Annotated in this window: 113 protein-coding genes, 2 tRNA genes and 2 other RNA genes (2 of these 117 cut by a window edge); 68 read left to right on the top strand and 49 right to left on the bottom strand. The window is 55.3% G+C overall.

The features are described from left to right. Positions 1-682 carry the 5' portion of an aminodeoxychorismate synthase component 1 gene (gene pabB / locus ABIE11_RS04595; protein ID WP_429184060.1) on the bottom strand. 677 nt of this gene lie to the left of the window's left edge, so only the first 682 of its 1,359 coding nucleotides appear in the window; the start codon lies at positions 680-682; the stop codon falls past the left edge of the window. Between the two features lie 61 nt (positions 683-743). On the opposite strand from pabB, the gene ABIE11_RS04590 reads away from it, so the two are divergent. Continuing rightward, the gene (locus ABIE11_RS04590) at positions 744-929 is read left to right on the top strand and encodes a YoaH family protein (protein ID WP_100779827.1); all 186 of its coding nucleotides are present in this window, start codon (positions 744-746) and stop codon (positions 927-929) included. Positions 930-934: 5 nt separating this feature from the next. Here the strand turns inward: ABIE11_RS04590 and ABIE11_RS04585 are convergent, their stop codons facing one another. Continuing rightward, positions 935-1,279 carry a RidA family protein gene (locus ABIE11_RS04585; protein WP_107703380.1) on the bottom strand — a complete coding sequence of 115 codons (345 nt, stop codon included), beginning with the start codon at positions 1,277-1,279 and terminating at the stop codon, positions 935-937. A gap of 127 nt (positions 1,280-1,406) precedes the next feature. Here ABIE11_RS04585 and ABIE11_RS04580 point away from each other — a divergent pair, with 127 nt between their 5' ends. The 5 genes from ABIE11_RS04580 to rnd all read left to right on the top strand — a co-directional run bounded on the left by ABIE11_RS04580 (position 1,407) and on the right by rnd (position 7,789). Next, positions 1,407-3,317 (top strand): ATP-dependent DNA helicase, encoded by a 1,911-nt coding sequence (locus ABIE11_RS04580; protein ID WP_429184059.1) that lies wholly within the window; start codon positions 1,407-1,409, stop codon positions 3,315-3,317. Positions 3,318-3,382: 65 nt separating this feature from the next. Next, complete coding sequence (tsaB, locus tag ABIE11_RS04575) at positions 3,383-4,078, top strand: tRNA (adenosine(37)-N6)-threonylcarbamoyltransferase complex dimerization subunit type 1 TsaB (protein ID WP_429184058.1); 696 nt, start codon at positions 3,383-3,385, stop codon at positions 4,076-4,078. Positions 4,079-4,115: 37 nt separating this feature from the next. Continuing rightward, the gene (locus ABIE11_RS04570; protein ID WP_100779831.1) at positions 4,116-4,700 is read left to right on the top strand and encodes a Slp family lipoprotein; all 585 of its coding nucleotides are present in this window, start codon (positions 4,116-4,118) and stop codon (positions 4,698-4,700) included. A 203-nt stretch (positions 4,701-4,903) separates the two neighbouring features. Next, on the top strand, positions 4,904-6,589 hold the full coding sequence (fadD, locus tag ABIE11_RS04565; RefSeq protein ID WP_231275805.1) for a long-chain-fatty-acid--CoA ligase FadD: 1,686 nt from the start codon (positions 4,904-4,906) through the stop codon (positions 6,587-6,589). 72 nt (positions 6,590-6,661) lie between these two features. After that, a complete protein-coding gene (gene rnd / locus ABIE11_RS04560) occupies positions 6,662-7,789 on the top strand; it encodes a ribonuclease D (protein ID WP_429184272.1) in 1,128 nt (375 codons plus the stop codon). A gap of 51 nt (positions 7,790-7,840) precedes the next feature. Here rnd and minE read toward each other — a convergent pair whose 3' ends face one another. The 3 genes from minE to minC are packed head-to-tail and all read right to left on the bottom strand — an operon-like array spanning position 7,841 to position 9,657. Beyond that, complete coding sequence (minE, locus tag ABIE11_RS04555) at positions 7,841-8,110, bottom strand: cell division topological specificity factor MinE (protein ID WP_010432714.1); 270 nt, start codon at positions 8,108-8,110, stop codon at positions 7,841-7,843. A 3-nt stretch (positions 8,111-8,113) separates the two neighbouring features. Further along, on the bottom strand, positions 8,114-8,926 hold the full coding sequence (minD, locus tag ABIE11_RS04550) for a septum site-determining protein MinD (RefSeq protein WP_100779834.1): 813 nt from the start codon (positions 8,924-8,926) through the stop codon (positions 8,114-8,116). 23 nt (positions 8,927-8,949) lie between these two features. After that, complete coding sequence (minC, locus tag ABIE11_RS04545; protein ID WP_102103953.1) at positions 8,950-9,657, bottom strand: septum site-determining protein MinC; 708 nt, start codon at positions 9,655-9,657, stop codon at positions 8,950-8,952. Positions 9,658-9,780: 123 nt separating this feature from the next. On the opposite strand from minC, the gene ABIE11_RS04540 reads away from it, so the two are divergent. From ABIE11_RS04540 to ABIE11_RS04530, 3 genes are all read left to right on the top strand, one after another. After that, entirely contained in the window at positions 9,781-10,056 is a 276-nt protein-coding gene (locus tag ABIE11_RS04540) for a YcgL domain-containing protein (protein ID WP_123427625.1), read from the top strand. 47 nt (positions 10,057-10,103) lie between these two features. Further along, positions 10,104-10,763 carry a fumarylacetoacetate hydrolase family protein gene (locus ABIE11_RS04535; RefSeq protein WP_100779837.1) on the top strand — a complete coding sequence of 220 codons (660 nt, stop codon included), beginning with the start codon at positions 10,104-10,106 and terminating at the stop codon, positions 10,761-10,763. Positions 10,764-10,856: 93 nt separating this feature from the next. Further along, a complete protein-coding gene (locus ABIE11_RS04530) occupies positions 10,857-11,300 on the top strand; it encodes a YcgN family cysteine cluster protein (RefSeq protein WP_100779838.1) in 444 nt (147 codons plus the stop codon). Positions 11,301-11,343: 43 nt separating this feature from the next. Here ABIE11_RS04530 and dsbB read toward each other — a convergent pair whose 3' ends face one another. Together dsbB and nhaB are read right to left on the bottom strand one after the other, a co-directional pair. Further along, positions 11,344-11,874 (bottom strand): disulfide bond formation protein DsbB, encoded by a 531-nt coding sequence (gene dsbB, locus ABIE11_RS04525; RefSeq protein ID WP_100779839.1) that lies wholly within the window; start codon positions 11,872-11,874, stop codon positions 11,344-11,346. Between the two features lie 144 nt (positions 11,875-12,018). Then, positions 12,019-13,557: a sodium/proton antiporter NhaB gene (gene nhaB / locus ABIE11_RS04520; RefSeq protein ID WP_429184057.1), complete on the bottom strand. Its 1,539-nt coding sequence runs from the start codon at positions 13,555-13,557 to the stop codon at positions 12,019-12,021. Positions 13,558-13,758: 201 nt separating this feature from the next. On the opposite strand from nhaB, the gene fadR reads away from it, so the two are divergent. Then, complete coding sequence (gene fadR, locus ABIE11_RS04515) at positions 13,759-14,478, top strand: fatty acid metabolism transcriptional regulator FadR (protein WP_100779841.1); 720 nt, start codon at positions 13,759-13,761, stop codon at positions 14,476-14,478. Between the two features lie 106 nt (positions 14,479-14,584). Here fadR and ABIE11_RS04510 read toward each other — a convergent pair whose 3' ends face one another. Then, a complete protein-coding gene (locus ABIE11_RS04510; RefSeq protein ID WP_100779842.1) occupies positions 14,585-16,117 on the bottom strand; it encodes a SpoVR family protein in 1,533 nt (510 codons plus the stop codon). 323 nt (positions 16,118-16,440) lie between these two features. Here ABIE11_RS04510 and ABIE11_RS04505 point away from each other — a divergent pair, with 323 nt between their 5' ends. Further along, positions 16,441-17,739, top strand: coding sequence for a D-amino acid dehydrogenase (locus tag ABIE11_RS04505; RefSeq protein ID WP_429184056.1), 1,299 nt, complete (start codon positions 16,441-16,443; stop codon positions 17,737-17,739). Between the two features lie 12 nt (positions 17,740-17,751). After that, on the top strand, positions 17,752-18,822 hold the full coding sequence (gene dadX / locus ABIE11_RS04500) for a catabolic alanine racemase DadX (RefSeq protein ID WP_429184055.1): 1,071 nt from the start codon (positions 17,752-17,754) through the stop codon (positions 18,820-18,822). A gap of 41 nt (positions 18,823-18,863) precedes the next feature. Here dadX and ABIE11_RS04495 read toward each other — a convergent pair whose 3' ends face one another. Both ABIE11_RS04495 and ldcA read right to left on the bottom strand, forming a co-directional pair. Beyond that, the gene (locus ABIE11_RS04495) at positions 18,864-20,600 is read right to left on the bottom strand and encodes a potassium/proton antiporter (RefSeq protein WP_100779845.1); all 1,737 of its coding nucleotides are present in this window, start codon (positions 20,598-20,600) and stop codon (positions 18,864-18,866) included. Positions 20,601-20,697: 97 nt separating this feature from the next. Beyond that, the gene (gene ldcA / locus ABIE11_RS04490) at positions 20,698-21,612 is read right to left on the bottom strand and encodes a muramoyltetrapeptide carboxypeptidase (RefSeq protein ID WP_429184054.1); all 915 of its coding nucleotides are present in this window, start codon (positions 21,610-21,612) and stop codon (positions 20,698-20,700) included. Between the two features lie 111 nt (positions 21,613-21,723). On the opposite strand from ldcA, the gene emtA reads away from it, so the two are divergent. Beyond that, positions 21,724-22,335 carry a membrane-bound lytic murein transglycosylase EmtA gene (gene emtA / locus ABIE11_RS04485; protein ID WP_100779847.1) on the top strand — a complete coding sequence of 204 codons (612 nt, stop codon included), beginning with the start codon at positions 21,724-21,726 and terminating at the stop codon, positions 22,333-22,335. 36 nt (positions 22,336-22,371) lie between these two features. Here the strand turns inward: emtA and ycgR are convergent, their stop codons facing one another. Then, positions 22,372-23,103 (bottom strand): flagellar brake protein YcgR, encoded by a 732-nt coding sequence (gene ycgR, locus ABIE11_RS04480; protein ID WP_100779848.1) that lies wholly within the window; start codon positions 23,101-23,103, stop codon positions 22,372-22,374. Positions 23,104-23,310: 207 nt separating this feature from the next. Here ycgR and ABIE11_RS04475 point away from each other — a divergent pair, with 207 nt between their 5' ends. Both ABIE11_RS04475 and ABIE11_RS04470 read left to right on the top strand, forming a co-directional pair. Then, positions 23,311-23,565 (top strand): GlsB/YeaQ/YmgE family stress response membrane protein, encoded by a 255-nt coding sequence (locus ABIE11_RS04475; protein ID WP_100779849.1) that lies wholly within the window; start codon positions 23,311-23,313, stop codon positions 23,563-23,565. A gap of 118 nt (positions 23,566-23,683) precedes the next feature. Next, positions 23,684-25,786, top strand: coding sequence for a TonB-dependent siderophore receptor (locus ABIE11_RS04470; RefSeq protein ID WP_429184053.1), 2,103 nt, complete (start codon positions 23,684-23,686; stop codon positions 25,784-25,786). A gap of 60 nt (positions 25,787-25,846) precedes the next feature. Here ABIE11_RS04470 and ABIE11_RS04465 read toward each other — a convergent pair whose 3' ends face one another. Beyond that, positions 25,847-27,544 carry an alpha,alpha-trehalase gene (locus tag ABIE11_RS04465; RefSeq protein WP_429184052.1) on the bottom strand — a complete coding sequence of 566 codons (1,698 nt, stop codon included), beginning with the start codon at positions 27,542-27,544 and terminating at the stop codon, positions 25,847-25,849. 416 nt (positions 27,545-27,960) lie between these two features. Between ABIE11_RS04465 and ABIE11_RS04460 the strand changes: the two genes are divergently transcribed. After that, on the top strand, positions 27,961-29,343 hold the full coding sequence (locus tag ABIE11_RS04460) for a carbohydrate porin (protein WP_429184051.1): 1,383 nt from the start codon (positions 27,961-27,963) through the stop codon (positions 29,341-29,343). An 11-nt stretch (positions 29,344-29,354) separates the two neighbouring features. Here the strand turns inward: ABIE11_RS04460 and ABIE11_RS04455 are convergent, their stop codons facing one another. Next, the gene (locus tag ABIE11_RS04455; RefSeq protein WP_100779853.1) at positions 29,355-30,311 is read right to left on the bottom strand and encodes an AraC family transcriptional regulator; all 957 of its coding nucleotides are present in this window, start codon (positions 30,309-30,311) and stop codon (positions 29,355-29,357) included. Positions 30,312-30,427: 116 nt separating this feature from the next. Between ABIE11_RS04455 and ABIE11_RS04450 the strand changes: the two genes are divergently transcribed. Then, positions 30,428-31,615, top strand: a complete 1,188-nt coding sequence (locus ABIE11_RS04450) for an MFS transporter (protein WP_100779854.1) — start codon at positions 30,428-30,430, stop codon at positions 31,613-31,615. 45 nt (positions 31,616-31,660) lie between these two features. On the opposite strand, the gene gap is transcribed toward ABIE11_RS04450, so the two are convergent. The 3 genes from gap to hpaX all read right to left on the bottom strand — a co-directional run bounded on the left by gap (position 31,661) and on the right by hpaX (position 35,150). Then, positions 31,661-32,671, bottom strand: coding sequence for a type I glyceraldehyde-3-phosphate dehydrogenase (gene gap, locus ABIE11_RS04445; protein ID WP_429184050.1), 1,011 nt, complete (start codon positions 32,669-32,671; stop codon positions 31,661-31,663). 78 nt (positions 32,672-32,749) lie between these two features. After that, the gene (locus ABIE11_RS04440; protein WP_100779856.1) at positions 32,750-33,730 is read right to left on the bottom strand and encodes a GlxA family transcriptional regulator; all 981 of its coding nucleotides are present in this window, start codon (positions 33,728-33,730) and stop codon (positions 32,750-32,752) included. A 31-nt stretch (positions 33,731-33,761) separates the two neighbouring features. Further along, positions 33,762-35,150: a 4-hydroxyphenylacetate permease gene (hpaX, locus tag ABIE11_RS04435; RefSeq protein ID WP_123427640.1), complete on the bottom strand. Its 1,389-nt coding sequence runs from the start codon at positions 35,148-35,150 to the stop codon at positions 33,762-33,764. A 245-nt stretch (positions 35,151-35,395) separates the two neighbouring features. Here hpaX and ABIE11_RS04430 point away from each other — a divergent pair, with 245 nt between their 5' ends. From ABIE11_RS04430 to ABIE11_RS04340, 19 genes are all read left to right on the top strand, one after another. After that, complete coding sequence (locus ABIE11_RS04430) at positions 35,396-35,869, top strand: MarR family winged helix-turn-helix transcriptional regulator (RefSeq protein ID WP_312154325.1); 474 nt, start codon at positions 35,396-35,398, stop codon at positions 35,867-35,869. 333 nt (positions 35,870-36,202) lie between these two features. Beyond that, positions 36,203-37,327 (top strand): amidase, encoded by a 1,125-nt coding sequence (locus ABIE11_RS04425; protein ID WP_429184049.1) that lies wholly within the window; start codon positions 36,203-36,205, stop codon positions 37,325-37,327. A 96-nt stretch (positions 37,328-37,423) separates the two neighbouring features. Continuing rightward, positions 37,424-38,551 (top strand): acyl-CoA dehydrogenase family protein, encoded by a 1,128-nt coding sequence (locus ABIE11_RS04420; protein ID WP_429184048.1) that lies wholly within the window; start codon positions 37,424-37,426, stop codon positions 38,549-38,551. A 22-nt stretch (positions 38,552-38,573) separates the two neighbouring features. Next, entirely contained in the window at positions 38,574-38,933 is a 360-nt protein-coding gene (locus ABIE11_RS04415) for an IacB protein (protein ID WP_429184047.1), read from the top strand. Between the two features lie 4 nt (positions 38,934-38,937). Then, complete coding sequence (locus tag ABIE11_RS04410; protein WP_429184046.1) at positions 38,938-39,468, top strand: nuclear transport factor 2 family protein; 531 nt, start codon at positions 38,938-38,940, stop codon at positions 39,466-39,468. 2 nt (positions 39,469-39,470) lie between these two features. Continuing rightward, positions 39,471-40,784 (top strand): aromatic ring-hydroxylating oxygenase subunit alpha, encoded by a 1,314-nt coding sequence (locus ABIE11_RS04405; RefSeq protein ID WP_429184045.1) that lies wholly within the window; start codon positions 39,471-39,473, stop codon positions 40,782-40,784. Next, positions 40,784-41,263 carry an aromatic-ring-hydroxylating dioxygenase subunit beta gene (locus ABIE11_RS04400; RefSeq protein WP_429184271.1) on the top strand — a complete coding sequence of 160 codons (480 nt, stop codon included), beginning with the start codon at positions 40,784-40,786 and terminating at the stop codon, positions 41,261-41,263. The genes ABIE11_RS04405 and ABIE11_RS04400 overlap by 1 nt, the downstream gene beginning before the upstream one ends. A 10-nt stretch (positions 41,264-41,273) precedes the next feature. Then, positions 41,274-42,008 (top strand): SDR family NAD(P)-dependent oxidoreductase, encoded by a 735-nt coding sequence (locus ABIE11_RS04395; RefSeq protein ID WP_429184044.1) that lies wholly within the window; start codon positions 41,274-41,276, stop codon positions 42,006-42,008. 9 nt (positions 42,009-42,017) lie between these two features. Then, on the top strand, positions 42,018-42,950 hold the full coding sequence (locus ABIE11_RS04390; RefSeq protein ID WP_429184043.1) for a PDR/VanB family oxidoreductase: 933 nt from the start codon (positions 42,018-42,020) through the stop codon (positions 42,948-42,950). Positions 42,951-42,960: 10 nt separating this feature from the next. Next, the gene (locus tag ABIE11_RS04385; RefSeq protein ID WP_100779866.1) at positions 42,961-43,455 is read left to right on the top strand and encodes a flavin reductase; all 495 of its coding nucleotides are present in this window, start codon (positions 42,961-42,963) and stop codon (positions 43,453-43,455) included. A gap of 92 nt (positions 43,456-43,547) precedes the next feature. Further along, complete coding sequence (locus tag ABIE11_RS04380) at positions 43,548-44,804, top strand: MFS transporter (protein WP_429184270.1); 1,257 nt, start codon at positions 43,548-43,550, stop codon at positions 44,802-44,804. Beyond that, the gene (locus ABIE11_RS04375; RefSeq protein ID WP_312068914.1) at positions 44,801-45,487 is read left to right on the top strand and encodes a 3-oxoacid CoA-transferase subunit A; all 687 of its coding nucleotides are present in this window, start codon (positions 44,801-44,803) and stop codon (positions 45,485-45,487) included. The genes ABIE11_RS04380 and ABIE11_RS04375 overlap by 4 nt, the downstream gene beginning before the upstream one ends. Continuing rightward, positions 45,484-46,146, top strand: a complete 663-nt coding sequence (locus ABIE11_RS04370) for a 3-oxoacid CoA-transferase subunit B (RefSeq protein ID WP_429184042.1) — start codon at positions 45,484-45,486, stop codon at positions 46,144-46,146. The genes ABIE11_RS04375 and ABIE11_RS04370 overlap by 4 nt, the downstream gene beginning before the upstream one ends. 10 nt (positions 46,147-46,156) lie before the next feature. After that, the gene (pcaD, locus tag ABIE11_RS04365; RefSeq protein ID WP_429184041.1) at positions 46,157-46,936 is read left to right on the top strand and encodes a 3-oxoadipate enol-lactonase; all 780 of its coding nucleotides are present in this window, start codon (positions 46,157-46,159) and stop codon (positions 46,934-46,936) included. After that, positions 46,920-48,035 (top strand): muconate/chloromuconate family cycloisomerase, encoded by a 1,116-nt coding sequence (locus ABIE11_RS04360; protein ID WP_429184040.1) that lies wholly within the window; start codon positions 46,920-46,922, stop codon positions 48,033-48,035. The genes pcaD and ABIE11_RS04360 overlap by 17 nt, the downstream gene beginning before the upstream one ends. Positions 48,036-48,046: 11 nt before the next feature. Beyond that, a complete protein-coding gene (gene catC / locus ABIE11_RS04355) occupies positions 48,047-48,337 on the top strand; it encodes a muconolactone Delta-isomerase (RefSeq protein ID WP_429184039.1) in 291 nt (96 codons plus the stop codon). A 38-nt stretch (positions 48,338-48,375) separates the two neighbouring features. Next, the gene (gene catA, locus ABIE11_RS04350; RefSeq protein WP_123427664.1) at positions 48,376-49,302 is read left to right on the top strand and encodes a catechol 1,2-dioxygenase; all 927 of its coding nucleotides are present in this window, start codon (positions 48,376-48,378) and stop codon (positions 49,300-49,302) included. A 120-nt stretch (positions 49,303-49,422) separates the two neighbouring features. Then, positions 49,423-50,385, top strand: a complete 963-nt coding sequence (locus ABIE11_RS04345) for a fatty acid desaturase (protein ID WP_429184269.1) — start codon at positions 49,423-49,425, stop codon at positions 50,383-50,385. After that, positions 50,378-51,166 (top strand): phosphate/phosphite/phosphonate ABC transporter substrate-binding protein, encoded by a 789-nt coding sequence (locus ABIE11_RS04340; protein ID WP_429184268.1) that lies wholly within the window; start codon positions 50,378-50,380, stop codon positions 51,164-51,166. The genes ABIE11_RS04345 and ABIE11_RS04340 overlap by 8 nt, the downstream gene beginning before the upstream one ends. A gap of 7 nt (positions 51,167-51,173) precedes the next feature. On the opposite strand, the gene ABIE11_RS04335 is transcribed toward ABIE11_RS04340, so the two are convergent. The 4 genes from ABIE11_RS04335 to ABIE11_RS04320 form a co-directional block, all read right to left on the bottom strand. After that, positions 51,174-51,494 carry an AzlD domain-containing protein gene (locus ABIE11_RS04335; RefSeq protein WP_100779875.1) on the bottom strand — a complete coding sequence of 107 codons (321 nt, stop codon included), beginning with the start codon at positions 51,492-51,494 and terminating at the stop codon, positions 51,174-51,176. Then, positions 51,494-52,234: an AzlC family ABC transporter permease gene (locus ABIE11_RS04330; RefSeq protein ID WP_100779876.1), complete on the bottom strand. Its 741-nt coding sequence runs from the start codon at positions 52,232-52,234 to the stop codon at positions 51,494-51,496. The genes ABIE11_RS04335 and ABIE11_RS04330 overlap by 1 nt, the downstream gene beginning before the upstream one ends. Before the next feature lie 13 nt (positions 52,235-52,247). Further along, positions 52,248-54,524: an FdhF/YdeP family oxidoreductase gene (locus ABIE11_RS04325; protein ID WP_231275826.1), complete on the bottom strand. Its 2,277-nt coding sequence runs from the start codon at positions 54,522-54,524 to the stop codon at positions 52,248-52,250. A gap of 144 nt (positions 54,525-54,668) precedes the next feature. Further along, complete coding sequence (locus ABIE11_RS04320; protein ID WP_102103926.1) at positions 54,669-55,505, bottom strand: alpha/beta fold hydrolase; 837 nt, start codon at positions 55,503-55,505, stop codon at positions 54,669-54,671. 279 nt (positions 55,506-55,784) lie between these two features. Here ABIE11_RS04320 and ABIE11_RS04315 point away from each other — a divergent pair, with 279 nt between their 5' ends. Then, the gene (locus ABIE11_RS04315; RefSeq protein ID WP_194513870.1) at positions 55,785-56,090 is read left to right on the top strand and encodes a cupin domain-containing protein; all 306 of its coding nucleotides are present in this window, start codon (positions 55,785-55,787) and stop codon (positions 56,088-56,090) included. Positions 56,091-56,112: 22 nt separating this feature from the next. Here ABIE11_RS04315 and ABIE11_RS04310 read toward each other — a convergent pair whose 3' ends face one another. Both ABIE11_RS04310 and ABIE11_RS04305 read right to left on the bottom strand, forming a co-directional pair. Continuing rightward, positions 56,113-57,003: an oxidoreductase gene (locus ABIE11_RS04310; RefSeq protein ID WP_429184038.1), complete on the bottom strand. Its 891-nt coding sequence runs from the start codon at positions 57,001-57,003 to the stop codon at positions 56,113-56,115. A 143-nt stretch (positions 57,004-57,146) separates the two neighbouring features. Next, a complete protein-coding gene (locus ABIE11_RS04305) occupies positions 57,147-57,626 on the bottom strand; it encodes a DUF2938 family protein (RefSeq protein WP_429184267.1) in 480 nt (159 codons plus the stop codon). A 77-nt stretch (positions 57,627-57,703) separates the two neighbouring features. Between ABIE11_RS04305 and ABIE11_RS04300 the strand changes: the two genes are divergently transcribed. Then, positions 57,704-58,114 carry a helix-turn-helix domain-containing protein gene (locus ABIE11_RS04300; protein WP_100779882.1) on the top strand — a complete coding sequence of 137 codons (411 nt, stop codon included), beginning with the start codon at positions 57,704-57,706 and terminating at the stop codon, positions 58,112-58,114. Between the two features lie 25 nt (positions 58,115-58,139). After that, positions 58,140-58,550, top strand: coding sequence for an ASCH domain-containing protein (locus tag ABIE11_RS04295; protein ID WP_164971769.1), 411 nt, complete (start codon positions 58,140-58,142; stop codon positions 58,548-58,550). Here the strand turns inward: ABIE11_RS04295 and ABIE11_RS04290 are convergent. Further along, positions 58,543-59,076 (bottom strand): GNAT family N-acetyltransferase, encoded by a 534-nt coding sequence (locus ABIE11_RS04290; protein ID WP_409255189.1) that lies wholly within the window; start codon positions 59,074-59,076, stop codon positions 58,543-58,545. The genes ABIE11_RS04295 and ABIE11_RS04290 overlap by 8 nt on opposite strands. A gap of 686 nt (positions 59,077-59,762) precedes the next feature. Between ABIE11_RS04290 and ABIE11_RS04285 the strand changes: the two genes are divergently transcribed. Continuing rightward, a complete protein-coding gene (locus ABIE11_RS04285) occupies positions 59,763-60,305 on the top strand; it encodes a DUF3916 domain-containing protein (RefSeq protein WP_429184037.1) in 543 nt (180 codons plus the stop codon). 98 nt (positions 60,306-60,403) lie between these two features. On the opposite strand, the gene ABIE11_RS04280 is transcribed toward ABIE11_RS04285, so the two are convergent. Further along, positions 60,404-60,979, bottom strand: coding sequence for a hypothetical protein (locus tag ABIE11_RS04280; protein WP_429184036.1), 576 nt, complete (start codon positions 60,977-60,979; stop codon positions 60,404-60,406). 509 nt (positions 60,980-61,488) lie between these two features. Between ABIE11_RS04280 and ABIE11_RS04275 the strand changes: the two genes are divergently transcribed. From ABIE11_RS04275 to ABIE11_RS04265, 3 genes are all read left to right on the top strand, one after another. Continuing rightward, a complete protein-coding gene (locus ABIE11_RS04275; RefSeq protein WP_429184035.1) occupies positions 61,489-62,010 on the top strand; it encodes a hypothetical protein in 522 nt (173 codons plus the stop codon). A gap of 44 nt (positions 62,011-62,054) precedes the next feature. Beyond that, positions 62,055-62,936: a hypothetical protein gene (locus ABIE11_RS04270; RefSeq protein WP_429184034.1), complete on the top strand. Its 882-nt coding sequence runs from the start codon at positions 62,055-62,057 to the stop codon at positions 62,934-62,936. A gap of 169 nt (positions 62,937-63,105) precedes the next feature. Continuing rightward, entirely contained in the window at positions 63,106-63,648 is a 543-nt protein-coding gene (locus ABIE11_RS04265; RefSeq protein ID WP_429184033.1) for a DUF3916 domain-containing protein, read from the top strand. A gap of 401 nt (positions 63,649-64,049) precedes the next feature. Here the strand turns inward: ABIE11_RS04265 and ABIE11_RS04260 are convergent, their stop codons facing one another. Continuing rightward, the gene (locus ABIE11_RS04260; RefSeq protein WP_429184032.1) at positions 64,050-64,910 is read right to left on the bottom strand and encodes a LysR family transcriptional regulator; all 861 of its coding nucleotides are present in this window, start codon (positions 64,908-64,910) and stop codon (positions 64,050-64,052) included. Positions 64,911-65,007: 97 nt separating this feature from the next. Between ABIE11_RS04260 and ABIE11_RS04255 the strand changes: the two genes are divergently transcribed. After that, entirely contained in the window at positions 65,008-65,514 is a 507-nt protein-coding gene (locus ABIE11_RS04255) for a phenolic acid decarboxylase (protein WP_107703416.1), read from the top strand. 73 nt (positions 65,515-65,587) lie between these two features. On the opposite strand, the gene ABIE11_RS04250 is transcribed toward ABIE11_RS04255, so the two are convergent. Both ABIE11_RS04250 and ABIE11_RS04245 read right to left on the bottom strand, forming a co-directional pair. Continuing rightward, positions 65,588-66,079 carry a DMT family transporter gene (locus tag ABIE11_RS04250; RefSeq protein ID WP_100779897.1) on the bottom strand — a complete coding sequence of 164 codons (492 nt, stop codon included), beginning with the start codon at positions 66,077-66,079 and terminating at the stop codon, positions 65,588-65,590. A gap of 9 nt (positions 66,080-66,088) precedes the next feature. Further along, positions 66,089-66,523, bottom strand: coding sequence for a DMT family transporter (locus ABIE11_RS04245; RefSeq protein WP_100779898.1), 435 nt, complete (start codon positions 66,521-66,523; stop codon positions 66,089-66,091). 99 nt (positions 66,524-66,622) lie between these two features. Here ABIE11_RS04245 and ABIE11_RS04240 point away from each other — a divergent pair, with 99 nt between their 5' ends. Continuing rightward, on the top strand, positions 66,623-67,561 hold the full coding sequence (locus ABIE11_RS04240) for a LysR substrate-binding domain-containing protein (RefSeq protein ID WP_429184031.1): 939 nt from the start codon (positions 66,623-66,625) through the stop codon (positions 67,559-67,561). A 168-nt stretch (positions 67,562-67,729) separates the two neighbouring features. Next, complete coding sequence (locus ABIE11_RS04235) at positions 67,730-68,335, top strand: LysE family translocator (RefSeq protein WP_429184030.1); 606 nt, start codon at positions 67,730-67,732, stop codon at positions 68,333-68,335. A 139-nt stretch (positions 68,336-68,474) separates the two neighbouring features. Here ABIE11_RS04235 and ABIE11_RS04230 read toward each other — a convergent pair whose 3' ends face one another. Continuing rightward, the gene (locus ABIE11_RS04230) at positions 68,475-68,825 is read right to left on the bottom strand and encodes a DUF1304 domain-containing protein (RefSeq protein ID WP_231275748.1); all 351 of its coding nucleotides are present in this window, start codon (positions 68,823-68,825) and stop codon (positions 68,475-68,477) included. 127 nt (positions 68,826-68,952) lie between these two features. Between ABIE11_RS04230 and ABIE11_RS04225 the strand changes: the two genes are divergently transcribed. After that, positions 68,953-69,648 carry an RluA family pseudouridine synthase gene (locus ABIE11_RS04225; protein ID WP_429184029.1) on the top strand — a complete coding sequence of 232 codons (696 nt, stop codon included), beginning with the start codon at positions 68,953-68,955 and terminating at the stop codon, positions 69,646-69,648. Between the two features lie 12 nt (positions 69,649-69,660). Here ABIE11_RS04225 and ABIE11_RS04220 read toward each other — a convergent pair whose 3' ends face one another. The 3 genes from ABIE11_RS04220 to pth form a co-directional block, all read right to left on the bottom strand. After that, positions 69,661-70,200 carry a DUF2058 domain-containing protein gene (locus tag ABIE11_RS04220; protein WP_100779903.1) on the bottom strand — a complete coding sequence of 180 codons (540 nt, stop codon included), beginning with the start codon at positions 70,198-70,200 and terminating at the stop codon, positions 69,661-69,663. Between the two features lie 131 nt (positions 70,201-70,331). Next, a complete protein-coding gene (gene ychF, locus ABIE11_RS04215) occupies positions 70,332-71,423 on the bottom strand; it encodes a redox-regulated ATPase YchF (RefSeq protein ID WP_100779904.1) in 1,092 nt (363 codons plus the stop codon). Positions 71,424-71,549: 126 nt separating this feature from the next. After that, on the bottom strand, positions 71,550-72,134 hold the full coding sequence (gene pth, locus ABIE11_RS04210; RefSeq protein WP_100779905.1) for an aminoacyl-tRNA hydrolase: 585 nt from the start codon (positions 72,132-72,134) through the stop codon (positions 71,550-71,552). A 272-nt stretch (positions 72,135-72,406) separates the two neighbouring features. Between pth and ychH the strand changes: the two genes are divergently transcribed. Beyond that, complete coding sequence (gene ychH, locus ABIE11_RS04205) at positions 72,407-72,682, top strand: stress-induced protein YchH (protein WP_100779906.1); 276 nt, start codon at positions 72,407-72,409, stop codon at positions 72,680-72,682. Between the two features lie 82 nt (positions 72,683-72,764). Here the strand turns inward: ychH and dauA are convergent, their stop codons facing one another. From dauA to lolB, 4 genes are all read right to left on the bottom strand, one after another. After that, positions 72,765-74,444 carry a C4-dicarboxylic acid transporter DauA gene (gene dauA / locus ABIE11_RS04200; protein WP_429184028.1) on the bottom strand — a complete coding sequence of 560 codons (1,680 nt, stop codon included), beginning with the start codon at positions 74,442-74,444 and terminating at the stop codon, positions 72,765-72,767. A gap of 123 nt (positions 74,445-74,567) precedes the next feature. Then, positions 74,568-75,515, bottom strand: a complete 948-nt coding sequence (gene prs / locus ABIE11_RS04195; RefSeq protein ID WP_003856663.1) for a ribose-phosphate diphosphokinase — start codon at positions 75,513-75,515, stop codon at positions 74,568-74,570. Between the two features lie 126 nt (positions 75,516-75,641). Then, on the bottom strand, positions 75,642-76,511 hold the full coding sequence (ispE, locus tag ABIE11_RS04190) for a 4-(cytidine 5'-diphospho)-2-C-methyl-D-erythritol kinase (protein WP_194513850.1): 870 nt from the start codon (positions 76,509-76,511) through the stop codon (positions 75,642-75,644). Further along, positions 76,508-77,119 carry a lipoprotein insertase outer membrane protein LolB gene (lolB, locus tag ABIE11_RS04185; protein ID WP_100779909.1) on the bottom strand — a complete coding sequence of 204 codons (612 nt, stop codon included), beginning with the start codon at positions 77,117-77,119 and terminating at the stop codon, positions 76,508-76,510. Before lolB ends, ispE begins: the two co-directional genes overlap by 4 nt. Before the next feature lie 210 nt (positions 77,120-77,329). Between lolB and hemA the strand changes: the two genes are divergently transcribed. From hemA to kdsA, 6 genes are read left to right on the top strand one after another with little or no spacing between them, the layout of a single operon-like run. Continuing rightward, positions 77,330-78,586 carry a glutamyl-tRNA reductase gene (gene hemA / locus ABIE11_RS04180; protein ID WP_107703423.1) on the top strand — a complete coding sequence of 419 codons (1,257 nt, stop codon included), beginning with the start codon at positions 77,330-77,332 and terminating at the stop codon, positions 78,584-78,586. A gap of 42 nt (positions 78,587-78,628) precedes the next feature. Next, the gene (prfA, locus tag ABIE11_RS04175; RefSeq protein ID WP_100779911.1) at positions 78,629-79,711 is read left to right on the top strand and encodes a peptide chain release factor 1; all 1,083 of its coding nucleotides are present in this window, start codon (positions 78,629-78,631) and stop codon (positions 79,709-79,711) included. Continuing rightward, entirely contained in the window at positions 79,711-80,541 is an 831-nt protein-coding gene (prmC, locus tag ABIE11_RS04170; RefSeq protein WP_429184027.1) for a peptide chain release factor N(5)-glutamine methyltransferase, read from the top strand. The genes prfA and prmC overlap by 1 nt, the downstream gene beginning before the upstream one ends. Then, the gene (sirB2, locus tag ABIE11_RS04165) at positions 80,538-80,930 is read left to right on the top strand and encodes an invasion regulator SirB2 (RefSeq protein ID WP_429184026.1); all 393 of its coding nucleotides are present in this window, start codon (positions 80,538-80,540) and stop codon (positions 80,928-80,930) included. Before prmC ends, sirB2 begins: the two co-directional genes overlap by 4 nt. A gap of 2 nt (positions 80,931-80,932) precedes the next feature. Then, positions 80,933-81,742: an invasion regulator SirB1 gene (gene sirB1, locus ABIE11_RS04160; protein ID WP_100779914.1), complete on the top strand. Its 810-nt coding sequence runs from the start codon at positions 80,933-80,935 to the stop codon at positions 81,740-81,742. Between the two features lie 36 nt (positions 81,743-81,778). Beyond that, complete coding sequence (gene kdsA, locus ABIE11_RS04155; RefSeq protein ID WP_100779915.1) at positions 81,779-82,633, top strand: 3-deoxy-8-phosphooctulonate synthase; 855 nt, start codon at positions 81,779-81,781, stop codon at positions 82,631-82,633. A gap of 72 nt (positions 82,634-82,705) precedes the next feature. Here the strand turns inward: kdsA and chaA are convergent, their stop codons facing one another. Continuing rightward, on the bottom strand, positions 82,706-83,806 hold the full coding sequence (gene chaA / locus ABIE11_RS04150) for a sodium-potassium/proton antiporter ChaA (RefSeq protein WP_100779916.1): 1,101 nt from the start codon (positions 83,804-83,806) through the stop codon (positions 82,706-82,708). Between the two features lie 270 nt (positions 83,807-84,076). Between chaA and chaB the strand changes: the two genes are divergently transcribed. Together chaB and ABIE11_RS04140 are read left to right on the top strand one after the other, a co-directional pair. Beyond that, positions 84,077-84,307: a putative cation transport regulator ChaB gene (gene chaB / locus ABIE11_RS04145; protein ID WP_100779917.1), complete on the top strand. Its 231-nt coding sequence runs from the start codon at positions 84,077-84,079 to the stop codon at positions 84,305-84,307. A gap of 178 nt (positions 84,308-84,485) precedes the next feature. Further along, the gene (locus ABIE11_RS04140; RefSeq protein WP_231275757.1) at positions 84,486-85,181 is read left to right on the top strand and encodes a gamma-glutamylcyclotransferase; all 696 of its coding nucleotides are present in this window, start codon (positions 84,486-84,488) and stop codon (positions 85,179-85,181) included. Between the two features lie 31 nt (positions 85,182-85,212). Here ABIE11_RS04140 and ABIE11_RS04135 read toward each other — a convergent pair whose 3' ends face one another. The 3 genes from ABIE11_RS04135 to ABIE11_RS04125 form a co-directional block, all read right to left on the bottom strand. Beyond that, on the bottom strand, positions 85,213-85,455 hold the full coding sequence (locus tag ABIE11_RS04135) for a DUF1883 domain-containing protein (RefSeq protein ID WP_100779919.1): 243 nt from the start codon (positions 85,453-85,455) through the stop codon (positions 85,213-85,215). Between the two features lie 214 nt (positions 85,456-85,669). After that, positions 85,670-87,454 (bottom strand): methyl-accepting chemotaxis protein, encoded by a 1,785-nt coding sequence (locus ABIE11_RS04130; RefSeq protein ID WP_429184025.1) that lies wholly within the window; start codon positions 87,452-87,454, stop codon positions 85,670-85,672. A gap of 107 nt (positions 87,455-87,561) precedes the next feature. Further along, positions 87,562-87,915 carry a DsrE/DsrF/TusD sulfur relay family protein gene (locus tag ABIE11_RS04125; protein WP_100779921.1) on the bottom strand — a complete coding sequence of 118 codons (354 nt, stop codon included), beginning with the start codon at positions 87,913-87,915 and terminating at the stop codon, positions 87,562-87,564. 326 nt (positions 87,916-88,241) lie between these two features. Here ABIE11_RS04125 and ABIE11_RS04120 point away from each other — a divergent pair, with 326 nt between their 5' ends. Continuing rightward, positions 88,242-89,648, top strand: a complete 1,407-nt coding sequence (locus ABIE11_RS04120) for a YchO/YchP family invasin (protein WP_371972632.1) — start codon at positions 88,242-88,244, stop codon at positions 89,646-89,648. A gap of 2 nt (positions 89,649-89,650) precedes the next feature. Here the strand turns inward: ABIE11_RS04120 and narL are convergent, their stop codons facing one another. Continuing rightward, on the bottom strand, positions 89,651-90,301 hold the full coding sequence (gene narL / locus ABIE11_RS04115) for a two-component system response regulator NarL (protein ID WP_100779923.1): 651 nt from the start codon (positions 90,299-90,301) through the stop codon (positions 89,651-89,653). Continuing rightward, entirely contained in the window at positions 90,294-92,090 is a 1,797-nt protein-coding gene (narX, locus tag ABIE11_RS04110) for a nitrate/nitrite two-component system sensor histidine kinase NarX (protein ID WP_248858588.1), read from the bottom strand. Before narX ends, narL begins: the two co-directional genes overlap by 8 nt. Before the next feature lie 310 nt (positions 92,091-92,400). Here narX and ABIE11_RS04105 point away from each other — a divergent pair, with 310 nt between their 5' ends. The 5 genes from ABIE11_RS04105 to narI all read left to right on the top strand — a co-directional run bounded on the left by ABIE11_RS04105 (position 92,401) and on the right by narI (position 100,839). After that, positions 92,401-93,798, top strand: coding sequence for a NarK family nitrate/nitrite MFS transporter (locus ABIE11_RS04105; RefSeq protein ID WP_371972629.1), 1,398 nt, complete (start codon positions 92,401-92,403; stop codon positions 93,796-93,798). A gap of 381 nt (positions 93,799-94,179) precedes the next feature. Further along, positions 94,180-97,923, top strand: coding sequence for a nitrate reductase subunit alpha (locus ABIE11_RS04100; RefSeq protein ID WP_429184024.1), 3,744 nt, complete (start codon positions 94,180-94,182; stop codon positions 97,921-97,923). Continuing rightward, positions 97,920-99,455 carry a nitrate reductase subunit beta gene (narH, locus tag ABIE11_RS04095; RefSeq protein WP_102103888.1) on the top strand — a complete coding sequence of 512 codons (1,536 nt, stop codon included), beginning with the start codon at positions 97,920-97,922 and terminating at the stop codon, positions 99,453-99,455. The genes ABIE11_RS04100 and narH overlap by 4 nt, the downstream gene beginning before the upstream one ends. Then, positions 99,452-100,162: a nitrate reductase molybdenum cofactor assembly chaperone gene (gene narJ, locus ABIE11_RS04090; protein WP_100779928.1), complete on the top strand. Its 711-nt coding sequence runs from the start codon at positions 99,452-99,454 to the stop codon at positions 100,160-100,162. The genes narH and narJ overlap by 4 nt, the downstream gene beginning before the upstream one ends. Next, the gene (gene narI, locus ABIE11_RS04085) at positions 100,162-100,839 is read left to right on the top strand and encodes a respiratory nitrate reductase subunit gamma (protein ID WP_100779929.1); all 678 of its coding nucleotides are present in this window, start codon (positions 100,162-100,164) and stop codon (positions 100,837-100,839) included. Before narJ ends, narI begins: the two co-directional genes overlap by 1 nt. 181 nt (positions 100,840-101,020) lie before the next feature. Here narI and ABIE11_RS04080 read toward each other — a convergent pair. From ABIE11_RS04080 to ABIE11_RS04055, 6 genes are all read right to left on the bottom strand, one after another. Continuing rightward, positions 101,021-101,151: non-coding RNA, RtT sRNA (locus ABIE11_RS04080), on the bottom strand. 41 nt (positions 101,152-101,192) lie between these two features. Next, positions 101,193-101,323, bottom strand: a non-coding RNA gene (locus tag ABIE11_RS04075) — RtT sRNA. A 41-nt stretch (positions 101,324-101,364) separates the two neighbouring features. Further along, positions 101,365-101,449 (bottom strand) — tRNA-Tyr (locus ABIE11_RS04070). A gap of 26 nt (positions 101,450-101,475) precedes the next feature. Next, positions 101,476-101,560 (bottom strand) — tRNA-Tyr (locus tag ABIE11_RS04065). Positions 101,561-101,716: 156 nt separating this feature from the next. Beyond that, on the bottom strand, positions 101,717-102,559 hold the full coding sequence (purU, locus tag ABIE11_RS04060; RefSeq protein ID WP_100779930.1) for a formyltetrahydrofolate deformylase: 843 nt from the start codon (positions 102,557-102,559) through the stop codon (positions 101,717-101,719). A 47-nt stretch (positions 102,560-102,606) separates the two neighbouring features. Then, complete coding sequence (locus ABIE11_RS04055) at positions 102,607-103,065, bottom strand: YchJ family protein (protein WP_107703432.1); 459 nt, start codon at positions 103,063-103,065, stop codon at positions 102,607-102,609. Between the two features lie 115 nt (positions 103,066-103,180). Here ABIE11_RS04055 and rssA point away from each other — a divergent pair, with 115 nt between their 5' ends. The 3 genes from rssA to galU all read left to right on the top strand — a co-directional run bounded on the left by rssA (position 103,181) and on the right by galU (position 106,291). After that, a complete protein-coding gene (rssA, locus tag ABIE11_RS04050; RefSeq protein ID WP_100779932.1) occupies positions 103,181-104,083 on the top strand; it encodes a patatin-like phospholipase RssA in 903 nt (300 codons plus the stop codon). An 88-nt stretch (positions 104,084-104,171) separates the two neighbouring features. Then, positions 104,172-105,185 carry a two-component system response regulator RssB gene (gene rssB, locus ABIE11_RS04045; RefSeq protein ID WP_102103885.1) on the top strand — a complete coding sequence of 338 codons (1,014 nt, stop codon included), beginning with the start codon at positions 104,172-104,174 and terminating at the stop codon, positions 105,183-105,185. A 197-nt stretch (positions 105,186-105,382) separates the two neighbouring features. After that, positions 105,383-106,291, top strand: coding sequence for a UTP--glucose-1-phosphate uridylyltransferase GalU (gene galU / locus ABIE11_RS04040; RefSeq protein ID WP_100779934.1), 909 nt, complete (start codon positions 105,383-105,385; stop codon positions 106,289-106,291). A gap of 198 nt (positions 106,292-106,489) precedes the next feature. Here galU and hns read toward each other — a convergent pair whose 3' ends face one another. Then, complete coding sequence (gene hns / locus ABIE11_RS04035; RefSeq protein WP_008502781.1) at positions 106,490-106,903, bottom strand: histone-like nucleoid-structuring protein H-NS; 414 nt, start codon at positions 106,901-106,903, stop codon at positions 106,490-106,492. A gap of 549 nt (positions 106,904-107,452) precedes the next feature. Here hns and tdk point away from each other — a divergent pair. Continuing rightward, complete coding sequence (gene tdk / locus ABIE11_RS04030; protein ID WP_429184023.1) at positions 107,453-108,067, top strand: thymidine kinase; 615 nt, start codon at positions 107,453-107,455, stop codon at positions 108,065-108,067. Positions 108,068-108,148: 81 nt separating this feature from the next. On the opposite strand, the gene adhE is transcribed toward tdk, so the two are convergent. Then, complete coding sequence (adhE, locus tag ABIE11_RS04025; RefSeq protein WP_100779936.1) at positions 108,149-110,830, bottom strand: bifunctional acetaldehyde-CoA/alcohol dehydrogenase; 2,682 nt, start codon at positions 110,828-110,830, stop codon at positions 108,149-108,151. 486 nt (positions 110,831-111,316) lie between these two features. Between adhE and ABIE11_RS04020 the strand changes: the two genes are divergently transcribed. Together ABIE11_RS04020 and oppA are read left to right on the top strand one after the other, a co-directional pair. Further along, complete coding sequence (locus tag ABIE11_RS04020; RefSeq protein WP_100779937.1) at positions 111,317-111,964, top strand: YchE family NAAT transporter; 648 nt, start codon at positions 111,317-111,319, stop codon at positions 111,962-111,964. Positions 111,965-112,735: 771 nt separating this feature from the next. Beyond that, positions 112,736-113,413 carry the 5' portion of an oligopeptide ABC transporter substrate-binding protein OppA gene (gene oppA, locus ABIE11_RS04015; RefSeq protein WP_102103882.1) on the top strand. 957 nt of this gene lie beyond the right edge of the window, so only the first 678 of its 1,635 coding nucleotides appear in the window; the start codon lies at positions 112,736-112,738; its stop codon lies beyond the right edge, outside the window.

Here is a 113,413-nt window from a genome sequence, read left to right as displayed (position 1 = left end):
CCTGCCACTCATCGCCCGCGTAAGTCGCCTGAAAACGCTGGGCGAGATTCACCTGATAGCAGTCACCGCTGTGCAGATACGCCTGCACCTGCGCAAACTTCTGCGCGTACTCATCCGCGCTCATATTGGAACGCCACGCGGAGGTGAGCGTAAAATCGATGGCCGGAACGGGCTGCTGCGTGTCGAGCCACGCCAGCCGCGCGTCAGCGTCGCTGTGGCTGAGCAGTGAAACCCGTTGTTTATGGTGATCAACAATCACCGCCCAATCGTACAGCCCAACGGCCATATCCGGCAGCGTAATATCCTTCTGCGCGTGCTCTGGCAGCGTTTCAAATCGGCGGCCCAGGTCATAGCCAAACAGCCCCAGCGCTCCCCCCTGGAAAGGCAGATCAGGATCCGTTGCAGCGCTGAACGGTAGGGCGTTCAGTTCGCGCTCAAGCAGGGCGAGCGGATCGTCAGTGGATGTGACAACGTCACTTGACGATATCTGCGTGGAATCACCGCGGGTCGTCAGGGTGGTGAGCGGATCGGCGACCAGAATATCAAAGCGGCTGTAAGGGTGATCGGCATGCCCGGAGTGCAGCAGCATCGCCCACGGGAGATGGCTTAAGCGCGCAAACCAGAATTCGGCGGCGTCATGACGCCAGGGTAATGAAATGACAGTAGGGGGTAACGGGTTCATGTGTGGCATACTACCGGGCAGCGTGAATTTATTAGCGCAGATAATTTAGCAGGAGTTGATAATGTTTGCAGGTTTACCTTCCCTCAGTCATGAACAGCAGCAAAAAGCCGTCGAGCGTATTCAGGAACTGATGTCCCAGGGAATGAGCAGCGGACAAGCGATTACGACCGTAGCCCAGGAAATTCGCGCCACCCATACCGGCGATCGGATTGTGGCGCGTTTCGAGGATGACGAAGACGACGAATAATCGTCTTATACCGCCGCGATTATCTTGATTTCAACTTTATACTGCGGCTTCATCAGCGTGGCCTGTACCGTACAGCGTACAGGCGCGTGACCCGCTACTACCCACGCATCCCAGGCTTTATTCATCGCGGCAAAGTCGTCTTTATTCGCCAGGAAAATGGTCGCATCCAGAATGCGTGATTTATCGCTGCCCTGTTTTTCCAGAACCGCGTCAATTTGCGCCAGCGTATTGGCCGTTTGCTCGAACGCATCAGCGTCCAGGTTTTCGGGGACACCCGTGTAGTAGAGCGTCTGATTGTGAATCACAACGTCAGACCAGCGGGCTTCCGCATCAATGCGCACAATTGTCATAAACCTTTCCTCATAAATGGTTTCAGGCCGCAAGACTGCCATAATGTTCCGTCAACGTCTATTTCGACTGGCACAGGAGAGGGCGGGCTGACATAATCCCTGTGCAAAAATACAGTGAGAGAGCAACGTGGCAGACGATTTTTCAGCAGACGGTCAGTTAGCGCAGGCGATTCCCGGTTTTAAACCGCGCGAGCCGCAACGACATATGGCGGAAGCGGTCACCCGCGCCATCAAAAATACCCAGTCGCTGGTGGTCGAGGCAGGCACCGGGACGGGCAAAACTTACGCCTATCTTGCCCCTGCGCTGCGCGCGAAAAAGAAAGTGATCATCTCAACCGGCTCGAAAGCGTTGCAGGATCAGCTCTACAGTCGCGACCTGCCGACGGTGGCAAAAGCCCTGAACTATAAAGGCCGCCTGGCACTGCTGAAAGGGCGCTCAAACTATCTCTGTCTGGAGCGTCTCGAACAGCAGGCGCTGGCTGGCGGCGATTTGCCGGTTCAGACCCTGAGCGATGTGATCATCCTCCGCGCCTGGGCGAATCAAACCATCGACGGGGATATCAGCACCTGCGCCAGCGTCACCGAAGATTCTCAGGCGTGGCCGCTGGTGACCAGCACCAACGACAACTGCCTCGGCAGCGACTGCCCGCTGTATAAAGATTGTTTTGTCGTCAAAGCGCGTAAAACCGCGATGGATGCCGACGTGGTGGTGGTGAACCACCATCTGTTCCTGGCGGATATGGTGGTTAAGGACGGCGGTTTTGGTGAGTTGATTCCGGAAGCGGAAGTGATGATCTTCGATGAAGCCCATCAACTGCCGGATATTGCCAGCCAGTATTTTGGTCAGTCGCTCTCCAGCCGTCAGCTCCAGGATCTCGCCAAAGATTTCACCATTGCCTATCGCACCGAACTGCGCGACACCCAGCAGCTGCAGAAATGCGCTGACCGGCTGGCGCAAAGCGCGCAGGATTTTCGTATGCAGCTGGGCGAACCCGGCTATCGCGGGAATCTGCGCGAACTGTTAGCCGACAGCAATATCCAGCGCGCGCTGCTGCTGCTCGATGATGCGCTGGAGCTGTGTTATGACGTGGCGAAACTGTCTCTCGGGCGCAGCGCCTTGCTCGACGCCGCTTTTGAGCGCGCCACGCTGTACCGCACGCGCCTGAAACGTCTCAAAGAGATCAACCAGCCCGGCTTTAGCTACTGGTATGAATGCACCGCGCGCCAGTTCACCCTGGCGCTCACGCCGCTGACCGTGGCCGATAAATTCAAAGAGGTGATGGCGCAGAAACCGGGAAGCTGGATATTTACCTCCGCGACGCTCTCCGTGAACGACGATCTGCATCATTTCACCGAGCGACTGGGGATTGAAGAGTCAGATTCACTGCTGCTGCCCAGCCCGTTCGATTACGAAACCCAGGCGCTTCTCTGCGTGCCGCGCAACTTACCGCTGCCGAACCAGCCGGGCGCGGCGAAACACCTTGCGGCAATGCTCAAACCGATGATCGAGGCCAACAATGGCCGCTGCTTCATGCTGTGCACCTCCCACGCCATGATGCGCGATCTGGCCGAACAGTTTCGCGCCACCATGACCTTACCCGTGCTGTTGCAGGGGGAAACCAGTAAAGGCCAGCTGTTGCAGCAGTTTGTGACTGCCGGTAACGCGCTGCTGGTGGCAACCAGCAGTTTCTGGGAAGGGGTGGACGTGCGCGGGGATGCGCTCTCCCTGGTGATTATCGACAAACTGCCCTTTACCTCCCCGGACGATCCGCTGTTGAAAGCGCGCATGGAAGACTGCCGCCTGCGTGGGGGCGATCCTTTTGACGACGTACAGCTCCCGGATGCGGTTATCACCCTGAAGCAGGGCGTCGGGCGTCTGATCCGTGATACGGACGACCGCGGAGTGCTGGTGATCTGCGACAATCGCCTGGTGATGCGCCCTTACGGCGCGACATTCCTTGCCAGCCTGCCACCCGCGCCGCGCACGCGGGACATTAATCGCGCGGTGCGTTTCCTGGCGAACCCAACGGCGGAGTAATTTGCCCTGGAGTGTGCTAAGATGCGCGCCATTTTGTGACTACCCATTGCGAGAGCGCGAGACCCATGCGAATTCTGGCTATTGATACCGCTACAGAGGCCTGCTCCGTTGCCCTGTGGGATAACGGTACCCTCTTTGCCCATTTTGAAGAGTGCCCCCGGGAACATACCCAACGTATTCTGCCGCTGGTGAAAGAGATCCTTCACCAGGGCAACTCCACTTTAACTGAACTCGATGCGCTGGCCTTTGGCCGTGGGCCGGGCAGCTTCACCGGCGTGCGTATCGGTATTGGTATCGCACAGGGCCTGGCGCTGGGCGCCGATCTGCCAATGATTGGCATTTCCACACTCGCCACCATGGCGCAGGGCGCATGGCGCAGCACTGGCGCGACGCGTGTGTTGGCCGCGATTGATGCGCGCATGGGCGAAGTCTACTGGGGCGAGTATACGCGCGATGAGCAGGGCGTCTGGCACGGTGAAGAGACCGAGTCGGTGCTCAAACCGGACGCCGTTGCTGAACGGTTGAAACAACTTTCCGGCGAGTGGGCTACTGTGGGTACAGGCTGGCCAGCCTGGCCGGATATGGCAAATGACAGCGGTCTGACGCTGGTCGATGGTCAGGTGTTACTCCCCCATGCTGAAGATATGCTGCCGATCGCCTGTCAGCTGCTGAGCGCGGGAAAAACCGTGGCCGTTGAACACGCTGAGCCGGTTTATTTGCGAAATGAAGTGGCCTGGAAGAAACTTCCGGGCAGGGCGTGAATCTCAGTAATAAGCACTGAGAAAAGGGAGTCGCATCATGGCGGTTCAAACAAAGGTTGTACGCCTCTTCATAGCGGGCGCTATCGCTGTGGCATTAAGTGGATGTGTCACCGTTCCTGACGCGATCAAAGGAAGCAGTCCGACACCGCAGCAGGATCTGGTGCGGGTGATGAATGCGCCTGAGCTTTACGTTGGCCAGGAGGCACGCTTCGGCGGCAAAGTGGTGGACATCCAGAACCAGCAGGGCAAAACCCGTCTGGAAATTGCGACGGTGCCGCTGGACAGCGGCGCGCGGCCAGTACTGGGCGAACCTTCGCGTGGGCGAATTTATGCAGACGTGAACGGTTTCCTCGATCCGGTCGATTTCCGTGGCCAGCTGGTGACGGTCGTTGGGCCAATCACCGGCACGGTACAGGGGAAAATCGGTAACACGCCGTATAAATTTATGACCCTGCAGGCCACCGGCTACAAACGCTGGCACCTGACCCAGCAGGTCATGCTGCCACCGCAGCCTATCGACCCGTGGATGTGGGGACCTCACCCGTACCGTTACGGCGGCTACGGTGGATGGGGCTGGTACAATCCAGGCCCGGCTCAGGTTCAGACCATCGTTACAGAATAACTTACTGTTATTATTAGATAAGAGACAGCGGCTCAGCCGCTGTCTCTGTTTTTTACGGATATAACACAAAAAAAAGAGTGACGCGCTTCGCAACCTTAAATTCGAACAATTAATAAACTGGTACGCTGAGTTAATATAATGTTAACGAACTGTTTATTATCGGGGTTGTGATGACGACGAACACTCATTTCAGAGGTGATGCATTGAAAAAGGTTTGGCTTAACCGTTATCCCGCAGATGTTCCTGCGGAGATCAATCCTGACCGTTATCAATCCCTGGTTGAATTATTTGAGCACTCGGTCGCGCGCTACGCGGATCAGCCTGCGTTTGTAAACATGGGCGAAGTGATGACCTTCCGCAAACTGGAAGAGCGCAGCCGGGCCTTTGCCGCCTATTTGCAGGAAGGCCTGGGCCTGAAGAAAGGGGACCGCGTCGCGCTGATGATGCCAAACCTGCTCCAGTATCCGGTGGCACTGTTCGGTATTTTGCGGGCGGGGATGATCGTGGTTAACGTCAACCCGCTCTATACTCCGCGCGAGCTGGAGCACCAGTTGAATGACAGCGGCGCGGCGGCGATTGTGATTGTCTCCAACTTTGCCCATACGCTGGAAAAAGTGGTCGATAAAACTCAGGTCCGCCACGTGATCCTGACCCGCATGGGCGATCAGCTGTCGACCGCCAAAGGGACGCTGGTTAACTTTGTCGTCAAATATGTGAAGCGTCTGGTGCCGAAATACCATCTGCCGGATGCCATCTCTTTCCGCCGCGCGCTACAGAGCGGCTATCGCATGCAGTATGTGAAGCCGGAAGTGGTCTCAGACGATCTGGCCTTCTTGCAGTACACCGGGGGTACCACCGGCGTTGCGAAAGGGGCGATGCTGACCCACCGCAACATGCTGGCGAACCTTGAGCAGGTGAATGCGACCTACGGCCCGCTGCTGCACCGCGGCAAAGAGCTGGTGGTCACGGCGCTGCCGCTGTATCACATTTTTGCTCTGACCATGAACTGCCTGCTGTTTATCGAGCTGGGCGGACAGAATTTACTGATTACCAACCCGCGTGATATTCCGGGGCTGGTGAAAGAGCTGGCGAAATATCCGTTCACCGCCATGACCGGGGTGAACACGCTGTTTAATGCACTGCTCAACAACAAAGAGTTCCAGCAGCTCGACTTCTCCACGCTGCACCTCTCTGCGGGCGGTGGCATGCCGGTTCAGCAGGCGGTGGCCGACCGTTGGGTGAAACTCACCGGGCAGTATCTGCTCGAGGGTTACGGCCTCACAGAGTGCGCGCCGCTGGTCAGCGTTAACCCGCATGATATCGATTATCACAGCGGTAGCATTGGTCTGCCGGTGCCGTCAACGGAGGCCAAACTGGTCGACGACGAAGGCAACGAAGTGCCTCACGGTGAGCCGGGCGAACTGTGCGTCAAAGGCCCGCAGGTCATGCTCGGCTACTGGCAGCGCCCGGATGCGACGGATGAAATCATCAAAGACGGCTGGCTCTACACGGGCGACATCGCGGTGATGGACGACGAAGGTTTCCTTCGCATTGTCGATCGCAAAAAAGACATGATTCTGGTCTCCGGTTTTAACGTTTATCCTAACGAGATCGAAGACGTGGTAATGCAGCACGATGGGGTGCAGGAAGTGGCTGCCGTCGGTGTGCCGTCCGGCAGCAGCGGTGAAGCGGTGAAGATATTCGTGGTCAAAAAAGACCCCTCGCTGAACGAAGATGAACTGATCGCGTTCTGTCGTCGTCAGCTTACCGGTTACAAAGTGCCGAAGCTGGTGGAGTTCCGCACGGAGCTGCCAAAATCGAACGTCGGTAAGATATTACGACGAGAATTACGTGACGAAGCGCGTTCCAAAGTGGACAATAAAGCCTAAGCTTCGAGTGAGTCGCCACCACACGCCGGTTAGCCGGCGTTTTTTATGGGCGCAAACCAGAGAGAAACCGTTTTGAATTACCAGATGATCACTACCAACGACGAGCTGGCAACGCTGTGCAACGTCACCCGCGACTTTCCCGCCCTTGCTCTGGATACCGAGTTTGTTCGCACGCGAACCTACTATCCCCAGTTGGGTTTGATCCAGATGTACGATGGCAAAAAAGTCTCGCTGATTGACCCGCTGGGTATCACGGACTGGGCGCCGATGCGTGAACTTCTGCTCGATACCGCCGTGACCAAATATCTGCATGCGGGTAGTGAAGATCTGGAGGTATTCCTCAATACCTTTGGCGTGATGCCGGAACCCCTGATTGATACGCAAATTCTCGCCGCTTTCTCCGGCCGTCCGCTCTCCTGGGGCTTTGCCGCGATGGTGGAAGATTATACCGGCATTGCGCTGGATAAGAGCGAATCACGTACCGACTGGCTGGCGCGTCCACTGACTGAACGTCAACTGGACTACGCCGCTGCCGATGTCTTTTACCTGCTGCCGATTTGCGGCCAGCTGATGAAAGAGGCTGAAGACGCCGGCTGGCTGGATGCAGCGCTCAACGAATGCCGTATGACACAGCAGCGTCGTCAGGAAGTGGTCGACCCGAAAGACGCCTGGCGCGATATCACCAACGCCTGGCAGCTGCGTACCCGTCAGCTTGCCTGCCTGCAGCTGCTGGCCGACTGGCGTCTGCGCAAAGCGCGCGAGCGCGATCTGGCGGTCAATTTTGTCGTACGCGAAGAGCATCTGTGGGCGGTTGCGCGCTATATGCCGGGCAGCATGGGCGAACTGGACAGTATCGGATTATCGGGCAGTGAAATTCGCTTCCACGGAAAAACGTTGCTGGCACTGGTCGCCAAAGCCCAGCAGTTGCCGGACGATGAACTGCCGGAGCCACTGTTGAACCTGATGGATATGCCAGGCTATCGCAAAGCGTTCAAAGAGATCAAAGCGCTGGTGCTGGAAGTGGGAACGGAAAACAAGATAAGCCCAGAGCTGCTGGCGTCACGCCGTCAGATCAATCAGCTGCTGAACTGGCACTGGAAGTTAAAACCACAGAATGGCCTGCCGGAACTGATTGCGGGCTGGCGCGGGGAGTTGATGGGCGAACGTCTGAAAACCCTGCTGGCAGACTATCCGCAGTAATAAAATTGCCGGGTAAGCGAAGCGCTACCCGGCATTGATACGTTCATAATGCTATGGACGTGACTCTTCCGCTTCTGGCAGCGTCACGTTCAGCTCCAGAATCGAAATATCCCCATCCTTCTGCTCCAGCTGCACGGTGACCATCTCCGGGTCGATCTGCACATACTTACAAATCACTTCCAGGATGTCTTTGCGCAGTTGCGGCAAATAGTGTGGTTCAGCATCGCTGCGGCGACGTTCCGCAACGATAATTTGCAGTCGCTCTTTCGCGATGTTGGCGGTGCTTTTTTTCCGCGAGAGAAAAAAGTCCAGTAATGCCATAACTTATCCTCCGAACAGGCGTTTGAGGAAACCTTTCTTCTCTTCTTCAATGAAGCGGAAAGGACGTTCTTCTCCCAGCAGACGGTCAACGGTATCAGCGTAGGCTTTACCCGCGTCTGCCATCGTATCGAGGATCACCGGCTCGCCCTGGTTAGAGGCGCGCAGCACGGATTGATCTTCCGGAATGACGCCAACCAGTTTGATGCGCAGGATCTCCAGCACGTCTTCCATGCTCAGCATGTCACCCTTATTAACGCGACCCGGATTGTAACGGGTCAGCAGCAGGTGCTCTTTAATCGGGTCCTGACCATTTTCCGCGCGACGAGATTTAGACGCCAGAATGCCCAGAATACGGTCAGAGTCACGTACAGAGGAGACTTCCGGGTTGGTGGTGATAATGGCTTCGTCAGCAAAATACAGCGCCATCAGCGCGCCCGTTTCGATACCGGCAGGGGAGTCGCAGACCACAAAGTCGAACTCCATCTTTTTCAGTTCGTCGAGCACCTTCTCCACGCCTTCGCGGGTCAGCGCATCTTTGTCGCGCGTCTGAGAAGCAGGAAGAATAAAGAGGTTTTCCGTGCGCTTATCTTTAATCAGCGCCTGGTTAAGGGTGGCATCGCCCTGAATGACGTTAACAAAGTCATACACAACGCGACGCTCACAGCCCATGATCAGGTCGAGGTTACGCAGGCCGATATCGAAATCGATAACAACTGTCTTCTTTCCCTTCTGGGCCAAACCAGTAGCGATGGCCGCGCTGGAGGTGGTCTTGCCAACGCCTCCTTTACCCGAAGTCACAACAATAATGCGTGCCATAGAAATTCCTTGTTAAAAAGGGATCAATTCAACGGTTGAACAGTCAAAGCGTTCTCTGCGAGTCGCAGGCGTGCCGCTTTGCCATAAAATTCGGCTGGGATCTTGTCACTCAGCCAATATTCACCTGCGATGGAAACCAGTTCCGCCGTCAGATGGGTACAAAATATTTGTGCTTCCCGATCGCCACTGGCACCGGCCAGCGCGCGTCCTCTCATCATACCGTAGACGTGAATATTGCCATCGGCAATCAGCTCAGCGCCAGCGCTGACGTGGCTTGTCACAATCAGATCACAGTTTGGTGCATAAATGCGCTGACCGGAACGAACCGGCACATCAATCATTCGCGTTTTTGTGATAGGAGTAACAGTTTGCGCGGGCGGTGGAGGCGTCGGGGCGGCTTTCGCCGGAGAACGGACGGTTTTTTCTTTGCCTTCAGTCAGAAGGGGCAGACCGGCACGCTCGATTTCATCTTTGAGACGGGCATCTTTGCAGCCGCTAATGCCAACAATACGCAGCCCGGTCGAGGCGACCGCCTGCTGAAGATGCTGCCAGTTCACAGGCGCGTCGAGACCGCTGACATTCACCACCACTGGGGCGTGTTTCAGAAAAGCGGGTGCCTGCGCGATTTTGTCTTCTAACGCCTGACGAATAACCTCGGGTTTTGCATCATGCAAATGAACCACTGATAAGGTGAAGCTACTGCCTTTAAGCTCGATGGGCGTGTTTGACATCCTGGCCTTACTCAATTTGCTGTTAATCGCATCACATTCGTTGCGATATTCCGAAGAGTATCAGGCATGTTATAGTCACTGGTATATTGAGGCAAGCAACCACCGATAATTCAGAGTAAAAACATGTTTTGTGTGATCTACAGAAGTACTAAACGCGACCAGACCTATCTTTATGTCGAGAAAAAAGACGATTTTTCCCGCGTACCGGAAGAATTAATGAAAGGCTTCGGCGCGCCGCAGCTGGCGATGCTATTGCCGCTGGACGGTCGTAAAAAACTGGTGAATGCCGATCTGGATAAAGTGAAAACCGCCCTGAAAGAACAAGGCTATTATTTACAGCTTCCGCCACCTCCTGAGAATTTATTAAAACAGCATCTCGCAGGTGACGGAAAAAAATAACCCCGGCCAACTCCGTGGGTGACATATCAACCGTGTAGGGGACGAGCATGTATCAACATCACAACTGGCAAGGCGCATTACTGGATTACCCTGTAAGCAAAGTGGTCTGCGTAGGCAGCAATTATGCGAAGCACATTCAGGAAATGGGCAGTGCCGTGCCAGAAGAGCCTGTGTTGTTTATCAAGCCGGAAACCGCTATTTGCGATATTCGCCAGCCGCTGGCGTTACCGCAGGGGCTGGGTTCGGTACACCATGAAGTCGAACTGGCGGTGCTGATTGGCGGCACGCTGCGTCAGGCATCCGAGGATCACGTGCAGAAAGCCATCGCAGGCTACGGAGTTGCGCTGGATCTGACCCTGCGTGATGTGCAGGGCAAAATGAAAAAAGCCGGCCAGCCGTGGGAAAAAGCCAAAGGCTTTGATAATTCCTGCCCGATCTCAGGTTTTATTCCGGCAGCCGAATTCCACGCCGATCCGCAAAATACCCCGTTGAGCCTGAAAGTGAACGGCGAAATTCGCCAGCAGGGGAATACGTCTGACATGATCCACAAGATCCTGCCGCTTATCGCCTACATGAGCCGCTACTTCACCCTCAAGCCGGGCGATGTGATCCTCACCGGTACGCCAGAAGGCGTTGGGCCACTGCTGAGCGGTGACGAACTGGAAATCGGTTTTAACGGACAATCCGTTAAGACGCGCGTGCTGTAAAATGCCGTTGCCGCTGTTAATCGGCGGCAAAACTTGCATCCACGTGCCAGACTGGTTATAAGGTGCGCTTTCTTTTGACGTGTGGACATCCTTATGAGCGAAACCCCTTTCTGGCAAAGCAAGACTCTCGACGAAATGACCGACGTGGAGTGGGAATCGCTGTGCGACGGCTGCGGGCAGTGCTGCCTGCACAAGCTGATGGACGAAGACACGGACGAAATCTACTTCACCAACGTCGCCTGCAAGCAGCTGAACATCAAAACCTGTCAGTGCCGCAACTACGAGCGCCGTTTCGAGTACGAGCCGGATTGCATCAAGCTGACCCGCGACAATCTCCCGACGTTTGAATGGCTGCCTCACACCTGCGCCTATCGCCTGCTGGCGGAAGGGAAAGGGCTGCCGGACTGGCATCCGCTGCTGACCGGCTCAAAAGCGGCGATGCACGGCGAGCGCATTTCGGTGCGACATATCGCGGTGAAAGAATCCGAAGTGCAGGACTGGGAAGACCATATTCTCAACCATCCCAAACACGCATAAAAAAACCCGCCGAGGCGGGTTTTTTGTTGGGTGCTGTTTGTGCTTATCGACCGAACAAATCGCGTTTTTTCGGTTTGAACGGCTGGGCAATCAGTACCAGCAGCGCCACCACGAAGTAGGCGACGAAAATACCGACCAGCCACTGCGGCATCTCCAGCGTCAGGAATTCCCACTGACGAACAGAGCAATCACCGGAGGCCACAAACACCTGCGGCAGCCACTTGTCCAGCGGCAGCCAGCCTGGGAAGCGGGCGGCAAAATCACAGGTCTGGAACGGGGAGGGATGCAGCTGCATCATGGTGTGCTGCCACGCCAGCTCAATGCCTTTCCAGGCACTGTACAACCAGAGGGCAATCCCGGCATAACGCAGCGGGGATTTTGGCGCAATCGCACCCACCAGCCCTGCACCCATAATGCCGAACAGCGCACAACGTTCGTAAATACACAGCACACAGGGTTTCAGCAACATCACATGCTGGAACCAGAGCGCTACCATTTCCAGCGCAAAGGCGGTCAGGGCCATCAATAACCACGCTCCGCGACCGCGAGAGCATTGGTTCAAAAATCGCAACATAATCATTTCCCTGGAACAGGCTTAGAAAGCGCAGTGTAAACCAAAACAATTTTAGCGCCAGATGCTCCTGACAAAATAAAACGTAATTGGATGTTTATAATGCAGAAAGTCAAACCGGGCAGCGAACCACCCGAATTCAGGGACTTAATGCGCGGCCAGTATACCTATTTGCAACAACCATTGCGTATAAGGAATGAGGGTAAATTTGACGCACAGCAAGCCGACAACGGTTAATACCAGCGTGTAAGGCAGCGCCATCCACACCATCCGACCGTAGGACAAACGAATCAGGGGAGCCAGCGCCGAGGTCAGCAGGAACAGAAACGCCGCCTGTCCGTTTGGCGTCGCCACTGACGGCAAATTGGTGCCGGTATTAATCGCCACGGCCAGCAGCTCAAACTGGTTAATATTAATGGCCCCGTGTTCAAGCGCCGCTTTGGCCTCATTGATATACACCGATCCGACAAACACGTTATCGGAAATAGAAGAGAGCAGGCCATTAAACAGATAAAAGAGCGACAGCTGCGAGTCGGGTGACGCCTGCAGGACAAAGTCGATAATCGGCGAGAACAGTTGCTGATCGATAATCACCGCCACAATGGCAAAAAACACCGCCAGCAGGGCAGTAAACGGCAGCGCTTCGGTAAATGCCTTGCCGATCGCATGTTCGTCGGTCACACCGGTAAATGACGTCGCCAGAATAATCACCGACAGGCCAATAAGCCCCACTTCCGCCAGGTGGAATGCCAGCGCGACGATAAGCCACACGCCGATGATACCCTGGGCGATCAGCGCCAGTTTTTCCTGACGGGTGCGCTGGCTGCGGCTTTTCAGATCAAATTCGTGCAGCACATCGCGAACCGGGCCAGGCAACTGGGTGCCATAGCCGAAGCTTTTGGTTTTCTCGAGCAACACACAGGTCAGCAGCCCGCAGACAAAGACCGGGACGCTCACCGGCGCCACGCGCAGGAAGAATTCGGTAAAGTTCCAGCCCGCGGCTTTCGCAATAATGAGGTTTTGCGGCTCGCCGACCATCGTCATCACGCCACCGAGCGCCGTGCCGACGCCGGCGTGCATCATCAGGCTGCGCAGGAACGCACGAAACTGTTCCAGAACGTCGCGCTTCGGCACGTCAATCTGGCTGTCATCCTGCAAATCGCTCTCGGTTTTCGTTGAGGCCACGCGATGATAAATGCCGTAAAAACCGACGGCGACGCTTATCACCACCGCAACGACCGTCAGCGCATCGAGGAATGCGGAGAGAAACGCGGCAGCCAGACAGAAGGAGAGGGAAAGCACCGTTTTGGAACTAATACTCAGCAGCAGCCGCGTGAAGATAAACAGCAGCAGTTGCTTCATAAAGTAGATCCCGGCCACCATAAACATCAGCAGCAGGAGCACTTCCAGGTTAGTGGCCAGCTCGTCTTTCACGCGCTCTGCGCTGGTCATGCCGATAAACACCGCTTCAATCGCCAGCAGCCCGCCGGGAAGCAGGGGATAGCATTTCAGCGCCATCGCCAGGGCAAAGATAAACTCGGCCACCAGCAGCCAGCCGGCCACAAACGGCGAGAAGATAAACACCACAGGGTTAGCGATCAGAAAAATGAGCAGCGTCAGCTTGTACCAGTCGGGTGACTGACCTAAAAAATTGCGCCACAGGGCGCGTCCGTAAGACATTTCCACCAGAGAGTTCCTTCCTCGCCAAAGTTAAGCAAAACATTATTATACGCACAATTTGCATGAATAACGGCTGTCGACCAGGATGCTGTATTTGATAAAAATGAAACGGTGATCCCTTTTTTCCCGCGTCGCTGCGCTATCTGCCACTGTCAGCCTCTGGTATGATGAGTGAATTAGTTAAAGCTGTGTAATGGAAATCTCACTATGGTCATAAAGGCGCAAAGCCCGGCGGGTTTCGCTGAAGAGTACATCATTGAAAGCATCTGGAATAACCGTTTCGCTCCTGGAACGATTCTTCCCGCTGAACGTGAATTGTCTGAACTGATTGGCGTAACACGTACCACTTTACGCGAAGTTCTTCAGCGTCTGGCGCGTGATGGCTGGTTGACGATTCAGCACGGCAAACCGACCAAAGTGAATAACTTCTGGGAAACGTCGGGTCTGAACATTCTTGAAACGCTCGCCCGTCTCGATCACGAGAGCGTTCCACAGCTGATCGATAATTTGCTGTCGGTGCGCACCAACATTTCTACCATCTTTATCCGTACCGCCTTCCGTCAGCATCCTGAAAAGGCGCTGGAAGTGCTGGCGACGGCGACGGCGGTTGACGATCACGCGGATGCGTTTGCGACCCTCGATTACAACATCTTCCGTGGCCTGGCGTTTGCGTCGGGAAATCCGATTTATGGATTGATCCTTAACGGCATGAAAGGGCTGTATACCCGTATTGGTCGCCACTATTTCGCCAATCCGGAAGCGCGCAGTCTGGCGCTCGGTTTCTACCACAAGTTAAGCCAGCTTTGCACCGAAGGCCAGCACGATCAGGTCTATGAAACGGTGCGTCGTTACGGCCATGACAGCGGCGAGATCTGGCACCGGATGCAGAAAAATCTGCCGGGCGATTTAGCGATTCACGGTCATTAACAGAAAAAGCCTCTCGACTGAGAGGCTTTTTTTTTGCCCGTCTGCACGGGTCTGAAGCTGAGTCATACGAAAGCCGGGGAAGATGCGTTGCCACCCGGCAACGCGATTACAGCGTGTTTCCCCGCGCCGGACAGCGCTCCAGCAGTTCCACGCTCCCGTCCTCGTTTTGCTGCTCCATCAACACGTCAAAGCCCCACAGGCGATGCACATGCTTGAGCACCTCTTTGCGGCCTTTATCAAGCGGCGCACGGTTGTGCGGAATATAGCGCAGCGTCAGAGAGCGATCGCCGCGTAAATCCACGTTCCACACCTGGATATTGGGTTCCAGATTGCTCAGGTTGTATTGAGAGGAGAGGCGCGAGCGAATCTCACGGTACCCTTCCTCGTTGTGAATCGCCGATATCTCCAGATAATTATTACGATCGTCATCCAGAACGGTAAAGAAGCGGAAATCACGCATGATTTTCGGTGACATGAACTGGCTGATAAAGCTCTCGTCTTTAAAGTCGCGCATCGCGAAATGCAGCGTCTCCAGCCAGTCGGAACCGGCAATGTCCGGGAACCAGTATTTATCCTCTTCCGTCGGTGACTGACAGATGCGTTTAATATCCTGGAACATCGCAAAGCCGAGGGCATAGGGGTTAATCCCGCTGTACCACGGGCTGTTATACGGCGGCTGGAAGACCACGTTAGTGTGGCTGTGCAGGAACTCGAGCATAAACCGCTCGGTCACTTTGCCTTCGTCATACAGGTGGTTCAGGATGGTGTAATGCCAGAACGTCGCCCAGCCTTCGTTCATCACCTGCGTCTGTTTTTGCGGATAAAAATACTGACTCACCTTACGCACGATGCGTAAGATTTCACGCTGCCACGGCTCCAGCAGCGGCGCATTTTTTTCCATAAAGTAGAGTAAGTTCTCCTGCGGCTCAGACGGATAACGCCGCGCTTCGGCGATCGTTTTCTCCTCTTCGCGTTTCGGCAGGGTACGCCACAGCATATTCACCTGGCTTTGCAGATACTCTTCGCGACTTTTCTGCCGCGCTTTCTCCTCCTGGAGGGAGATTTTTTGCGGGCGTTTGTAGCGATCCACGCCGTAATTCATCAGCGCGTGACAGGAATCGAGCAGTTTTTCCACCTCGTCCACTCCGTAGCGCTCTTCGCATTCGGTGATGTATTTACGGGCGAAAATCAGGTAATCGACAATCGAACTGGCATCGGTCCAGCTGCGGAACAGGTAGTTATTTTTGAAGAACGAGTTGTGCCCGTAACAGGCGTGCGCCATCACCAGCGCCTGCATGGTAATGGTGTTCTCTTCCATCAGATAGGCGATGCAGGGATTGGAGTTAATGACGATCTCATACGCCAGCCCTTGCTGGCCGTGCTTGTAGAGTCGCTCGGTTTCAATGAATTTTTTACCGAACGACCAGTGCGGATAGTTGATCGGCATCCCGACGCTCGAGTAGGCGTCCATCATCTGTTCGGAGGTAATGACTTCGATCTGGTGCGGGTAGGTGTCCAGTCGATACAGCTTCGCCACCCGGTCGATTTCGGCCAGATAGACATCCAGCAGCTCGAAGGTCCAGTCGGGTCCATCGCTGAGACGAGTGCTGTCCTTGTTCATTGAGTCAAGTGTAGCCATTAGCGCGCCCTCGTTGTTGATAGCTCTCTCTAGTCTGGAGAACCTCTTTTCAAGCATAGAACAACGCGTTGAAAAGCGTGCTGACGCAGAAATTTTTTCTTTGCGATTTCCGATTTTTGATCCCGGAGAAAACGGCTGTCTCGCAGAATTTTCTGCTGGTTAAAAAGAGCGCGCAGTAAAAGATCCTAAATAAGCGCCATCCCCGCTGGCTGGGGAAGATGTGAGTTAAGTCACCATAAAAAAGTCGTATGTTGAATAATATTTTCAACTAGGTTATCAATCTGTAATTAGAAGATTGTTCTTTTGCACATAACGGAGTGGCTATGCGTGTTGTCATACTGGGAAGTGGGGTTGTCGGCGTCACCAGCGCCTGGTATTTAAGTCAGGCGGGACACGAGGTGACGGTCATCGATCGCGAACCGGGATCGGCACTGGAGACCAGCGCGGCCAACGCCGGGCAGATCTCCCCAGGCTATGCGGCGCCGTGGGCGGCACCGGGCGTACCGCTGAAGGCCATCAAATGGATGTTCCAGCGTCACGCGCCGCTGGCGATTAGCCTCGACGGCACGCAATTCCAGCTCAAGTGGATGTGGCAGATGCTGCGCAACTGCGACACTCGCCACTACATGGAAAACAAAGGCCGCATGGTGCGCCTGGCAGAGTACAGCCGCGACTGCCTGAAAGAACTGCGCAACACCACCGGCATCGAATACGAAGGGCGGCAGGGCGGCACATTGCAGCTGTTCCGCACCGCGCAGCAGTATGAAAACGCCACTCGCGATATCGCGGTGCTGGAAGATGCAGGCGTGCCGTATCAGCTGCTCGAAGCCACCCAGCTGGCGCAGGTTGAACCGGCGCTGGCGGAAGTGGCACACAAACTGACGGGCGGGCTGCGCCTGCCAAATGATGAAACGGGCGACTGCCAGCTCTTTACTCAGCGTTTGGCGAAGATGTGTGAACAGGCAGGCGTGACGTTCCGCTATAACACCTCGGTCGATAAGCTGCTGTCAGAAGGCGAAAAAATCTACGGCGTGAAGTGCGGCGACGAAGTGATCAAAGCCGATGCCTATGTAATGGCGTTTGGCTCTTACTCCACGGCGATGCTGAAGGGTCTGCTCGATATTCCGGTCTATCCGCTGAAAGGCTACTCCCTCACCATTCCGGTGAAAGAGGACAACGGTGCCCCTGTTTCAACTATTCTTGATGAAACCTACAAAATCGCCATCACCCGCTTTGATAACCGGATCCGCGTCGGCGGAATGGCGGAAATTGTCGGCTTTAATACGGAATTGCTGCAACCGCGCCGCGAAACGCTTGAGATGGTGGTTCGCGATCTGTTCCCGCGCGGGGGCTTTGTCGAACAGGCCACGTTCTGGACCGGATTACGTCCTATGACGCCGGACGGCACGCCGATTGTCGGCCGTACGCCGTTCAAGAATTTATGGACTAACACCGGCCACGGCACGCTGGGCTGGACCATGGCCTGCGGTTCAGGGCAATTGCTGAGCGATTTGATCTCGGGCCGCACCCCGGCAATTCCGTTTGATGATTTAAGCGCCGCGCGCTATCAATCCGGATTTACGCCATCTCGCCCGCAGCATCTGCATGGCGCGCATAATTAACAAGGAGCTGTCATGTCCCGTCCTATTCTGGCTCAGCTGGATCTGCAGGCGTTAAAAAATAACCTGCAGATTGTCCGCCGTGCTGCGCCGGGCTCTCGCGTATGGTCGGTGGTGAAAGCCAACGGCTACGGCCACGGAATTGAGTCCATCTGGAGCGCGCTGAGCGCCACCGATGGTTTTGCGCTGTTGAATCTGGAAGAGGCGATCCTGCTGCGCGAACGCGGCTGGAAAGGGCCGATTCTGCTGCTCGAAGGCTTCTTCCACGCAGATGAACTGCCGCTTTTGGACAAATATCGACTCACCACCAGCGTCCACAGCAACTGGCAAATCAAAGCGCTGCAAAACGCAAAACTGCATGCGCCGCTGGATATCTATCTCAAGGTCAACAGCGGCATGAACCGCTTAGGCTTCCAGCCCGATCGCGTGCACACGATGTGGCAGCAGCTGCGCGCCTTGAAAAATGTCGGCGAGATGACGCTGATGGCGCACTTTGCCGATGCCGAAAAACCGGACGGCATTGCCGAGGCGATGGTGCGTATCAATCAGGCGGCAGAAGGGCTGGAGTGCGCCCGTTCGCTGTCGAACTCCGCCGCCACGCTCTGGCACCCGGAAGCCCATTACGATTGGGTACGTCCGGGCATTATTCTCTACGGCGCGTCACCGTCCGGCCAGTGGCAGGACATCGCCAACAGCGGGCTGAAACCGGTTATGTCCCTGCGCAGTGAAATCATCGGCATTCAGACGCTGAAAGCGGGCGATACGGTGGGCTACGGCAGCCGCTATCGTGCCTCAGGCGAACAGCGTATTGGTATTGTGGCGGGCGGTTATGCTGACGGCTATCCACGTCTAGCGCCAACCGGCACGCCGGTGTGGGTCGATGGCGTGCGTACCGGTACCGTTGGCACCATTTCAATGGATATGATGGCGGTGGACTTAACCCCATGCCCGCAGGCAGGCATTGGTTCGCCGGTAGAGCTGTGGGGGAATGAGGTGAAAGTCGATGACGTGGCGTCGGCAGCGGGAACGGTAGGCTATGAAATGTTAACGGCACTGGCCCCGAGAGTGCCAGTAGTGACAGTGTAACGTTAAAATACCGGGTGGCGTTGCTGCCACCCGGCAAAACATCATTCTGAACCCTCGTCCTCCATCGGACGCACGCCCACCTTCCGTACCGCGTTATCCTCTTTCTCGGCCACCGTCCAGATCATCCCGGCAAACTCCACCTGGTCGCCCACGACCGGCGCGGCACCCAGCAGCTGCTGCACAATCTCACCCAGCGTCTGCTGTTTATCGCGATACTCCAGCCCCTCGTCGAGGCCATAAATCAGCGCCACGTCGGCAAATTTGGCGTTCGCTTCCAGAATAAAATCACCGAAGAACCGCTGATCCAGCGCCACGGGCGGTGACTGGCTGAACAGCTTCCCGAGGGCAGGCAAATCGGTCTCACGACCAATGACGCACAGAATATCGCCCTCGCGCAGGCGAGTGCTGCCCGTCGGGTGCAGCAGAGCATTATCACGAAACAGCGCGGCAATCCGTGTTTCCGTCGGCATATGCAGGTCGCGCAGCGACGCGCCCACGCACCATTTATCGGCGCTCAGCTGATAGACAAACTGCTCCCACGGGTTTTCCGGATGAATATCCAGCCCCACGCGCGAAACGGGCAGGCCAACCGGTGGCACCACCACTTTGGCCTTTTTCGCCGCCCAGCCCAGAGACGTACCCTGGAACAGCAGCGACACCAGTACCACGAAGAACGCGACATTGAAGAACAGCCGTGAATTATCCAGCCCCGCCATCATCGGGAAGACCGCCAGAATGATCGGCACCGCCCCGCGCAGGCCCACCCAACTGATAAAAATACGCTCGCGCAGATTAAACCCACGGAACGGCAACAGCCCGGCAAACACCGACAGCGGACGGGCGAAGAAGATCATCCACGCTGAGAGGAGCAGCGCCGGAATGGCAATCGGCAGCAGATCGGACGGCGTCACCAGCAGCCCCAGCACCAGGAACATGCCGATTTGCGCCAGCCAGGCCAGGCCGTCGAAATTCTGCAAAATGGCGTGGCGGTTGCGAATCGGGCGATTTCCTAGCAGGAAGCCGCAGAGATAAACGGCGAGAATACCACTGCCGTCCATCGCCGTTGTCAGGGCGAAAATCAGAATACCGCCGCTAAGCGCCAGCAAAGGGTACAGCCCGGCGGGCAGGGAGATGCGGTTAATCATCTGCTGCAACAGATAGCCGCCGGAAAGGCCGATGATAATCCCGAGGCCAAACTGCTGGAGAATATGCCAGGCAAACATCCAGCTCAGGCCGGATTCGTGCTGCTGGATCATCTCAATCAGGGTGATGGTCAGGAACACCGCCATCGGGTCGTTGCTGCCGGATTCAATCTCCAGCGTCGAGCCAACACGCTCGTTCAGCCCTTTGCCGCCGAGGAGGGAGAACACCGCCGCCGCATCCGTCGAGCCGACAATCGCGCCAATCAGCAATCCTTCCATGATATTCAGGTGAAACAGCCAGGCGGCCATCATACCGGTCAGGCCGGAGGTGATCAGCACGCCGACGGTTGCCAGCGACAGGGCCGGGCCTAAGGCGACGCGAAACGAACTGGCCTGGGTGCGCATCCCGCCGTCCAGCAAAATCACTGCCAGCGCGAGGTTACTCACCATGTAGGCAAAGGGATAATTATCGAATGGAATCCCGCCGACGCCATCGATGCCCGCGAGCATGCCGATGGCCAGGAAGATAACAAGGATAGGTATGCCGAGACGCGATGAAAATGAACTTAATAAAATACTGCAGGTTACTAATACGGAACCCAGAATGAAAAGACTGATTATCGCTGCGGCATCCAATGTTGTCTTACTCCCACCTCAATGTTGTTGCTGATAATAAAACCCTATCATATTAACGACAAAAACAGCGTTTTATTGAGGTGGTTAAACCGCTTTTTTATGCCTTTAAGACAGGATGACCATGCAGGGTTAACCGGCTGCCCGCCTGCGAGTGCCAAAGCGTCGCCTGAGCGCCCAGCGGCAGGGTGACGGTTTGCTGCTCATGGCCAAACGCCAGCCCGTCGATCACCGGAATGTCGAGGCGCGAGCGCAGGTAATCGATCATGGTTTCCAGCGTATAACCCGCATCGTAATCGTTCGGCGTTGCACCGCTGAAGCTGCCTAACACAACCGCGCGCTGACGCCCGAGAATACCGGCGTGCATCAGCTGCAACAGCATGCGCTCGACGCGGAACGGATGCTCGTTGATATCCTCCAGCACCAGAATGCCGTTCTCAATTTGCGGCAGCCACGGCGTGCCGATAAGCGACACCAGCATCGCCAGATTGCCGCCCCACAGCTGGCCTTCGCACTCACACTGCGGGCCGTTGCCTTGCCACTCCACGCTAAACGTTGGATTTTTCAAGGCGCGCCAGAAATGTTCCTCGGTAAAACGGTTCAACTCCGGTGCGCCGAAGTTCCCCGCCAGCATCGGCCCGCTAAAGGTGATGACGTTATGCAGGGCCAGCAGACCAAGCTGTATCACGGTGAAATCGCTGTGACCGCAGATCAGCAGCGGGTCCTGCTGCTGGCGTCGGGCAAGCCCGGCCCAGTCGATGGTCTCCAGCAAACGGCTCGCGCCATACCCGCCGCGCACCGCCAGAATAATCTGGTTTTCGCCTTCGAGGGTGACCAGGTCGTTGATATCAGCCACTCTTTGCTGCTCAGTCCCGGCAAAACGCTGCAGACGGCGGGGGATGATCGTCTGATTATCCACCCGATGGCCGGATGCCTCTAAACGCGTTACGCCAAGCCGGGCGGCGTCCTGATTAATGCAGTAGCCGGACGGGGCAACAAGATGAAACTGAGACATGGCAAATCCTTGCTGAATGAGAAACTAAATGCCTATATCATGCCGCCTGTATGCGGTCTGCTTCAAGGGGCGGATGCGTAACCGCGATGATCGGCTATAAGGATAGATGACGTGAAATTGAGATGGTTTGCTTTTTTGATTGTATTGCTGGCGGGCTGTAGTTCAAAACAGGATTATCAAAATCCGCCGTGGAACCCGGAAGTCCCTGTCAAACGTGCAATGCAGTGGATGCCGATCAGCGAAAAGGCCGGGAAAGCGTGGGGCGTCAGTCCGCGACTGGTGACGGCCATTATTGCAGTCGAGTCCGGCGGCAACCCGACGCTGGTCAGCAAATCAAATGCAGTGGGCTTAATGCAATTGAAAGCCTCCACCGCCGGGCGTGAAGTCTATCGCTACATGGGCTGGAGCGGGCAGCCGTCCACCAGCGAGCTGAAAAACCCGGAGCGTAATATCTCCATGGGTACCGCGTATCTGAGCATTCTGGAACACGGTGTGCTGAAAGGCATCGAAGATCCCGAAGTGATGCAGTATGCGCTGGTGGTGTCGTATGTGAACGGGGCGGGGGCGCTGCTGCGAACCTTCTCGTCGGATCGCAAAAAGGCCATCAATGAGATTAACGGCATGGACAAAGACGAATTCTTTGAGCATGTGGTGAACAACCATCCGGCACCACAGGCTCCACGCTACATCTGGAAAGTTCAGAAAGCGATGGACGCCATGTAATGCCCAGGCCGGGCAGCGAGATGCTGTCCGGCGCCTTCAGAGAACCTTATTCGCGCGTTCTCGCGCTTCTCGCTCTAACGAGAAGATAATACGTTGAAGCTCCCTTTCGGCCCCAGGCCCGACATTCAGAAAGCGAAAACTGAGTCGTGGTGTGGTGATGGTCTCATTTTTGCTGTCCACCACTTTGCGTTCGCTGATGGCAATCAGCTGCGCATCGAAATAAAAACGCCCCCAGCCGCCCATATCCAGTTCGATTTGTGAAAAACGCATCCCTTCCACCAGTCCGTCCGGTCGGGGTGTGTCCATCAGCGCGCCCATCCCGCCGAGCGACAGGTCGAACAGGCGAAAGCGAATCTCTTTTTTGTCCGGCATTCTGGCCTTACAAAAATAGGAAGGATGCAGCGGGGCGTTAATCCGAAAATATTCCCGACGCTGGACAAACCACAGGCTCTCCGGCAGCGGGGTGATAAAAGCGGGCAGATTGAGATAATCACCTTGTTCCACATGAGGCAGGACAAACTCAACCTTTGCCCCTTTGGTTTCCGCCATCACAGAAAGATTTTTTGCGCGCAGTACCGCCCGGTTTTCATACTCCTGGCTACCGAGGTCGATGACCAGACGCTCCGGAGTGGCCTCCAGAATCTTACTGATAAACTGGTTCGACGCCCAGCTGATGCGCACCGGCACTTCGCCCTTGTGCAGGTCGCGTAATACCCCTAATACAGCCAGCGGATTTTGCTTCAGGAACTGCTCACTGTAATTACTCACGCCGAATGGCTCCTCGGTTGTCTGACGGACTGTCCCTGAAGTATCGGCAATGGGCGTCAGAACTTAATACAAACCGGTGATTTTTTTTCAAAAATGAGAGGGAATTAAGTCGGTGAGAAAAAACGGTTTTAGCGCAGTGACCTATACTTAAGTCACTTGCGCGAAACATTTTCAGCGCATGCATTTCATCTGCAAGAGGGCATCGCTATGGGTATTATCGCCTGGATTGTTTTTGGTCTTATCGCCGGCGTGATCGCAAAATTCATTATGCCGGGGCGTGATGGTGGCGGCTTCATTCTGACCTGCGTGCTGGGGGTTATCGGTGCGGTTGTCGGCGGCTGGCTGGCGACCATGTTTGGCGTCGGCGGCAGCGTCAGCGGATTTAACCTGCACAGCTTCCTGGTGGCGGTGGTCGGTGCCATCGTCGTCCTTGCCATTTTCAGACTGCTCAGACGCACATAAACCGCTAAAAACGCAAACGGCTCTCCCTGAGGGCCGTTTTTTTTAGTCGCATATTGCTTTGTTAATCGAAATGAGAATAATTGTCGTTCTTTATATCATCTAATAATAAGACGACACTATGAACACCTCGCGTTTTGCAGTATGTGCGTTGGCAGGCGCGGTCACACTGGCGTTGCAGACTCCCGCGTTTGCGGAAGAATCAACTATTCTCGTGACCGGATCGGAACAGGGCAGTCAGCTACCTGAGTGGACGAACAGTGCCACCAAATCAGCCGTTGCCGAGAGTAAAACCCCACAGGTCATCAACACCATTTCCGCCACGGAGATCGAACAGCGTCACGCGAATTCGATCAACGAAATCCTGCGCTATGCGCCGGGCGTGTCGACGGAAGTGCGCGGCAATACCTCCTATATGAGTGAATATAAGATCCGCGGATTCACCGTCGAGCAGGAGTATTACAACGGTCTGCAACTGCCCTACAATGTCACCGGGAACACCAAAGCGCGCATCGATCCGCTGCTGATCGATAGTGTGGACATCCTCAAAGGCCCCGCCTCTGTGCTGTACGGCGGCGGCTCGCCGGGCGGGCTGGTCAATATTCAGGGCAAAAAGCCGCAAAACACCGCGCAAACGGAAGTGGGCTTCAACACCGGGACGCGCAATCTGAAAGAGGGCTATCTCGATTCCACCGGGCAGATTGCCGACAGCGACTGGGACTATCGTCTGCTGGGCAAAGCGACGGAAGGCGACGATCAGCCGCACACCACGCGCACGGAAAACTACCTGGTGGCGCCGTCCGTGACCTGGCAGCCAGACAGCAAAACGCGTCTGACCCTTGATGCGCTTGCGCAAAACAGCCCGAGCCTGACGCCGTCTAACCCGCTTCCGCTTTCGTATCTGCGTTCCAAATATGCCGATCGCCGCGATTATGCAGGTGACGAATGGAGCGGCTTCAAACAGCGCCAGTGGATGCTGGGCTACAGCTTTGAACACCAGTTTGATAGCGGCTGGGGCTTCAGTCAGAAAGCGCGCTATTTCGACGTGGATACGCACCAGCGCAGCATTTACTCCACAGGGCCAGGCGCAAACGTGTACGAGCTGAATCGCTTTGCTTACACCACCGACGAAGACCTGCAGAGTTTCAACATGGATAACCAGGTCACCAAAACGCTGGAGCTGGGCGACTGGAAGCACCATTTGCTGGCAGGCTTCGACTACCAGAAGCTCAATTCCCACTTCCACTATCGCTATGCGGCAAATACGCCGGGTATCGATATGCGTAACCCGGACTACACGCAGGTCAACGACGGTTCGCTCGGTCTCTACACCGCGCAGAAAAATCGCCTGAGCTATCAGCAAAACGGGTACTACCTGCAGGATCAGATCGAATTCGGCGGGCTGAATCTGCTCGGCAGCCTGCGCTACGACGACTATCGCTCCGTCACCACCGACTATCTGCAAAACGGTGATAAAGCCTGGGTATCGCAGGATCGCGTCACTAAACGTCTGGGGGCGCTGTACGCCTTTGAAAACGGTATCTCGCCGTTTATCAGCTACTCCGAAGGCTTTGCGCCCGTTTCACCGCAGGGCACGCTGACCGCTAAAGACGTCAAGCCAACCACCAGCAAACAGGTGGAAGGCGGGGTGAAATACCTGCTGGAAGAGTACGCGACCACCTTTACCGCGTCGGTGTTTAACATTCGCCAGAAAAATGTGGTCACGACCGATCCGGGCTTCCTGAACTATCGTCAGACCGGTGAAGTGGAATCGAAGGGGGCGGAATTGTCTGCCGTCAGTCGTCCGACGGATAACCTGACACTGATCGCCAATTACGCCTACACCCACGCGATCAACACGGAAGATGATAAATACCAGGGGAAACGCCCGACGCAGGTGCCGGAAAACGCCTTTAACCTGTGGGGGGACTACACCTTCGACAGCACGCCGCTGAGAGGGCTGAACCTTGGCGCAGGCGCGCGCTACACCGGGCCGATGGAGATCGCGCCGACCAACGATCAGGGTAAACTGGGTGGCACGACGCAGTACGATCTGGCCGCCTCTTATCAGATGGGTGAAGTTCTGCCGTCGCTGGCCGGGCTGACCCTGAAAGCCAGCGCGCAGAACATCACCAACAAAGAGACGTTTACCTGCTACGACGCGACAAACTGCTGGATTGGCCGCGACCGCACGGTTCAGGTGGGGGCGAGCTACAGCTTCTGATTTTCCTCTGATGTCTCACCCTCTCTTGCGTGAGAGGGTGAGAGCACCAGCCGCACAATCCTACTGCGCGGCACTCTTCTGCGCTGGCGCCACATCATCGTTCGCCGCAGGCTGAGTCGCCGGCAGGCTGTCGCACGGTTTCTCTTTCGGACAGACTAAATCAAGCATTTTCAGCGTCACGCCGTTGGTCCAGCCGAAACCGTCCTGCAACGGATACTCACCGCCGCCTCCGCCGGTGCCGGTGGTCGACACATCATATTTCTCCACCAGCTTCTGCTCGCGGTCGTAGGTATGCTGCACGTTCGTCAGGAAGCGCCAGGTGACATCCATCGCCACTTTCTTATGACCGTAGTTTTGCAGCCCTTCGGCCGCCACCCACTGCAAGGGTGCCCAGCCGTTTGGCGCGTCCCACTGCTGGCCGCTGTTGATAGTGGTGGTAGTCACGCCACCCGGTTTCAACAGGCGTGACGCGGTGGCATTCGCCACTTTATCGGCCCGCTCTTTGGAGGCGGCGTTAACGTACAGCGGGAACAGGGCGGCGGCAGTCAGCTGATTACGTACCTTTTTGCTCTTCAGATCGTAATCGGCGTACCAGCCCTCTTTGTCGTTCCACAGATGGCTCTCGATCGCTTTTTGCCGCGCGTTGGCCAGGGTTTCATAGCGGTTTGCGCGCTCGGTATCACCCGATTCCTGGCTGGCCTTGGCGAGCAATTTTTCCATTTTGAACAGCAGGGCGTTCAGATCTACCGGCACAATGCTGGTGGTACGAATAGTGCCAAGTTTTTGCGGATCGTCCATCCAGCGGGAGCTAAAGTCCCAGCCGGAGGCGGCCGCGGAGCGCAGGTCACGGTAGATTTCCGTTGCCGGACGATTCGGGTTGTTTTTGGCGGTGGTCACGTCATCGAGCCATGACTCCGGACGCGGTGTGTCGCGATCGTCCCAGTAGCGGTTCAGAATCGAGCCGTCGTCCAGTTTCACCACCCGCTTGTTGGCCTGACCCGGCTGCAGCGTCTCCACGCCCTCCATCCAGTAGGTGTACTCTTTTTCCATCTGCGGCAGATAGGTTTTCAGCGCCTCTTTATCGTGCGTGGCGAGTAGTTCGACCATCAGGGAGAAAAACGGCGGCTGTGAACGGCTCAGATAGTAACTGCGGTTGCCGTTGGGAATATGGCCCCAGGTGTCGATCTCATAGCCGAAGTTGGCCACCATATCGCTGATTTTGTCCCAGTGATCGCTCTCGGCCAGCCCCAGCATGGTGAAATAGCTGTCCCAGTAATAGACTTCGCGGAAACGGCCACCCGGTACTACATAAGGTTTCGGCAGCGGCAGCAGCGAATCCCACTTATCGGCTTTATCGGTGGTGCGCGTCAGCACTGGCCACAGGCCATCAATATGCTCGCGCAGGCTCTGTCCGGCAGGCGGAACGTATTTTTCGCCTTCAGCAGGAAGGGTAAAATTCATCTCGACGAAATGGCGCAGGTCAAATCCGCGTTGCAGATGCTGCATACGGTAATCCGCCAGAATCATCAGGGGATCGCTTTTCGGCACCGCGTCGGCGAAGGTTTTTTGATCGGGGAACAGCTTAGCGCTTTGCACGTCACTGAACAGGGGACCGAGCAGAATATCCGGCGACTGTTTTTGTGTGGAAGGTAACTCATCAGCGAAGCTCAGTGCGGCGACGCTCAGCATCGCGCCCCCCAGTGCCACACGCAGTGCCAGCGGCAGGCGTGCAGGACGGCGCATTTCAGTTCTCGTCATCGGTTTTTCTCCTTTTTATTCTCGCGAGCAGCGTCGCCGCTGCCGTCAATCACCTGAAAACCTTAGACGAATATGGCCGTTTTCGCGTGTCGAATATCCCATTTTTCGCAAAACCAGACTCTTTACCCACACAGAAATAATCAGTAATAAAGCGTTAATATATATCTACTGTTTATTGTTTTTAAATTCTTAATAGGTAATGTGATTGAATAAGCCTGAATGGATTAAGGCTCTCACTAATTACAAATGTGATCGCGTGCATTATTTATTGCCGTTTTTATGAAGAAACACTTCTTAGCGATCACATAAATTAAAAAAACATAATTAACGGATGAAAAAACGTAATGGAACCGTCGGGAACAATTAGGCGAAATATCGCTGTTTATTGGCCGCAGTAATTTATCAGGAAGGAATCCATGAGAATAAAGTTGATTGTGTTAGCCGTCAGCGTAATTTGCTCGGCGGGAGGATATGCTGCGCAACATGCGCCCACTCTGGAAGAGAAACTTGCACAGCTGGAAGCACGTCTGGAAAAGGCTGAAAGCCGGGCGGAGAAGGCCGAAGCGCAAATTGAGCAATTACAGCAACAACAGACAATCGTCGCCAAAACAGAGCCGACCGTGACGGTGGAATCAGCCGAGCCGGTCACCGCGTCGGCGTTACCGAAACTGACGCTTTCTGGCTACGGTGATATTAAATTTTACGGCGACGTCGAATTTAACATGGATGCGGCCAGCAGGAGCGGTGCATTAACGTCGATAAAAACCAGTGCGAATAAAGACTGGGCATTGGGAAATAATGAACGCTGGGATATTAACGGGCGACTGCTGTTAGGCTTTGACGGTTATCGTCGAATGGATGACGGTAATTTTGCCGGATTCTCTGTGCAGCCGCTGGCAGATCTCACCGGCAAAATGAATCTCGATGATGCCGTATTCTTCTTCGGCAATGAGAATAACTGGAAGATCAAAGTCGGGCGTTTTGAAGCCTACGATATGTTCCCGCTCAATCAGGATACCTTTATCGAATATTCCGGGAATACAGCCAACGATCTCTACAGCGACGGCTACGGCTATATCTATATGATGAAAGAGGGCCGGGGACGTAGCGACAGCGGTGGCAACTTCCTGATGAGCAAAACCCTGGATAACTGGTATTTCGAGGTCAACACGCTGCTGGAAGACGGCAGCACGCTGTTCGTCGACAAGCAATATCACGGCATCAATCTCGATAACGACAAAAACGTAGCCTATATCCGCCCGGTCATCGCCTGGCAGAGCGGACGCTTCTCAACGGCGGTGGCGATGGAGAGTAACCTCGTCAACAACGCTTACGGTTATCGCGATGCGTCAGGGCAGTGGGTCGATCAGTCCGATCGCACCGGTTACGGTTTCACGATGACCTGGAATGGGCAGCAAACCGATCCGCAAGACGGCGTTGTGATGAACCTCAATACCGCTTACATGGATGCCACGGATGAAACCGATTTTACCGCGGGGACTAACGCCCTGTGGCACAACATCGAGCTGGGCTACATTTACGCCCACAACGAGGTGGATAAATTTAACTCCGCGAATGTGTACGATAACTGCGATAACGACTGCTGGATAACCGATCCAGGCGATTACGATATTCATACCCTTCACGCGTCGTATCTCATCCCGAACGTGATGAATATGAAGAACTTTAATATCTATCTCGGGGCCTACGCCTCTTGGGTGGAGGCGCATCCGAATAAGGGCGCTGATAACAACGACGATCGCTACGGCGGCCGCGTTCGCTTCAAATACTACTTCTGATGCCTCGCCAGTCAGACCTCTTCGGGGGTCTGGCTGGTTTCCCGCAGGGTTCCCGGCGCATGGCCGACGATGCGTTTAAACGCCCGGCTAAAGGCCGCCAGCGATCCATATCCCAGCCGCAACGCCACCGTTTCAATCGCCTGATGCTCATGGCGAATGTACTGAATGGCGAGGCGCATCCTGAGTTCACTCAAATATTTGGCAGGCGTAGTGCCGGTGGCCGATAAAAACCGCTCGGCAAAGACCGAACGTGAAGTACCAGCCTCTTTTGCCAGCTCCGCCACGCTCCAGTTGACGCCCGGCTGCTGGTGCATGGCATAAATTGCACGGCTCAGACGTGGGTCGCGCAGTACCTGCACCCAGCCCGTGGCTTTTCCGCAGCCAGCTTCCACCCAGCCGCGCACGATGAGGGCGGCCACCACATCGGCGAGACGTGCCAGAATCCCGGCGAAACCGACCTGCCGGGTCATGGATTCCCGCTCCATCGCCGCCAGCAGTGGGTGGATCTCCGGCCAGGTCGACATCAGACGGCTCACCATCATCACTTCCGGCATCGCTTTGATCAGGGGCTGCATCCCGCCCAGCTCAAAATCCATACATCCGCTGAATATCACCACGTTTTCACTTTCCGGGCACGGCTCGCAGGTGATGGCGCACACGGAGTTGCAAATCGGCTCGCTGGGAAACGCCGACACCGGGGTGACAGTGGCATTTTCATCCGACAGCAGGGCGTGGGCATTGCCGTTGGGAATAAACAGCGCATCGCCGCTGCTCAGGGTAAACACCGCGCCGCTCTCCATGCGCAGCACCGCTGAACCGTGGCTGACGAAATGAAACTGCGCTTTGCCGGGGGCCTGGGTGAACGCCACGCCAAAAGGGGCGCTGGCCTCGATGCGGCGGTACTTCACGCCGGAGAGACGCATTCCACGTAAAAGCTCACTGATTAAATCGGGCGACTGAACGGTCATGGGCACAACTCCGGACGAATTATCAATAAGTGAAGATTATATGTCATAGATCGTCCAGGGGGAACGCTCTATGCTTTTGCGACGGTTGTCACATTTTTCTAACGGGAGAGCAACAGATGAATTCAACTATCGCGGCGAGCGAGGCCATAGCGCCCGCAAAACCCGCCTGGCGAGCGGTCTATTCACTGGGACTGGGGGTGTTTGGCCTGATTACGGCGGAATTTTTACCGGCCAGTTTGTTAACGCCGATGGCTGCCAGTCTCGGCGTCAGCGAAGGGATGGCCGGGCAGGCGGTGACTGCAACGGCGCTGGTCGCGCTGGTGACCGGGCTGCTGATTACGCCCGCCACCAAAAGCATCGACCGCCGCTGGGTGCTGATGTTTTTCTCTGTGCTGCAAATTATCTCCAGCCTGCTGGTGGCCTTTGCGCCGAATTTGCAGGTACTGCTGATGGGGCGCCTGCTGTTAGGCATCGCTATTGGCGGCTTCTGGGCAATGTCCACGGCCACGGCGATGCGGCTGGTTCCGGCCGATAAAGTGCCGAAAGCGCTGGCGGTGATCTTCTCCAGCGTGTCGATCGCAACCGTGGTCGCCGCGCCGCTCGGCAGCTATCTGGGCAGCCTGATCGGCTGGCGTAACGTCTTTATCCTCTGCATTCTGCCGAGCATGCTGGCGCTGCTCTGGCAGCTGTGGGTGCTCCCGTCAATGAAACCGGAGAGCAGCGGCAGTCTCGGGACCTTGCTGCGCGTGCTGCGCCGCCCTGGCATGATCGGCGGGCTATTAGCCACGGTGCTGATTTTTAGCGGTCACTTTGCCTTCTTTACCTACCTGCGCCCGTTCCTTGAAACCGTCGGGCAGGCGAGCGTCGAGAGCATTTCGCTGATCCTGCTGGGCTTTGGCCTCGCCAATTTCGTCGGCACCTCGATTGCCGGGCATCTGCTGGCGCGCAATTTACGTCTGACGCTGGCGCTGGTGCCGTTTGCAATGGGCGTTCTGGCGCTGATCATGGTGGCATACGGCCATCTGGCGATGCTGGACGGTCTGCTGGTGGCGCTGTGGGGCTTTGCCTTTGGCCTGGTGCCGGTGGGCTGGTCGACCTGGCTTGCGACCACGGTGCCGGACGAAGCCGAAAGTGCGGGTGGCTTGCTGGTGGCGTCGATTCAGTTTGCGATTGGTGCAGGTGCGGCAGGCGGCGGGGCGGTGTTTGATCTCAACGGTGCCAGCGGGGTATTCGCCGGAAGCGGCTTGCTGCTGGTGAGCGCAATGGTAATTGTCTTGATGGGCGTTCGTGTCAAAGCGGAATAACGGTTAAAAGCCGGGTGGCGGCGATGTCGCCACCCGACGCGGTTTTTAAACCCCTTTGCGATCCATCAGCAGTGCCAGATCGACCAGGCGGTTCGAGAAGCCCCACTCGTTGTCATACCAGGCGAGGATCTTCACCATATTGCCGCCGATGACCAGCGTAGAAAGCCCGTCTATAATCGATGAGCGCGGATCGCCCTGATAATCACTCGATACTAACGGCTCGTCGCTGTAGCCCAGAATGCCCTGCAATGGCCCGGCAGAGGCCGCTTCACGAAACGCGGCGTTGACCTCTTCCACCGTTACCTCCCGGCTCAGGGTGACCGTCAAATCGACAATCGACACCACCGGCACCGGAACGCGCAGGGAATACCCGGTCAGACGTCCGTCCAGCTCAGGAATCACTTTCCCCAGCGCCTTCGCCGCGCCGCTGGAGTAGGGGACAATCGACAGGGCCGCCGCCCGCGCGCCGCGCAGATCTTTCTCCGGCTGGTCGTGCAGTGCCTGGCTGTTGGTGTAGGCGTGAGTGGTGTTCATCAGGCCATGTTCGATGCCGAAGTGCTGATGCAGCACCTGCGCGGCGGGTGCCAGACCGTTCGTGGTGCAGCTGCCGTTGCTCACCACAAAGTGCTGAGCCGGATCGTACAGCCGATCGTTCACGCCCATCACCACGGTCAAATCGTCGTTTTTACCCGGGGCGGAGATGATGACGCGTTTTGCGCCGCCGCTCTCAATATGCACCGCCGCTTTCTCGCGGTCAGTGAAGAAGCCGGTCGCTTCAATCACCACGTCCACTTCGACATTACGCCACGGAATAGCGGCAGGGTCGCGCTCGCTAAAGACCCTAATCTGTCTGCCATCCACCTGCAGATGATTATCGGCAGCCTCAACGGATACCGGCAGCGTCCCTAACAGGGAATCGTATTTCAGCAGATGGGCGAGGGTTTTGCTGTCCGTCAGATCGTTAATCGCCACGATCTGAATCTCCGGGTTATCGAGGGCGGCGCGTAAGAAATTGCGACCGATTCTGCCGAAACCATTAATACCGACCTTAACCATGATGCACTCCTTAACTGTGGTGTCTGGAGTCACTGTAGGCTTAAGGTGAAATGGCGTAAATGACAAAAAAGGATCAGATTACGCCATTTTGCGACAGTGGAATCGTTGACGATACTCGCTGGGAGTAAGGTGGAGCTGTTTCTCAAACACCCGGCGCAGGTTGATGCTGCTGCCAAATCCGCTCTGCTCGGCGATGCGGTCCAGCGGCTCGCTTGTCTGCTCCAGCAGCTGACGGGCGGCGGCGAGACGGGCTTCCATCACGTAGCGTGCCGGAGAGGCGCCCGTTTCACGGGTAAAGACGCGGGTGAAATTGCGCGGGCTCATGGCCGCCTGCTCCGCCAGTTTTTCGACGCACAGATCGGCCGTGAGATTGTTAAGTATCCAGGTTTGCAATTCGCTGACCGGCCCGGCACTGGCGGATGAATTCAGGTTATAGCGGCTGAACTGCAGCTGCCCGCCGGGACGGCGCAAATACATCACCAGGTCCTGAGCCACGTCCCGCGCCAGGGTAAAACCGTAGTCCTCTTCAACCAGCGCCAGCGTGAGATCAAACCCGGAACTCACCCCACCGGATGTCCAGATGGGACCATCCTGAATATAGAGCGGGCCGCCTACGACGTTGATGGCAGGCCAGCTTTTTTGCATCGTCTCCAGCAGCCGCCAGTGGGTAGTCGCGCGACGTCCATCCAGCAGGCCGCTTTGTGCCAGCAGCATCGCGCCGCCGCAAATTGAGGCGATGCGCCGGGCATGGGGTGCGGCCAGATGCAGCCAGTCCACCACGGCGGTGCTTTCCAGCTCGTTCATCCCACGCCCGGTGATGATAATGGTATCGAGCGGCTCACGCGGATCCAGCTCCGGCAGACGATAGTCCGCCAGCAGGTTTAACCCGGACTGACCGTGGATCACCTGGTGTGGCTGGGTGGTGGCGATAATAATGCGATAGCGAGGCTGGGCGAGGCCTTCCGGATGGAGCTGGTTGGCCTGCATCAGAATGTCTGCGATACCGGCGGCTTCGAACAACATGCCGCCGTCAGGGACGATAATCAGGATTTTCTTCATGTCCTGAAAAGTATCTTTATTACACAATAAGTCAAGTCGAGAGTGGGGCGGCAGCGTTCTGCGGCTGGGTTTTGCTCATCGGGATCAGCGCAATGATCAGCGCGCCCAGCACCAGGAAACCGGCCACCATGAAGATCCCGGCGTTGAAGTTTCCGGTGACGTCTTTCATCCAGCCCATCAGCAGCGGCCCGAGTGCCGCACCGGTCATCCCGGTGGCGTTAATCACCGCAATCCCAACGGCGCGAGCGCGCAGTGAGATATAGCGATCCGGCGTGGTCCAGAAGATCACCATCGCCGCGAACGCACCTGCCGACGCCATCACAATCCCGGTGAACTGCAGCACCGCCTGCGTGCTGGAGGCGGTTAACATCCACCCCGCCGCGGCAAACAGATAGGGCAGCAGGGTGTGGATTTTACGCTCGTTCAGGCGATCGGAACGCTTACTCCACCAGACCATTGCCACAATGGTACACACCTGAGGAATGGCACTCAGCAACCCGATGGTGACATTGCTGCTGGTTTCGTTAAAGCTGCGCAGAATCAGCGGCGTCCAGACACTCAGGGCGCTGAGGGTATTGGTGAGACAGAAATAGGCCACCGTGTAGAGAATAATGATGGGGGTAAACAGTTCGCGCGCCACGCTGCGCTGCGGCAACAGCGACGTGCTCGCGTCCAGCTGCGTTTTGCGGGCAGCGATTTTATCCGCTTCCAGCATCTCCGCCAGGCAGGCTTTGTCATCTTCCGTCAGCCATTTGGCCTTCGACGGGCTGTCATCCAGCCAGAACCAGACCACCAGACCCAACAGCACGGACGGGAAACCCTCCAGCAGGAACAGCCACTGCCAGCCTTTCAGATTCAGCAGGCCGTCCATGTTCAGGATATACCCGGAGGCCAGCGAACCGAGCGCCATGGTGACCGGCATCGCAATCATAAACAGCGCGTTAGCGCGCGCACGATAATGGGCCGGGAACCAGTAGGTTAAATAGAGCAACAGGCCCGGCAAAAAGCCCGCTTCCGCAATCCCGACCAACATACGCAGCACGTACAGGCTGTTCGGTCCGGTGGCGAACATGGTGGCGGTGGACGCGATCCCCCACACCACCATCAGCACCGCGATCCAGCGTCGCGCGCCGACGATACTCAGCATGATATTGCTGGGAATACCGCAAATGACATACATCACGTAGAACAGGGTGGTCGCGAGGCCAAACATGGTGCTGGTCAGACCCAGATCTTTGCCCATTGTCAGGCCGGCAAAGCCAATGTTGATGCGGTCGAGGTAGGAAAAAACAAACAAAATAAATAAAAACACAATCAGCCGACGGAACAGCTTTTTGATCACGGCCTGCTGGCGAGGGTCCAGAGCGTCGGGCGCAGACGACGGCGGGCGCGTCTGCTCCACAGAAGAACGTTCGTTCATGAATAGCTCCACATTGCGATTATTAGAATTAGCGTACAGGTCGGCTAAACGTATAGAAAACAGCCACCGCAACCGTCAATGCAATGTGTAAAAAATGATACGTAATTGTTAATCAGTTAGCATTTTTGAATCATAATGCGATCGGGATCTCTTATACGTTTCAGCACCCGTTCAGATAGGCTTAGTCGCCGCAGATTCGCAGGGTATAATCGTTCACTCTGACGCTTTTTTTGGTAAGGAAACGCATGACAACAATAAAAAATACCCCGGACGGCGCACCTGACGATCCCGCCTTTCATCGCGAAGAGTTTCCGTTCTACTGGATCGTGAATGTGTATGCGCGCTACACGCAAATCATGGAAATTACACTAAAAAAAGCCCAGCTGGATGTCTCTCGCTTCCGGGTTCTGATGGTGACTCACCAGTACGGCAAGGCCAGTATTTCGCAGATTTCCGAATACGCGATGGCGAAAATGCCCACGGTCACCAAAATCGTCGGACGGCTGCGCGATGACGGCCTGGTCACCACCGCAAGCAGCGAACAGGACGCGCGCGTCACGGAAGTGATGCTCACGGAGGCCGGTCGCAAAAAAGTGGAAGAGGCCTACGCATACACCAGCAAAGTGTTCGAAAAAGGCTTCAAGGGCATGACGGCCAGTCAGGTCGAAAAAATGAATCTCGCCCTGGCAAAGGTACTGGATAACCTCAACGAACTGTGAGGTCAAAATATCCGATGACAAATTTGTGAACTCCGTAGTCTTTCTTTCTAAGCTTCTGTAATTTCACCATTAATTCCCTTATGCCGCGCTGAATGCTCAGGGCGGTATCCCTTTGTGATTCCCGCCATTTTGTCTTATTTTTCATCACCCTGAATCAGTAACCTTAATGAATTAAAGGTTAATTAAATGTTGCGTAAGCGTGAAATTAACGTGAAAGATTACTTGAATTTTCATCTAATTCTTCCATGATTGACCTAACGTTAGTCAGGACAAAAAGGCAGCACTGACTGCCCGCCTGAATATGATTCATTTTTTCTGGTTAAGGTATCAATCATGAAGCCAGTTTATGAGAGCAATGGTTACGTTGAGCAATTTACCCTCGGTGAGGGCGACCTGCGATTTGCGGTCAAAGACACCCTGGATATTGCCGGGCACCCGACCCGCGCAGGCTGCCCGGCGCTGGAAAACGCACCGCTGGCCCGCCAGCACGCCAGCGTGGTTGCGACGCTACTGGAAAACTACTGCCAGCTGACGGGCAAAACCACGCTGCATGAGCTGGCGTTTGGTGTCACCGGGATCAACCCCTGGAGCGGCACGCCGGTGAACCCGCGCTATCCAGAGCTGATTCCGGGCGGTTCATCCAGCGGATCTGCCGCCGTTGTCGCCTCCGGTGAGGTCGATTTCTCCCTCGGCACCGACACCGGCGGCTCCGTCAGAATGCCTGCCGCCTGCTGCGGCGTGCTGGGCTTCAAACCGGGCTACGGCGTGCTCAGCCGTCACGGGGTTATGCCTGCCCAAAGCTCGCTCGACTGCGTCGGCGTCTTTGCCCGCAATGCCACAGTGCTGCGCCAGGTGATGACCCGACTTTCCGTCGCCGTGGGGGAACCGCTCAGCGAACTGCCGCCGATGGCCTTCATCTCTGCCGCGTTACCGGAAATCGATAACCGCATTCTCAAGGTACTTGCCGCGTGCGGCGTGCGCCCTGAGCAGGCCGGGTTGCCCGCCCTGAACGATGCGCATCGCGCAGGTTTAACCCTCATCAGCCATGAAAACTGGCAGGCCTTCAGCCCGCTGCTGGCGAGCAACGCCGTCTCCGCGGATGTGGCCGCCCGTATTCGCGCCGGGGCAGATATCAGCGCCGAAGCGCTGGCATCAGCTGAACAGGTGCGCAGTGAATTCACCGCGCAGGTCGACGCACTGCTGGCAAAAACACCGCTGCTGGCGCTGGCGACACTGCCTGAATTGCCTCCTGCCCTTGAGGAGGCCGCCGATCCCCTGAGCGTGGTCAATCTCACACGCCTGGTCCGCCCGTTCAACCTCAGCGGCCATCCGGCCATTACCCTTGCGGTAGATGAACTGCATGGCCGCCCGGTATCGCTCCAGCTGGTGGCTGCCAAAGGCCACGACGGGCTGCTGGTGCAGGCCGCCGAGTGGCTCACCGGACGACGACAACCCTAAACATTCCGTTTTTCTTTGCCTGATGACTCAGTGAGTTCGACTCATTGCGGACGCGCTCGCCTCGCGCACACCGCACAACCCTTTTCGGAGGACGCCATGTCTGCCATCCATGTTCGTGAGGAGCTTGTTCCGCTATTGAGTGATGTTGCGACTCGCAGCGGCGATTTTGAGCATCAACGTCATATCTCTGACGACATCATTACCCGCTTCAAACAGGTGGGCGTCTACCGCGCCCTGGTGCCAAAACAGTACGGAGGAGACGAGTGCTCCCCGGCGCAGTTTTGTGAGCTGATTGAGCAGATCTCCACCGCCGACGGCTCGGCAGGCTGGGTAGCCAGTTTTGGCATGAGCCCGTTCTATCTCGGCGCACTGCCGCCGGAAACCCTAAAGGAACTCTATCGCGACGGGCCGGATGTGGTCTTTGCGGGCGGGATTTTCCCGACGCAAAAAGCACGGCAGGTCGACGGCGGATACCGCGTTAGCGGACGCTGGAGTTTTGCCAGCGGCAGCATGGGGGCCTCGGTGCTCGGCGTCGGGATCTTGCCCGAGGGCGATCAGGCCCTGCCGCGCATGGCGGTTCTGCCACGGGCGAGCGTGCAGATCGATCCCGTCTGGGACACCGTCGGCCTTGCCGGAACCGGCAGCCACGATCTGGTGGTTAACGATGCCTTTGTCCCGCAGGAGTGGACCTTCATTCGCGGCGGCGCGCTGAATTTCGACGGGCCGCTGTACCGTTACCCGGTGCTGTCACTGGCGACCCAGGTGCTCTCCGTGGTGGCACTCGGCGTGGCCCGCGCGGCGCTCAACGAAATCTACGCGATCGCCCATCGTCAACAGTCTGTCACCGGCGCACCGCGTTTAGCCGATCGCCAGCAGGCGCAGATGCAAATTGCCCGCTGCGAAGCCGAACTGCGCTCCGCCCGCGCCTGGTTCTATGAGGCCATCGACGACGTATGGCAGTGCCTGCTGGCCGGGAACGAGGCGAGCTGCGCGCAGATCAACGCTCTGCGACTCTCTTCCACTCACGTCACCCGCGTGGCTGCCGACGTGGCGCGTCAGGCGCTGGCGCTGAACGGCATGGGCGGCGTCACCATGGCCAGCCCGCTGCAACGTTTTGTGCGCGACACCATGGTGATCACCCAGCACGCCTTTATGGGCGATCTCTCGTACCTGAACGCCGGTACGGTCTTTTTCGGCGGAAAACCGCTGCCCGGTTATTTGTGATTTTTAACGAAAGGAGCAACAGATGAGCCAGTTAACAACCTTACGCGTGCTGTTTTGCATCGGCGTAAACCAGAACTTTTTCGACGCCAGCCCGGCGGAAGCCAAACAGGTTTGGGGTGCATTCGGCGTGATGATGAAAGGGATCGAAGAGACCCAGGGCATCCGCGTCATCGGCAACATGGATGACGACCAGCTGATGGTCGGCCCGTCCACTACCGCCCCCTGGACCACCTACGTGCTGGCAGACGCGGAGAAACTGGAAAACGTGGCGGCGGTCTGCAACCTGTTCCGCACCACGCCGGTGGGTGAGAGCGGCAGCAAGCTGTGGAAGTACTGCAAAATCGAAGCCCGCGTGGGCCGTGAACTGATTATTCAGGGCTAAGACCATGAACGCACAGGATGCGCTGCGCTTACAGCAGCTTGAAGACAGCCAGGCGGCCCGCGTGTGTATCAGCGATTACATGCGCCTGTGCGACCAGCTTGACAGCCCTGAAACCGTGCAGGCGATTGGCGCGCTCTTTACCGCCGACGCCTGCTGGGAAGGGCTGGGCGAACCCTACGCCTCGCGGCTCGGTAAACATCAGGGCCGCGAAGCGATTATCACCCTGATGGCGAGCTACGTGCGACAACCCGCCCATTTCGCCATGAACGCGCACTTTCTCTGCTCCGAGGCGCTGAGCCACACGCCGGACGGCGAACTGCGCGGACGCTGGTTGATGCTGCAAACCTCGGCCTTTACCGCCGGTGGCGCGCACCTGAACGCGGCGGAAATCTGCGTCACCTTTGCGCGCGACGCGAACGGCATGGCGATGCGCCACTTCACCACCCGCAACCTGTTCAGCCGACCGGTGGACCACTGGCATGCGTCGGATGCGTTACCTGTCCCTGAGAAAAATAACGACGTGCAGGAGAAATAGACATGCAATGTGATCACCTGATAACCATCAAAAATATCGACACTTCGCCGCAGGCGATACCGGACGCGGCAGAGATAGCGGCGCTGGTGCAGTCCGACCGCGTACACACGTCGCTCTACACCTCGGACGATCTGTTCCAGCTCGAACTGGATCGCATCTTCGGCAAGACCTGGGTCTGGGTGGCACACGCCAGTGAAATCCCGGAGACCGGGAGCTTTAAAACCACTGAGCTAGGCACCCAGCCGGTGATCGTGGTGCGCGACCGCAAAGGTAACGTTCACACGCTGCTTAACCGCTGCCGCCACCGCGCGGCGACGGTGTGCGAACACCGCAGCGGCAAAACCAACAGTTTCGTCTGCCCGTACCACGGCTGGGGCTACGCGCTGGACGGCAGCCTGCGCGGCGTGCCGCATCCGGAAAGCTACGCCGACCAGCTGGAAAAAGGCGAGCTGGGGCTGATTTCCCTGCGCACGGAACAGTACGCGGGGATGATTTTCGCCACCTTTAACGATCAGGTCGAACCGCTGGAAGAGTTCCTCGGCGCGGCGAAAAAATGGATGGACCTGTTTATGAAGCAGGGGGCGGGCTACCCGATTAAAACCGGGCCAGCCCACCGTTTCCGCTTCCCCGGCAACTGGAAAATCCAGCTGGAAAACACCACCGACGGCTACCACTTCCCCGTGGTTCACCGCTCGTTCCTCAGCTCCGTGGATAAGCAGACGGAAGAGATGCTGAATTTCGTTGACGGCAGCGGCTACGTCGAAGACCTGGGCAACGGCCACAGCGTAATGGTGATGATCCCGGAGCTGGTGGATCTCGACGCCAACCTCGACGCGCCGATCCCGGAGCGCTTTGAGGCGCTGGCAGAGGCCCTGCGTGCCGACCACGACGAACAGCAGGTGCGCCGTATCGTGCGCGCCGTCGGCGGCTCCGGTTTTAACCTGAATATCTTCCCCAACATCGCCTGTTCGATGGCGTTTTTCCGCGTACTCCAGCCGATTTCCGTGAATGAAACGGAAATCCACCACGCGGTGATCACCATGGACGGCGGGCCGGAAATTGCCAACCAGGCGCGTCTGCGTCTGCACGAACACTTCCAGGGGCCGATGGGCTTCGGCACGCCGGATGACTCGGAGGCCTGGGAGCGCGTACAGCGCGGGGCAACGGCGGGGGATGATCTCTGGATCATGCTCAATCGCGGGCTGGCGGGAGAGTACCGCACCGACGACGGCCTGCGCAGCGACGTCAGCGCCGAAACCGGGATGCGCGCCGCCTACCAGCAGTGGAAAAAACTGATGACGGAGAGCGAAAAATGATGACCCCAGAATCTGAACTCTTTGCCGCCGTGACGCTGATTAACCTTGAGGGCGACTTGCTCGATCAGGGTGAATTCAGCGCCTGGCTGGATCTGTGGCAGCACGACGGTCTGTACGTCGTCCCGATCGACCCGAACGAGACCGATTTCAAAAACACCCTGAACTACGCCTGTGACGATCACTACATGCGCGAAAAACGCGTTCACCGTCTCTACAGCGGGGAGTCGATTTCGACCACGCCGCGCGCACGTACTCTGCGCACGCTGTCGCGTTTTCGACTGCTGGAATCACAGGACGGCCTGATCGTGGTGCGCGGGGCGCAGTCCCTGTGGGAACACCGCAAAGGTCACAGCCGCCATTACGCGGCGGATATCACCTGGCAGCTGCAGCGCGAAGGCGGCCGCCTGCGCATCCAGCAAAAGGTGATCCGTCTGGTCAACAGCGACGATGTGCTGCACAGCATCGGCTACATCCTCTGAGGCATCGCTCATGACGCAAACCGTATTAGTGACCGGCGCGGCAGCCGGCCTGGGAAATGTTATCGCGGAACACCTGCTGGCGCAGGGGTTCCAGGTGGTGCTGACGGACGTTGACGCCGCGCGTGCGCAACAGGCGGCGGACGCTCTGGACCACGACAACGTACTGACGCTGGGGCTGGATATCCGCCAGCCGGCGGACTTCACCCGTGCCCTCGATGCCACGCTCGCCCGTTTTGGCAGCTTACAGGTGCTGGTAAACAACGCCGCGCTGACCCTCGCCACGCCGGTGATGGAGATCGGCATCGACGAGTTCGACCGGGTGCTCAGCACTAATCTGCGCGGCACCTTTGTCGGCTGCCAGACGATGGGACGCTACTTTGCCGCTCAGGGCTACGGTCGCATTATCAACCTGGCCTCCCTCGCCGGACAGAACGGCGGTACCGCGTCCGGCGCCCATTACGCGGCGTCAAAGGGCGGCATTTTGACCCTCACGAAAGTCTTCGCCCGCGAGCTGAGTCGCTCGGGCGTGACGGTCAATGCTATTGCGCCCGGTCCCATGGATCTGCCGACGGTACACGCCCTGGTACCGGAAGAAAAAATGGCCGGGCTGCTGCAGATGATCCCGGTCGGGAAACTCGGCGAGGCGGAGTTTGTTGCCGAAGCCGTGGCGTTGCTCGCTTCACCGCAGGCGTCGTTTGTCACCGGGGCCACCTGGGACATCAACGGCGGCCTGTTTATGCGCTGAGGAGTTCTCATGCTGACATTACAGGTCATCCAACGTGAACTGCAGGGCGAGGTAGTTCTGCTGACCCTGGCGCGCAGGGATGGAGGCCCGCTTCCAACGTTTAGCGCAGGTGCCCATATCGACCTGCACCTGAGCGCCGATCTGATTCGCCCGTACTCCCTGTGCAGCGACCCGCAGAACAGCCAGCACTACCAGCTCGGCGTGCTGAAGGAGATCAACTCGCAGGGTGGATCGCGGGCGGTACATGCCCTGTGCGAAGGCGATGAAATTCAGGTCAGCGAGCCGCGCAACCTGTTTGTACTGGACGACAGCGCGGCATACAGCCTGCTGATCGGCGGCGGAATTGGTATCACGCCCATGCTGGCGATGGCCGCAGAGCTGCACGCCGCCGGACGCGCGTTCTCGCTGCACTACTGCGCCCGTTCGCGTTCACAGGCGGCGTTTATTCCGCAGCTGGAAAATGCACCGTTCGCCGGGCGAGTGCATCTGCACTTTAGCGATGAGCAGCGCCTGGATCTGGCGGCGGTGCTGTGCGACGTCCCTGACAACACTCACGTTTACACCTGCGGCCCGACGCGGCTGATGGATGCGGTGACCGATCAGGCTAACGCGCAGGGGTACGGCGCTGAGCAAATTCATCAGGAGTGTTTCAGCGCCGAGGTCCAGACCGGCGGCAGCGCGTTTGAGGTGGTGGCGGCAAGCAGCGGGATCACCGTGAAAGTGCTGGAAAACCAGACCATCGTCGAGGCGCTGGCCGGGGCCGGGCTGAAGGTAAATGTGTCGTGCAAGCAGGGGATTTGCGGCAGTTGCCTGACTGACGTGCTGGAAGGCGAGCCGGATCACCGCGACCACTACCTGACCGACGAAGAGAAAGCCGAGGGCGATCAGATCCTGCTGTGCTGTTCCAGGGCGAAATGCCCCCGTTTAGTTATCGATTTGTAAGGAATCACTTATGACACTGCAAACAGAATTTCGTAACGCGATGGCGCAGCTCGGCAGCGCAGTTTCGGTGATCACCACCGACGGCCCGGCGGGGAAATTTGGCTTTACCGCGTCGGCGGTCTGTAGCGTGACGGATCAGCCTCCGACGCTTCTGGTGTGTATGAACCGCAACTCTTACGCCCATCAGCATTTCAAACAAAACGGCACCCTGTGCGTCAACGTGCTTTCCGGCGATCACCAGGGGCTGTCCGGCGTTTTCGCCAACGCCAGTCTGCGATCGGAGGAGCGCTTTCTTCACGACAGCTGGCAGGTAATGAGCAGCGGCGCGCCGGTGCTCAGCTCGTCCGTCGCCAGCTTCGATTGCACCATAGACACCTGTCACGAAGTGGGCAGCCACAGCGTTTTCTACTGCCAGGTGCAGGCGATTCGCATCAGCGAGCAGCCGCGCGGGCTGGTCTACTTCAACCGCCGCTATCACACCGTCGGTGGCGATGTGCAGGCGTAAGCCCACCACAACAAGAGGGGACGCGCGTCATGAGTAATGTCGTCACTGAAAGTACCGCTACCACCGCCACCGGCAGCCAGGACGCGCAGCAGATGCGCAAACTGGTTGTGGCCTCGGTGCTGGGGAATGCGCTCGAGTGGTATGACTTTTTTCTGTATGGCACGGCGGCGGCGCTGGTGTTTGGCCCGCTGTTCTTCCCGGTCGGCGGCGATCCGCTTCAGGGCACGCTACTGGCTTTTTCAGGTTTCGCGGTGGGTTTTCTGGCGCGGCCGCTGGGCGGGATAGTCTTCGGGCATATCGGCGATCGCTACAGCCGCAAAATGACGCTGATCATGACCCTGACGCTAATGGGCGCCACCACCTTTGTGATCGGTCTGCTGCCGGTCTACGCGCAGATTGGTCTCTGGGCACCGCTGTCGCTCATCACTCTGCGCTTCCTGCAGGGCGTGGCGTCGGGCGGGGAGTGGGGCGGCGGCGTGCTGATGCTGAGCGAAAACGCGCCCGCTTCGCGTCGTGGGTACTACACCGCCTGGAGCCAGATGGGGGTTTCCGGTGGATTTGTCCTCTCGGCGTTCGCCTTTTACCTGGTGCAGCAACTGCCTGAATCGGACTTTATGCGCTGGGGGTGGCGCGTGCCGTTCCTGTTGAGCATCGTCATCTTTTTAGTCGGCGTTTATATCCGCAAAAACATCCGCGAGAGCAAGGCGTTTACCCAGGCGAAGCCGGACGAGCAGCACGAAAAAATCCCGCTGCTGGTACTGATTCGCGACCACCCGAAAGCGCTGCTGCAGGCGATTGCTCTGCGCCTGCCGGAGAACGGCGCGTCCTACATCTTCTTTACCTTCTCGGTGGTCTACGCCCGCCATATCGGCATCAGCACCGGGGAGATCATCAGCGCCGTAACACTGGCGATGCTGGTGGAGTTCTTCTCGATTCTGTTCTGGGGCGCGCTGTCAGACCGCATCGGCCTCAAGCCGGTCTATTACATCGGCGTGATTGGCCTGCTGGTGATGGCGTTCCCGTTCTTCTGGCTGCTCTCCACCGGCACGTACGGCTGGATCATGCTGGCGATGTTGCTCGGACTGCCGTTCTGCCACGGGGCGATGATCGGCACTCAGCCCTGCATCATGAGCGATCTCTTCCCGGTGCGGGTGCGCTACTCCGGCCTGGCGCTGGGGCACGAAGTGGGATCGATATTTTCCGGCGGTCTGGGACCGATGCTGGCGGTGGCGTTGCTGATGGAGTTCAACGCCTCGTGGCCCGTCTCCCTGCTGCTGGTGGTTTACGCGCTACTGGCGTGGATTGCCCTGCGCAGCCTGCCCGGTAACAACAAAGAGGCTCAGGAATGATTGATAAACGGATTGCCACGCTGGATGACGCAGTGGCGGATATTTTTGACGGCGCGACGGTCATGGTCGGGGGTTTTGGCCCGGCGGGGCAGCCGTCGGAACTGTTGGATGCGTTAATCCGCCGTCGTCCGCGCGGACTGACCCTCATCAGCAATAACGCCGGTAACGGCGACTATGGCCTGGCGGCGCTGCTGAAAGCCGGATGCGTGAAGAAGGTGATCTGCTCCTTCCCGCGCCAGGTGGATTCATGGGTGTTTGACGATTTGTATCGTCGCGGCGAGGTTGAGCTGGAGCTGGTGCCGCAGGGCAATCTCGCGGCGCGTATTCAGGCGGGCGGCTCAGGGTTAGGCGGTATTTTTACGCCCACCGGCTTTGGCACCGAGCTTGCCGAAGGCAAAGAGACGCGTCGCATCGACGGCAGAGATTACGTGTTTGAACTGCCGCTCAAAGCCGATTTTGCGCTGATCAAAGCCCTGAAAGCCGACCGCTGGGGCAACCTGGTGTACGACAAAACTGGCCGCAACTTCGGTCCCATTATGGCCGCCGCCGCTCGCTGCACCATCGCGCAGGTGAGCGAGTTTGTGGCCCTCGGCGAACTGGACCCGGAAGCGGTGGTGACGCCGGGCATTTTTGTCCAGCGCCTGATTAACGCGTCCGCCACGTCACTCAAGGAGACAGCGTGAACACATTGACTCACCAACAGCTTGCCGAGCGCATCGCCCGGGATATTCCCGAGGGGGCTTACGTCAATCTCGGCATCGGCATGCCGACGCAGATTGCTAACTATCTTCCGGCGGATCGCGAGATTTTCCTGCACAGCGAAAACGGCATTCTCGGCATGGGGCCGGCGCCTGCGCCGGGAGAGGAGGACCCGGAGCTTATCAACGCCGGAAAACAGCCGGTGACGCTGCTGGCGGGCGGCTGCTATTTCCACCACGGCGACTCCTTCACCATGATGCGCGGCGGGCACCTGGATATTTGCGTGCTCGGGGCTTATCAGGTGTCGGCGTGCGGGGATCTCGCCAACTGGAGCACCGGTGCGCCGTCGTCCATTCCTGCCGTCGGCGGGGCGATGGATCTGGCGATTGGCGCGAAGCAGGTGTTCGTGATGACCGAACATCTGACCAAAAAAGGCGAGTGCAAAATCGTTGAGCAGTGTAGCTATCCCCTGACCGGGATGGCCTGCATCGATCGCATTTACTCCGATATGGCGGTGATGGATATCACCCCCGAAGGTGTGGTGGTGCGTGAACTGTTTGGCGATGTGACTGCTGAGTATTTGCAGTCCGTGACGCCGGTCGCGCTGTCCTTTGCGCTGCTGACCGACGACGCCACGGCGTAAAGGAGAACACATGGAAATCGAATTCCGCCTTGATGGCCCTGAGGGCGCGCCGCTGCTGGTGCTGTCGAACTCTCTCGGTACCACCTGGGCGATGTGGCAGGCACAACTCCCGGCGCTGACGCAGTATTTCCGCGTGCTGCGCTACAACACGCGCGGACACGGGCGCTCCGCCGTCGGACAGCAGCCCGTCACCCTTGAGCGACTTGGCCAGGATGTGATTGCGCTGCTGGATCACCTCGACGTGGAGCGGGCCTGTTTTTGTGGGATTTCACTCGGCGGCCTGACCGGGATGTGGCTCAACCGCCACGCGCCAGAGCGTTTTCATCGGATTGTGGTCGCCAATACCGCAGCGCGGATTGGGCAGGAGGAGGGCTGGCGGCAGCGCGCGGCACGGGTGCGCGAGCAGGGGATGGCCCCCGTCGCCGAGAGCGCAGCCGACCGCTGGTTTACATCTGCGTTTCGCCACAGCAATCCGGAGGTGGTTTATCCGCTGATCGAACAGCTCGCCGCGACCCCAGCCGAGGGCTACGCCGCCTGCTGCGACGCGCTGGCCGTCGCCGAACTGCACGATGACCTTACGCACATGTCCCGTCCGATGCTGGTGATTGCCGGGGAGTACGATCCGGTCACTACGCCCCGTGACGCCGAGACCATCGTGTTGAATGCACCACACGCGCACGTTCTCATTTTACCGGCGTCGCACCTCTCGAACGTGGCCTGCGCGGCGGCGTTTAACCAGCATGTGACCACTTTTCTCACCGCAGGAGCCGCACATGAGCTTAACCATTGAATCCATCACCTGCTGGCTAGTGGATATTCCGACTATTCGCCCGCACAAACTGTCGATGGCGACCATGGGCTGCCAGACCCTGACCATTGTGCGCATGACCTGCGCCGACGGCGTGGTCGGCTGGGGGGAGGCCACCACTATCGGCGGGCTGAGCTACGGTGCGGAAAGCCCGGAAGGGATCCGCTCGGCGATTGAGACCTATCTCGCGCCGCTGCTGTGCGGCCAGGCATTCCGCGGCGTGGCGGCCCTTGCGGAGAAGATGAATGCCAGCGTGAAAGGCAACACCTTTGCCAAATCGGCGCTGGAAACCGCGTTTCTCGATGCGCAAGGAAAACAGCTGAATGTGCCCGTCAGCAGCCTGCTCGGCGGCGCACTCACTTCCCGTCTGCCGGTGCTCTGGACGCTGGCGAGCGGCGATACCGCCAGGGATATCGAGGAAGGCAAACGCCTGCTGGCGCAAGGGCGGCACAACACCTTCAAACTGAAAATCGGCGCGGGCGAGCTGAACAACGATATTCGCCACGCGCTGGCGATTAAGTCGGCGCTGGGCGAAGAGGTCAGCATTCGGGTGGATGTGAATCAGGCGTGGGATCTGACGAGCGCGATCAAGGGGATGGCGCTGTTACAGGCGGGCGGCATCGACCTGGTCGAGCAGCCCATTCCGCTGTGGGACACCCGCGGCCTGATCGCCCTGAGCCAGCGCTTTAGCCTGCCAATTCTGGCGGACGAGGCGGTGGCCACCGCTTATGACGGATATGCCCTGGCGAGCGGCGGGTTTACCGGCGCGTATGCGCTCAAAATTGCCAAAGCGGGCGGCCCGGCACAGGCCCTGAAGCTGGCGCACGTGGCGCAGGCCGCAGGCGTTGCGCTGTACGGCGGCACGATGCTGGAAGGTACGCTCGGCACGGTGGCGTCATTGCACGCCTGGTCGACGGTGAAAATGCAGTGGGGCACCGAAATGTTCGGCCCGCTGCTGCTGAAAGACGACATCATCGTATCCCCCCTCGATTTCAGCGACGGCCAGGTGACCTTACCGCAAGGGCCGGGGCTGGGCGTTGAGATTGACGAAGACAAACTGCGTTATTACGCCAGAAAATAAAGGAGCCTCTCATGCTATTTAAAGTGGAAATGACGGTGAATATTCCCTCCTCGCTGCCTGTCGCACAGGTGGAGGAAATAAAGGCGCAAGAAAAAGCCTATTCGCAGCAATTACAGCGCGAAGGCAAATGGCTGCATATCTGGCGGGTGGTCGGGCAATACGCCAACGTCAGTCTGTTTGACGTGAAAGATAATCAGGAGCTGCACGACATATTAACCGGCCTGCCGCTTTTTCCTTATATGGAGATTACCGTGCAGGCGTTGTGCGCTCATCCGTCGTCTATTTATTTTGAAAAGTCGTAACAGCGAATAAAAACCTTACCCTACAAGAGGAATACGCAATGTCAGTGAATCCGGCAAAACAAACAGAACTGGAAACGTTACTCGCGATCAGCAGCGGATTAAATGCCACGCAGGGCAACCCGCGTTTTAAAGCGATTATGCATCAGCTGCTCGGCGATCTGTGTCTGACCATTAAAAAGTTTGATATTACCGACGAAGAATTCTGGCTGGCGGTGAACTATTTAAATGAGCTGGGCGAGCGGAAAGAGGCGGCGCTGCTGGCGGCAGGGTTAGGGCTGGAGCACTACCTCGATATGCGCGCCGACGAAAAAGAGGCGGCGGCGGGGAATGACGTCGGCACCCCGCGCACCATCGAAGGGCCGCTGTATGTGGCGAACGCGCCGCTCAGCGAGGGCTATGCCCGCATGGATGACGGCAGTGAGGACGCGGAAACCCTGTGGCTGCACGGCACCATCACCGATCTGGAGGGGAAACCGGTGGCCGATGCCATCGTCGATATCTGGCACGCCAACACCCTCGGCGGCTACTCGTTCTTTGATGCTTCCCAGAGCGAATACAACCTGCGCCGCCGCGTGCAGACCGGGCCGGATGGCCGCTATGCGGTGCGCAGTATCGTCCCTTGCGGCTACGGTTGCCCGCCGGATGGTCCAACGCAAAAACTGCTGAACGGACTGGGGCGTCACGGTAATCGTCCGGCTCACATCCATTTCTTTGTCTCTGCGCCCGGCTTTAAACATCTGACGACCCAGATTAACCTCAATGGCGATCAATATTTGTGGGACGATTTTGCCTTTGCCACCCGCGAAGAGCTGATTGCCGACCCGGTTAAAATTACCGACAGCAAACTGTCGCAAGCGCGTGATATTAACGGTCCCCATACGGAGGTAAGCTTTAATTTCGCGCTGGTGGCAAGTGACGATAGCCAGCAAGAAGAACGCGGGAAACGCGCCCGCGTGAAAGAATAATACACGGCGCATTGTTATCTATTTCTGGCAAAGCATAGCCATTTAAATTCTTTGTTATTTCCGACGTTATCTCACATCTTCGTGGGATAACGTCTTATTACGGAAATGGCATCGAAACAGATGGCTAAACGGTCACCTTTATATTTACATCCTCAACAACGCGAGACGATTCGCCACCTCTCCCGGAGCTGGCTCTGGCGCAGCGAATTCCCCACCTGGAGCTTGGTGGTTGTGGTCTACGGCGGCTGGTTTGCCACGCTGTTTTACTGGCAAACGCTGGGGCGCCTTCCTGCTACGCTGCTGCTGATCTGGTTTACCGCCTGGTATATGTCCCTGCAGCATGAGCTTATCCACGGTCACCCGACGCGCTGCGCGTGGTTTAATCAACTGCTTGGCACGCTGCCGCTGGCCGTGTGGTACCCGTACGGGCTGTACCGCGATTCGCATCTGGCGCACCATAATCATGATCATCTGACCGTGCCGGTGGACGATCCTGAATCCTACTATTTCACCGACGAAAGCTGGGCGAAATTCTCCCCGTGGCGCCGCAAACTGATTCACGCGCGCAATACGTTTCCCGGTCGCCTGCTGTTAGCCCCGTTTCTGGATATTGCCCAGACGCTCGCCAGCGCCTGTCGCGCCTTTCGCCATCTGGAACTCAGAAATATGGCGATGTGGCTTGTCCATGGCGCGCTGCTGGTGCCCCTGTTTATCGTGATGGAACAGCTCGGCTTCTCTGCGCTCTGGTTTGTGATCGGCGTGAGTTATCCCGCTCTGGCGCTGACCAAAGTGCGTTCGTTCCTGGAACATCAGGCGGCGGACGACCCGCTGGCAAGGTCTGTTATCAATGAAGCGGCACTGGTGTGGCGGGTGCTGTTTCTCAATCTGAACTATCATGCAGTGCATCACGATCTTCCCGGCGTGCCCTGGTACGGCCTGCGGGCGATCTATCTGCGTGATAAAGCGCAGTATCAGCAGCGCAACCTGCATTTTGTGGTGCGCGGCTACGGGGAATGGCTGCGCCGGTTCTGGGCGAAAGCTGTCGATGTTACCGTCCATCCTGGCCTGAAAAATGATGACTAACACTCTCGCGTTTCCGATGTATGCCGTGAACCCCAGAGACAACGCGCGGCTGTGGCAGGCGGTGCAGGGACTTTTGCAGGCGCGCGGTCTGTCTGTCCGCGACGGGGCCGGAGAGGCGTTGCTCGCACACTGGCGTAGCCCCGAACTGCTGCTCAGCCAGACCTGCGGATTTCCACTGATGACCCAGCTCCCGGCAGTGCAGACGGTGGGCTGTTTTCACTACACCGCGCCCGGCTGCGAAGGAATTTACTACCGCAGTTTTCTTGTTGCACGCGACACGAACAGAGACAAAACGCTGGCCGATTTTCGCGGCCTGCGCGCGGTGTGCAATTCGGTTGACTCTCAGTCGGGCTATAACGCCCTGCGCAACCTGATCGCGCCGTTAGCGGTCGACGGACGGTTTTTCTCTGCAACGCTTCTGAGCGGTAGCCACCGGCAATCGCTGATTACCCTGGCAGAAGGGCGGGCGGATATCGCCGCCATCGACTGCGTGACCTGGGCGCTGTTGCAGCGTCATGAACCCGAATTACTGGACGGGCTGAGCGTGGTGGGTGAAACGCCAGCTGCGCCGGGGCTGCCGCTGATTACGGCGGGCAGCACGTCAGCAGAAACGCTTTCTCTTCTGCGCGATGCGCTGAAAACCCTGGTGACGGCGCCCGAGTATCGCGAGGTGTGCGAGGCGGTACTGATCGGCGGATTCAGTGAGGTATCGCGCCAGCCCTATTCACTGTTGCTGGACTGGCGCGACGCGGCGGAGAAATCAGGGGTGACGCAGCTCTGAGAGGGAATCAGGCTAACAGATAACTCAGCCCGGAAAACGCCACCATCCCGGCGATGACCGTGGCGAACAAGCTGCGGGTGAAAATCCCCGCGACCGCGGCAACGGCTGCCGCCAGCAAAGAAATGCTGATCCCCGATGAGGTCAGCGCCGGTTTGCCTAGCAGCTCGGCGGTGATGATCGCGGCCATGATCGCCGAGGGGATAAAGCTCAGCCACTGTTGCAGGATCGGCGCCAGACGAAAGCGTGAGAGCAGCAGAATCGGCACGGTGCGCATCAGGGCCGTCACGACGGCGCAGGCGACGATCGCCAGTAAAATATTGCGTTCCATTATTGACCGCCTTTATAGAAGAGGCGCAGCCCGAGGGTCGCCAGCGTCGCAGAGACCGATGCGGCGACGATGACCACCACGCTCATGTCCGTGTGGCTGGCGGTCAGCAGCGTGATCACCACTGCTGCCGCGATGCTGAAGGATTCCAGCGCTTTGCGGCGACTGGCAAACCAGATCATCAGCACCAGCCCGATAAACATCGACACCAGGCTGAAACTTAGCCCTTCCATCAGGGACGGCGGCAGAGCGGAGGCGAGCCAGGCACCCACGACGCAGGCGAGGATCCAGTTCAGCCACGCGGCCATGTTCAGCCCCAGCATCCACGCAAACGGCACTTTGCTCTGATGGCTGCCCTGTTGAACCGCAACGCCAAAGGTTTCGTCCGTCAGCAGCAGCCCGCTGACCACTTTTTGCAGGGTGGTGTAATCGCGAAAGAACACGCTCATGGCAGAACTCATCAGCAGATAGCGCAGATTCACCAGGAACACACTCAGCACCACCGAGGCGATTTCCGCGCCCGTGGCCCACAGGGAATAAAAGAGGAACTGGGCGGAACCCGCGTAGAGCGCGCTCGCCAGCAGGGCAGTTTGCAGGGTGGTAAAGCCAGAAAGCGTACCGATGGCTCCCGCAGCAAAACCGATGCTCCAGTAGCCCGGAATGGTGGGCAGACAGGCGGTAATACCCGCGCGAAACTCGGCGTTGGCCTCATTCCCTGGCAACGTTTTGGTTTTTATCAACATCAATAGGTCTCGTTTATAGTGCGCGGATCTCTTTTGATCGCAGCGTTACCCGGACGGGCACGGATTTATAGGACGGTGTTCCGCTGTCTTTGTCAAGATAATCGAGTGGAACCAGTACGTTAGCCTCTGGATAATAAGCACCGACCGTACCGGAGGCAATGCTGTAAGCGACCACGGTGATGTCTTCCAGTTGCTGAACGCTGCCCTGCAACGCGGTGGAAATATCCACACGATCGCCGTGCTCCAGACCCAGCTGCGCCATATCGCCCTCGTTCATAAACAGAATATCGCGGCGGCCAAACACGCCGCGATACCGGTCATCGAGCGCGTAGATGGTGGTGTTGTACTGGTCGTGGCTGCGCAGTGTTACCAGCCGCAGCACGTTGTCACCGACGCCCGGCTGGTTCTCATCGACGCCTTCAAATACTGAGAACATCGCTTTGCCCGTGGACGTCGGCCAGACGCGTTCGGTTGGCGGAAGCGGCATGCGAAAACCGCCGGGAATACGGATGCGCCGGTTGTACTGGTCAAAACCGGGGATGGTTTTTTCGATCAGATCGCGGATCAGATCGTAATCCGACACCAGGGTGGTCCAGTCAATGCGGGTGTGAGGCAACGTCGCTTTTGCCAGACCGGCGACAATCGCCGGCTCCGAGCGCAGCTCAGGCGAGGCGGGTTTGAGCTTGCCGGAAGAGGCATGAACCATCGACATCGAATCTTCTACCGTGATGGACTGGCGGCCCGTTTGCTGCATATCCAGCTCCGTGCGCCCCAGGCAGGGGAACAGCCAGGTCTGTTTCGCCGTCAGGAGATGCGTGCGGTTAAGCTTGGTGCCGACGTGAACGCTCAGATCGAGGCTGCGCATCGCCGGGAAGGCGCGCGCGTGATCGGGCATGGCGACGGCAAAATTCCCGCCGAGACAGATCATCGCCCTGGCGCTGCCGTTGATCATCGCTTCGGTGGCCTGCACCGCGTCGTGGCCGTGCGCCGCAGGCGGCGTAAAGCCAAACACCTCTTTCATTTTGCCAAGAAACGCCGCCGTCGGTTTTTCGGAGATCCCGACGGTGCGGTTTCCTTGAACGTTCGAGTGGCCGCGCAGGGGGCAAATCCCCGCGCCGGGTTTGCCGATATTGCCGCGCATCAGCAGCAGGTCGGCAATCAGACGCACGTTGGAGGTGCCTTTGTTGTGCTGGGTGATGCCCATGCCGTAGGTGATGATGGTGGCGTTGGATTTGGCATAGGCTTCTGCGACCTGGTGGAGATCCTGGCGCGACAGGCCCGATTCGCGCTCAATCGACGCCCAGCTTGTCGCCTGGATATCCGCCGCAAAGTCATCGAAGCCCTGGGTGTGCGTGGCGATAAAATCGGTATCCAGCGCGTTTTCAAACGCCAGCAGATGTTTAGCGATGCCTTTCAGCGCGGCAGCATCACCGCCCGCTTTTACCTGGAAATAGGTCGAGGCGATATCGGTGGAGCTGTAGGTCGCCATCTCCATCACGCTTTGCGGATCGGCAAACCGCTCCAGCGCGCGCTCACGCATCGGATTGAGCACAATAATCGGCACCTTGCGGCGGGCCAGCTCGTGCAGCGTCCCCATCATTCGCGGGTGGTTAGTGCCGGGGTTATGGCCGATTGAAATCACAAGCTCAGTGTTATCAAAATCGTCAAGCGAGACGGTTCCTTTGCCAATTCCAATGGAGCGTGGCAAACCGACGCTGGTGGCCTCGTGGCACATATTGGAACAATCAGGAAAATTATTGGTGCCCAGTTCGCGGGCAAACAGCTGAAACAGGAACGCCGCTTCGTTAGAGGCGCGTCCGGAGGTGTAAAACTCGACCGCATCCGGCGGGAGTTCGCGCACTATTTCGCCAATGCGTGCAAACGCCTGTTCCCATTCGACCGGGCGGAAGGTGTCGCTCTCCCGGTGATACTCCATCGGGTGCGTCAGACGGCCATAGCCTTCGAGTTCGAAATCGCTTTTTGCCAGCAGGGAAGTCACCGTATTTTCGGCGAAAAACGCCGGGGTGACGCGTTTGCTGGTGGCTTCCCAGGTCACGGCTTTGGCGCCGTTTTCGCAGAACTGGAAGGTGGATTTGTGCTCTTTGTCGGGCCATGCGCAGCCGGGGCAGTCAAATCCGTCAGGCTGGTTGGTGCGAAGCAGGGTCGCGGGGGCATCGAGGGTGTCCATCTGCGTGCGAACGGCGATGGCGGTGGCTTTCAGCGCCCCCCATCCCCCGGCAGGACCATCATAGTGCCGGATTCCTGGAACCGAGCGGCGTTTGTTATTCATGTAAGCTCCGACTATGTCGATCGATGGATCAATTCTACACCGTTGGAGTTAACGAAATAACAACAAATAATCATCATTTTTATGATGATTGAAGACGTGCGGGTGAAAGGATCGGTATAGCCTGGGCGGCTATACCGAGGGGGGTTAGCTGCGAATAAACGCCAGAAGATCCTGGTTAATCAGGTCAGCATGGGTGGTGTGCATCCCATGTGGCAGGCCCGGATAGACCTTGAGAGTGCTGTTACTGAGAAGCTCGTCCTGAAGCAGGCTCGCATTTTTATACGGCACGACCTGATCGTCATCGCCCTGCAAAATCAGTGTAGGGACGGTGATAGCCTTCAGATCGTCGGTCTGGTCGGTTTCTGAAAACGCCTTGATACCTTCGTAGTGCGCCTTCGCACTGCCGATCATTCCCTGTCGCCACCAGTTCTGGATGGTGCCCTGTGAGATCTCCGCGCCCTCCCGGTTAAAGCCGTAGAACGGGCCTGTCGCGACATCGAGATAAAATTGTGCGCGGTTGGCGGCCAGCGCCTGGCGGAACCCGTCAAAGACCTCAATCGGCGTGCCGCCCGGGTTCTCCGGCGTTTTAACCATTAACGGCGGTACGGCGCTGATCAGCACCGCTTTTGCCACGCGCCCCTGTGGCTGACCATATTTTGCGACATAGCGCGCAACCTGCCCGCCGCCCGTCGAGTGCCCGATATGCACCACATTTTTCAGATCCAGATGTTCCACAACGGCGGAGACATCGGCGGCGTAGTGATCCATATCGTGCCCGTCGCTGACCTGGCTTGAACGCCCGTGCCCCCGGCGGTCGGACGCCAGTACGCGATAGCCTTGCGCCAAAAAGAACAACAGCTGGTTATCCCAGTCGTCAGCGCTCAGCGGCCAGCCGTGGTGGAAGAAGACAGGCTGCGCCTCTTTTGGTCCCCAGTCTTTATAGAAGATCTCAACGTTATCTTTGGTGGTGACAAATGACATGATTGAACCTCTCGGGTGGAGTGAAAGGAGATGGATAGTTCAGGTTGATGTGCAAACAGGTGGCAAATAACAACATCCAAGTCTAGTTGAGAATGTCACTGCGTGCCGGAATTCTGCGGCTGGCTCAATGGCTTCGCTTGTGAAAATGTTCTTCAAATTTAGTCCGTTATCTTTGCTTAGTTAAATTCCAGCAACCTTAACCTGATGAATTTATAACGGTAATTCACCTGCGGCATGCTAAAGGTGGTAGCGCCGATCAGACTAAACAGAGAGTGCTCAATGAAAACCTCAATTGCGAGCGTGGTGGCAGACCTGCCGGATGTCTGGCGTTCGCGCGTGCTTGGCACCGTCGGGAACGCCAATATTAAAGTGCTAAAGATGGGCGGGGAGGGACTTCCAACCGAGGCGCATGATGATTTCGACGAACTGCTGCTGGTGCTGGATGGTGAGCTGCCGCTGGTGGTGGAGGAGCGGCACTTTACCCTGAAAGCCGGGGAGTTCTTTTTTGTACCGAAGGGGGCGAAGCATTCGGTGCCGGAAGGGAGTTTTGGGGTACTGGTGGTAGTGGACGTGGGGCGGCAGTAAAAGCCCGCCCCGAGCGTTAACGTCAACCCGGCCCTTCACTTCCCGCCGCCAGCAGCGGGACCACAACGCGGCTGATGGGGACAGGAATACCATGCTTATCGCCATAACGCAGGATCACGCCGTTGCGAATATCCCACTCCAGCGGACGATTGGCCTGACGGTCGGCGAGAATTGACGTGCCTAAATCCGCCGGGGCACGATGAAAACCCTCAACGATCTCGTGCGGAACGTTATCGCCGAGCGATGCGCCTTCTGCCCGCGCCACGGCCAGACATTCGCGCAGGTACGCCAGTGCCAGCTCCGTGATATCTTGCCGCGAGAACATTCCTGCACGGCGGTTCGCCAGCACCATCAGGCCCGCGACCGCATTCTGCAACAGCTTACGCCAGGCGATGGAGGTAAAATCCGCTGACAATTCTACCGCGCAGCGCGTCTCGCTCAGCGCATCGCTGATCTGTGTTGCCTGCGGGATAGCGGGGAGGGTCAGGCGCGGTTTGGCACGCAGCCACACGGAGGCGTCCGGCTCGCGCTGAGCCGGGAACCAGACCACCGACGGGACGACCACGGCGCCGTTAACGTAAGGTTCGAGCTGCGGTTTTTGCTCAACGCCATTCTGCAACGCACAGACGACGGTGTTTTCATCGCACAGCGCAGCCAGCCACCCGGCGCTGTCAGCGACCTGGGTGGTTTTCACGGCCACAAACACAAGCGCGACCGGGCGGCTGACGCGCGAAGGATCGGTAATGACCGGACCGGGTACGATGATTTCACCGTCATCGTGGCGCAACACTAACTGTGGATGAGCGGTGCGTCCGCAAAGAAGGGGCGTTCGGCCCACTTCATGCAGTGCCGCGGCAATGGTGGTACCGATAGCACCAGGGCCGATAAGCGCTACTGAGGGATGTTCAGACATTCTTTGTCCTCCTGAATGGGGCAAGCAGACCTGATTCATCATAATACTCCGCAGGCCCATCGCGTCTAACAGGAAAAAATGATGCCGACTTACGACGTTTTGGCTGAAGTATGGCGGTCAGGCGTGACGATAAGCCCTATCCCTTAAACGCTCATCACGCGTGCCGCGATATAAAGCCCGACGCCGTAAGCCAGATGCATGAGCACACTGAACAGACGTGCCAGCCACGGGCGAGGCGTGCGTGACGCAGCAATGCCAAAACCCAGCGCAGGCTGCAGAATCAGAAAGGGGGCAAATAACGTTAACAGACCGGCGAGCAGTCCTGTCGAGAGGGAGGGGTGAGTGAACCATTCTGCTCCGTTCAGCGTCAGCGGCACAACAGCAAAAAGTATCCCGGTGAGATAGTGAAACACCCAGCCCGTCAACAGCTCCCCGCGTAGTGGCGGCGCTGAGACGATCGTGTGATGACAAAACGTCCCGCCCGGCAAACCCAAAATCCAGCGGCCCACCAGGGCATAGTTCAGTGGCGGAACCTTAAGAGTGCGTTTCTGAAAGCAGGACCATACATCCATAACCCCTGTTGCGCCCATCCCCGTTATGACTGTTTTAAACACCAAAATCATATCCATAGTCTTCTCCTTGCTGATGAAATGCTAAGCTGGCAGACAGTGTGCAAGTTAAAGTCAGGTTTAAGTCAACGATGAAAGAACTGGATATCAGAGAAATCGCCGACCTTTCGGGCATTAACCCCTCGGCGCTGCGCTATTACGAGAAGAGAGGATTGATCCAGCCGGTGGGTCGCAACGGTCTGAGAAGGCAGTATCATGAGAATGTGCTTAATAAGCTGCAGCTGATCACGCTGGGACAGGCAGCAGGATTTTCTCTGGATGACATTGCAGCGATGTTTGGTGCGAAAGGGACGATCGCAATTGACCGCGAGCAGCTTCATCAGCAATCACTGAAGATTGACAACACCATTCGCAGATTGCAGCTACTCAGTCGCGGGTTGAAGCATGCGGCACGCTGTACACAACCAGAGCACACCGAGTGTGAGGAGTTTCAAAAAATTGTCTCAAGAGGGCTTAGGCTCGTTCGGTCTGGCAGCCGCTAACTCACTAAATGACAGGAAAATAATTATGACGACGCTGGATGAACTGCAGGTGAAGTATCCGGGTGCCAATGCCTGGCAAATGGGTGACAGCCCTGAGCTGGCTAACGAGCTTGCTGACCTGATTAAAAAAGGGATTAAAACGGCCTCATGTGGCTCTTTTTCATCGTATCAACAGGAGGAGACTGCGCCCCGGATCGGCAGCTATAACATCGTTCTTGATGGTCAGAATGCACCGGTGTGCGTGATCAGATTGATTTCAATGCGCCTGGTGCGTTTTTGCGATGTGACCGATGAGTTTGCCAGAAAAGAGGGGGAGGGCGATTTGAGCCTTGAGTACTGGCGGAAAGAACATCAGCGCTTTTTCGCGCGCGAAGGGGACTTCTCTGAAGAGATGGAGCTGATCGCAGAGGAGTTTGAGGTTGTTGAGGTCATTTGAGGCGGATTGTAGTTTCCCTGAAAGTCATACACATCGCTGCACGCCGCGCCGGGTTGAAACCTGTCGCGAGTTCTTCAGCTATCAGGCTTACCAGATGCGGCGGTCGTGCGAGACCCTCTACAATTTCAAAACCCAATGTGGCGTAAAATCGGGCATTAAAAGCGGCCATTTTGTCTGTTGTCAGCGTGGCTCCCGTCAGACCACGCTGCTGACCAATATTGAGAATAGCCTGCATAAGCCGTCTGCCGATACCGTGGCGTTGCCAGACCGGATGTACATCCATTTCAGCAACGTGCAGCCAGGTCTCTTCAACTTTAGCTGCGACAAAACCTACCGGAACAGAATCAGACGTACAGGCCGTAAGCAGCAGACCGTTACGCCAGAAATCGCTCAATTCCTCCAGGCTACATGCGCCCGCCTCATCTGTTACCGCCCCCGCATTACGCAAGGTTTCAAAAGCCGCCAGTTCAATAGCGCGTAGCCTGTCAAAGTCTTCAGGGTGTGCGTGACGGATAGTGAAATCCATGACAAGGTTCTCCATGCGTGATGTCATTATTTTTACGGTCTTTGATTCGCAATGCACTGGGAATAGGCGTTAATTCTTCCATCCAGAATGGAGCATATCATGATGTTGGCAAGGCTTGCTTCTGGTATGAAGTGGACAGGTTTAAGAGCGGGTTGAACCGCTTTGAGCGAATAGCGGACACTTCAGCTATTGTGGTTTACGAAGTTGCGCTTATGGTGTTTCCAGAATAAAGCTAGCGAGAACATCGTTATTTTTCTTATCGCATAATGCTTTTATGGGGAGTGATTTAGGCTAAAGGAGGAATCAATGTCACATTCGTCATCAAGAAGAAAAGTTCTAGCCGCAGAAGGCCTTCTTGCGCATAGAGCGTCACACGCACGGAGTCGCGCTAACCATGTTGCGAATAGATTGGGCATAACCCGCAGCGAGCTATTGATGAAGATTGAGAAAGATACAGGGGCAAGTTTGATATCGCCGCTTACAGAAGATGAGTTAATGAAAGCGTTTTATTATATGGAAAACCTTTAGGAGCGACTGCTGTGAGCGAGGAGCGGACATAATTTCTCGCAAGCCGATTGCGGTGCGTTTGATTACATGCATAACGATAAGCTGAATAAATTAGGATAGAATGCTTTTGTGTAGGGACACAATTCTAACTGTTTGACGAGCTAAAAAGTAAATTATTCATGAGTAGACGACTTAACAGAGACTATCGAACCAAAATCAGAAATATTCCCCGACGCATCAAAGCTCTTAACCGTTGGGCTAGTACTTTTCACAACCCCGAACGTAGCATTTTCTCAGAAGATGAGCATTACTGGAATTTTAAAATTCCAGTAGAAATTAATATCGTTGAGGGGAAATGCAGCACGCTTAAAACCAAAGCGGATTGTGCGCAAGCTTTGATTAATGCATGTTCAAACCTCATAACGGCTACTGCTGGTATGAATTACAGCCCTCGAATTACCGCTGTCGTATGTCTTCCTGATATGTTTACAAGTGAGGTCTGCCTTTATCGATCTGAAGAATATTTTCAAGGCTTTATAGCTGAAGGTCGTTCTGAAAATGGTGCTTCGGCTTTGATCAAAGATCGTAGCCTTGTAGCTGAGTGGGGACTCGTTCTTCCTGCTAACATACAGGAAATCGGTATCACTCTCGAATATTATGGAAGTGAGGACCGTGATGAGTGGTTTACGGGAGAACGCTGGTATTATGGTCAGGTGACTTAAGGGGGTTGCTTTCATTTGATTAAAAATAAGGCACTTATAAAAAGGGACACTACTTTTGTCTAACGTCCGCTCCTGGCACTTTGCGGACAATAGATTGCTTATACTGCTCGGGCCAAAACCCAGGCCCAATCGTTGCTACAGAGAACACGATAGAAAGGTTTCACGCGGCATTTCACAAAATCAAGAATGTCTGCTTCGCTCATCGCTGAGGCCTTAGAGGGATAGTCGGGCCCCCAATCATCAAAGAGTTCATCGTATATGCCGTAAAGCTGCCAGCAGATGTTGCTGACAATACGGGAACCAAAAGATAGGTGAAAAGCAGGGATTTGGTGCAACCGTAACTCTATTTCTGTGGAAGAATCAGCTTGCATCAGACACCAAGCCTTAAACCTTAGCCACGTAATTGAACTAGTGCTGATGTCAGGGACAATCATGTTTTTTTCGTGCATATATGCATGAAGGTAGCGCTCAATCGCATCTGATTCAAGATGTTTATCTAAATTGAGGGAGGCTAAAATTAATAAGGTTTCAGAGCTATTGAGGGAGAGTAGCTCTCTTTCTGCCCATTCGGTGATCATTCTGTCGTAATCATCGACGCGATAAGCTTCGAAAGCTTCACCGAACGTTTTTAAACACAGAATTTCGTGTAAGTCATGCGTATATTTATTTTCCATAACATCATCCAATCCATGTTGTTTAGTGGGGCAAAAGTCTGGCTTCGGTGAAATGTTCCGACGCAAAATGAGCGTATCTCATTGCCGCCTTAATGTGTAGTGGTCGACAAAATTTGGCCACGGCATGAGATATTTCTAGAAAGATTAAAAGTCCGCTTTTGGCACACCGCGGACAAGCTAACTGGGTTGACGATCCGCTGTGCGGCAGGTGCGGACGGCTTAGTGAATGTACATCATCAGTCAGAAGTGCTAAGGGGAAGGTAACGCTCACCAATAGCGAGAAGATGAATAACCACTCATCAAAGTCGTTTCTCTGCCGATATATCATGACGGTGTATTTAGGGTGAAAAGAGAGCATTTGTCTTCACTTGGCTATCCATTTGCAACTTTGTTGGCTATCGCCGGATAATTGAAGCGATAAGCTCAACAGGCGGGTGCAGCGGGAGCAAAATAATCTTGATAAGGAGTGATTAAGTGGCAGTTGTTCAAATTAAGTGGGACTGGCTGAAGTGGAACTGCCGCCAGACCTGGAAAAAAGATGTTCTTCCTGTATTGCAAAGCAGAGGCTTAGTCAGGAGGATCTTAAACGGTGCGTTTATGTCATCAGGCTCGATGGCCTGTTTGCTATTGAATACCCACGCGGCATTTCTCCCACGGTGTACATCGGCGAAGGAAACTTTGAACAGCGCATTACTCAGCATAAGAACTGGCTGATGGATCTTGCGGACCTGCAAGGCGAGCATGAGTTCCTCATTGGCTATTGTTTCCCTCGGGCGAGAAACGCCTCAAAGGTATATTCTGAATTCGAAGCGATGCTCATTCATGAATTCCGAGACATTTACGGCGCGGCGCCACTGCGCAACAAGCAAATGGAGTTTCAGAAGTCGAATCACGAGTTTCAACCAATTACTGAAATTCGTAGCGCTATCATGATTGGCAAAGGGACGCGGTTTCATTGGTCGGTTAAACCGATGAAAAGTTCATCGATGTATGATGTTTACCAGCTCACTCAGGAGCAGGTTGCCTCTTAATGAGATAATCTGGATAACCGACTGGTTCATGAGGACCACAAATAGTGTCATTCAATAATAAAAACATGTTTATTACTCTCTTATCCCTCTGCACATTTCAGACTTATGCAGCACAATGCACTGTGGAAACCCTCGCTAAAAATAAACTGAACAACTTCATCCTTCTTGGTCAGCAGGCAAGAACTGAAACGCCCAAATCTGTATCAGTCACTATTGATAGCCCTGATGGATATCTCCGCACATCGCTTCAAAGCAACTTCAGTCAATGCGGTGAGCTAATAAGCGGCCATATGAAAGAGGTCAAAGCCTCAACGGGCCAGAACGGCGTTTTCACGGCAACCTCTGATATTCAGTTGAATAAAACGGAATTTGGCTGGCGCATCCAGGTAGACTCAAACGGGGTCATAGCCGATAAAAACAGCCAGAAAACCACGCAGATATATCGGCAGACTCTTGAGGGAATGTACCAGCTTAACAGTAAAGAAATAATCAGCCGCGCGATTAATCGTTCCGTTTTCGTGGCTACAAAACCGGGAGATAAAGACAAAACCGCAGTTGGCACAATCGACTACACCTTTAATTCATCAGGATTACTGGCAAGCGCGGTAAGCAAAGGAAGTATGGCGATAGATAATAATACGATTGTATATATCTATGATGATAATCATCGCCTGATCAAAACCCAATCACCTTCAACCATAGAAGAGTATGGCTATGATAACGAGGGCCGTGAGTTGACCCTGAGCAAGACCCAGACGTATTTCACGATTGAAAAAAAACTGACCACCTGCAAGGAGTGGAACTCACATGGAGAGTGCACACATGCCAATATGGATATCACGATCACCCCAACCGATCGGACAGGAAAACAGTATATGGACAAACATAACGCCGTAATGACGGCGCAATATGAATACTGGAACTAACTGACTAAACAGAAAGTCCGCTTTGAGCGAGGAGCGGACATAATTTCTCGCAAGCCGATTGCGGTGCGTTTGATTACATGCATAACGATAAGCTGAATAAATTAGGATAGAATGCTTTTGTGTAGGGACACAATTCTAACTGTTTGACGAGCTAAAAAGTAAATTATTCATGAGTAGACGACTTAACAGAGACTATCGAACCAAAATCAGAAATATTCCCCGACGCCTAAAAGCTCTTAACCGTTGGGCTAGTACTTTTCACAACCCCGAAAGAAGCATTTTCTCAGAAGATGAGCATTACTGGAATTTTAAAATTCCAGTAGACATTAATATCGTTGAGGGGAAATGCAGTACGCTTAAAACCAAAGCGGCTTATGCGCAAGCTTTGATTAATGCATGTTCAAACCTCATAACGGCTACTGCTGGTATGAATTACAGCCCTCGAATTACCGCTGTCGTATGTCTTCCTGATATGTTTACAAGTGAGGTCTGTCTTTATCGATCTGAAGAATATTTTCAAGGCTTTATAGCTGAAGGTCGTTCTGAAAATGGTGCTTCGGCTTTGATCAAAGATCTTAGCCTTGCAACTGAGTGGGGACTCGTTCTTCCTGCTAACATACAGGAAATCGGTATCACTCTAGAATATTATGGAAGTGAGGACCGTGATGAGTGGTTTACGGGAGAACGCTGGTATTATGGTCAGGTGACTTAAGGGGGTTGCTTTCATTTGATTTAAAATAAGGCACTTATAAAAAGGGACACTACTTTTGTCTAACGTCCGCTCCTGGAACTAAGCGGACTTTCATATTTCAAACCCACGGCTCCCCGAATACCATCATTATCCCTAATAGAATCTCTGCACTACCCAACTAACCGCGACACCTTACAAGGGCAGGGTGTTTCAAAGCAGCCGATAACGCCGAAGTTGTTCCACCACGTAATCAGCACACTAAAGAAAAGCACCGAGGTAAAAGGCGGTGTGACGTTGACGTAAAAAGGCACCCCCAGCAAACAGGCAGCCACCCAATAACAAGCTTATATCGTACTGCAACGGAAGTACGATATAAGAATGTAATCAGGCGCTTACCGGCATGTCGCATTTCGCGGTGTGGTTTACAGCGCCTTTTTCAGGGCTGATATCAGGAAACTGACCGGTTCATCGGGCGGAACATCACGGCGCAGGATGATATGTAAAGGGGTGACGCGGTGCGAGCCGTGGCTAAGGGGCAATGGTTGCAGTATGCCTGCCGCCAGTTGTGGGTGAATAGAGGCCTGTGGCAGCCAGCCATATCCAAGACCGGCCACGATAGCGCCTGCCGCCGCATCCAGAGTGGAGAAATCCCAGTTTTGGCTATCCCCTGAGGCCGCTTTCCCGCTATCTGCTATTTGTATCCGTGGCCAGTTGCTGAGCAGTGCTTCGGTCAACGTGCCGGATACCGACAGCAGCGGATGATCGCGATGTGCCACGGCAATAAAATCCACGTTCATTAGCCACTCTCCCCGGCCAGTAATATTTTGCCGGTCGGTCACGATCATCACATCAGCATCGTCCACAGCGGACATGGTGGGGAACATGCTCTCGGTGACTTCCGTTAGCTTCACCCGAATAGTCGGCCAGCGCTGCTGGAATTGTTGCAGGGCAGAGAACAGGCGCTCCCGAGGATAGATAACGTCCACCACCAAATTAAGCTGCGATCGCATTCCCTCCTGCAGAGTCGCGGCCTGGGCCTCCACATAACTAAATGTTTTCAGGAGCGGGCGTACCTGGCTCAGCAGCGTCGCCCCGGTTGGGGTTAATACCGTACGACGCCCCTCAGGAACCAGCAGCGTCACGCCCAGTTGCGTCTGGAGCTGCGCGAGATTATAGCTAATAGAAGACTGGCTGCGGTGTAGCGTATCGGCGGCGCGGGCAAAGCTGCCGGTAGTGAACACACAGTCCAGGATTGCCCATTGTTCCAGCGTTGTTTTATTCATATTGATTCATTTATTGGATTAATATCATCATAAAATAGCGCTATTCATCAAAATATTAAAGCATTAGACTTGTTTTATCGAACAGAGGAGACCTGAAATGAGCAACTTTGATAAACATGATTTAAGCGGTTTTGTCGGTAAACATCTGGTGTACACCTACGACAACGGCTGGAACTACGAAATTTATGTCAAAAATGAACAAACCCTGGACTACCGTATTCACAGCGGCCTGGTGGGGAATCGTTGGGTCAAAGATCAGCAGGCTTATATCGTCCGCGTGGGTGAGAGTATTTACAAAATCTCCTGGACGGAGCCAACCGGCACGGATGTGAGCTTAATTGTCAACCTGGGGGATAAACTGTTCCATGGCACTATTTTCTTCCCACGTTGGGTGATGAATAACCCCGAAAAAACCGTGTGTTTCCAGAATGACCATATTCCGCTGATGAATCAGTACCGCGATACCGGTCCGGCTTATCCGACGGAGGTTATTGATGAATTTGCCACCATCACCTTTATTCGTGACTGCGGTGCCAATAATGACGATGTGATTGCCTGCGCGGCGAGTGAATTGCCGGACAATTTTCCAGATAATCTGCGTTAAATAACACCCTGCTAAATTTAAAAGAAACCGGTCACGACGACGGTTTCTTTTTTTTGCTACTCATCCGGGACGTTTATTCGTTAACGGTTGCCTGATGACGCGTTTCTTTAGCCGGTGCAGCTTTGCTTCTGTTGCTGGAGTAGATGAAGAACAGCGCGATACCCAGACAGAGGATGGCACCCAGACGATTCATCGAGAAGGGGATCGCCCCGTTGCCAAGCCAGCCAAAGTTATCAATCAGCATGCTCATTGTCAGCTGACCGAAAATCACCGCAACCGTTGCAACGGCTGTGCCGATACGTTGAACGGCAAAGACCATAATGACGATGTAAGGCACACCAAACATCGCACCTAACAACTGCCACTTCGGTACATCCAATAGGCTGGTAGCATGTTTAGGCTCAAAGAAGAAAATCAGCAGGGCAGTAATAAGCGCGCCGACGGAGAAGGTCAGAAATGCGCTTTTGAATACACCCACTTTGCTACCCAGTTGGCCATTTATCGCAGCCTGAATGCTGAGCATTGCACCACCAATAACCGCCAACACAATCATCATAAAAGTCATCATTTTTTCTTAACCCCGAGCAACAAGAACCAGCGCCAGTACGATAAAAATCAGCGCGATAATGCGTTTATTGTCAATTTTCCGATGTGGCGTGCCCAGCAGACCATAGTGGTCAATGATCAGGCTTTTGGATACCTGTCCTGCCAGAATGCCTATCATCGTCATAGCGATACCGATTGCCGGTGTAGCGATGGTCAGAATAATGACGTAAACAGGGCCGAGCACCCCGCCCAGTAAGTTCCAGGAGGGCTGCGCGAAAAAGGATGGGCTATTGCGTGGACTGAAAAACAGCATCAGCAAAAACGTCAGGGCCGCACCTACGCCGAATACGCTGAATGTCGCCCATAAATCGCCAACTTCCCCTCCCAGCGGCCCCAGCAGCCCAGCCTCTACGGACAGTCCCATTCCGCCCGCGATAACAATTAAAATCAGTACCAGTTGCATAGCAAACTCTCTTCGGTTGTCTAAGCGCAGAAGATTACACCTGGCCTGAGATGTGAAAAATGCCATAATTCAGGAAACACCTTTGCAGGATTTGCATCAATGCATGGCGCAGGCAATATCAGTATCCGTTCTCTTTTAATCTTTATTGACGTGTATGAAACACAAAATTTTTCCGTGGTCGCGCGCCGCGAAGGAATTTCGGCTTCGCAGGTTTCACGAGTTATCCATCATCTTGAAGATGCGCTCGGTCAGCAGCTTTTTTATCGCAACACGCGCGCAGTCATCCCGACTGAAAGTGGCCACCTTTTTATCCGGCACGCGCGCGCCATGGCCGGTAATCTTGAGGATGCGCGTCGTGAACTGGATGAACGTGCGCTGGAGCCTTCAGGTTTAATTCGCATTAATGCCCCGGTATTTTTCGGACAGCGGCATGTGGCCCCAGGACTACCGGATCTGACGGCGCGTTACCCCCGTCTGACCATTGAGCTGACGCTGACCGATGATTACATCGATCCACACAGGGATGCCGCCGACGTCATTTTCCGGATTGGCGTTCTGGCTGACTCCTCCTTTCATGCGCGCGTTTTCGGGCAGCAGTTTTATCACCTGGCCGCGTCGCCTGCGTATCTGGATAAATACGGTATGCCTGAATGCCCGGAGGATCTCGGACGCCACAAATGCCTTGTCTACAGCGGCTCTTCCGGGCCAAACCGCTGGCTGGTTCGCAGGCCAGGTGAGGAGTGGGTGCACTATCCTGTGTCGCCACTGATGTCATCCAATAACGCAGAGACTTTGCTTATTGCGGCTCTGGGCGGGATGGGCATTGTGCTTTTTCCGGACTGGCTGATTGCTGAAAGACTGAAAAGCGGTGAGCTGATCGCGCTACTGACCGATATGGATACCTCTATTAAAACGGAGCCACAGAACATTGCGGCTATTTACCCCCACACCCGTCATCCGCCGCTGAACGTCAGGGCGGTTATCGATTACTATCTTGAGGTGTTTGGTTCACCGCTTTACTGGCAGTCTGAGGGGTAAGTTCAGGCTGGCAATGGAGCACATCCGGCGTCAGTTTTTTCCAGGCTTAGAAAGTGAATCGGTGACCTTGAACAGAATCTTACGGTTGTTAATTACGGTGGCAGTGCAGAGGGTTACGCAGCGGCTCAACTGGCAATCTGTGAGAGTGTCCATTACTATCCAAAATCTATGGATGTGAACATTTTCGGCTTTATGCCAGCACTACTGCCTGTAGCACTGTCCCCCGGCGCAAGTTTCACTCTCGTTATGAACAGTGCTCTGGCTGGTGGTCACAAAGGCCTGATCAGAACGCTCGCCGGAACAGCGTTGGGCATATACACCCATGCGGTTTTAATAGGGCTGGGTGTAACTGCTGTTCTCATCTCGTCCCCGGCAGCGTTTGCTATGCTCAAAGTTGCCGGAACAACCTATCTGCTCTGGTTAGGCGCGATGCTTATCCGCAGTGGGATAACGGTCAATACAGGCGGGTTTAGGGATTCAAAGCATGCGGTGACGTTAAAAGAGGCGTGGCTTACGAATGTTTTGAACCCAAAAGCCATCCTTTTTTATGTGACGGTCGTTTCACAGTTCGCCGGGATCAAGGGAGGCGTTAGCAATTACCTGACGCTGGCATCAGTACATGTCGTGGTGATGAGCGTTTGGCTTTTTTCAGTTAGTCAGACTCTGATATTTTCAGTTAAAAAAACGAACCCGTTAATGCTCAAAAAATACGTCAACATTGCCGGCGGGATGTTGCTCATTGCTTTTTCTCTGCATAGCCTGATAAAGGGATAATGCCCGCATTTGGCACAACGTTGCCGTTATGATTCAGGCCGTCAGCTACGCATGATGCTGGGGAGAGATATCAGGCGGGCGGTGTGAGATGAAACGTTTTACTTTTACGGATGAGGAAATAAAACGGTAACGGATGATCTCAACGGACTATTAGCGCCACGATCGCGGCAAGCGCTGGAAGCGCCTGCACATAAAGTATCTTCCGACTGGCGGTTACCGCTCCAAAAATACCTGCAACCAGCACGCAGATCAGAAAGAAGAATATCACCGAAACACCGCGTTCGCCGAGCCATAAGCCCCACAGCAATCCCGCCGCCAGAAAGCCGTTGTACAGCCCCTGATTCGCAGCGAGAACGCGGGTTTCGCGCGCAAAGTCGGCGCTCAAATTAAAAGCCTTCTGTCCGGTTTTGGTGTTCCACAAAAACATTTCGAGCACCAGAATATAGAGATGGATGACGGCAACGACAGCGACAAGAAGAGTAGCAAACACGGGCGGCCTTACAGGGTGAGGGCAGATGAAAGGGAGTATAGATAATTCCAGCGGGGGCGGCAGGGTGATTCGCCACCAGGGTGAAAATTCGTTATCATCCGCTCCCACTCTTTATCCGTGCAGCCTGATGTCTACGATTATCGATACCTTTATTGCCCCGCCGTGTCTCGACGAGATTGAAATTCTCTATCAGGACGCGCATCTGGTGCTGATCAACAAACCGGCGGGGCTGTTGAGCCTTTCGGGGAAAAATCTGCAGAATCTCGACTCGGTGCATTATCGGTTGGTGAAGATTTTCCCTGGCTGCACCCTGGTGCACCGCCTGGATTTCGGCACGTCCGGGCTGATGGTGGTGGCCCGCAATAAGGCTATCAATGCGGCGCTGTGCCAGCAGTTTAGCGAGCGTCGTGTGACCAAGATTTACACTGCGCTGCTGTGCGGGCATCTGGACGATAACGAAGGGGTGATAGATGCAGCGATTGCCAAAGATCCGGCGCTGTTCCCGCTGATGTCGATTTGCGCTATCACGGGCAAACCTGCGCGCTCTCGCTATCGGGTGATTGAACGTATTTATCAGGAAAGGGAAGGGGCGTTACTGCCGTTGACGCGGGTCGAGCTGACTCCGGAAACCGGGCGCACCCATCAGCTGCGTATTCACTGCCAGCAGCTGGGGCACCCAATTTTAGGCTGCGATCTGTATGGTGGGCTCACGCTGCCAGGTACCGAGCGCACGCCGCGTCTGATGCTGCACGCCAGCGAGCTGCACTTTGTGCACCCCGTGAGCGAAGAGCGCATCACGGCGCGTAATGCCAGCCCGTTCTGACCGTAAACGTCATTACCACATCAAATCATCAGGCACTTTGAAATCGGCGTACGGATCGTCTTCGTCCTGCTCTTCCTGACTCAGGGCGCTGTTCAGTACGATACTGTCTGCATCACGCTGGGCGATTTTATCCGCGACGCTTGCCGGAATAATCGCGTACTGACTTTCACTTGCCCCATCCACCACCAGGCGGGCGATGGCGAGACGGCCACTAATCAGCTGCGTCTGCGTCGTTTTATCGACAACGATCTTTTTGATGAGGTTGTTATCGGTGAAGTTGAAATCGATGTTCCCGCGTGACACCACAATGCGGTTCATCTCAATCAGTTGTTTCACCTGCGCTTTAAACTCTTTTGCCAGCGTCGCCTGTTTTTGCTGTTCACTTAGCTGCTTATCACGTTCGAGCTGGGCTTTTTTGTTCTCTTCCACCGCTTCACGCGCCTCGCGAGCCTGCACGCGGGATTTCTTCGCCGTTCTCTGCACTTTGGCCATTTTTTTGCTGGTGACCAGGCCTGCTTTGAGCATCTGCTCTTGTAAGGTAAGTTTTGTCATCTTCGTATCTGAACCTGTTGGAAATTTGCCGGGATTATACCTGTAATTTTATACAAATAAAAAATCCACGCCGGAGCGTGGATTTGATAAGAGTTGTTGTTGCTGATATCTCGTCAGACAACAAATTTTATTTAGACGTTAAACAAGAAGTTCATTACGTCGCCATCTTTGACGATGTAGTCTTTACCTTCTGCACGCATCTTGCCGGCTTCTTTCGCGCCTTGTTCACCTTTGTAGGTGATGAAGTCTTCAAACGCGATGGTCTGTGCGCGGATAAAGCCTTTTTCGAAGTCGGTGTGGATTTTACCGGCCGCCTGCGGAGCGGTGGCACCGACAGGGATGGTCCATGCGCGTACTTCTTTCACGCCAGCGGTGAAGTAGGTTTGCAGGTTCAGCAGCTCATAGCCCGCGCGGATAACACGGTTCAGGCCCGGCTCTTCCAGGCCCAACTCAGCCATGAACTCTTCGCGGTCGGCATCGTCCAGCTCGGCGATGTCAGACTCAACGGCAGCACACACAGCAACGACGACGGAGCCTTCGCCAGCGGCGATTTCACGCACTTTGTCGAGATACGGGTTGTTCTCAAAACCGTCTTCGTTGACGTTCGCGATGTACATGGTTGGCTTCAGAGTCAGGAAGCTCAGGTATTTGATCGCCGCTTTATCTTCTTCTGTCAGATCCAGCGCGCGCAGCATGCCCGCGTTTTCCAGCTGTGGCAGACATTTTTCGAGAGCTGCCAGTTCGGCTTTCGCGTCTTTATCGCCGCCTTTGGCTCGCTTCTGCACGCGGTGGATTGCGCGTTCGCAGGTGTCCAGATCGGACAGGGCCAGCTCAGTGTTGATAACGTCAATATCGTCAGCCGGATCGACTTTGTTATTCACGTGGATGATGTTGTCGTTTTCAAAACAACGCACTACGTGGCCGATGGCTTCGGTTTCACGGATGTTAGTCAGGAATTGGTTACCCAGGCCTTCACCCTTGGAGGCGCCTTTTACCAGGCCCGCGATGTCGACGAATTCCATGGTGGTTGGAAGAATGCGCTGTGGTTTAACGATTTCAGCGAGCTGATCCAGACGTGGGTCAGGCATCGGCACGACGCCGGTGTTTGGCTCAATCGTACAGAACGGGAAGTTTGCTGCTTCGATACCCGCTTTGGTGAGCGCGTTAAAAAGGGTGGATTTGCCCACGTTTGGCAGACCAACGATACCGCATTTAAATCCCATCTTTAAATCACCTTAATGTCTTGATATTCAACCCGTTAGCATTAACCGATTGAAGAAAAGTAAATAACTTTGCCTATTATACACGTAACCGCCGTCACGCGCGGTAAAAATGGCGTCTCGCGCCGACTACTGCGCTTTAAAGGCGTGTAAACGATTTGTCGCTTTGGTCAAACCTTCTTTGAGCCACACCTCGGTACAGCGAGCCGCTTCGTCTACGGCATCGTCAATGAGCTTCTGCTCTGAAGCGGGTGGTTTACCCAGCACAAAACCGACAACTTTGTTTTTATCGCCCGGATGGCCGATTCCCACGCGTAAACGATGAAAGTTCGGGTTATTGCCAAGTTTGCTGATGATGTCTTTCAGGCCATTGTGACCGCCGTGACCGCCGCCGAGTTTGAATTTAGCGACCCCGGGCGGTAAATCCAGCTCATCGTGGGCGACCAGAATTTCATCCGGATTGATGCGATAAAACGTCGCCATCGCCGCCACGGCTTTACCGCTCAGGTTCATGAATGTGGTCGGAACAAGCAGACGCACATCGGCACCCGCGAGGTTGATACGCGAGGTATAGCCATAAAATTTCGGCTCTTCACGCAGGGGGGCACGTAACCGCTCGGCCAGCAGATCGACATACCAGGCTCCGGCGTTATGGCGGGTGGCCGCATACTCTGCGCCTGGGTTGGCAAGGCCGACAATCAGTTTAATCGTCACGTTTCAATTCCTAAAGGTTCCAGATTTGCCGCGTAGTTTACTGTCTGGCGCGCCGCTTGACAAAATTCTACGGCAGGAAGAGGGGAAATTTGAATAATGACGGGTTTGAATCATTAGAATTTCAAGCTGTTCAGGCGCTTATTTGTAAACTTTTGTCTCGGGCGTGCTCATTATTGTGATCATTCACGCAACTCATAAAAGACCCGTTGTCTATACTTTACACACAAGGATTAGGGACATTTCCCTGCAACCCAAAGTTCCGGAGGTGACATATGAAACGCAGAAACGCTTCACGACTCGGTAACGTGCTAATGGGGTTGGGCCTGTTCGTGATGGTAGCAGGTGTGGGTTATTCTATTTTAAACCAGTTGCCGCAACTTGACCTCCCACAATACTTCGCGCACGGCGCGGTGCTAAGCATCTTTTTAGGTGCTGTTTTGTGGCTGGCAGGGGCCCGCGTGAGTGGCCATGAGCAGGTCAGCGACCGATACTGGTGGGTACGTCATTACGACAAACGCTGCCGCCGGGACCAGCATAAACCTAGTTAGTACACCTGCCGGGTAACCGCAGCGCTAACCAGCCTGCAGAAGATGAATACAAAAACGGCTCCTGATGGAGCCGTTTTTATGTTTAGAGGTCCGCTAATGCCGCTTCGCGATTCGGGTAGAACGCGAGGCGCCCCGGAATCGGCTGCACACCCGCGCGCGCCATGGTGCGCAGAGGCTGGAACTCAAGATTACTCACCCGCAGCTCGCAGCCTTCCGGCAGACGCTTCACAAAGCGCTGGAATGCATCCAGACCGCCTGCGTCCAGCACCGGGACTGCATCCCATTTCAGCACCACAATCCGCTTACCGGAAATACGCGATTCCAGATCGCTGAACAAACCTTCCGCCGCTGCAAAGAACAGTGGGCCGATAACGCGCAGCACCAGCACATCCTCTGGCACCTCGACATTCACCGGTGACAGGCGCGTCATCTGCGCAATGCGGCGCATAAACAGCAGCGAGGCCAGCACAATCCCGATGCTGATGGCGATCACCATGTCAAACAGCACCGTCAGGGACATACAGATCAGCATTACAATGATGTCGTCTTTCGGCGCGCGGCGCAGGAGATGCACCACTTTGTGCGCCTCAGACATGTTCCACGCTACCATCAGCAGCAGGGCGGCCATCGCGGAGAGCGGGAGCCACGACAGCAGCGGGGCGAGCGCCAGCAAGGCGAGGATCACCAGCAGAGAGTGGATAACCGCAGACACTGGCGAGGTAGCCCCGGCGCGCACGTTGGCGGCGGAACGGGCAATCGCTGCCGTGGCGGTAATGCCACCAAAGAACGGCGCGATAAGGTTACCCAACCCCTGGCCGACCAGCTCGCTGTTGGCTTTGTGCTTGGTGCCGGTCATACCGTCGAGTACCACCGCGCAGAGCAGCGATTCAATTGCGCCGAGCATCGCCATGGAGAACGCCGCCGGGAGCAGGGCGCGTAGGGAGTCCCAGCTCAGGGTGAAATCCGAACCAGGTAAATTCCACGGCAGCACCAGTTGAGGCAGTAGCTGAGGAATGCCGTTGCCCTGGGAGCCATCCGCCAGAATGTAGTGGAACTGCGAGCCGATAGTGGCGACGTGTCCGCCAAGGAGGTTCACCACGCCCATTACTGCGCAGCCCAGCAGCAGTGCGGGAAGATGCCCCGGCAGGCGGATGCCCAGCCGTGGCCAGAGAATTAACGTGCCGAGCGTAACGATACCGATAGCCGCATCGCCCAAATTCGCTGTCGGCAGGGCCATAAACAGGGCGCCGACCTTTTGCAGATAGTGTTCAGGCACCTGTGCGAGCTGCAAACCGAGAAAATCTTTGATTTGCATGGTCCCGATGGTGATGCCGATCCCGGAGGTAAAACCAAGCGTCACGGAGAGCGGGATGTATTCGATCAACCGACCAAAACGGGCCAGACCGAACAGAATCAAAAATACGCCAGACATCAGCGTGGCGACCAGCAAACCGGCCAGACCAAACTGCTGGGAGACCGGGTAGAGGATCACCACAAAGGCCGCTGTCGGGCCGGAGACGCTAAAGCGTGACCCGCCCGTCAGGGCGATGACAATCCCGGCAACTGCCGAGGTGTACAGCCCGTACTGCGGGGCAACGCCGCTGCCAATCGCCAGTGCCATCGCCAGTGGAATGGCAATAATCCCGACGGTGATCCCGGCGATGACATCACGCAGAAAACGCGATGAAGTGTATTTTTCTTTCCAGCAGGCGTCGATGAGGGCGCGAAAGGGCAGAACATGTGAGGACGCTACGTTTTTCACAATTCTCTTTTTCCGTGAGCACATCATCTGTCATGTGAATGGCAGGTGAAGGAGGTATTAATCATACAAATAGGTGATGAAGACAAAAAAACCCGCCGCAGCGGGTTTTTGGGCCGTGTTCGATTAGTGTTCGAACATCGCAGAGATGGATTCTTCGTTGCTGATACGACGAATCGCTTCGGCCAGCATGCCTGACAAGGTCAGGGTACGTACGTTTGGCAGCGCCTTGATCTCATCACTTAATGGAATGGTATCGCACACCACCACTTCGTCGATGACGGAGTTGCGGAGATTGTTGACAGCATTGCCGGAGAAGATCGGGTGAGTTGCGTAAGCAAACACACGCTTAGCACCACGTTCTTTCAGCGCTTCAGCGGCTTTGCACAGCGTGCCGCCGGTGTCGATCATGTCATCAACCAGTACACAGTCACGGCCAGCGACGTCACCGATGATGTGCATCACCTGAGAGACGTTAGCGCGCGGACGGCGTTTGTCGATGATCGCCATGTCGGTATCGTTCAGCAGTTTGGCAATCGCACGAGCACGAACCACGCCGCCGATGTCCGGAGAAACCACAATTGGGTTATCCAGGTTCAGCTGCAGCATGTCTTCGAGCAGGATTGGGCTGCCGAATACGTTATCAACCGGAACGTCGAAGAAGCCCTGGATCTGCTCTGCGTGCAGGTCAACGGTCAGAACGCGGTCAACACCGACGCTCGACAGGAAGTCAGCAACAACTTTAGCGGTAATCGGTACACGCGCGGAACGGACACGACGGTCCTGGCGGGCATAGCCGAAGTAAGGAATAACAGCCGTGATACGGCCTGCGGAAGCACGGCGCAGGGCATCGACCATAACAACCAATTCCATCAGGTTGTCGTTAGTTGGAGCACAGGTGGACTGGATGATGAAAATATCACCACCGCGTACATTTTCGTTAATTTGTACGCTGACTTCGCCGTCGCTAAAGCGACCTACAGCGGCGTCGCCGAGGGAAGTGTACAGGCGGTTGGCAATACGTTGTGCTAGTTCCGGGGTGGCGTTACCAGCAAAAAGCTTCATATCAGGCACGAGAAGAACCTCAGGCATGCGTCCAATGGTGGATAACATTCGCCACTAACTGTGCGGGCCAGGCGAACGCTATCCAGGCGGTGTATTTAAAGAGCGCGATGCAACGTCTGGAACAGGGTGACGTTGTCACCGAAACTCAGTCTGCGCCAGAATGGCCTGCTGTAGCGGGGAAGTGTTCATCCCACGCGCCACAAAACCATGCAGCCATTCCGGGGCTTGCTCTAGCACCTGACGAGCGGCGAATTCGGTGTCAAATTCAGCAAAAACACAGGATCCTGTGCCAGTCAGGCGCGACGGGGCGTATTCTAACAGCCAGGAAAGCACCGCATCAACCTCGCGAAAACGTTTTCTTGCGATAACCTCGCAATCGTTGCTGAATTCACATTTTAGTAACGTTTCTATTGACCGGACGGGAGTGTCCCGTGGCAACGCCGGATCCTTAAAAATAACCGGGGTCGGAATACTCACACCAGGATGGGCAATTAGATACCATTTCTCCGGTGGATCGACCGGCGTGAGGATCTCGCCAACCCCTTCGGCAAACGCGGCGTGACCGCGAACGAACACCGGCACATCGGCGCCGAGCGAAAGCCCCAGCGCGGCCAGTTCATCAGGCGTTAATCCGCAGCCCCAGAGATGGTTCAGGGCAACCAGTATCGTCGCGGCATTGGAAGAGCCGCCTCCCAGACCGCCGCCCATCGGCAGGCGTTTCTCGATATGGATATCGGCACCGCTTCCCGCCGGAAGCCTTCCCGAGCCGGCCGCCGCGTTCATCAGCAGCCGCGCGGCACGCACGATCAGATTATCTTCATGAGCGACGCCTTCAACCGGGGTCAGCAGGTGAATCTGGCCGTCGTCGCGCAATTCGATGGAGATCGTGTCGCCATAATCGACAAACTGAAACAGCGTCTGCAGCATGTGGTAGCCGTCAGCGCGTTGCCCGGTGATGTACAAAAACAGGTTCAGCTTCGCCGGAGAGGGCCATTGGCTCATCATTTAACGATCCAGTTATCCATTTTGAGCTTAATACGCTGGCTGCCTTCCGTCAGTTCCATATTGGATGGCAATGCCGGTTTACTTGCGCTGTCATAGCCGCCGTACACCACTTTCCAGGTTTTCCCGTTCTGGGTGTAGTTGAGTTCGCTCAGGCGATACTGGTCGTCGAGTTTATAATCGGTGGCTTCGCCCGGCAGACCGAGGATCCACTGGCGCAGGCTATTGAGCGGAATCGGCATGCCGGTCAGTTTGCCGATCATCTCTTCGGCATCTGTCGCGGTGTAGTGCTGGCCTTTGTTATCGGTGATCTGTGCGGTGCCTGGCTGGGCATTCAGCTCCAGTTCAGTGCTGCCGAGCGGGTTCAGCAGCAGCAGGCGATAGCGATCCTGCCCGGTTTGCTGCCAGAAGAAGCGGGCGTAGACTTTTTGCTGATCGGAGAGATAAGCGAACGCACCGCGCGTCTGATACTGGCTTAAATTGCGCACCTCTTGCTGGTGCTGACGCCACTGCGGTGAGTCAGGACTTTTGCCGGGGCCCTTGGGCGGAGTAATCGAGCAGGCGGTGAGAACCAGCGCCGCCAGCGGTAACAAGCGAATGAATCGGGCCATAGTCGTGACAAATCCTTGAGATGCGTTGCAGTTATAACCCTTAATGCTAGCGCCGGGCGGTGGCAGCGTCTACGTTCATATTGTCTTAAATCATGAAATTAGCCGGAAACGGCTATTACTCCGAAAGGGGGCACTCTCTTTTATTGATCTCGCGCATCCTGTATGATGCGACCTGCTAACCTTATTAACGCTGGTACTACTCCCGCTCACATGACCCTTTTAGCACTCGGTATCAACCACAAAACAGCCCCGGTTTCGCTGCGAGAACGCGTTACGTTTTCGCCGGATACGCTCGACCAGGCGCTGGATAGCCTGCTTGCCCAGCCGATGGTGCAGGGTGGTGTGGTGCTCTCTACGTGTAACCGTACTGAGCTATATCTGAGCGTGGAAGAACAAGACAACCTCCACGAAGCGCTTATTCGCTGGTTATGCGACTACCACAATCTGAACGAAGAAGAGCTGCGCAACAGCCTGTACTGGCATCATGATAATGATGCGGTCAGCCATCTGATGCGCGTTGCCAGCGGCCTCGATTCGCTGGTGCTTGGCGAGCCGCAAATACTCGGGCAGGTCAAAAAAGCCTTTGCCGATTCCCAGAAAGGCCATCTCAAAGCCAGCGAGCTGGAACGCATGTTCCAGAAATCTTTCTCCGTGGCGAAGCGTGTGCGAACCGAAACCGACATTGGTGCCAGTGCGGTTTCTGTTGCCTTCGCAGCCTGTACGCTGGCGCGTCAAATCTTTGAATCGCTCTCAACGGTCACCGTGCTGCTCGTCGGCGCCGGGGAGACCATTGAACTGGTGGCGCGTCATCTGCGTGAACACAAGGTCAAGCAGATGATCATCGCCAACCGGACCCGCGAACGCGCGCAGGTACTGGCAGATGAAGTGGGCGCAGAGGTGATTGCCCTCAGCGACATCGATGAACGCCTGAAAGATGCGGACATCATTATCAGTTCAACCGCCAGTCCGCTGCCTATTATCGGTAAAGGGATGGTGGAGCGTGCGCTGAAATCGCGCCGCAATCAGCCAATGCTGCTGGTGGATATCGCCGTCCCGCGTGACGTCGAGCCGGAAGTCGGTAAGCTGGCAAACGCCTATCTCTACAGCGTTGACGATCTGCAAAGTATCATTTCCCATAACCTCGCCCAGCGTAAAGCGGCGGCGGTGCAGGCAGAGACGATTGTCGAGCAGGAATCGAGCGAATTTATGGCCTGGCTGCGCGCGCAAAGCGCCAGCGAGACGATTCGCGAATACCGTGGTCAGGCGGAACAGGTTCGTGACGATCTGACGGCCAAAGCGATGGCGGCCCTCGAGCAGGGCGGCGATCCGCAGGTCATTATGCAGGACCTGGCGTGGAAGCTAACCAACCGGTTGATCCATGCTCCAACCAAATCACTTCAACAGGCAGCCCGTGACGGGGATGATGAACGCCTGACTATTCTGCGCAACAGCCTCGGGCTGGAATAGCGCCACACACCCATTTTCTATTACAAGGTGCATTTTACGCCTATGAAGCCCTCTATCGTCGCCAAACTGGAAGCTTTGCACGAGCGCCATGAAGAAGTTCAGGCCCTGCTCGGTGATGCCGCGACTATTGCTGACCAGGATCGTTTTCGCGCCCTGTCGCGTGAATATGCGCAGCTCAGTGATGTTGCGCGCTGCTTTACTGAATGGCAGCAGGTTCAGGAAGATATTGAAACCGCGCAGATGATGCTCGACGACCCTGAAATGCGCGAAATGGCGCAGGAAGAGTTGCAGGACGCCAAAGCGCGCGCCGAAGAGATGGAGCAGCAGCTCCAGGTTCTTCTGCTGCCGAAAGATCCGGACGATGAGCGCAACGCGTTTGTCGAAGTTCGCGCCGGAACGGGTGGCGACGAAGCCGCGCTGTTTGCCGGCGATCTGTTCCGCATGTACAGCCGCTACGCGGAATCCCGCCGCTGGCGCGTAGAAATCATGAGCGCCAACGAAGGCGAGCATGGTGGCTATAAAGAAGTGATCGCCAAGATCAGCGGCGACGGCGTGTATGGCCGTCTGAAGTTTGAGTCCGGCGGGCACCGCGTGCAGCGCGTCCCGGCGACGGAATCTCAGGGGCGAATTCACACCTCTGCCTGTACCGTTGCGGTGATGCCGGAGCTGCCAGAAGCTGAACTGCCGGATATCAATCCAGCCGATCTGCGTATTGATACCTTCCGCTCGTCAGGCGCGGGTGGTCAGCACGTTAACACCACTGATTCCGCGATCCGTATTACCCACTTGCCGACCGGCATCGTGGTGGAGTGTCAGGACGAACGCTCCCAGCACAAAAACAAAGCCAAAGCCCTGGCGGTGCTCGGCTCACGTATTCGCGCCGCCGAAATGGCGAAACGCCAGCAGGCCGAAGCGTCTACGCGCCGTAACCTGCTGGGCAGTGGCGATCGCAGCGATCGTAACCGCACCTACAACTTCCCGCAGGGCCGCGTGACCGACCACCGCATCAACCTGACGATTTACCGTCTGGATGAGACGATGGAAGGCAAACTCGACTCCCTGATCGAGCCGATCGTGCAGGAGTATCAGGCCGATCAGCTGGCCGCGCTGGCTGAGCAGGACTAATGGATTTTCAGGGCTGGTTACGTGCCGCCGCGAGCGAGCTTTCCAGCAGTGAAAGCCCGCGTCGCGACGCCGAAATCTTGCTGGAATATGTCACCGGAAAAGCGCGCACTTATCTCCTGGCATTCGGTGAGACGCTGCTGACGCCTGAACAGGAAGCGCAGCTCGCGGCACTGCTCGCCCGGCGTAAAACCGGTGAGCCGGTGGCGCATCTGACCGGTGAACGGGAGTTCTGGTCGCTGCCGCTGTATGTTTCAGCCGCCACGCTGATCCCGCGCCCGGACACCGAGTGTCTGGTCGAGCAGGCGCTGGCCCGTCTGCCTGAAGGTCCGTGTCGCATACTGGATTTAGGCACGGGCACCGGCGCGATTGCGCTGGCGCTGGCGAGCGAGTGCCCGGATTGTCAGGTTACCGCGGTCGACGTAATGCCTGACGCGGTAGCCCTGGCGCAGCGCAATCTTGCGCGTCTGGGTTTCAGTAATGTTCAGATCAATCAAAGCAGCTGGTTTTCCGCCCTGGCGCAGCACGCCTTTGAGATGATCGTCAGCAATCCGCCCTACATCGACGAGCACGACCCGCATTTGTCGCAGGGAGATGTGCGCTTTGAGCCGCTCACGGCGCTGGTTGCAGCGAACGACGGGCTGGCCGATATCGAACACATCATCACGACCGCCCGCGAGCACCTTGTGCCCGGCGGCTGGCTGCTGCTTGAACACGGCTGGACGCAGGGGGCAGCGGTCCGTTCGCTGTTTAGTGCGGCGGGATACGCGAGCGTCGAAACCTGTCGTGACTACGGCGGCAACGAACGCCTGACGCTGGGGAAAAAGCCATGAGCGCCTTCAGCGTGTTGATCGCTGTGCATATTGCCGCCGTGGTGCTGACCGTCAGCTTTTTCGTGGTGCGCTACTGGTGGCGTTACAGCAACCATCCGCTCATCGACGCCCGCTGGGTGCGCGTTGCGCCGCACTGCATCGACACGGTTTTGCTGCTTTCCGGCGCCGGTCTGATGTGGCTGACGGGCTATCTGCCATTTACTGATAAAGGCGCATGGCTGACTGAAAAGCTGTTTGGCGTTATCATCTACATCGTTTTGGGTTTTATCGCGCTTGGACGTCGTCGTCCGCGCAGCCAGCAGGCCGGTTTTATCGCCTTCCTGCTGGGGCTGGTGGTGCTGTACATCATCATTAAACTCGCCACCACAAGAATACCGTTACTGGGGTAAGTATGAGGTCCTTAGCCGATTTCGAATTTAATAAAGTACCGCTTTGTGATGGAATGGTCCTGATCTCTGAGATGATCCGTGACGATTTCACCTCGCAGTGGGTCTACGATGAGCTGGAAAATCTGGCAAGCCTGGCACGTGAAGAGATCAGCGAAGCGCGTCCTCAGGACTGGCAGCTGGAAAAACTGATCGAGCTGTTTTACGGCGAATGGGGCTTTTGCGACACGCGCGGCGTGTATCGCCTCTCCGATGCGCTGTGGCTGGATCAGGTACTGAAAAACCGTCAGGGCAGCGCCGTTGCTCTGGGGGCTGTTTTGCTGTGGGTCGCTAACCGGCTGGATATTCCGCTGGTGCCGGTCATTTTCCCGACGCAGATGATTCTGCGCGCGGAGTGGCTGGATGGCGAAATGTGGCTGATCAATCCGTTCAATGGCGACACGCTGGACGAGCACACGCTGGATGTCTGGCTGAAGGGCAATATTAGCCCGGTGGCAGAGCTGTTTAACGAAGATCTCGATGAGGCGGATAACGCCGAAGTGGTACGTAAACTGCTGGATACGCTGAAAGCCGCGCTGATGGAAGAGCGGCAGATGGAGCTGGCCCTGCGCGCGAGCGAAGTGCTGCTGCAGTTCAATCCGGAAGACCCGTACGAGATCCGCGACCGTGGCCTTATCTACGCGCAGCTGGAATGTGAGCACGTTGCCCTCAACGATTTAAATTACTTCGTTGAGCAGTGCCCGGAAGATCCGATAAGCGAAATGATTCGCGCGCAGATCAACTCGATCGCGCATAAACAAATTACACTGCATTAATCTTAATTCCGATTCACACCTGAATAAGGCGATCCTATGAAACAAAAAGTGGTTAGCATTGGTGATATCAACGTGGCAAACGACCTGCCGTTCGTGCTGTTTGGTGGCATGAACGTTCTGGAATCCCGCGATCTTGCCATGCGTATCTGCGAGCACTACGTGACTGTGACCCAGAAACTGGGCATTCCGTATGTGTTTAAGGCCTCTTTTGACAAAGCCAACCGCTCCTCTATCAACTCTTACCGTGGCCCGGGCCTGGAAGAGGGGATGAAGATTTTCCAGGAGCTGAAACAGACGTTTGGCGTGAAAGTGATCACCGACGTGCACGAAGCGTCTCAGGCGCAGCCGGTTGCCGACGTGGTGGATGTGATTCAGCTTCCGGCGTTCCTCGCGCGTCAGACCGATCTGGTTGAAGCGATGGCGAAAACCGGCGCAGTCATCAACGTGAAAAAACCCCAGTTCGTAAGCCCAGGCCAGATGGGTAACATCGTTGATAAATTCATCGAAGGCGGCAACGACCAGGTCATCCTGTGTGACCGTGGCGCAAACTTCGGTTACGACAACCTGGTGGTCGACATGCTGGGCTTCAGTGTGATGAAGAAAGTCTCTAACAACTCCCCGGTGATTTTCGACGTGACTCACGCGCTGCAGTGCCGTGACCCGTTTGGTGCTGCCTCCAGCGGCCGTCGTGGTCAGGTCACCGAGCTGGCGCGTGCCGGTATGGCGACCGGTCTGGCCGGTCTGTTTATCGAAGCGCACCCGGATCCAGCCAACGCGAAATGCGACGGCCCATCCGCGCTGCCGCTGGATAAACTGGAGCCGTTCCTGAAACAGATCAAAGCGATTGACGATCTGGTGAAGAGCTTCGATGAGCTGGATACCAGCAACTAATCTCTGAGCAAATAAAAAAACCCGCCGCGGCGGGTTTTTTTATGTCTGGCGGCGCGGCAATGGCGCAGAACGTCAGGCAAATATCGTCATCAGATAGGCGATAAACAGCGCCAGATGCGCAGCGCCATTCAGTACGTTAGTGCGTCCGGTTGAGAACGAGATCTGGCACAGCAGCAGCGACGCTACCATAACAATCATCTCTGGTGCACCCAGCGCAAAATGCAGGTCATTGCCGGTCATAAAGGCAATCAACGTCACCACCGGTACGGTAAGTGAAATCGTCGCCAGCACCGAGCCGAAGAACAGGTTCATGGCGCGCTGGACCTGGTTATTCAGCACCGCTTTCAGGGCACCTAAACCTTCCGGCGAGAGAATCAGCAGCGCTACCAGGAAGCCGGTAAAGGCCACAGGCGCGTTCAGCTCTGTCAGTAGGGTTTCCAGCGGGTTGGCGTTCATCTTGGTGACGGCGATAACCGCAATCAGATGTACGATCAGCCAAACCGTGTGCCACAGGCTGCTGTGCGCTGATGGCTTACCGTGATGCGGGTCATCGTCGTCGCCGTCGTCTTCGTGCTCATACACGAACAGGCTCTGGTGCGTTTTGGTCTGAATCAGCAGGAACACGCCGTACATCGCGGCGGAAATCAGGGCTACCAGCAGTGCCTGGCCGGTGGTGAAATTCGCACCCGGCAGCGCCATCGGGAAGACCAGCACGATAACCGCCAGCGGGAAGAGGGCGATCAAATACTGTTTAATGCCAAACAGATTCATATATTGGGTGGCAAATTTCCCCCCGCCCAATAACAGCGAGAAGCCCACCAGACCACCGGTAACAATCATAATGATCGAATACAGCGTATCGCGCATCAGCGTCGGGGCGGCGTCGCCCGTCGCCATCAGTGCGGAAATCAGGCTGACTTCGAGAATAACGACGGAAAGACTTAAAATCAGAGAGCCGTAGGGTTCACCCAGGCGGTGAGCCAGAACATCGGCGTGGCGTACGACGCTAAATGCGCTGGATAAAATACCAATAAGAGCAAGAATGTTAATTCCAACGACCACTGGCAGTGACTGACTACTTCCCCAGAAGAGCAGCACAGCCAGTGCCACAAGCGGGAAAATAAGCGACGTCTCCTTGTGGCGGGTCTTAACCGCCTCATGCGTTGTTGTCATGTGATACTCCGTCAATGCAGGTGTTTGTAATTATAGAATGAAATTGCAGGCCATTAAACTAACAGAAAACCGTTAATTACCAGTGATGTTTTACTTAATTTTACGTCACAGCAGCGATTTTTCTCAAACTGCCCGTAAAAACGTTTTTAATCTAAATACAGTCTAAATAACAGTGTATTAAGTTAATTAATTTCACATAATTGTCATTTTGACTGGCAGGGGAAACAGCCATCGACCACACTTATCTTTTTGACCAAAAAGAGGTGAATCATGCCCTACAAATCGAAAAGCGACCTGCCCGACAGCGTTCAGCATGTCCTGCCTGCCCACGCACAGGATATTTATAAAGAGGCGTTTAACAGCGCCTGGGATCAATATAAGGATAAAGAGGACCGTCGCGACGATGCGAGCCGCGAAGAGACTGCCCATCGTGTCGCGTGGGCGGCGGTAAAACATGATTATGAAAAAGGAGAAGATGATAAATGGCATAAAAAGAAATAGTCGCCTTATGATTAGCCGCCTCTGTTTTGACTTTTCCGGCTGTTGAACTTTCGTTGTATTGCAACTGGCCTGTGAATTGCTTATCGTTTATTGACTGCTGTCAAAATGAGCAGATAACGAAATGCCGGGAAGGCGCAACAAGATGTCGCAAGGAAGCATGCAGTGGCGGAGGTGGAAAGTGTTAACGCGTGATTTCTTAATGAAGGCAGATTGTAAGACGGCATTTGGTGCTATTGAGGAATCGCTTCTCTGGTCGGCTGAACAACGTGCAGCGTCGCTCGCAGCGACGATTGCCTGTCGCCCGGATGAAGGCCCGGTATGGATATTTGGTTATGGTTCGCTAATGTGGAATCCTGCGCTGGAGTATGTGGAATCCGCAACGGGCACGCTCCCTGGATGGCATCGCGCATTTTGTCTGCGCCTGACGGCCGGACGTGGTAGCGCCTGTCAGCCTGGCCGAATGCTTGCACTAAAAGAGGGCGGGCGCACCACCGGTGTGGCCTATCGTCTGCCGGACGACACCCTCGAAGAGGAGCTGGCGCTGCTGTGGAAGCGCGAAATGATCACCGGTTGCTACATGCCGAGCTGGTGCAAGCTTGAACTCGACGACGGTCGCACCGTCAACGCGCTGGTGTTTATCATGGACCCGCGCCATCCGTTGTACGAATCCGACACCCGAACGCAGGTGATCGCGCCGCTTATCGCCGCCGCCAGTGGGCCGCTGGGTACCAACGCCCAGTACCTGTTCTCCCTCGATCAGGAATTGACGCGCTTAGGAATGCAGGATGACTGCCTGAACGAGCTGGTCGCTAAAGTGAAAGCATTAATTGAGGGGGATCCCCGCGAAGCAACATTGCGTCCGGGTTTTGCCTGAAAAGAGACGCCCGGCTTGCCGGGCGTAAATGTTATGCCGCGACGTAGCTGACGGAGTGCTCCAGCGACTGACTGTGACTGTCGATCAGTACATCCCAGGTGCCGGTATAGGGCACCGTTAACCACGCATTGTCTTTATTCTGCACGCTTAAAATATCCGCCTGCGACGACTTCTGCGCTTTAGCGCTCATCAAATGAATATGACAGCGCTCTGAGCAGCGCACCACCACCGTATCCCCGCCAAACAGCTTCAAACTTGTTTTTACCAATGCCATCTCTTTACCCCATAGTCCGGAAACAACGCTCTCCCTGCGGTTAATCCTGAGCGTGATATTGTTCACAATTCACTCATTGCATAACACCAAAGGGGAAGGGAGGGGATGCTGATTTTGATCAAAAAATGGCATAACGTTTAAACAAAAATGACAAAATGCCTGAAAGGGTTCAGCTGGCGCGTATTTGACCAGGCCAATACGCGCCGGAAGAAAATTATATGCGGAAATGTCCCGCCGTTTCAGCAAGGTCGCCCGCCTGGCTTTGCAGGGCACTCGCGGCGGCGGCGGATTCCACCACCAGTTCAGCGTTCTGCTGCACCATTCTGTCGAGATGGGTCACGGCGTGGTTGATCTCATGAATGCCTTTCATCTGCTCGCTGGTGGCGATGGTGATTTCACGCATAATCCCCGATACGCTGCCGATGGTGGAGCGGATCTCGTCCATGCTCTCCCCGGCCAGATGCACGTAGCGGGAGCCGGTCGCTACGCTGTGGGCGGTTGAGTCGATCAGCGTTTTGATCTCTTTAGCCGCCTGCGCGCTACGGCTTGCCAGGCTGCGTACTTCTCCGGCCACCACCGCAAATCCGCGCCCCTGTTCGCCCGCACGGGCCGCTTCTACGGCGGCGTTCAGCGCCAGGATGTTGGTCTGGAATGCGATCCCGTCAATGACGCTGGTGATATCACCGATTTTGGCCGACGCCACTTCGATAGACTGCATGGTCGTGATGGCCTGAGACACCACTTCGCCGCCGCGTGAGGCCGCAGCCGACGCTTTGCTCGCCTGATCGTTGGCTTCTGCCGCAGATTCGGTGGACTGAGTGACGGAGGCGGTAATCTGCTCCACGGCGCTGGCGGTTTCACGCAGGCTGGAGGCCGCCTGCTCGGTACGTCCCGAGAGATCCTGGTTGCCCGCCGCGATTTCGCGCGCAGCGTTTTTGACCGAGGAGCTGGCGTCGCGCAGCTGCACCATTACTGTCGACAGCTTATCGCTGAAGGCGTTAAAGGCCTGGGCGATTTCCGCCACTTCGTCCTGGCCGTTATCCGGCAGGCGCTGAGACAGATCGTTTGTTCCGTTGGCGATGGCGTGCATCGCGTCGCGGATATTCGACAGGCGCTTGAGCAGGCGGGTAATAATGAAGTGAACAATCGCACCGCTCAGCAGCACCAGAATCACCAGTGACAGCGCTGAGGCTTTCAGCAGAGAGCGCATCCCGGAGGTGGCATCGTTACTGTCGAGGGCGACGACTAACAGCCAGTGAGTCCCCGCCACCGGCGTAGCGATAAAGGTTTTCTCCGCGCCGCCCAGGGTGCCGTCGAGTTCCGTGCCTTTTTTCAGCGCGTTGATATCGACGCCGTTGATGGCTTCATTGAAGGGTTTAAGTGTCAGGGCCGGATCGCTGGCGGCAATCACCGTACCGTCGCTGTCAATCAGCAGGCCGCTGCTGGCAGGCGTCGGGTGAATACCGCGCACGTTAGCCACCACGCTGTCCATCGCCACATCCCCGGCGACTACCGCTTTCAGCTCGCCGTTTTCTTTCACCGGCACGGCAAAGGTCACCACCAGTTTACCGGTTCCTGCATCCACGTAGGGCGCAGTAACGACAGGCGCATCGGCGCTGACGACCTGCTGATACCACGGGCGTACGGTTGGATCGTAATCCGCCGGGACGCCTGCGGGGTCAGAGAATTTTGCCGTTTTGCTGGCATAGCCGACGTAGACGTTGGTGAAGCCACCGGCCTGAGCCAGTTGCTTAAACACTGGGACCGGATCGTCGCTCAGTGCCACGGATTGCGCGGAGGCGATCACCGTCAGCTTGCTGTTAACCCAGTCGGCAATGGCGAGATTATGGCTGGCACTGGTGCTGGCCAGAATATCGCGCTGCGACTGCTGGTTGTCCTGCCGCGTGACCTCGAAGTTAATAATGGTATTCAGAAGAAGGGCGACAACCAGACAACCTGTTGTCGCGGCGATGATACGGGCACGGATTGATCTTAACATTCACTGTGTACCTGCTGAGTTGACTTAAGTAGCCTATCGGCAACCCAGCCGGTAACTTGATGGTGCAACCGCGTCCATAAGTAAAAAATATGTTTACGGGTTTATTATTAAAAAGTTAATACTTTATCGGCGGACAGGGTCCACTGCGCCAGTTCCACCAGGGTGCCAATCTCAACGCCGTCAATCAGCGGCAGGGCGGTGATCCCACGCCCGTCGGTGCAGGTCTTACACAGTTTCACGGGCACATTCTGGGCGGTGAGGATCTCCAGCATCTGCTGAATGTTATAGCCCTCTGCCGGTTTTTGCCCTTTCAGCCCGGCGGTGACGGCATCGGACATCAGAAACAGACGCAGCTCCAGTTCGCTCTCCTGATCGCGCAGGGCGATGGCGAGACGCAGGCTGTTGAACAGGGATTCACTGCCGTAGGCCGCGCCGTTGGCGACGATCACAATTTTCTGCATGGTAACTCCTCAGTGTAATAAGGCACGGATAGGGCTTAGTCCACGGGATAACATTGACCCCGCAGAGTAAGCATGACGAATTTCAATGGCGGGCCACCCGGTGCCATCGAAGGGGGAACAGCATCAGCGGTCTTGCGCATATGCTACCGCGCGAGCGCGGTGGGTTAAACATCTGGCTGTGCGCGCCGGAAAAACGGTACGCGGTGGAGTGTAAAGCCAGCCTCTCGGGATATTCCTGAAATTGCCCTTAAGGCTGCAAAAATGTCCGGAACGCGTTAAGGTTAGCACTGTATTAACTTGCGATCTGGATCACAGTTACGACATTCATGATGGCTTCACCACACATTCGCGCGCTGCTGTTACTCCTCCTTATTCCGGCCGGAGCCGTTTCGGCTGCCTCCCGTTCATTTGAAGATCAGGCAAAAAACCCCTTTGATAACAACGGTGATGGTCTGCCTGATCTCGGGTTGGCTCAACCCTCCGGTGAGAGTGAAAAACATCTGGCGGAGATGGCGAAAGCCTTCGGTGAAGCAAGCATGACCGACAATGGCCTGACCACGGGGGAGCAGGCGCGCCAGTTTGCATTTGGTCAGGTGCGCGACGTGGTCAGCGGGGAAGTGAATCAGCAGATCGAGTCCTGGCTGTCGCCCTGGGGTAATGCCAGCGTCGATTTGCTAGTGGATGACGACGGCAAATTTACCGGCAGCAGCGGCAGGTGGTTTATTCCCTGGCAGGACAACAACCGCTATCTGAGCTGGAGCCAGCTCGGGCTGACGCAGCAAACCGACGGGCTGGTGAGTAATGCGGGCATCGGCCAGCGCTGGGTCGCGGGGAAATGGCTGCTGGGCTACAACACCTTTTACGATAATTTGCTGGATGAGAATTTACAGCGCGCCGGGCTGGGTGCCGAAGCCTGGGGCGAAAACCTGCGCTTATCGGCAAACTACTACCAGCCGTTCGCCAGCTGGCGCGACAGCTCCGACGTACAAGAGCAGCGGATGGCGCGGGGTTATGACGTGACGGCCAAAGCCTGGCTGCCATACTTTCATCATTTCAATACCAGCGTCAGTTTCGAACAATATTTCGGTGATAACGTCGATCTGTTTCGCAGCGGCACCGGGTATCATAACCCGATGGCGGTAAACCTCGGGCTGGATTACACGCCTGTGCCACTTCTGACGTTTTCGGCGGCGCACAAGCAGGGCGAGAGCGGTGTCAGCCAGAATAATCTTGGCATGAAACTCAACTATCGTTTTGGCGTTCCGCTGAAAAAACAGCTTTCGTCGGATGAAGTGGCGGCTACGCGCTCCCTGCGCGGAAGTCGCTACGATTCGCCGGATCGGTCCAGCCTGCCGGTGATGGAGTTCCGCCAGCGCAAAACGCTGTCGGTCTATCTGGCGACGCCGCCGTGGGATTTGCATCCGGGTGAAACCGTGAATCTGAAACTGCAAATCCGCAGTACCCATGGGGTGCGGCGTCTTCACTGGCAGGGCGATACACAGGCGTTAAGTCTGACTTCGCCACCGAATGCGAGCAGCAGCGATGGCTGGAGTGTGATACTTCCGGCCTGGGATGACCGCGAAGGCGCGACGAACCGCTGGCGGCTGTCGGTAGTGGTCGAGGATGAAGACGGGCAGCGTGTCTCTTCCAATGAGATCACGCTCTCTCTGTCGCCACCGCTGCTGGCAGTACCGGATGACGATCCGAGATGGAAACTGCTGCCGGACGAATAAAACTAGAAAATACGCTCCTGATGAACCCAGACGGCTGCTTCAACGCGCGACTTGAGCTTCATTTTCTTGAGCATATGTTTGACGTGCACTTTGACCGTACTTTCCGTGATATCCAGACGACGGGCGATCATTTTGTTCGGCAGGCCCTGAGCAATCAGCTTCAGAATGTCGCGCTCGCGCGGAGTCAGCTGGCTCACATCGCGGTCGGACGTCGCGCGGTTGGCGCGCAGGCTGGCGGCGAGCACCGGCGTTAAGGCTTCACTCAGTACCATTTCACCTGCGGCGGCCTGTTGCAGGGCTTTCAGCAGATCTTCCGGCTCCATATCTTTGAGCAGATAGCCATCTGCGCCGCGTTTTAGCGCGGTGACGACATCTTCTTCATGGTTGGAAACGCTGAACACCACGATGCGCCCGGAGAGGGACTTTTCGCGCAGTTTATCCAGGGTTTCCAGGCCGTTCATGCCCGGCATATTGAGATCGAGCAGGATCAAATCAGGATCGAGTGACTCGGCAAGTTCAATACCCTGTTCGCCGTTGCTGGCTTCGCCCACGACGGTGATATCTGCCGCCATGCTGACAAGTTGTTTTACGCCGGTGCGCAGCATCGGATGATCGTCGATCAACAGGATGGTTGCCGGTTCCTGATTAGTCATGGTTTTCTCCTTCGGAAGTGATTAGAGGCTTTTCGGGAATAAAGGTCACTACGACTTCAGTGCCGCCAGACTCTCCCCGGCGAACCTGGCAATCCCCGCGCAGGCTTTGCGCGCGGTCTCGCATAATAATTAACCCATAGTGGTTGGTTCGTTCAGCGTTTTCCGGCACGCCGCGGCCGTTATCCAGAACCGTCAGTTTCACCTGATTATCATGGTGCGTAACGGTCACCGTCACTGCTGTCGCGTCGGCGTGCTTGAGCGCATTGCTCAGGGCTTCGCGGGCGATTTGCAGCAGATGAATGGCCTGATGGGAAGGGACAAAACGCGGCGGAAGCTGGTAGTCCAGCTTCACCGGGAAGCCCAGCCGGGCGCTAAATTCCTGACAGCTCGACTCTAACGCCGGGCGTAAACCCGGCTCGTTGAGCTGTAAACGGAAGGTGGTAAGCAGTTCGCGCAGCTGCACCCAGGAGGTGTTCAGCTCGTTGCGAATCTGACTTAACAACTCTTTGCTGGTAGGTGGCAGGGCATCGTCCTGCATTTGCAGGCAGCTGACCTGCATTTTGATACAGGAGAGCGACTGGGCTATCGAGTCATGCAGCTCGCGGGCAATGGTCGCGCGCTCCTCCATGACGATCAGCTGCTGCTGCTTTTCCTGATGGCGATCCAGCGCCAGCGTCGCCGTGAGCTGCTCGACCAGCGTATCGACCAACTGCTGCTGATCGTGGCTCAAATGGCGGCCGGTCGGCAGCGTGGCCAGCAAAATGCCGTACTGAGTGTGGTTGTCCGCGAGACGCCATTTAAGGGTTGTGCCACTGCTGGCGGGCGTTGGTAACCCGCGCGGGCACAGGTGGCACCCTTTGTCATCGCAGGTCATATCCGACTGACAGGTGAATTCCTGATGGTTCTCTTCGTCTTCGACGTCATAGACCCGAAGTTCAATGTCATGCAGCAGGGTCAGATTTTGCAGGCCGTTAAGCACCGGGGAGAGGCGCTCGCAGAGCGGAACCTGAGAGTGAAGACGGCGATTCGCCTGCCACAGGAATGAGAGGATTTCGTTTTTTTGCTCCAGCCCGGCGGTTTTTTCCTGTACGCGTTTTTCCAGTACCGCGTAGCTTTCGGCCAGCTCGCCGGACATATCATTCAGCGCCTGACCGAGCATCGCCATTTCGTTGCGTCCGCTGATGTGCGCGCGCTGGGTGAAATCACGCTGAGTGACGGCGCGGGCCACGGCCAGCAGTTGCTTCCAGGGATAGAGCAGGCGAGCGCGCAGCCAGACGATGGTAAACACCAGCAGCAGCGCCATAAAAACAGCCATCACGCCGTGGACTGTGACCACGCGCTCAATGCGCATTTCGGTGGAGGAGTCGAAAGAGGAGACCAGCGTGTCGATGCGCGCCACAAAACTCGCCACATCACCGGCTACCGTATCAGGGCTGTGCGCTTGCTGCAGTCCGGGTTTGAGCTGACTGTGCCAGTAGCCCTGCAGCGCGTTAAGCTGTTTTGTCTGACCATCGCGACGGGCGGCGATTTCCAGTTCCGGGCTGAATGCGGTACGCTCCATCTCATCCAGCAGGGGCTTGTCTTCCGCCGTCAGCGGCACTGCCGCCAGCAGGCGATAACTCTGCATACGCAGGGAGCCTGCCTCGTTAATGGCATGCGCGCTACCCTGAACGCCCTGTACCAGCCAGCCAGAGATCGCCATGCCGGTCACACCAATAGCGGTGGACAGCAACACGATAAGGGCCAGCTGATTAACCAGCGTCAGCGGAGAGAAGAGTCGTTTTAACATGGGCTTGCCGGGCTCCTGATTTTGCCTGCCTCCAGGAATGGCGCTATTTTCATGCATACCCTGGAGTATACCCATACCAACAAAGGATTACTCCTAAATTGCCGCAGGGGTAATGGCCAGGGGGAGGGGGGACCGGCAAACCGTCAGCGCCGTTAAAAAACCACACCTTTTTTGCCGAAATCATCTACTCACTAAGAGTCATGGCGTTTTTTTGAGCGTCTGACAGTCAACTTTTCCTTTGATTTATATCAACTTACCGCCTGCTTAAAACCCTAATGTTTGCAGCATCATTCGATAATCAGAGGTGTCTATGAGTCACTCATCCGCCCCGGAAAGGGCATCCGGTGCTGTTATAACAGAATGGCATCCGGAAGATCCGGCGTTCTGGCAACAGCGTGGTCAACGTGTAGCAAGTCGTAATCTGTGGATTTCTGTTCCGTGTTTGTTGTTGGCATTCTGTGTCTGGATGCTGTTCAGTGCTGTGGCGGTGAACCTGCCGAAAGTAGGCTTTAACTTCACGACCGATCAGCTGTTTATGCTGACCGCGTTACCTGCGCTTTCCGGCGCGCTGCTGCGTGTTCCTTACGCGTTCATGGTTCCGCTGTTTGGTGGTCGTCGCTGGACGGCGTTCAGCACCGGTATCATGATCATCCCTTGCGTGTGGCTGGGTTTTGCGGTGCAGGATACGTCTACTCCGTTCAGCGTGTTTGTCATCATCGCGCTGCTGTGCGGTTTTGCCGGTGCTAACTTTGCCTCCAGCATGGCTAACATCAGCTTCTTCTTCCCGAAACAAAAGCAGGGCGGCGCGCTGGGTATTAACGGCGGCCTCGGGAATATGGGCGTGAGCGTGATGCAGTTGATCGCGCCGCTGGCGATCTCCATGTCTATCTTTGCTGTCTTCGGCGGCACCGGCGTGGAACAGGCAGACGGTTCTAAACTGTTCCTTGAAAACGCGGCCTGGATTTGGGTGCCTTTCCTGGTGGTCTTCACGCTGGCGGCCTGGTTCTTTATGAACGATCTGTCCGCGTCTAAAGCATCGCTGAGTGAGCAGCTGCCGGTTCTGAAACGCGCCCACCTGTGGATCATGGCACTGCTGTATCTGGCGACCTTTGGCTCCTTTATCGGCTTCTCCGCAGGTTTTGCGATGCTGTCGAAAACCCAATTCCCTGACGTGCAGATCCTGCATTTTGCCTTCTTCGGTCCGTTTATCGGCGCTCTGGCACGCTCTACCGGCGGGATGATTTCCGACCGTCTGGGCGGGACTCGCGTTACGCTGGTGAACTTTGTCCTGATGGCGGTTTTCTGTGCGCTGCTGTTCCTGACGCTGCCTACCAACGGCCAGGGCGGTAATTTTATCGCGTTCTTTGCGGTGTTCATGGGGCTGTTCCTGACGGCCGGTCTGGGGAGTGCTTCGACCTTCCAGATGATCTCCGTAATCTTCCGTAAGCTGACCATGGATCGTGTGAAAGCGCAGGGCGGTACTGAAGAGCGCGCGATGCGTGAAGCCGCAACCGACACCGCAGCGGCACTGGGCTTTATCTCAGCGATTGGCGCGATCGGGGGCTTCTTTATCCCGAAATCATTCGGCATCTCTCTGGAGCTGACCGGCTCCCCGGCGGGTGCGATGAAAGTCTTCCTTATTTTCTATGTCGCCTGCGTGGTGATCACGTGGCTGGTATACGGCCGGAATACTAAAAAAAATAAGTAAGTTTGATTATCCGTTTACGCGGCCACAGTGCCGCGTTTTTTTTATCCTGCATTTAGTTACAACATACTTATTGAGTGTAGAAACGGGAGCCGTGTGAAACACTGTGATCGCCATCGCCTTGCAGCGGTATCTACCCCTTAATACCTAAGATGTTAAAAAAAGCGGGGCCATAAGAAGGATAAATATAAAATATCTATAAATAACAGATAGTTAAAAAATTAATTTTTCTACCGCTTTGGTGGTATTCGCCCTAATACCCTGCGTTACAGAGCCCGCTCGCCTTGATCGTTATCAATTCCCGCCATCTTTCATAGCGTTACCTTCGCTGCAAATCAGCAATGTCGATTTAGAGAGCCACAGGCTCCACACAGGAGATACCCGATGAGCAAATTTTTGGACCGGTTTCGCTACTTCAAGCAGAAGGGCGAGACCTTTGCCGATGGGCACGGTCAGGTTCTGGAAACCAACCGGGACTGGGAAGATGGATACCGTCAACGTTGGCAGCACGATAAAGTCGTTCGTTCTACACACGGTGTAAACTGCACCGGTTCCTGCAGCTGGAAGATCTTCGTTAAGAACGGTCTGGTCACCTGGGAAATGCAGCAGACCGACTATCCGCGTACCCGCCCGGATATGCCAAACCATGAACCGCGCGGCTGCCCGCGTGGTGCGAGCTACTCCTGGTATCTGTACAGCGCTAACCGCCTGAAATACCCGCTGATGCGTAAACGCCTGATGAAGATGTGGCGTGAAGCGAAAGTGCAGCACAGCGATCCGGTTGATGCCTGGGCCTCCATTATTGAAGATGCTGATAAAGCGAAAAGCTTTAAACAGGCGCGTGGACGCGGCGGTTTTGTTCGTTCCTCCTGGCAGGAAGTGAACGAGCTGATTGCGGCCTCCAACGTCTACACCGTCAAAACCTACGGCCCGGACCGCGTGGCAGGCTTCTCGCCAATTCCGGCGATGTCGATGGTCTCTTACGCCTCGGGCGCGCGCTACCTGTCTCTCATCGGCGGGACCTGCCTGAGCTTCTACGACTGGTACTGTGACTTACCGCCAGCCTCTCCGCAGACCTGGGGCGAACAGACTGACGTTCCTGAATCCGCTGACTGGTACAACTCCAGCTATATCATCGCCTGGGGCTCTAACGTGCCGCAGACCCGTACTCCGGACGCCCACTTCTTCACTGAAGTACGTTACAAAGGCACCAAAACCGTTGCCGTAACGCCTGACTACGCCGAAATCGCTAAACTTTGCGATCTTTGGCTGGCACCGAAGCAGGGTACCGATGCCGCGATGGCGCTGGCGATGGGGCACGTCATGCTGCGTGAATTCCACCTCGACAAACCAAGCCAGTATTTCACCGACTACGTGCGTCGCTACACTGACATGCCAATGCTGGTGATGCTTGAAGAGCGCGACGGCTACTACGCAGCGGGTCGTATGCTGCGTGCGGCGGATCTGGTGGATGCGCTGGGCCAGGAAAATAACCCGGAATGGAAAACCGTCGCCTTCAACAATGAAGGGGATATGGTCGCGCCGAATGGCTCCATCGGTTTCCGTTGGGGTGAAAAAGGCAAATGGAACCTCGAGCAACGTAACGCGACCACCGGTGATGAGACTGAACTGCGCCTTAGCATGCTGGGCAGCCAGGACGATATCGCGGAAGTCGGATTCCCGTACTTTGGCGGCGAAGGTTCTGAACACTTCAAGAAAGTGGAGCTGGAAAACATCCTGCTGCACAAACTGCCGGTGAAACGTCTGCAACTGGCTGACGGATCGACCGCGCTGGTGACCACCGTTTACGATCTGACGATGGCCAACTACGGTCTGGAACGCGGTCTGAACGACGAAAACTGTGCAACCAGCTACGACGACATCAAAGCGTATACCCCGGCGTGGGCAGAGCAGGTGACGGGCGTGCCACGTGCACAAATCACCCGTATCGCGCGTGAATTCGCCGACAACGCTGACAAAACCCACGGTCGTTCGATGATTATCGTCGGCGCGGGCCTGAACCACTGGTATCACCTCGATATGAACTATCGTGGCCTGATCAATATGCTGGTGTTCTGCGGCTGTATCGGTCAGAGCGGCGGTGGCTGGGCACACTACGTGGGCCAGGAAAAACTGCGTCCGCAGACCGGCTGGCAGCCGCTGGCGTTTGGCCTCGACTGGCAGCGTCCGGCGCGTCACATGAACAGCACCTCCTATTTCTACAACCACTCCAGCCAGTGGCGTTACGAAACCGTGACCGCGCAGGAGTTGCTGTCGCCAATGGCGGATAAATCCCGCTATACCGGACATCTTATCGACTTCAACGTGCGTGCAGAACGCATGGGCTGGCTGCCCTCTGCGCCACAGCTGGGCATTAACCCGCTGCGCATCGCAGAAGAAGCGAAAAAAGCCGGCATGTCACCGGTCGATTACACCGTGAAATCCCTGAAAGACGGCTCGCTTCGCTTTGCGGCGGAACAGCCTGAAAACGGCAAAAACCACCCGCGTAACCTGTTCATCTGGCGTTCGAACCTGCTCGGTTCGTCCGGTAAAGGTCACGAATACATGCTGAAGTACCTGCTGGGCACTGACCATGGTATTCAGGGTAAAGATCTGGGCAAACAGGGCGGCGTGAAACCTGAAGAAGTCGAGTGGAAAGACAACGGTCTCGACGGCAAGCTGGATCTGGTGGTGACGCTGGACTTCCGTCTCTCCAGTACCTGTCTCTACTCCGATATCGTGCTGCCGACGGCGACCTGGTACGAAAAAGACGACATGAATACGTCGGATATGCATCCGTTTATTCACCCGCTGTCTGCGGCCGTTGACCCGGCGTGGGATTCCAAAAGCGACTGGGAAATCTACAAAGGCATCGCCAAAAAGTTCTCAGAGGTGTGCGTAGGCCACCTGGGTGTGGAAACCGACGTAGTGACTCTGCCCATTCAGCACGACTCCGCCGCCGAACTGGCGCAGCCGCTGGATGTGAAGGACTGGAAAAAAGGCGAATGCGACCTGATCCCAGGTAAAACCGCGCCGCACATCATTCCGGTGGAGCGTGATTATCCTGCCACCTACGAGCGCTTTACCTCTATCGGCCCGCTGATGGAGAAAATCGGTAACGGCGGGAAAGGTATCGCCTGGAACACCCAGAGCGAAATGGATCTGCTGCGTAAGCTCAATTACACCAAAGCAGACGGCCCGGCGAAAGGCCAGCCAATGCTGAACACGGCGATTGATGCGGCAGAGATGATCCTGACCCTTGCACCGGAAACCAACGGTCAGGTGGCGGTAAAAGCCTGGGCTGCACTCAGCGAGTTTACCGGTCGTGACCACACGCATCTGGCGCTCAATAAAGAAGACGAGAAAATCCGCTTCCGCGATATTCAGGCTCAGCCGCGCAAAATTATCTCCAGCCCGACCTGGTCTGGTCTGGAAGATGAGCATGTGTCCTATAACGCCGGGTATACCAACGTTCACGAGCTGATTCCGTGGCGTACCCTTACCGGCCGTCAGTCCCTGTATCAGGACCACCAGTGGATGCGTGATTTCGGTGAAAGCCTGCTGGTTTACCGTCCGCCAATCGACACCCGTTCGGTGAAAGAGGTGATGGGCGAGAAATCCAACGGTAACCCGGAAAAAGCGCTGAACTTCCTGACGCCACACCAGAAGTGGGGTATCCACTCCACTTACAGCGACAACCTGCTGATGCTGACCTTAGGTCGCGGCGGGCCAATCGTCTGGATGAGCGAAGTGGATGCCAAAGATCTGGGCATCGTGGATAACGACTGGATTGAAGTGTTCAACAGCAACGGTGCGCTGACGGCACGTGCGGTGGTTAGCCAGCGTGTGCCAGCCGGGATGACCATGATGTACCACGCGCAGGAACGTATCGTGAACCTGCCGGGTTCTGAAATAACCCAGCAGCGCGGCGGTATCCATAACTCGGTGACGCGTATCACGCCAAAACCGACTCACATGATCGGCGGCTATGCGCAACTGGCGTACAGCTTTAACTACTACGGTACGGTCGGCTCTAACCGCGATGAGTTCGTGGTGGTGCGTAAGATGAAGAATATTGACTGGTTAGATGGCGAAGGTAATGACCAGGTACAGGAGAGCGTAAAATGAAAATTCGTTCACAAGTCGGCATGGTGCTGAATCTGGATAAATGCATCGGCTGTCATACCTGTTCAGTCACCTGTAAAAACGTCTGGACCAGCCGCGAAGGCGCGGAATACGCGTGGTTTAACAACGTAGAAACCAAGCCGGGCACCGGTTTCCCGACCGACTGGGAAAACCAGGAAAAATGGAAGGGCGGCTGGATCCGTAAGATCAACGGCAAACTTGTGCCGCGCATGGGTAACAAAGCGCTGCTGCTGGGTAAAATCTTCGCTAACCCGCACCTGCCGGGCATCGACGATTACTACGAGCCGTTTGATTTTGACTACCAGAATCTGCACAACGCGCCAGAAGGGAAACATCAGCCGATTGCCCGTCCGCGTTCACTGATCACCGGCCAGCGTATGGACAAAATCAGTAAAGGTCCGAACTGGGAAGACGATCTGGGCGGCGAATTCGAGAAACTGTCGAAAGATCAGAACTTCGAAAACATGCAGAAGGCGATGTACGGTCAGTTCGAAAACACCTTCATGATGTATCTGCCGCGTCTGTGCGAACACTGCCTCAACCCGGCGTGTGTGGCAACCTGTCCGAGCGGTGCGATCTACAAACGTGAAGAGGACGGCATCGTCCTGATCGACCAGGACAAGTGCCGCGGCTGGCGGATGTGCATTACCGGTTGCCCGTACAAAAAGATCTACTTCAACTGGAAGAGCGGGAAGTCCGAGAAGTGCATCTTCTGTTATCCGCGTATCGAAGCGGGTATGCCGACCGTCTGTTCTGAAAGCTGCGTAGGCCGTATTCGTTATCTGGGCGTGCTGCTGTATGACGCGGATGCGATTGAGACCGCCGCAAGCACCGAGAATGAAAAAGATCTCTATCAGCGTCAGCTGGACGTGTTCCTCGATCCTAACGATCCAAAAGTGATCGAGCAGGCGCTGAAAGACGGTATCCCGCAGAGCGTGATTGACGCCGCACAGCAGTCGCCGGTGTACAAAATGGCGATGGACTGGAAGCTGGCCCTGCCGCTGCACCCGGAATATCGCACGCTGCCGATGGTCTGGTACGTGCCGCCGCTGTCACCGATTCAGTCCGCCGCCGATGCGGGTGAGCTGGGCAGCAACGGTATTTTACCGGACGTGGAAAGCCTGCGTATCCCGGTTCAGTATTTGGCGAACCTGCTCACCGCAGGCGATACCCAGCCGGTGCTGCTGGCTCTGAAACGTATGCTGGCGATGCGTCATTTCAAACGTGCGGAAACGGTCGAGGGTGTAATCGATACCCGCGCGCTGGAAGAAGTGGGTTTAAGCGAAGCCCAGGCGCAGGAGATGTACCGCTATCTGGCGATTGCGAACTACGAAGATCGTTTCGTGGTGCCGAGCAGCCACCGTGAACTGGCGCGTGAAGCCTTCCCGGAGAAGAGCGGTTGTGGCTTCACCTTTGGCGACGGTTGCCACGGTTCAGACAGCAAATTCAACCTGTTTAACAGCCGTCGCATTGATGCGATGGATGTGACCAGCAAAACGGAGCCGCACCAATGATTGAACTCGTCATTGTTTCGCGTCTGCTCGAGTATCCTGATGCTGCCCTGTGGCAGCATCAGCAGGAACTCTTTGATGCACTCGCGTCATCAGAAAATCTGGATAAAGAAGATGCACAGGCGCTGGGTATTTTCCTGCGCGATTTACTCACTCAGGATCAGCTGGACGCGCAGTCTGACTACAGCCAGCTATTCGACCGTGGTCGTGCGACTTCGCTGCTGCTGTTCGAACACGTTCACGGTGAATCCCGCGATCGTGGCCAGGCGATGGTTGACCTGATGGCGCAGTACGAAGCTCAGGGCTTGCAGTTAGACAGCCGCGAACTGCCGGATCATCTCCCGCTGTATCTGGAATATCTGGCTCAACTGCCGCGTGAAGAGGCGCTGGGCGGTTTGCAGGACATCGCGCCAATTCTGGCGTTGTTAAGTGCGCGCCTGAAGCAGCGTGAAAGCCGCTATGCGGTGCTGTTCGATCTGCTGGTGAAACTGGCGAATACCGCCATCGACAGCGATAAAGTGGCGGAGAAAATCGCCGATGAAGCGCGCGATGATACCCCACAGGCGCTGGATGCGGTCTGGGAAGAAGAGCAGGTGAAATTCCTTGCTGACCAGAACTGTGGCGAGTCAGAAATCTCGGCTCACCAGCGTCGTTTTGCCGGAGCTGTCGCCCCGCAATATTTGAATATCTCTAACGGAGGACAGCACTAATGCACTTCCTGAATATGTTCTTCTTCGATATCTATCCTTACATTGCGGGTACCGTGTTCCTGGTGGGCAGCTGGCTGCGCTACGACTACGGCCAGTACACCTGGCGTGCAGGCTCCAGCCAGATGCTGGATCGCAAAGGGATGAACCTGGCGTCTAACCTGTTCCACATCGGGATTCTGGGTGTGATTGCAGGCCATGCCTTCGGGATGCTGACACCGCACTGGATGTATGAAGCCTGGCTGCCGCTGGAAGTGAAACAGAAAATGGCGATGTTTGGCGGCGGTGCTGCGGGCCTGATGTGTCTGGTGGGCGGTTTGCTGCTCCTCAAACGCCGTCTGTTCAGCCCTCGCATCCGTGCGACCACGACAGCTGCTGATATTCTGGTGATGGCGGTGCTGGTGATTCAGTGCGCCCTGGGTCTGGCGACGATTCCTTTCTCTGCCCAACATATGGACGGCAGCGAAATGATGAAACTGGTTGGCTGGGCACAGTCTGTAGTGACCTTCCACGGCGGGGCGTCCGCGCATCTGGATGGCGTGGCATTTATCTTCCGCATGCATCTGGTGCTGGGTATGACGCTGTTCGTGCTGTTCCCGTTCTCGCGCCTGGTGCATATCTGGAGCGTGCCGGTCGAGTATCTGACGCGTAGATATCAGATCGTTCGTGCACGTCGCTAAGCGGCGCATGCTGAATGAACAAAACCCTGCTTCGGCGGGGTTTTTTTTCGCCTCTGGAAACGGATTACGACGAGAGAAAAGCAGGTGTGTGAAAGTCGGTTAAATATTTAATGGGGAAGAAAAGGTGGACGGAAATAGGAAATATTGCGCGAACAGAAAAGTTGGGATTTTGTCTGAGAAATGGTGGCGGGGGAAGGATGACTCAGCGCGTTGCGCTTCGCCCTTCGGGTCGTTGCCTGCGGCAACGCTTTCTCGCTACGCTCGAATCGAACCTTAGTCGAAGCTTCTCATCCTTCCCCAATGGGAATATGGAAAATTGTGCGAACAGAAAAGTTGGGATTTGGTCTGAGAAATGGTGGCGGGGGAAGGATGACTCAGCGCGTTGCGCTTCGCCCTTCGGGTCGTTGCCTTCGGCAACGCTTTCTCGCTACGCTCGAATCGAACCTTAGTCGAAGCTTCTCATCCTTCCCCAATGGGAATATGAAATATTGCGCGAACAAAAAAGTTTGGATTTAATCTTCGGAATGGTGGCGGGGGAAGGATTCGAACCTTCGAAGTCGATGACGGCAGATTTACAGTCTGCTCCCTTTGGCCGCTCGGGAACCCCGCCAGGGGTATAATGCTTGAGCGTTGAGATGGTGGTGGGGGAAGGATTCGAACCTTCGAAGTCGATGACGGCAGATTTACAGTCTGCTCCCTTTGGCCGCTCGGGAACCCCACCACGGGGTAATGCTTTTACTGGCCTGCTTCCTGCTGGAAGCGGGGCGCATCATATCAAATGACGCGCCCCTGTAAAGCATTCCTTTGATGAAAACGATTCGTTTGTCTGCTTTTTACCCGTAAAGGCGCAAAGCTAATCAATTCATTTCACAAAGGATTAAAGAATAATCGTTCTGTTGCCGTAAACGAAGACGCGTTGGGCGAGCACCTGATACAGCGCGCGGCTTAACACGTTCTTCTCGACGTCGCGTCCGGCACGCATCATGTCTTCCGCCGTGTAGGTGTGATCGACGTGAATCACGTCCTGCATGATGATCGGGCCTTCATCCAGGTTGTCGTTTACATAGTGGGCGGTTGCACCGATGATCTTCACACCACGCTCGTAGGCCTGGTGATAAGGGCGCGCACCAATAAACGCCGGCAGGAACGAGTGGTGAATGTTGATGATCTTATTCGGGAAGCGGGAAACGAATGATGGCGTCAACACGCGCATGTACTTCGCCAGCACCACGTAGTCCGGGTTGTGCGCTTCGATGGCCTGAGCCATCAGATCGTCGTGCTCTTCGCGGGTGTGGCCTTCATGGCTCACCAGCTCGAACGGAATATCAAAACGCTCAACCAGAGTGCGCAGGGTATCGTGGTTGCCAATTACCGCAGCAATTTCGACGTCCAGACCACCGTAATTGGCTTTCATCAACAGATCGCCCAGGCAGTGGGCCTCTTTGGTAACCAGAATCACCACGCGGCGACGCCCGGCTGGGGTCAGTTCACGGATGGAGTTTTCCGGTAACGCGCCATCGAGATCGGCGAGCAGGGTGGTGTCGTTGAAGATCCCTTCCAGTTCGGTGCGCATAAAGAAGCGGCCGGTGCGGTGATCCACAAATTCGTTGTTCTGCACGATATTCAGTTCATGCTTGTAACAAATGTTGGTGATACGGGCGATCAAACCCTTCTGGTCCGGGCAAATGGTACGCAGTATTTTGCGTTGTAATGATTGCATCGCGAGGAAATCCTGTTGAGTGTTTGCTTGTTATTTGTGGTCAGGCGTTATTGCCCGCAACACTTTTTAAATTTTTTACCTGAACCGCAGGGGCAGGGGTCGTTACGACCAAACTGCGGACGAGTACCATCAATATAGTACCACTGTCCGCCCTCCAGTATGAACCGGGAGCGTTCGATGATGGCGCCAGGCTTATTGTGCTCGATAAATCGGGCAACAAAGCTGACAAAACCTTCGTTGGGCGTGCTGCCGGGGGCGGTTTCATACTGCGTCAGGCCGAGCCATTGCGTATTGGCGAATCCGGCTTCAATTTCCTGGCGGAAGTCAGCGGCGTGGCACGAGGGGTGCCAGGTTTTAATCAGGTAGTCTGCGTCTTTGATCACAAAAGCAGCATACCGGGAGCGCATTAGGTGTGATGGATCGGGTGCAACCTGGTTGCCAGAAAGATATCGCTGGCAACATAGGCTATACTCGAGGGCGCTACCACAGGGGCAGAGTTGAGACACAATTCTCTTCCTGGAATAAAAAAGTCACGGCGTTTATACGCCCAGGTGGCACTATGTTAACTGAGCAGTAGCGATGACGCTACGTTAGGAATCCAGGGGAAGTCAAACAGGGCTAATGAGAAAGGTAAAAATTGGTCTGGCGCTGGGGTCAGGTGCAGCCCGGGGCTGGTCGCACATTGGCGTGATTAACGCGCTAAAACGACTGGGTGTCGATGTTGATCTTGTAGCAGGGTGTTCAATTGGTTCGCTGGTGGGTGCCGCCTACGCGTGCGGTAAAATGCCGGAACTTGAAACGTGGGTGCGTTCCTTTAGCTACTGGGACGTACTGCGCCTGATGGATCTTTCATGGCAACGCGGCGGCCTGCTGCGCGGTGAGCGTGTGTTTAACCAGTTCCGCCAAATCATGCCATTGGATGACTTCAACCATTGCCAGATGCCATTTGGTGCCGTGGCAACCAATCTCAGCACGGGCAGGGAAATCTGGTTCACCGAGGGTGATATCCACCTTGCCGTCCGCGCGTCTTGCAGTATTCCTGGCCTGATGGCACCGGTTCCTCATAATGGCTACTGGCTGGTGGATGGCGGTGTAGTCAATCCCATACCGATCTCGCTGACCCGCGCGATGGGCGCTGATATTGTTATCGCCGTCGATTTGCAGCATGACGCGCACCTGATGCAACAAGATTTAATGCCGGTGAATCTCCAGAACGACGAAACGGAAAACGAAAAGCTTGCCTGGCATAAGCGCCTGCGTGAGCGTTTAGGGCGTGCAACGACGCGCCGGATGGTCTCCGCGCCGACGGCAATGGAGATCATGACCACTTCTATTCAGGTACTGGAGAATCGCCTGAAGCGAAATCGAATGGCGGGTGATCCTCCGGATATTCTGATTCAGCCATTCTGTCCGCAAATATCAACACTCGACTTCCATCGCGCAGATGCGGCGATCGCCGCCGGAGCACTGGCTGTTGAGAAAAAAATGGACGAACTGTTACCTTTGGTGCGAGCGACAGCTTAGCCCTTTTTTGAAGACTTCAGCAAAATCTGACAGGCGGTAGTACCAATAGCATGCCACTATTGATTTATCGTCTGCCAGAGGAGAGACCATGACACAGCCATTGGCAGGAAAACAGATTCTGATAGTCGAAGACGAGCCCGTTTTCCGTTCGCTGATGGATTCGTGGTTAAGTTCGCTGGGCGCAACGACCATACTGGCCGTTGATGGGGTGGATGCGCTGGAAAAAATGGCGTCAGCCAAGCCCGATCTGATGATTTGTGATATCGCGATGCCGCGCATGAACGGGCTTAAACTGGTGGAGCATCTGCGCAATGAAGGTGACCAGACGCCTATCCTTGTGATCTCCGCGACCGAAAATATGGCCGATATAGCCAAAGCGCTGCGTCTCGGCGTGCAGGATGTGCTCCTGAAGCCGGTTAAAGATTTGAACCGTCTGCGGGAAACAGTTTTCGCCTGCCTCTATCCGAATATGTTTAATTCCCGCGTCGAGGAAGAAGAGCGCCTTTTCCAGGACTGGGACGCGCTGGTCAGTAATCCCCATGCTGCTGCTAAGCTTTTACAAGAACTTCAGCCACCGGTTCAGCAGAATATATCGCATTGCAGAATTAACTATCGACAACTTGTTGCCGCAGATCAGCATGGCCTGGTGCTTGATATTGCACCGTTATCGGATGTTGACCTGGCATTTTATTGCCTCGATGTGACGAGAGCGGGTGATAACGGGGTATTAGCGGCATTATTATTGCGGGCATTATTTAACGGTTTGTTACAAGAACAGCTCTCCCATCAGGGGCAACGACTTCCTGAATTAGGGGCATTGCTGAAACAGGTGAACCATCTTTTCCGTCAGGCCAATTTGCCGGGACAGTTTCCGCTGTTAGTCGGTTATTACCATAGCGAATTAAAAAACCTCATTCTGGTCTCTGCGGGTCTAAACGCCACGCTGAATACCGGTGAGCATCATATTCAGGTCAGCAATGGTGTTCCTTTAGGTACGCTGGGTACGACTTATCTTAATCAAATAAGTCACCGCTGCGCGTCCTGGCAGTGTCAAATTTGGGGAGCAGGTGGGCGTTTACGCTTAATGTTGTCCACGGAATAAGCAGTTGAATTTTATTCGTCAGATAGCTTTACCTTCGTTTTAACGGCAGTGCTACTATCACTGCCAGTTTGATACGTATTTATCCTAATTGATGGGTAACGTGCCCTTTTCAGACCCGGTTTACTGAACGAGACTGATATACTTGTCGCGTTATTCAATGCATAAAGTTCAAAACTTGAACAGTTCAGGAGATTTCAATGGCTGCCCTAAATTCGAAAGTTACAAAGGCCGTTATCCCGGTAGCGGGATTGGGAACCAGGATGCTACCGGCCACAAAGGCAATTCCGAAAGAAATGCTGCCTTTGGTCGATAAGCCATTAATCCAGTATGTCGTCAATGAATGTATTGCTGCCGGTATTACAGAAATTGTGCTGGTGACCCATTCGTCCAAAAACTCTATCGAAAACCATTTCGATACCAGTTTTGAACTTGAAGCCATGCTGGAAAAACGCGTTAAACGTCAGCTGCTGGAAGAAGTTCAGTCAATCTGCCCACCTCACGTTACCATCATGCAGGTGCGTCAGGGGCTGGCTAAGGGCCTGGGACACGCGGTGCTGTGCGCACATCCGGTTGTCGGTGATGAGCCGGTCGCGGTTATTCTGCCAGACGTGATTCTCGATGAGTTCGAATCAGACCTCTCTCAGGACAACCTCGCTGATATGATTCGTCGCTTTGACGAAACCGGCAGCAGCCAGATCATGGTTGAACCTGTTGAAGACGTGACTGCGTATGGCGTTGTGGACTGCAAAGGCGTTGATCTGAAGCCGGGTGAGAGCGTGCCAATGGTCGGTGTGGTTGAGAAGCCAAAAGCCGATGTGGCGCCGTCTAACCTCGCGGTTGTTGGTCGCTATGTGCTGAGCGCAGAGATCTGGCCGCTGCTGGCGAAAACCCCTCCGGGCGCTGGCGACGAAATCCAGCTGACCGATGGCATTGATATGTTGATCGAAAAAGAGACCGTTGAAGCCTACCACATGAAAGGCAAGAGCCATGACTGCGGTAATAAACTCGGTTATATGCAGGCTTTCGTTGAATATGGTATTCGCCATAACTCACTGGGCGAAGAATTTAAAGCCTGGCTGAAAGAAACCATGGGTATTAAAAACTAATCTGCCCCCCGTGATGGTCGAAACCGGTGTGAGTCTTACTCCACCGGTTTTTTTATGCCTGATACCGGCACCGAGGGTATGTAAGGAAGTTGGCACTAATAGATGTGGCTATATGACGGGGTGTAAGAAGATATCTCGGAGGTAAATTACAGGCATAAAAAATCCCGTATAAACGGGATTTTTCTGAAGGCGGGGTGATTAATCCTTGATCAGGAAATCGTCCAGTTGTTTGCCTTGCTCATCCATGGCTTTCTTGATTACTGCTGGGGTACGGCCCTGGCCAGTCCAGGTTTTAGTTTCGCCGTTCTCGTCAACGTAGCTATATTTAGCCGGGCGAGCAGCGCGTTTAGCTTTAGTACCGGTCTTAGCAGCAGCCATGCTGTTCAGTAATTCGTTTGGATCGATACCATCTGCAATCAGCATTTCGCGATATTGCTGCAGTTTACGAGTGCGTTCTTCGATTTCAGCAGCAGCAGCGCTTTCTTCTTCACGACGTTCGTTTACAACAACTTCTAATTTTTCCAGCATTTCTTCCAGCGTTTCGAGGGTGCATTCTCTTGCCTGCGCACGAAGAGTACGGATGTTGTTCAGAATTTTAAGTGCTTCGCTCATTGTAGTAATCTCAAACTTATATTGGGTTGGTTTGTTGTCCTAATAATAGAGTGATAATTTCAGATGTGCAATAGGTCGGAATGTAAGGAATTCAAAAAAGAGTTAATATCTGGCGCTATTATTAATGACGCTAACTTAAATTTCATTACGCCAAAGACGGATTTGATATCCCTGCTAATGGGATAAACTGATGGCCAGAGTGTTTAGTTTTGTGACAAATCTCTAACCGCTTATAGTTACCCCGGATAAATATCAACCTTTTGTATTACTCCCATAATGCCGTTTAACCGCACCGATAGTTAATAAATACTGAATTTTAAAGCCGGCTGAATCCACTATAAAAATCAGGATTTGCTTAAGTTGAAATGTCAGGGTTTATGACGTCCAGGTGAGATTACTACCTGTTTTAACATGCTATTTTCTCATTTCGTCCGGAACCTGACTTTACTTCTCAGGCTGAGTCTGTGCGTAGCGTCGCTGAGAAAGGGGGAAAAATAGGGTACAATCAACCATCGGGAATATTACACATTGATTAGGGTTTAACGACCAATGGCACAACTTTATTTTTACTATTCCGCAATGAATGCAGGGAAGTCCACGGCGCTCCTACAGTCGGCTTATAACTATCAAGAAAGGGGTATGCGCGCTATCGTCTACACCGCCGAGATTGACGATCGCTTTGGTGCCGGAAAGGTGAGCTCGCGTATCGGCCTGTCGTCGCCTGCAACGCTGTTTAATAAAGAGACTGACCTGCTAAAAGATATCGGCACAGAACACGCGCAGAAGCCGGTACATTGCGTTCTGGTGGACGAGAGCCAGTTCCTGACCCGCGAGCAAGTTCATGCGTTATCTGAAGTGGTCGATCAGCTGGATATTCCCGTGCTTTGCTACGGTTTACGCACCGACTTCCGTGGAGAGCTGTTTATTGGCAGCCAGTATTTACTGGCGTGGTCAGATAAGCTGGTGGAACTGAAAACTATCTGTTTCTGTGGCCGTAAAGCCAGTATGGTGCTTCGTCTTGATCAGGAAGGGAAACCGTACGCAGAAGGGGAGCAGGTGGTGATTGGTGGCAACGAGCGTTATATCTCGGTATGCCGCAAGCATTATAAAGAAGCGCTGGTTGTCGGCTCACTGACGGCAATTCAGGAAAATTCTCTCCGATAACAGCTTATTCCCCTTTGTTTGTAGAGTAATCAACAGACATAAAAAAACCCGCCGAGGCGGGTTTTTTATTGGGCTAAGCAATTAAGCGTTTTTCTTCACTTTCTTGTCAGCTTTAAGAACAACAGGTGCTTCAGTTTTCACTGCAACAGCGTTGTCTTCGTGGAACTCACGGCCGTAGTAGGTATCCAGCAGAATCTGTTTCAGCTCGGAGATCAGTGGGTAGCGCGGGTTCGCACCAGTACACTGGTCATCGAAGGCATCTTCAGACAGCTTGTCAACGTGTGCCAGGAAGTCAGCTTCCTGAACGCCCGCTTCACGGATTGACTTAGGAATACCCAGTTCAGCTTTGATGCTGTCCAGCCATGCCAGCAGTTTCTCGATCTTCGCAGCGGTACGGTCACCAGGAGCGCTCAGACCCAGGTGGTCTGCGATTTCAGCGTAGCGACGACGAGCCATTGGGCGGTCGTACTGGCTGAATGCAGTCTGCTTGGTTGGGTTGTCATTCGCGTTATAGCGGATCACGTTGGAAATCAGCAGGGCGTTCGCCAGACCGTGAGGAATGTGGAACTGAGAGCCCAGCTTGTGCGCCATGGAGTGACATACACCCAGGAAGGCGTTAGCAAACGCGATACCTGCGATAGTCGCGGCATTGTGCACACGCTCACGAGCAACCGGGTTTTTAGACCCTTCGTTGTAAGACGCTGGCAGGTTTTCTTTCAGCAGTTTCAGAGCCTGCAGTGCCTGACCGTCAGAGAACTCAGATGCCAGTACAGAAACGTAAGCTTCCAGGGCGTGAGTTACTGCATCCAGACCACCGAATGCACACAGTGATTTCGGCATATCCATCACCAGGTTGGCATCAACGATAGCCATATCTGGAGTCAGCGCGTAGTCAGCCAGCGGGTATTTCTGGCCAGTTGCGTCGTCGGTTACAACCGCAAACGGAGTCACTTCAGAACCGGTACCAGAAGTGGTGGTGACGGCGATCATTTTCGCTTTCACGCCCATTTTCGGGAACTTGTAGATACGTTTACGGATATCCATAAAGCGCAGCGCCAGCTCTTCGAAGTGCGTTTCTGGGTGTTCGTACATAACCCACATGATTTTCGCGGCGTCCATTGGGGAACCGCCACCGAGCGCGATGATCACGTCCGGTTTGAAGGAGTTCGCCAGTTCCGCACCTTTACGAACAACGGTGAGGGTTGGGTCAGCTTCTACTTCGAAGAAGACTTCAGTCTCAACGCCAGCCGCTTTCAAAACAGAGGTGATCTGGTCTGCATAGCCGTTGTTGAACAGGAAACGGTCAGTCACGATGAGCGCACGTTTGTGGCCATCAGTAATCACTTCATCCAGCGCGATTGGCAGAGAGCCACGGCGGAAGTAGATAGATTTCGGAAGTTTATGCCACAACATGTTTTCAGCTCGCTTAGCAACGGTTTTCTTGTTGATCAGGTGCTTAGGACCAACGTTTTCAGAGATGGAGTTACCACCCCATGAACCACAACCCAGAGTCAGGGAAGGCGCGAGTTTGAAGTTGTATAGGTCACCGATACCACCCTGAGAAGCCGGGGTGTTAATCAGAATACGTGCGGTCTTCATTTTGTCGCCGAAGAATTTCACGCGTTCTGGCTGGTTGTCCTGGTCAGTGTACAGACAAGAGGTATGACCGATACCGCCCATTGCCACCAGTTTCTCTGCTTTGACCACAGCGTCTTCGAAGTCTTTCGCACGGTACATCGCCAGAGTAGGGGACAGTTTTTCGTGTGCGAAAGGTTCGCTTTCATCAACCACTTTCACTTCACCGATCAGGATCTTAGTGGTAGCGGGTACAGTGAAACCTGCGAGTTCAGCGATTTTGTATGCTGGCTGACCAACGATGGCGGCGTTCAGTGCGCCATTTTTCAGGATGATGTCCTGAACCGCTTTCAGCTCTTTGCCCTGCAGCAGGTAGCCGCCGTGGCTTGCGAAGCGCTCGCGGACTGCATCATAAACGGAATCAACCACAACAACGGACTGCTCAGAAGCACAGATAACGCCGTTATCGAAGGTTTTGGACATCAGGACAGACGCGACAGCACGTTTGATATCAGCCGTTTCGTCGATAACAACAGGGGTGTTACCTGCGCCTACGCCGATTGCTGGTTTACCAGAGCTGTATGCTGCTTTAACCATGCCTGGGCCACCGGTCGCCAGGATCAGGTTAATGTCCGGGTGATGCATCAGTGCGTTTGACAGTTCAACAGAAGGTTGGTCAATCCAGCCGATCAGATCTTTTGGTGCACCCGCAGCGATGGCTGCCTGCAGTACGATGTCAGCGGCTTTGTTAGTCGCATCTTTAGCACGTGGGTGTGGGGAGAAGATGATGGCGTTACGCGTCTTCAGGCTGATCAGAGATTTGAAGATCGCGGTAGAAGTCGGGTTAGTTGTTGGAACGATACCGCAAATGATACCGATAGGTTCTGCAATGGTGATGGTACCGAAGGTGTGGTCTTCAGCCAGCACGCCACAGGTTTTCTCATCTTTATAGGCGTTGTAGATATACTCAGAAGCAAAGTGGTTTTTGATCACTTTATCTTCTACGATACCCATACCGGATTCGGCAACGGCCATTTTAGCGAGAGGGATTCGAGCATCTGCAGCAGCCAGTGCGGCGGCGCGGAAGATTTTATCAACCTGTTCTTGGGTGAAATTGGCATATTCACGCTGGGCTTTTTTGACGCGCTCGACGAGTGCGTTCAGTTCAGCGATATTAGTAACAGCCATAATGCTCTCCTGATAATGTTTAAACTCTTTTAGTAAACCAGCGCTCGATACGACAACATTATAGACGAGGTGCCAGTACTTGCTTAACACACAGTAAAACAAAGGTTTAGTCTCGTTTACTGTTAACGCTTTGCACTAACTTACTAAAAGAGCCTGACTTTAGCATCATCCCTTTTTGTTTCTTTCTCTCCCTTTTGGTGTCAACCAGATTACTCACTTCTGAGTACGAAAAACATGATCTAAATCAATTTACACCGAAGCTGATACCTTTCAGCACGGGTATTTCGCACAATCATATCAAGTGTTAAATAATTACAAAAGTAATGGAATCAAAACTATCCTTGCTTACACAAATACATAACACATGAAAATCATAGCGTTTTGGCGCAGATTTCTGGTGAAGTATGCTGATAAAAAGCGTATCTTCAGCGCGGTTTTTATCCCTTTATTCTGTCGCCTGGGCCATGCTGATTTACGGAGCTAACTGTGACCCCATTGCTCTTTGATTTTTCTACCTATTTTAAGTTTTTTATCGGGTTGTTCGCGCTGGTGAACCCGGTCGGGATCATTCCTGTCTTCATTAGCATGACCAGTTATCAGACGGCGGTTGCCAGAAATAAGACCAATTTGACGGCAAACCTGTCGGTGGCCATCATTTTGCTCACGTCGCTTTTCCTCGGTGATTCGATTCTGCAAATCTTTGGCATCTCCATCGACTCCTTCCGAATCGCAGGCGGCATCCTGGTGGTGACTATCGCCATGTCGATGATCAGCGGCAAGCTGGGTGAGGATAAACAGAACAAGCAGGAAAAATCAGAAACGGCGGTGCGCGAAAGTATTGGCGTTGTGCCGCTGGCGTTGCCGTTGATGGCCGGACCGGGGGCAATCAGCTCGACCATCGTCTGGGGAACCCGCTACCACAACTGGGTGCATCTGGTTGGCTTTTCGGTGGCGATTGCGCTGTTTGCCCTCTGCTGCTGGGGCGTTTTCCGAATTGCACCCTGGCTGGTGCGTTTGCTGGGGCAGACCGGCATTAACGTTATTACCCGTATTATGGGCCTGTTGCTGATGGCGCTTGGGATCGAATTTATTGTGACCGGGCTAAAAAGTATTTTCCCTGGGTTACTAAATTAACGTTTTCATTTGAAAGAGCGGAGCCAGTGGCTCCGTTTTTTTTCGTGATTATCAGCAAATCATATAAATAAAGTTGAAAACTTCACAAGACATAATAAATTCTGCTAATAAATCTGTTTTCTTACATTTCAGTAACTTAGTTTTATCCTGTCACTCGACCTGAACATAAACCGCGCAAACACTCTGTTATTTTACTCACACGATACTCTGGGGCTTGCTGTGCGATAACTGAAATGATATTAGTAATTTCAACATTCCCCTAGACGAATGTGCTAAATAATAATCAGTTGTTAATTTTTTGTACAAAACCCACCGAGGTGACCACAGCACAGCGGTGGGCGAGAGGAAACTCTCTATCACATTGAATATTTGGTAGTTTCTTTACCTTTGATGTGTGGCAGGACGCCCCCCAGAAAAACGGGACTCCCCGTAAAAGAGAATTGCTTAACAAATTTGCAAAATGTATTGGCGCGAAATTAAGCCATTTGGTACTTTCCGGCCTTATATTTTGCCAACGCACTCTTCCAGATGAGAATGATTTTCAAATATAACGCTCATCTCAACAAGACATCACACGCCTCAAAACAGGGGAGGCGTGTTAAGAATCGACGCAAGGCGGCCAAACGAGCCACCAGTAATAAGTACAGTCGGTGATAGCAAGAAGTAAACGACCTGACAGCAGCTAAACTCCTGCGTTGTTCAGGACCCCTTAGGGGAAATAAACAGGCTGGCATTAAAACCAGTAATTATAATGAGTGGAGTATCAACACAATGTCCATCATCACAAAAAAAAGTCTGATTGCCGCAGGAATTTTCACTGCGCTAATCGCAGGTAATATGGCAATGGCTGCTGATGTACCTGCAGGTGTCACACTGTCAGAAAAGCAAACCATGATCCGCAACAATGGCGCCGAGCCACAGTCACTGGATCCGAACAAAATTGAAGGCGTTCCTGAAGCTAACATCAGCCGCGACCTGTTTGAAGGCCTGCTGATTACCTCCACCAAAGACGGTCACCCGATCCCGGGCGTGGCTGAATCCTGGGATAATAAAGACTTTAAAGTCTGGACATTCCACCTGCGTAAAGACGCAAAATGGTCCAACGGTGAACCTGTCACCGCACAAGATTTCGTATACAGCTGGCAGCGTCTGGTGGATCCAAACACCGCATCCCCGTACGCCAGCTATCCGCAGTACGGTCACATCCTGAACGTTGATGAAATCATCGACGGCAAAAAGAAACCTTCTGAGCTGGGCGTAAAAGCGGTTGATGACCACACGCTGGAAGTGACCCTGAGCGAACCTGTTCCGTATTTCTACAAACTGCTGGTTAACCCGGCCATGTCACCGGTCAACAAAGCCGCTATCGAAAAATTCGGTGAGAAATGGACTCAGCCAGCGAACATCGTGACCAACGGTGCGTACAAGCTGAAAGACTGGGTGGTTAAC

Origin of the sequence: Lelliottia sp. 489, assembly GCF_050435885.1 — a bacterium.
GTDB lineage: Bacteria > Pseudomonadota > Gammaproteobacteria > Enterobacterales > Enterobacteriaceae > Enterobacter > Enterobacter nimipressuralis.
The sequence above is the reverse complement of the archived record's forward strand: the minus strand, read 5'-3'. Positions and strand labels throughout refer to the sequence as shown.

Bases quoted from the DNA above. Each gene is read 5' to 3' on its own strand.
- ABIE11_RS04590 (WP_100779827.1), top strand. From the start codon at position 744: ATGTTTGCAGGTTTACCTTCCCTCAGTCATGAACAGCAGCAAAAAGCC.
- ABIE11_RS04585 (WP_107703380.1), bottom strand. From the start codon at position 1,279: ATGACAATTGTGCGCATTGATGCGGAAGCCCGCTGGTCTGACGTTGTG.
- tsaB (WP_429184058.1), top strand. From the start codon at position 3,383: ATGCGAATTCTGGCTATTGATACCGCTACAGAGGCCTGCTCCGTTGCC.
- ABIE11_RS04570 (WP_100779831.1), top strand. From the start codon at position 4,116: ATGGCGGTTCAAACAAAGGTTGTACGCCTCTTCATAGCGGGCGCTATC.
- minE (WP_010432714.1), bottom strand. From the start codon at position 8,110: ATGGCATTACTGGACTTTTTTCTCTCGCGGAAAAAAAGCACCGCCAAC.
- minD (WP_100779834.1), bottom strand. From the start codon at position 8,926: ATGGCACGCATTATTGTTGTGACTTCGGGTAAAGGAGGCGTTGGCAAG.
- minC (WP_102103953.1), bottom strand. From the start codon at position 9,657: ATGTCAAACACGCCCATCGAGCTTAAAGGCAGTAGCTTCACCTTATCA.
- ABIE11_RS04540 (WP_123427625.1), top strand. From the start codon at position 9,781: ATGTTTTGTGTGATCTACAGAAGTACTAAACGCGACCAGACCTATCTT.
- ABIE11_RS04535 (WP_100779837.1), top strand. From the start codon at position 10,104: ATGTATCAACATCACAACTGGCAAGGCGCATTACTGGATTACCCTGTA.
- ABIE11_RS04530 (WP_100779838.1), top strand. From the start codon at position 10,857: ATGAGCGAAACCCCTTTCTGGCAAAGCAAGACTCTCGACGAAATGACC.
- dsbB (WP_100779839.1), bottom strand. From the start codon at position 11,874: ATGTTGCGATTTTTGAACCAATGCTCTCGCGGTCGCGGAGCGTGGTTA.
- fadR (WP_100779841.1), top strand. From the start codon at position 13,759: ATGGTCATAAAGGCGCAAAGCCCGGCGGGTTTCGCTGAAGAGTACATC.
- ABIE11_RS04510 (WP_100779842.1), bottom strand. From the start codon at position 16,117: ATGGCTACACTTGACTCAATGAACAAGGACAGCACTCGTCTCAGCGAT.
- ABIE11_RS04505 (WP_429184056.1), top strand. From the start codon at position 16,441: ATGCGTGTTGTCATACTGGGAAGTGGGGTTGTCGGCGTCACCAGCGCC.
- dadX (WP_429184055.1), top strand. From the start codon at position 17,752: ATGTCCCGTCCTATTCTGGCTCAGCTGGATCTGCAGGCGTTAAAAAAT.
- ldcA (WP_429184054.1), bottom strand. From the start codon at position 21,612: ATGTCTCAGTTTCATCTTGTTGCCCCGTCCGGCTACTGCATTAATCAG.
- ABIE11_RS04475 (WP_100779849.1), top strand. From the start codon at position 23,311: ATGGGTATTATCGCCTGGATTGTTTTTGGTCTTATCGCCGGCGTGATC.
- ABIE11_RS04470 (WP_429184053.1), top strand. From the start codon at position 23,684: ATGAACACCTCGCGTTTTGCAGTATGTGCGTTGGCAGGCGCGGTCACA.
- ABIE11_RS04465 (WP_429184052.1), bottom strand. From the start codon at position 27,544: ATGACGAGAACTGAAATGCGCCGTCCTGCACGCCTGCCGCTGGCACTG.
- ABIE11_RS04460 (WP_429184051.1), top strand. From the start codon at position 27,961: ATGAGAATAAAGTTGATTGTGTTAGCCGTCAGCGTAATTTGCTCGGCG.
- ABIE11_RS04455 (WP_100779853.1), bottom strand. From the start codon at position 30,311: ATGACCGTTCAGTCGCCCGATTTAATCAGTGAGCTTTTACGTGGAATG.
- ABIE11_RS04450 (WP_100779854.1), top strand. From the start codon at position 30,428: ATGAATTCAACTATCGCGGCGAGCGAGGCCATAGCGCCCGCAAAACCC.
- gap (WP_429184050.1), bottom strand. From the start codon at position 32,671: ATGGTTAAGGTCGGTATTAATGGTTTCGGCAGAATCGGTCGCAATTTC.
- ABIE11_RS04440 (WP_100779856.1), bottom strand. From the start codon at position 33,730: ATGAAGAAAATCCTGATTATCGTCCCTGACGGCGGCATGTTGTTCGAA.
- hpaX (WP_123427640.1), bottom strand. From the start codon at position 35,150: ATGAACGAACGTTCTTCTGTGGAGCAGACGCGCCCGCCGTCGTCTGCG.
- ABIE11_RS04430 (WP_312154325.1), top strand. From the start codon at position 35,396: ATGACAACAATAAAAAATACCCCGGACGGCGCACCTGACGATCCCGCC.
- ABIE11_RS04425 (WP_429184049.1), top strand. From the start codon at position 36,203: ATGAAGCCAGTTTATGAGAGCAATGGTTACGTTGAGCAATTTACCCTC.
- ABIE11_RS04420 (WP_429184048.1), top strand. From the start codon at position 37,424: ATGTCTGCCATCCATGTTCGTGAGGAGCTTGTTCCGCTATTGAGTGAT.
- ABIE11_RS04415 (WP_429184047.1), top strand. From the start codon at position 38,574: ATGAGCCAGTTAACAACCTTACGCGTGCTGTTTTGCATCGGCGTAAAC.
- ABIE11_RS04410 (WP_429184046.1), top strand. From the start codon at position 38,938: ATGAACGCACAGGATGCGCTGCGCTTACAGCAGCTTGAAGACAGCCAG.
- ABIE11_RS04405 (WP_429184045.1), top strand. From the start codon at position 39,471: ATGCAATGTGATCACCTGATAACCATCAAAAATATCGACACTTCGCCG.
- ABIE11_RS04400 (WP_429184271.1), top strand. From the start codon at position 40,784: ATGACCCCAGAATCTGAACTCTTTGCCGCCGTGACGCTGATTAACCTT.
- ABIE11_RS04395 (WP_429184044.1), top strand. From the start codon at position 41,274: ATGACGCAAACCGTATTAGTGACCGGCGCGGCAGCCGGCCTGGGAAAT.
- ABIE11_RS04390 (WP_429184043.1), top strand. From the start codon at position 42,018: ATGCTGACATTACAGGTCATCCAACGTGAACTGCAGGGCGAGGTAGTT.
- ABIE11_RS04385 (WP_100779866.1), top strand. From the start codon at position 42,961: ATGACACTGCAAACAGAATTTCGTAACGCGATGGCGCAGCTCGGCAGC.
- ABIE11_RS04380 (WP_429184270.1), top strand. From the start codon at position 43,548: ATGCGCAAACTGGTTGTGGCCTCGGTGCTGGGGAATGCGCTCGAGTGG.
- ABIE11_RS04375 (WP_312068914.1), top strand. From the start codon at position 44,801: ATGATTGATAAACGGATTGCCACGCTGGATGACGCAGTGGCGGATATT.
- pcaD (WP_429184041.1), top strand. From the start codon at position 46,157: ATGGAAATCGAATTCCGCCTTGATGGCCCTGAGGGCGCGCCGCTGCTG.
- ABIE11_RS04360 (WP_429184040.1), top strand. From the start codon at position 46,920: ATGAGCTTAACCATTGAATCCATCACCTGCTGGCTAGTGGATATTCCG.
- catC (WP_429184039.1), top strand. From the start codon at position 48,047: ATGCTATTTAAAGTGGAAATGACGGTGAATATTCCCTCCTCGCTGCCT.
- catA (WP_123427664.1), top strand. From the start codon at position 48,376: ATGTCAGTGAATCCGGCAAAACAAACAGAACTGGAAACGTTACTCGCG.
- ABIE11_RS04345 (WP_429184269.1), top strand. From the start codon at position 49,423: ATGGCTAAACGGTCACCTTTATATTTACATCCTCAACAACGCGAGACG.
- ABIE11_RS04340 (WP_429184268.1), top strand. From the start codon at position 50,378: ATGACTAACACTCTCGCGTTTCCGATGTATGCCGTGAACCCCAGAGAC.
- ABIE11_RS04335 (WP_100779875.1), bottom strand. From the start codon at position 51,494: ATGGAACGCAATATTTTACTGGCGATCGTCGCCTGCGCCGTCGTGACG.
- ABIE11_RS04330 (WP_100779876.1), bottom strand. From the start codon at position 52,234: ATGTTGATAAAAACCAAAACGTTGCCAGGGAATGAGGCCAACGCCGAG.
- ABIE11_RS04325 (WP_231275826.1), bottom strand. From the start codon at position 54,524: ATGAATAACAAACGCCGCTCGGTTCCAGGAATCCGGCACTATGATGGT.
- ABIE11_RS04320 (WP_102103926.1), bottom strand. From the start codon at position 55,505: ATGTCATTTGTCACCACCAAAGATAACGTTGAGATCTTCTATAAAGAC.
- ABIE11_RS04315 (WP_194513870.1), top strand. From the start codon at position 55,785: ATGAAAACCTCAATTGCGAGCGTGGTGGCAGACCTGCCGGATGTCTGG.
- ABIE11_RS04310 (WP_429184038.1), bottom strand. From the start codon at position 57,003: ATGTCTGAACATCCCTCAGTAGCGCTTATCGGCCCTGGTGCTATCGGT.
- ABIE11_RS04305 (WP_429184267.1), bottom strand. From the start codon at position 57,626: ATGATTTTGGTGTTTAAAACAGTCATAACGGGGATGGGCGCAACAGGG.
- ABIE11_RS04300 (WP_100779882.1), top strand. From the start codon at position 57,704: ATGAAAGAACTGGATATCAGAGAAATCGCCGACCTTTCGGGCATTAAC.
- ABIE11_RS04295 (WP_164971769.1), top strand. From the start codon at position 58,140: ATGACGACGCTGGATGAACTGCAGGTGAAGTATCCGGGTGCCAATGCC.
- ABIE11_RS04290 (WP_409255189.1), bottom strand. From the start codon at position 59,076: ATGGATTTCACTATCCGTCACGCACACCCTGAAGACTTTGACAGGCTA.
- ABIE11_RS04285 (WP_429184037.1), top strand. From the start codon at position 59,763: ATGAGTAGACGACTTAACAGAGACTATCGAACCAAAATCAGAAATATT.
- ABIE11_RS04280 (WP_429184036.1), bottom strand. From the start codon at position 60,979: ATGGAAAATAAATATACGCATGACTTACACGAAATTCTGTGTTTAAAA.
- ABIE11_RS04265 (WP_429184033.1), top strand. From the start codon at position 63,106: ATGAGTAGACGACTTAACAGAGACTATCGAACCAAAATCAGAAATATT.
- ABIE11_RS04260 (WP_429184032.1), bottom strand. From the start codon at position 64,910: ATGAATAAAACAACGCTGGAACAATGGGCAATCCTGGACTGTGTGTTC.
- ABIE11_RS04255 (WP_107703416.1), top strand. From the start codon at position 65,008: ATGAGCAACTTTGATAAACATGATTTAAGCGGTTTTGTCGGTAAACAT.
- ABIE11_RS04250 (WP_100779897.1), bottom strand. From the start codon at position 66,079: ATGACTTTTATGATGATTGTGTTGGCGGTTATTGGTGGTGCAATGCTC.
- ABIE11_RS04245 (WP_100779898.1), bottom strand. From the start codon at position 66,523: ATGCAACTGGTACTGATTTTAATTGTTATCGCGGGCGGAATGGGACTG.
- ABIE11_RS04240 (WP_429184031.1), top strand. From the start codon at position 66,623: ATGCATGGCGCAGGCAATATCAGTATCCGTTCTCTTTTAATCTTTATT.
- ABIE11_RS04235 (WP_429184030.1), top strand. From the start codon at position 67,730: ATGGATGTGAACATTTTCGGCTTTATGCCAGCACTACTGCCTGTAGCA.
- ABIE11_RS04225 (WP_429184029.1), top strand. From the start codon at position 68,953: ATGTCTACGATTATCGATACCTTTATTGCCCCGCCGTGTCTCGACGAG.
- ABIE11_RS04220 (WP_100779903.1), bottom strand. From the start codon at position 70,200: ATGACAAAACTTACCTTACAAGAGCAGATGCTCAAAGCAGGCCTGGTC.
- ychF (WP_100779904.1), bottom strand. From the start codon at position 71,423: ATGGGATTTAAATGCGGTATCGTTGGTCTGCCAAACGTGGGCAAATCC.
- ychH (WP_100779906.1), top strand. From the start codon at position 72,407: ATGAAACGCAGAAACGCTTCACGACTCGGTAACGTGCTAATGGGGTTG.
- ispE (WP_194513850.1), bottom strand. From the start codon at position 76,511: ATGATGAGCCAATGGCCCTCTCCGGCGAAGCTGAACCTGTTTTTGTAC.
- lolB (WP_100779909.1), bottom strand. From the start codon at position 77,119: ATGGCCCGATTCATTCGCTTGTTACCGCTGGCGGCGCTGGTTCTCACC.
- hemA (WP_107703423.1), top strand. From the start codon at position 77,330: ATGACCCTTTTAGCACTCGGTATCAACCACAAAACAGCCCCGGTTTCG.
- prfA (WP_100779911.1), top strand. From the start codon at position 78,629: ATGAAGCCCTCTATCGTCGCCAAACTGGAAGCTTTGCACGAGCGCCAT.
- prmC (WP_429184027.1), top strand. From the start codon at position 79,711: ATGGATTTTCAGGGCTGGTTACGTGCCGCCGCGAGCGAGCTTTCCAGC.
- sirB2 (WP_429184026.1), top strand. From the start codon at position 80,538: ATGAGCGCCTTCAGCGTGTTGATCGCTGTGCATATTGCCGCCGTGGTG.
- sirB1 (WP_100779914.1), top strand. From the start codon at position 80,933: ATGAGGTCCTTAGCCGATTTCGAATTTAATAAAGTACCGCTTTGTGAT.
- kdsA (WP_100779915.1), top strand. From the start codon at position 81,779: ATGAAACAAAAAGTGGTTAGCATTGGTGATATCAACGTGGCAAACGAC.
- chaA (WP_100779916.1), bottom strand. From the start codon at position 83,806: ATGACAACAACGCATGAGGCGGTTAAGACCCGCCACAAGGAGACGTCG.
- chaB (WP_100779917.1), top strand. From the start codon at position 84,077: ATGCCCTACAAATCGAAAAGCGACCTGCCCGACAGCGTTCAGCATGTC.
- ABIE11_RS04135 (WP_100779919.1), bottom strand. From the start codon at position 85,455: ATGGCATTGGTAAAAACAAGTTTGAAGCTGTTTGGCGGGGATACGGTG.
- ABIE11_RS04130 (WP_429184025.1), bottom strand. From the start codon at position 87,454: ATGTTAAGATCAATCCGTGCCCGTATCATCGCCGCGACAACAGGTTGT.
- ABIE11_RS04125 (WP_100779921.1), bottom strand. From the start codon at position 87,915: ATGCAGAAAATTGTGATCGTCGCCAACGGCGCGGCCTACGGCAGTGAA.
- ABIE11_RS04120 (WP_371972632.1), top strand. From the start codon at position 88,242: ATGATGGCTTCACCACACATTCGCGCGCTGCTGTTACTCCTCCTTATT.
- narL (WP_100779923.1), bottom strand. From the start codon at position 90,301: ATGACTAATCAGGAACCGGCAACCATCCTGTTGATCGACGATCATCCG.
- narX (WP_248858588.1), bottom strand. From the start codon at position 92,090: ATGTTAAAACGACTCTTCTCTCCGCTGACGCTGGTTAATCAGCTGGCC.
- ABIE11_RS04105 (WP_371972629.1), top strand. From the start codon at position 92,401: ATGAGTCACTCATCCGCCCCGGAAAGGGCATCCGGTGCTGTTATAACA.
- ABIE11_RS04100 (WP_429184024.1), top strand. From the start codon at position 94,180: ATGAGCAAATTTTTGGACCGGTTTCGCTACTTCAAGCAGAAGGGCGAG.
- narH (WP_102103888.1), top strand. From the start codon at position 97,920: ATGAAAATTCGTTCACAAGTCGGCATGGTGCTGAATCTGGATAAATGC.
- narJ (WP_100779928.1), top strand. From the start codon at position 99,452: ATGATTGAACTCGTCATTGTTTCGCGTCTGCTCGAGTATCCTGATGCT.
- narI (WP_100779929.1), top strand. From the start codon at position 100,162: ATGCACTTCCTGAATATGTTCTTCTTCGATATCTATCCTTACATTGCG.
- purU (WP_100779930.1), bottom strand. From the start codon at position 102,559: ATGCAATCATTACAACGCAAAATACTGCGTACCATTTGCCCGGACCAG.
- rssA (WP_100779932.1), top strand. From the start codon at position 103,181: ATGAGAAAGGTAAAAATTGGTCTGGCGCTGGGGTCAGGTGCAGCCCGG.
- rssB (WP_102103885.1), top strand. From the start codon at position 104,172: ATGACACAGCCATTGGCAGGAAAACAGATTCTGATAGTCGAAGACGAG.
- galU (WP_100779934.1), top strand. From the start codon at position 105,383: ATGGCTGCCCTAAATTCGAAAGTTACAAAGGCCGTTATCCCGGTAGCG.
- hns (WP_008502781.1), bottom strand. From the start codon at position 106,903: ATGAGCGAAGCACTTAAAATTCTGAACAACATCCGTACTCTTCGTGCG.
- tdk (WP_429184023.1), top strand. From the start codon at position 107,453: ATGGCACAACTTTATTTTTACTATTCCGCAATGAATGCAGGGAAGTCC.
- adhE (WP_100779936.1), bottom strand. From the start codon at position 110,830: ATGGCTGTTACTAATATCGCTGAACTGAACGCACTCGTCGAGCGCGTC.